At 52.0% G+C, this 115,343-nt stretch carries 72 protein-coding genes and 1 pseudogene (2 of these 73 only partly in view); 25 read left to right on the forward strand and 48 right to left on the reverse strand.

What is annotated here, in order from left to right:
• Positions 1 to 8, forward strand: partial view of a Na+/H+ antiporter gene (locus ACTJJS_RS29000; RefSeq protein ID WP_168873713.1) — the end only. Its footprint begins 1,231 nt before the window's first position; the window shows 8 of its 1,239 coding nt (coding positions 1,232-1,239); the start codon falls outside the window, past its left edge; the stop codon is at positions 6 to 8.
• Between the two features lie 56 nt (positions 9 to 64).
• Positions 65 to 580: a peptide-methionine (R)-S-oxide reductase MsrB gene (gene msrB / locus ACTJJS_RS29005; RefSeq protein ID WP_440667076.1), complete on the forward strand. Its 516-nt coding sequence runs from the start codon at positions 65 to 67 to the stop codon at positions 578 to 580.
• Positions 581 to 586: 6 nt separating this feature from the next.
• Here the strand turns inward: msrB and ACTJJS_RS29010 are convergent, their stop codons facing one another.
• The 3 genes from ACTJJS_RS29010 to ACTJJS_RS29020 all read right to left on the reverse strand — a co-directional run bounded on the left by ACTJJS_RS29010 (position 587) and on the right by ACTJJS_RS29020 (position 4,244).
• A complete protein-coding gene (locus ACTJJS_RS29010) occupies positions 587 to 1,315 on the reverse strand; it encodes a metallophosphoesterase family protein (RefSeq protein WP_440667077.1) in 729 nt (242 codons plus the stop codon).
• A 54-nt stretch (positions 1,316 to 1,369) separates the two neighbouring features.
• Positions 1,370 to 2,350 carry a GlxA family transcriptional regulator gene (locus tag ACTJJS_RS29015; protein ID WP_168873710.1) on the reverse strand — a complete coding sequence of 327 codons (981 nt, stop codon included), beginning with the start codon at positions 2,348 to 2,350 and terminating at the stop codon, positions 1,370 to 1,372.
• 460 nt (positions 2,351 to 2,810) lie between these two features.
• Positions 2,811 to 4,244 (reverse strand): PLP-dependent aminotransferase family protein, encoded by a 1,434-nt coding sequence (locus ACTJJS_RS29020; RefSeq protein WP_440667078.1) that lies wholly within the window; start codon positions 4,242 to 4,244, stop codon positions 2,811 to 2,813.
• Between the two features lie 78 nt (positions 4,245 to 4,322).
• Between ACTJJS_RS29020 and ACTJJS_RS29025 the strand changes: the two genes are divergently transcribed.
• The 5 genes from ACTJJS_RS29025 to ACTJJS_RS29045 all read left to right on the forward strand — a co-directional run bounded on the left by ACTJJS_RS29025 (position 4,323) and on the right by ACTJJS_RS29045 (position 8,543).
• Positions 4,323 to 4,832, forward strand: a complete 510-nt coding sequence (locus ACTJJS_RS29025; protein ID WP_440667080.1) for a GNAT family N-acetyltransferase — start codon at positions 4,323 to 4,325, stop codon at positions 4,830 to 4,832.
• Between the two features lie 17 nt (positions 4,833 to 4,849).
• Positions 4,850 to 6,199 (forward strand): alpha/beta fold hydrolase, encoded by a 1,350-nt coding sequence (locus ACTJJS_RS29030; RefSeq protein ID WP_440667081.1) that lies wholly within the window; start codon positions 4,850 to 4,852, stop codon positions 6,197 to 6,199.
• A 155-nt stretch (positions 6,200 to 6,354) separates the two neighbouring features.
• Positions 6,355 to 6,720 carry a VOC family protein gene (locus ACTJJS_RS29035; protein ID WP_440667083.1) on the forward strand — a complete coding sequence of 122 codons (366 nt, stop codon included), beginning with the start codon at positions 6,355 to 6,357 and terminating at the stop codon, positions 6,718 to 6,720.
• 132 nt (positions 6,721 to 6,852) lie between these two features.
• Entirely contained in the window at positions 6,853 to 7,194 is a 342-nt protein-coding gene (locus ACTJJS_RS29040; protein WP_168873705.1) for a YciI family protein, read from the forward strand.
• Between the two features lie 113 nt (positions 7,195 to 7,307).
• Positions 7,308 to 8,543: an RNA polymerase sigma factor gene (locus ACTJJS_RS29045; protein WP_440667084.1), complete on the forward strand. Its 1,236-nt coding sequence runs from the start codon at positions 7,308 to 7,310 to the stop codon at positions 8,541 to 8,543.
• On the opposite strand, the gene ACTJJS_RS29050 is transcribed toward ACTJJS_RS29045, so the two are convergent.
• The gene (locus tag ACTJJS_RS29050) at positions 8,527 to 9,150 is read right to left on the reverse strand and encodes a hypothetical protein (protein WP_440667086.1); all 624 of its coding nucleotides are present in this window, start codon (positions 9,148 to 9,150) and stop codon (positions 8,527 to 8,529) included. The genes ACTJJS_RS29045 and ACTJJS_RS29050 overlap by 17 nt on opposite strands.
• A 334-nt stretch (positions 9,151 to 9,484) precedes the next feature.
• On the opposite strand from ACTJJS_RS29050, the gene ACTJJS_RS29055 reads away from it, so the two are divergent.
• Entirely contained in the window at positions 9,485 to 10,150 is a 666-nt protein-coding gene (locus ACTJJS_RS29055) for a hypothetical protein (protein ID WP_440667088.1), read from the forward strand.
• A gap of 34 nt (positions 10,151 to 10,184) precedes the next feature.
• Here ACTJJS_RS29055 and ACTJJS_RS29060 read toward each other — a convergent pair whose 3' ends face one another.
• Positions 10,185 to 12,698, reverse strand: coding sequence for a glycoside hydrolase family 9 protein (locus ACTJJS_RS29060; protein WP_440667090.1), 2,514 nt, complete (start codon positions 12,696 to 12,698; stop codon positions 10,185 to 10,187).
• Between the two features lie 27 nt (positions 12,699 to 12,725).
• Positions 12,726 to 13,829: an N-acetylglucosamine-6-phosphate deacetylase gene (gene nagA, locus ACTJJS_RS29065; RefSeq protein ID WP_440667092.1), complete on the reverse strand. Its 1,104-nt coding sequence runs from the start codon at positions 13,827 to 13,829 to the stop codon at positions 12,726 to 12,728.
• A gap of 401 nt (positions 13,830 to 14,230) precedes the next feature.
• On the opposite strand from nagA, the gene ACTJJS_RS29070 reads away from it, so the two are divergent.
• A complete protein-coding gene (locus ACTJJS_RS29070) occupies positions 14,231 to 16,036 on the forward strand; it encodes an AMP-dependent synthetase/ligase (protein WP_440667094.1) in 1,806 nt (601 codons plus the stop codon).
• A gap of 26 nt (positions 16,037 to 16,062) precedes the next feature.
• Here the strand turns inward: ACTJJS_RS29070 and ACTJJS_RS29075 are convergent, their stop codons facing one another.
• Positions 16,063 to 16,347 carry a hypothetical protein gene (locus ACTJJS_RS29075; RefSeq protein ID WP_168873697.1) on the reverse strand — a complete coding sequence of 95 codons (285 nt, stop codon included), beginning with the start codon at positions 16,345 to 16,347 and terminating at the stop codon, positions 16,063 to 16,065.
• A 201-nt stretch (positions 16,348 to 16,548) separates the two neighbouring features.
• Between ACTJJS_RS29075 and ACTJJS_RS29080 the strand changes: the two genes are divergently transcribed.
• Complete coding sequence (locus tag ACTJJS_RS29080; protein ID WP_440667096.1) at positions 16,549 to 17,361, forward strand: helix-turn-helix domain-containing protein; 813 nt, start codon at positions 16,549 to 16,551, stop codon at positions 17,359 to 17,361.
• 2 nt (positions 17,362 to 17,363) lie between these two features.
• Here ACTJJS_RS29080 and ACTJJS_RS29085 read toward each other — a convergent pair whose 3' ends face one another.
• From ACTJJS_RS29085 to ACTJJS_RS29100, 4 genes are all read right to left on the reverse strand, one after another.
• Entirely contained in the window at positions 17,364 to 18,026 is a 663-nt protein-coding gene (locus tag ACTJJS_RS29085; RefSeq protein ID WP_440667098.1) for a CatA-like O-acetyltransferase, read from the reverse strand.
• Between the two features lie 71 nt (positions 18,027 to 18,097).
• Positions 18,098 to 18,295 (reverse strand): hypothetical protein, encoded by a 198-nt coding sequence (locus ACTJJS_RS29090; RefSeq protein ID WP_440667100.1) that lies wholly within the window; start codon positions 18,293 to 18,295, stop codon positions 18,098 to 18,100.
• Position 18,296: 1 nt separating this feature from the next.
• Positions 18,297 to 19,826, reverse strand: a complete 1,530-nt coding sequence (locus ACTJJS_RS29095) for a hypothetical protein (RefSeq protein ID WP_440667102.1) — start codon at positions 19,824 to 19,826, stop codon at positions 18,297 to 18,299.
• A gap of 106 nt (positions 19,827 to 19,932) precedes the next feature.
• Positions 19,933 to 20,823, reverse strand: coding sequence for a LysR substrate-binding domain-containing protein (locus tag ACTJJS_RS29100; RefSeq protein ID WP_440667104.1), 891 nt, complete (start codon positions 20,821 to 20,823; stop codon positions 19,933 to 19,935).
• A gap of 86 nt (positions 20,824 to 20,909) precedes the next feature.
• On the opposite strand from ACTJJS_RS29100, the gene ACTJJS_RS29105 reads away from it, so the two are divergent.
• Positions 20,910 to 21,785, forward strand: a complete 876-nt coding sequence (locus tag ACTJJS_RS29105) for an MBL fold metallo-hydrolase (protein ID WP_440667106.1) — start codon at positions 20,910 to 20,912, stop codon at positions 21,783 to 21,785.
• Here ACTJJS_RS29105 and ACTJJS_RS29110 read toward each other — a convergent pair.
• From ACTJJS_RS29110 to ACTJJS_RS29160, 11 genes are all read right to left on the reverse strand, one after another.
• Entirely contained in the window at positions 21,766 to 22,089 is a 324-nt protein-coding gene (locus ACTJJS_RS29110) for a S24 family peptidase (protein WP_168873690.1), read from the reverse strand. The genes ACTJJS_RS29105 and ACTJJS_RS29110 overlap by 20 nt on opposite strands.
• Before the next feature lie 377 nt (positions 22,090 to 22,466).
• On the reverse strand, positions 22,467 to 23,948 hold the full coding sequence (locus tag ACTJJS_RS29115; RefSeq protein ID WP_440667108.1) for a S41 family peptidase: 1,482 nt from the start codon (positions 23,946 to 23,948) through the stop codon (positions 22,467 to 22,469).
• A gap of 21 nt (positions 23,949 to 23,969) precedes the next feature.
• Positions 23,970 to 25,295 (reverse strand): MutS-related protein, encoded by a 1,326-nt coding sequence (locus ACTJJS_RS29120; protein ID WP_440667110.1) that lies wholly within the window; start codon positions 25,293 to 25,295, stop codon positions 23,970 to 23,972.
• 11 nt (positions 25,296 to 25,306) lie between these two features.
• A complete protein-coding gene (locus ACTJJS_RS29125; RefSeq protein WP_440667112.1) occupies positions 25,307 to 26,605 on the reverse strand; it encodes a MutS-related protein in 1,299 nt (432 codons plus the stop codon).
• An 11-nt stretch (positions 26,606 to 26,616) separates the two neighbouring features.
• Complete coding sequence (locus ACTJJS_RS29130) at positions 26,617 to 28,941, reverse strand: Gldg family protein (protein ID WP_440667114.1); 2,325 nt, start codon at positions 28,939 to 28,941, stop codon at positions 26,617 to 26,619.
• Positions 28,942 to 28,950: 9 nt separating this feature from the next.
• Positions 28,951 to 29,877, reverse strand: coding sequence for an ABC transporter ATP-binding protein (locus ACTJJS_RS29135; protein ID WP_211092749.1), 927 nt, complete (start codon positions 29,875 to 29,877; stop codon positions 28,951 to 28,953).
• A gap of 34 nt (positions 29,878 to 29,911) precedes the next feature.
• Positions 29,912 to 30,664, reverse strand: a complete 753-nt coding sequence (locus tag ACTJJS_RS29140; protein WP_440667116.1) for a hypothetical protein — start codon at positions 30,662 to 30,664, stop codon at positions 29,912 to 29,914.
• 2 nt (positions 30,665 to 30,666) lie between these two features.
• Positions 30,667 to 32,157: a RagB/SusD family nutrient uptake outer membrane protein gene (locus ACTJJS_RS29145; protein ID WP_440667118.1), complete on the reverse strand. Its 1,491-nt coding sequence runs from the start codon at positions 32,155 to 32,157 to the stop codon at positions 30,667 to 30,669.
• Between the two features lie 10 nt (positions 32,158 to 32,167).
• Positions 32,168 to 35,503 carry a SusC/RagA family TonB-linked outer membrane protein gene (locus tag ACTJJS_RS29150; RefSeq protein WP_440667120.1) on the reverse strand — a complete coding sequence of 1,112 codons (3,336 nt, stop codon included), beginning with the start codon at positions 35,501 to 35,503 and terminating at the stop codon, positions 32,168 to 32,170.
• Positions 35,504 to 35,678: 175 nt separating this feature from the next.
• On the reverse strand, positions 35,679 to 36,848 hold the full coding sequence (locus ACTJJS_RS29155) for a FecR domain-containing protein (RefSeq protein ID WP_440667122.1): 1,170 nt from the start codon (positions 36,846 to 36,848) through the stop codon (positions 35,679 to 35,681).
• 62 nt (positions 36,849 to 36,910) lie between these two features.
• Complete coding sequence (locus ACTJJS_RS29160; RefSeq protein WP_168873681.1) at positions 36,911 to 37,489, reverse strand: RNA polymerase sigma factor; 579 nt, start codon at positions 37,487 to 37,489, stop codon at positions 36,911 to 36,913.
• 190 nt (positions 37,490 to 37,679) lie between these two features.
• Between ACTJJS_RS29160 and ACTJJS_RS29165 the strand changes: the two genes are divergently transcribed.
• The 7 genes from ACTJJS_RS29165 (at position 37,680) to ACTJJS_RS29195 (ending at position 46,441) form a co-directional block, all read left to right on the forward strand.
• Complete coding sequence (locus ACTJJS_RS29165; protein ID WP_168873680.1) at positions 37,680 to 38,813, forward strand: alpha/beta fold hydrolase; 1,134 nt, start codon at positions 37,680 to 37,682, stop codon at positions 38,811 to 38,813.
• A 132-nt stretch (positions 38,814 to 38,945) separates the two neighbouring features.
• On the forward strand, positions 38,946 to 39,785 hold the full coding sequence (locus ACTJJS_RS29170; protein ID WP_440667124.1) for an AraC family transcriptional regulator: 840 nt from the start codon (positions 38,946 to 38,948) through the stop codon (positions 39,783 to 39,785).
• Between the two features lie 193 nt (positions 39,786 to 39,978).
• Positions 39,979 to 40,458 carry a cupin domain-containing protein gene (locus tag ACTJJS_RS29175; protein WP_440667126.1) on the forward strand — a complete coding sequence of 160 codons (480 nt, stop codon included), beginning with the start codon at positions 39,979 to 39,981 and terminating at the stop codon, positions 40,456 to 40,458.
• 77 nt (positions 40,459 to 40,535) lie between these two features.
• Positions 40,536 to 41,165 (forward strand): YceI family protein, encoded by a 630-nt coding sequence (locus ACTJJS_RS29180; RefSeq protein ID WP_440667128.1) that lies wholly within the window; start codon positions 40,536 to 40,538, stop codon positions 41,163 to 41,165.
• Between the two features lie 129 nt (positions 41,166 to 41,294).
• Positions 41,295 to 42,584, forward strand: a complete 1,290-nt coding sequence (locus ACTJJS_RS29185) for a hypothetical protein (RefSeq protein ID WP_440667130.1) — start codon at positions 41,295 to 41,297, stop codon at positions 42,582 to 42,584.
• Positions 42,585 to 42,668: 84 nt separating this feature from the next.
• The gene (locus tag ACTJJS_RS29190) at positions 42,669 to 45,749 is read left to right on the forward strand and encodes a sensor histidine kinase (RefSeq protein WP_440667132.1); all 3,081 of its coding nucleotides are present in this window, start codon (positions 42,669 to 42,671) and stop codon (positions 45,747 to 45,749) included.
• Positions 45,750 to 45,793: 44 nt separating this feature from the next.
• The gene (locus ACTJJS_RS29195) at positions 45,794 to 46,441 is read left to right on the forward strand and encodes a response regulator (RefSeq protein WP_440667134.1); all 648 of its coding nucleotides are present in this window, start codon (positions 45,794 to 45,796) and stop codon (positions 46,439 to 46,441) included.
• A gap of 45 nt (positions 46,442 to 46,486) precedes the next feature.
• On the opposite strand, the gene ACTJJS_RS29200 is transcribed toward ACTJJS_RS29195, so the two are convergent.
• The 17 genes and pseudogenes from ACTJJS_RS29200 to ACTJJS_RS29280 form a co-directional block, all read right to left on the reverse strand.
• Positions 46,487 to 47,089: a hypothetical protein gene (locus ACTJJS_RS29200; protein ID WP_440667136.1), complete on the reverse strand. Its 603-nt coding sequence runs from the start codon at positions 47,087 to 47,089 to the stop codon at positions 46,487 to 46,489.
• A gap of 175 nt (positions 47,090 to 47,264) precedes the next feature.
• Positions 47,265 to 48,830: a glycoside hydrolase family 43 protein gene (locus ACTJJS_RS29205; protein ID WP_440667138.1), complete on the reverse strand. Its 1,566-nt coding sequence runs from the start codon at positions 48,828 to 48,830 to the stop codon at positions 47,265 to 47,267.
• Between the two features lie 186 nt (positions 48,831 to 49,016).
• Positions 49,017 to 49,208: a class I lanthipeptide gene (locus ACTJJS_RS29210; RefSeq protein ID WP_168873678.1), complete on the reverse strand. Its 192-nt coding sequence runs from the start codon at positions 49,206 to 49,208 to the stop codon at positions 49,017 to 49,019.
• A gap of 51 nt (positions 49,209 to 49,259) precedes the next feature.
• Positions 49,260 to 49,415 (reverse strand): class I lanthipeptide, encoded by a 156-nt coding sequence (locus ACTJJS_RS29215; RefSeq protein ID WP_440667140.1) that lies wholly within the window; start codon positions 49,413 to 49,415, stop codon positions 49,260 to 49,262.
• A 58-nt stretch (positions 49,416 to 49,473) separates the two neighbouring features.
• Complete coding sequence (locus tag ACTJJS_RS29220) at positions 49,474 to 49,629, reverse strand: class I lanthipeptide (RefSeq protein WP_440667141.1); 156 nt, start codon at positions 49,627 to 49,629, stop codon at positions 49,474 to 49,476.
• Positions 49,630 to 49,710: 81 nt separating this feature from the next.
• A complete protein-coding gene (locus ACTJJS_RS29225; protein ID WP_168873676.1) occupies positions 49,711 to 49,905 on the reverse strand; it encodes a class I lanthipeptide in 195 nt (64 codons plus the stop codon).
• 33 nt (positions 49,906 to 49,938) lie between these two features.
• Entirely contained in the window at positions 49,939 to 50,145 is a 207-nt protein-coding gene (locus ACTJJS_RS29230) for a class I lanthipeptide (protein WP_168873675.1), read from the reverse strand.
• A 26-nt stretch (positions 50,146 to 50,171) separates the two neighbouring features.
• Positions 50,172 to 50,348, reverse strand: a pseudogene (locus ACTJJS_RS29235) (class I lanthipeptide); the annotation flags it as partial.
• A gap of 23 nt (positions 50,349 to 50,371) precedes the next feature.
• Positions 50,372 to 50,575: a class I lanthipeptide gene (locus ACTJJS_RS29240; RefSeq protein WP_168873673.1), complete on the reverse strand. Its 204-nt coding sequence runs from the start codon at positions 50,573 to 50,575 to the stop codon at positions 50,372 to 50,374.
• A 12-nt stretch (positions 50,576 to 50,587) separates the two neighbouring features.
• Entirely contained in the window at positions 50,588 to 50,785 is a 198-nt protein-coding gene (locus tag ACTJJS_RS29245) for a class I lanthipeptide (RefSeq protein ID WP_343745945.1), read from the reverse strand.
• Between the two features lie 32 nt (positions 50,786 to 50,817).
• Positions 50,818 to 51,009, reverse strand: a complete 192-nt coding sequence (locus ACTJJS_RS29250; protein WP_440667144.1) for a class I lanthipeptide — start codon at positions 51,007 to 51,009, stop codon at positions 50,818 to 50,820.
• A 12-nt stretch (positions 51,010 to 51,021) separates the two neighbouring features.
• Positions 51,022 to 51,213, reverse strand: coding sequence for a class I lanthipeptide (locus ACTJJS_RS29255; protein WP_168873670.1), 192 nt, complete (start codon positions 51,211 to 51,213; stop codon positions 51,022 to 51,024).
• Positions 51,214 to 51,225: 12 nt separating this feature from the next.
• Positions 51,226 to 51,432 (reverse strand): class I lanthipeptide, encoded by a 207-nt coding sequence (locus ACTJJS_RS29260; protein ID WP_440667146.1) that lies wholly within the window; start codon positions 51,430 to 51,432, stop codon positions 51,226 to 51,228.
• 12 nt (positions 51,433 to 51,444) lie between these two features.
• Positions 51,445 to 51,636, reverse strand: a complete 192-nt coding sequence (locus ACTJJS_RS29265) for a class I lanthipeptide (protein WP_440667148.1) — start codon at positions 51,634 to 51,636, stop codon at positions 51,445 to 51,447.
• Positions 51,637 to 51,748: 112 nt separating this feature from the next.
• The gene (locus tag ACTJJS_RS29270) at positions 51,749 to 51,946 is read right to left on the reverse strand and encodes a class I lanthipeptide (protein ID WP_168873667.1); all 198 of its coding nucleotides are present in this window, start codon (positions 51,944 to 51,946) and stop codon (positions 51,749 to 51,751) included.
• A gap of 42 nt (positions 51,947 to 51,988) precedes the next feature.
• Complete coding sequence (locus ACTJJS_RS29275; RefSeq protein ID WP_168873666.1) at positions 51,989 to 52,180, reverse strand: class I lanthipeptide; 192 nt, start codon at positions 52,178 to 52,180, stop codon at positions 51,989 to 51,991.
• Positions 52,181 to 52,354: 174 nt separating this feature from the next.
• Positions 52,355 to 52,726, reverse strand: a complete 372-nt coding sequence (locus ACTJJS_RS29280; protein ID WP_168873665.1) for a winged helix-turn-helix transcriptional regulator — start codon at positions 52,724 to 52,726, stop codon at positions 52,355 to 52,357.
• 142 nt (positions 52,727 to 52,868) lie between these two features.
• On the opposite strand from ACTJJS_RS29280, the gene ACTJJS_RS29285 reads away from it, so the two are divergent.
• Entirely contained in the window at positions 52,869 to 53,726 is an 858-nt protein-coding gene (locus ACTJJS_RS29285; RefSeq protein ID WP_440667151.1) for an MBL fold metallo-hydrolase, read from the forward strand.
• 32 nt (positions 53,727 to 53,758) lie between these two features.
• Positions 53,759 to 55,282 carry a hypothetical protein gene (locus ACTJJS_RS29290; RefSeq protein WP_440667153.1) on the forward strand — a complete coding sequence of 508 codons (1,524 nt, stop codon included), beginning with the start codon at positions 53,759 to 53,761 and terminating at the stop codon, positions 55,280 to 55,282.
• Here ACTJJS_RS29290 and ACTJJS_RS29295 read toward each other — a convergent pair.
• On the reverse strand, positions 55,242 to 56,057 hold the full coding sequence (locus ACTJJS_RS29295) for a sterol desaturase family protein (RefSeq protein WP_440667155.1): 816 nt from the start codon (positions 56,055 to 56,057) through the stop codon (positions 55,242 to 55,244). The genes ACTJJS_RS29290 and ACTJJS_RS29295 overlap by 41 nt on opposite strands.
• A gap of 109 nt (positions 56,058 to 56,166) precedes the next feature.
• On the reverse strand, positions 56,167 to 56,763 hold the full coding sequence (locus ACTJJS_RS29300; RefSeq protein ID WP_440667156.1) for a Crp/Fnr family transcriptional regulator: 597 nt from the start codon (positions 56,761 to 56,763) through the stop codon (positions 56,167 to 56,169).
• Between the two features lie 93 nt (positions 56,764 to 56,856).
• Here ACTJJS_RS29300 and ACTJJS_RS29305 point away from each other — a divergent pair, with 93 nt between their 5' ends.
• On the forward strand, positions 56,857 to 58,668 hold the full coding sequence (locus tag ACTJJS_RS29305) for an amidohydrolase (protein WP_440667158.1): 1,812 nt from the start codon (positions 56,857 to 56,859) through the stop codon (positions 58,666 to 58,668).
• Between the two features lie 81 nt (positions 58,669 to 58,749).
• Here ACTJJS_RS29305 and ACTJJS_RS29310 read toward each other — a convergent pair whose 3' ends face one another.
• Together ACTJJS_RS29310 and ACTJJS_RS29315 are read right to left on the reverse strand one after the other, a co-directional pair.
• Positions 58,750 to 59,505, reverse strand: a complete 756-nt coding sequence (locus tag ACTJJS_RS29310; protein ID WP_168873659.1) for an SDR family oxidoreductase — start codon at positions 59,503 to 59,505, stop codon at positions 58,750 to 58,752.
• 96 nt (positions 59,506 to 59,601) lie between these two features.
• Entirely contained in the window at positions 59,602 to 59,952 is a 351-nt protein-coding gene (locus ACTJJS_RS29315; RefSeq protein ID WP_440667160.1) for a helix-turn-helix domain-containing protein, read from the reverse strand.
• A 453-nt stretch (positions 59,953 to 60,405) separates the two neighbouring features.
• Between ACTJJS_RS29315 and ACTJJS_RS29320 the strand changes: the two genes are divergently transcribed.
• Entirely contained in the window at positions 60,406 to 61,500 is a 1,095-nt protein-coding gene (locus tag ACTJJS_RS29320) for a baeRF3 domain-containing protein (protein WP_440667162.1), read from the forward strand.
• 2 nt (positions 61,501 to 61,502) lie between these two features.
• On the opposite strand, the gene ACTJJS_RS29325 is transcribed toward ACTJJS_RS29320, so the two are convergent.
• Positions 61,503 to 62,327, reverse strand: a complete 825-nt coding sequence (locus ACTJJS_RS29325) for a universal stress protein (RefSeq protein ID WP_440667164.1) — start codon at positions 62,325 to 62,327, stop codon at positions 61,503 to 61,505.
• A 132-nt stretch (positions 62,328 to 62,459) separates the two neighbouring features.
• Here ACTJJS_RS29325 and ACTJJS_RS29330 point away from each other — a divergent pair, with 132 nt between their 5' ends.
• The 3 genes from ACTJJS_RS29330 to ACTJJS_RS29340 are packed head-to-tail and all read left to right on the forward strand — an operon-like array spanning position 62,460 to position 65,010.
• A complete protein-coding gene (locus ACTJJS_RS29330; RefSeq protein ID WP_343745936.1) occupies positions 62,460 to 63,257 on the forward strand; it encodes an MlaE family ABC transporter permease in 798 nt (265 codons plus the stop codon).
• A gap of 11 nt (positions 63,258 to 63,268) precedes the next feature.
• Positions 63,269 to 64,048, forward strand: coding sequence for an ABC transporter ATP-binding protein (locus ACTJJS_RS29335; RefSeq protein ID WP_440667166.1), 780 nt, complete (start codon positions 63,269 to 63,271; stop codon positions 64,046 to 64,048).
• Positions 64,045 to 65,010, forward strand: coding sequence for an MlaD family protein (locus ACTJJS_RS29340; RefSeq protein ID WP_440667167.1), 966 nt, complete (start codon positions 64,045 to 64,047; stop codon positions 65,008 to 65,010). The genes ACTJJS_RS29335 and ACTJJS_RS29340 overlap by 4 nt, the downstream gene beginning before the upstream one ends.
• A gap of 49 nt (positions 65,011 to 65,059) precedes the next feature.
• On the opposite strand, the gene ACTJJS_RS29345 is transcribed toward ACTJJS_RS29340, so the two are convergent.
• The 4 genes in view from ACTJJS_RS29345 to ACTJJS_RS29360 are tightly spaced (at most 43 nt apart) and all read right to left on the reverse strand, a layout consistent with a single transcriptional unit that may run on beyond the window.
• Entirely contained in the window at positions 65,060 to 66,598 is a 1,539-nt protein-coding gene (locus ACTJJS_RS29345) for a S8 family peptidase (protein ID WP_440667169.1), read from the reverse strand.
• A gap of 40 nt (positions 66,599 to 66,638) precedes the next feature.
• The gene (locus tag ACTJJS_RS29350) at positions 66,639 to 84,857 is read right to left on the reverse strand and encodes a non-ribosomal peptide synthase/polyketide synthase (protein ID WP_440667171.1); all 18,219 of its coding nucleotides are present in this window, start codon (positions 84,855 to 84,857) and stop codon (positions 66,639 to 66,641) included.
• Positions 84,858 to 84,900: 43 nt separating this feature from the next.
• Positions 84,901 to 100,599 carry a non-ribosomal peptide synthase/polyketide synthase gene (locus ACTJJS_RS29355; protein WP_440667173.1) on the reverse strand — a complete coding sequence of 5,233 codons (15,699 nt, stop codon included), beginning with the start codon at positions 100,597 to 100,599 and terminating at the stop codon, positions 84,901 to 84,903.
• A gap of 42 nt (positions 100,600 to 100,641) precedes the next feature.
• A protein-coding gene (locus ACTJJS_RS29360) for a non-ribosomal peptide synthase/polyketide synthase (RefSeq protein WP_440667174.1) crosses the window boundary here: on the reverse strand, positions 100,642 to 115,343 show its 3' portion. The gene runs 5,389 nt beyond the window's last position; 14,702 of the gene's 20,091 nt are visible here — the last part of the coding sequence; its start codon lies beyond the right edge, outside the window — the gene reads right to left on this strand; the stop codon is at positions 100,642 to 100,644.

The raw sequence follows: 115,343 nt of genomic DNA on the forward strand, positions 1-115,343 counted from the left end.
GTAAATAGGGTATCTCCGGTGATATCACCGGTTATTCGTAACTTACATCCACGAAAGCACTGATATGAAAGCACTGACTTTTTTATTGGCGATATTGATCACCGGTTCTGCCTGCCAGAGCCAGCAGAAAAAACAGCAGCCTATGACGAACGCCCCTGCCAATCCTTACTATTCCCGGACAGACACGGAAAAGTTACATATTACCAATGCCGAATGGAAGAAGGTACTGCCACCGGAGCTGTATGCAGTGGCACGGGAGGCCGCTACTGAAAGGCCTTTCACCGGGAAATACTGGGATGCTGACACCAAAGGCACTTATTATTGCGCCGTTTGCGGCAATGCGCTGTTCCGTTCTGACGCCAAATTTGCCAGCAGCTGCGGATGGCCCAGCTTCTTCGAGCCTGTCCGTGCAGCCAGCGTTATATACCGGGAAGACAACTCCTACGGCATGCACCGGACAGAAGTGTTATGCGGCAGATGTGAATCACATCTCGGCCATATCTTCGATGATGGTCCGCCGCCAACGCATAAACGCTTCTGCATGAATTCTGTATCGCTTGATTTTGAACCGGAGCGGTAACCGCCGCTACCGGTTACGCTCCCTGCGTACGATCTCCGTCGTCACCGTATCACCGGTGATGGTAATGATACTGTACCCGAAATAAGAGAGGTCAACCACTGCCTCCGTGGCTTCTTTGATAAACTGCGCTGAAGTGGCGGGCGTAACTGTCTGCCGGATATTTTGCTCCTGTCGCTGGTCTGTGATGTGAAGGTGACCACAGTAAATATGTACGTCATGGCGGTGATCCAACAGCAACGCTTTTATTTTCTCACGTCCCCGGAAAGGCTGTAGCCCGTCCAGCCACACAGGTATTTCCACTATAGGGTGATGTACGAACAGGATCACTTTACCAGCCGTTTTCAACACCTGCTCCAGCCATTGCAGCTGCGCATCGGACAATACCTCTGAAGAAGAATCAAGGAAAATATACCGGAAACCGTCACGATCTTCACTATAACACATCGTTCCATCTACCCTAACCGGAGGATCATAATGCTGCCGGACATCTTCCAGCTTATCGAAATTACCCAGTATGATTTTGTACTCCGGCGTATACGCTTTCAGCGCATCAAAGAGGAAAGTGTGCGAAGAAGGTTCACCGATGTCGCCTCCTATCACTACTTCACTAATGCCTTTACCGGCAATCTCCTGTAGCAGCAGTAAAAGGTCTTCCCGCGCAGGTACCTGGTTGCCGCGGGTAAAAGCATCATCCAGATGCGGATCGGTGACAAATGCGAATGAACGGGTCATCATGAGAGCATGTTTATCTCCCGAATATATAACTAAAATACGGTACCGGCTATACGTTTATATCTCCGCCATCTTTTTATTATAGCGGTTGCGGTATTCATGCGGCAACAGGCCCGTTACCAGTTTAAAAGAGTTGCGGAAAGTCTTGGTATCCGAATATCCTACTTCGGACATGATATCATTGATTTTGCGATCGCCGGCCTCCAGGTGTTTTTTAGCGGCCTCTATTTTCACCCGCTGGATATATTCATTCATGGTATTGGCCGTCGCTTTTTTGAAGCGGCGCTCCAGGCTCCTGCGGCCGATGGCCAGCATCTCCGCCAGCTCGTCCACCCTTATCTTCTCCCGGAAATTATTCTCGATAAATTCCTGCGCCTGTTTCACTGGTTCATCATCATGCTCCTTCTGCGCCTGGAAGATAATAAAAGGCAACTGGGCAGACCGTTCCAAATCCACCTGAAAAAACTTGGCGCTATAAATAGCCGCTTCACGACCGGCATATTTCTCCACCAGGTACACGAGCAAATTCACCAACGAAAGGCCCCCGCCACTGGAATAGATACCGTTTTCGTCAGTGATCACTTTTTCTTTAACCAGATGTACATCAGGGAACATATCGCGGAACAAATCAGCCGCTTTCCAATGTGTGGTACATTTTTTACCGATCAGCAGGCCTGTCTGCGCCAACAGGAAAGCACCGATACAAAGGCTCGCCACTTCAGCTCCCTTTTCATATTGCACACGTATCCAATCCACCAGCTCCCCGTTTCTCGCTACATTTTCCTCCACATTTTTATGTAACGCCGGAATAATGATCAGGTCTGTTTTATGCAGCTCCTGCACAACAGCATCTGTTTGGATGGTAAACAATCCATTGTTCAGCTGAATAGCGCGCCAGGCACCCACCAGCTGCACCTTAAACAGCGGCTCACGGCCTTCATTAATGAGGAAATCATTCACTTCTGTAAAAACATGGCGGGCAACTTCAATACCGGTCATGGCGGCACCGAGTGGAATCACAATAGATACATGTTTCATAAGGCGACAGCGTTATAACGTTTGCAGGTTTCTCAATCTATCACAAGATAAAATATTTATCGCAATCATTTCCCAGGGCTAAAGCCCTGGGCTACGTTTTGTTTTAGAGCTGTTTTAAAGAGCGGCCGGATATGGAAGCATGAATCCTTTTGTTCTCAGGGCTGAAGCCCTGGGCTACGTTTTGTTTTAGAGCTGTTTTAAAGAGCAGCCGGACATGGAAGCATGAATCCTTTTGTTCTCAGGGCTGAAGCCCTGGGCTACGTTTTGTTTTAGAGCTGTTTTGAGGGGAAGCCGGATATGGAAGCATGAATCCATTTTTCCCAGGGCTGAAGCCCTGGGCTATGATGTTGTTCAAATTCGTTTGGGGACCTGGTTCAATATTGAAGCCCAGTGTCTACATTACCACAACGAACACATGAAAATGCTAATGGCCCCCGAAAACAAAACGTAGCCCAGGGCTTCAGCCCTGGGACCACGTGTTTTTGATGAGGTTGCCCAGTTTACGGATGGCTTGTTCCACTTGTCTGTTCCAGTGTTTATTGCAACTGATGCGGATATAGTTGCGATAGCCGCCCGTACTGGAAAAGAGCGGTCCGGGTGCGATATTGATATGATGTTCCAATGCGAGCTTCTGTAGTTTCAGGGCATCCACTTGTTTGGGTAGTTCCACCCAAAGCACCATGCCGCCATCGGGCTGGCTGATCCTTATGCCGGAAGGGAAGTATTGTTCAATATACTGGGTGGTGAGCAGCACTTGTTTATGCAGCATGGGCCTCAGTTTACGGAGATGCCGCTGATAGGTGCCGCTGGTCAGGAGGTCTGCCAGGGAGAGTTGCAGCACGGAGGCGGTGGCCACATTGGTGGTCGCTTTCAGCTGTGCTACTTTTTCTATGAAGCGTCCTGGTGCGCACCAGCCGATACGGAAGCCTGACGCCACTGTTTTAGAGAAGGAAGCACATAACATCACCCAGCCGTGTTTGTCGTAGGTTTTGATGGTGGTGGGCCTGGAGGGGCCAAAATACAGTTCTCCGTACACATCGTCTTCAATCACGGGCAGCTGGCGTTTCCAGGCCAGTTCAGCAATCCATTTTTTCTTTTCGTCAGATAATACGACCCCGTTGGGGTTATTGAAATTGGATATGAATAGGCAGGCTGCGATATCATAGGTGTCCACGATTTTTTCCAGTTGCCGGATATCGATGCCTTCCTCTGCGTCACAGGGCAGCTCTATTACCTTTAGCTTCAGTTGTTCGAGGCATTGCAGGATGCCGTAGTAACAGGGTGATTCCACTATCACCGCATCGCCGGGACTGGTTACTGCGCGCAGGCTGAGGCTAAGTGCTTCGAGGGTGCCGTTGGTCACCAGTATGTCGTTGGCAGAGAGGCTGCCGTTCCAGTAAAAAGAGAGGCGTGCAATCTGTTCCCGCAGCAGGAGGTTGCCCATGGTAGACTCGTATTGCAGGTGCGCGCCCGTGAGATCGCGGGAAGCCTTCTGCAGGCTGCGTCGCACTGCATTAAACGGCACCATGTGCGTTTCCAGCGATGCATTAAAAAAGGAGATAAAACCGGGGGGATGTGGCCCGGCATCGACAGGCATTTTGCTGATGATGCGGCTTACGCTCACTTCACGGATGGCCGGTGCCGCCGAGGTGGCCACCGGCTGCGCTGTGTGTCCCATGGATTTGCGCAGCGGCACATACCCCGATTTTTCCCTTGATGCCAGCAGGCCTTTGTCTATCAGCAACGAATAGGCTTTCAGGGAAGTGCCCACACTAACGTTAAAATGTTCGCTGACCGCACGCAGCGAGGGCAGTTTCTCGCCCAGCGGATAGGTGTCATTGTTGATCATGGCCTCTATCCGGTTGGCTATCTCGATGTAGTGGAAATCTTTCATCTGTTACAGTAAAATATATAGAATCTGTATCTGTTACAGTACCTGCAAAGTAAATAATTTTGGAGAAACAATTGCGGCATGGAAATAATCAACAGTACGCTTACAGACATAGACGATATCTTTTACCTTTATGACGAAGGCACCAATTACCAGCGGCAACAGGGAATAGGCCGTTACTGGAAAGGATTTGAGCGGTCAGTGGTAACACAGGAGATCAACGAAAAGCGGCAATGGAAACTGGTAGCCGACAACAAGACGGTCTGTGTGTTTGTTACCACCTTCAATGATCCGTTGATATGGGGCGACAAGGACCATGAACCTTCTTTGTACCTTCACCGTATCGCCACCCACCCGGAATACCGGGGCCGGGGATTTGTAAAGCAGATCGTAGCGTGGGCGAAGCAGTACGGACGGGAGCATGGCCGGCAGTACCTGCGACTGGACACCGGCGCCGGCAATGAGAAACTGAACAACTATTATGAGAGCTGTGGCTTCACTTACCTGGGCGTAGTGGACATTCCCAATCCGGAAGGCCTGCCTGCCCATTATAAAGACGGGGGTTTTGCTACATTTGAACTGGCCCTTTAATCACTATCTGCCGATATATGAAAACACATTTTCTATCGCTGTTCACCGCCGTGCTGATCACCAGCACCGCCACCGCTCAAACCGAAAGTTACTCCAACTGCCGCAACGGCGCCTATGCGCTGAGCGATGGCAGCCAGCTGGTGATAAGTCCGTCACAGGACAACGATCTTCGGTACCGCCGGCTGGACGGCACTACCGGCCGCCTCTTTTTGCAGGCCGACAGCAGCTATCTTTCCGGTCCCGGCTGGGCCAATGCAAAGGACCCAAACGTCTTCGCGCATTTTGGAGGCTGTGCCAACGGTTCGCTTGTTTTTAAACAGGACGGGAAAACGTATACCGGAAAGCGTATACCCTTCCCCGTTATCCCCATGCATATTCCGGTGAAAGGGGCTTCTGTCTATGGGGAACTTTACCTTCCTGTCAACCATAAGCCCAGGGCGGTAGTGATACTGCATGACGGTTCCGGTGGTTCATCGGCAGTATACAATAACTATAAACAATACATCCTGCCACTGGGCGACATTGCCGTATTTGTATATGATAAAAGAGGCACCGGCAGATCTACCGGTCAGCTGAGCGCCAATTTTGAACTGCTGGCCGACGACATGGTGGCTGTAGTAAAGGCGGTAAAAGCACAGGCCGCGGTGAAAGGCCTACCTACCGGCCTGATGGGCGAAAGCCAGGGCGGATGGGTGGTACCACTTACTGCTACCCTTACGCCGGTGGATTTTGTTGTCGCCAGTTACAGTCTGCTCATCGCACCAAAAGAAGAGAACCGCCAGGAGGTGCTACACGATTTGAAAAACGGACATTACAGCGACGAAGACATTGCCAAAGCGATGCAGGTGGTAGCCGCCACCGACCAGGTTTTCCGTACCGGGTTTAGTGGCGGGTTCGCCGAGCTGGACGCCCTCAAGGCAAAGTATAAACAAGAACCCTGGTTTGCCTCGTTACAGGGAGACTACACCGGTCCCATCCTCAACCTGAGCCGGGCACAGCTGGACAGCCTGAAACAAACCTTCCCGACAGATATCCAGCTGGATTATGATCCACTGCCACCTTTCCGTCGTGTCAATGTGCCTATGTTATGGGTGATCGCCGGAAAAGATACTGAAGCGCCCAACGCCGGTACCATTGCCGCATTAAAAGCCGCCACCGCCACCCGCAAAAATATCGATGTCGTGATTTTCCCCAATGCGGACCACGGCATCATCGATGTCCAAGACAGTCCCAATGGCCCCGTGCTGCTAAGGCAATCAGCCGGTTACTTTGACCTGCTGCGTGACTGGATATTGACCCGGCAGATTAAAAAGCGTTATGGCGACGGTTTGTCAATTACAAATTACGAATTACGAATTACGAATTGAGGCTCCTCATATGGAAAGGTTATTAAGTATGCTCGTAATTCGTAATTCGTAATTCGTAATTCGTAATTTTTTGTCGGAATACCCCTTGGCGATTGTCGCTGGCCTCCCCTGCCATTTACCTTCGCAGGGCTACCTTTGCAGCAATTTGCCTTTTCATGAAAGCTATTGAGAATATTTCTGTACCCGTTACCGATCAACAGCTGTCCAAAGACTTTTACCTGTTACTGGGCTTCGAGCTGCTGGCGGAAGTACTGATGCCCAACGGCGACATGTGGATACAGCTGGGCTTCAGCAACCAGGTCACCACCATTTCGCTGGTGCGGCAATGGCCTTACAGCCACATGCAGGCCGGCACTTTACAGGGCCTGGTACTGGAAACAGAGAATATTGTCGGTGAAAGGGAACGGCTGCATCAGGAAGGGATCATTGTTTCAGACATCAGGGAATCCGCTTTCGGGAAAGTTTTTTTTCTGCAGGACCCTGACCGCAATGGGCTAAGTATTCATCAATTCAGCTTTTAAAAGTCTGCTTGATCATCTTCCTAAGATATTGATTTAAAATATCTTACAAGAATTTAAAAAAAACTGGCGGGAAGATGTCTTATTCACGGAAGCATGGTTGTTATTAGGATATAAACATCTAAATTTAAGGCCATGAAAAATTTCTTATTTCTCTACAGAGCAGACACTACACAAGCAGCCCAACGTTCACCTGAAGAAATGCAGGCTAACACCAAAAAATGGATGGACTGGATCGGCGGCATTGCGGCACAGAACAAACTGGCAGACCGTGGCAACCGTCTCGAACAGACCGGCAAAGTAATCAGACCTAATAACGTGGTGACTGACGGACCTTTCACCGAAATCAAAGAAACACTGGGCGGCTATACCGTTATACAGGCTAATTCCATCGAAGAAGCAGCTGAACTGGCCAAAGGATGTCCCATACTGGCAGTTGGCGGCAACGTGGAAATCAGGGAAATCAGCGTGTTGTAATTACGAATTACAAATTACGAATTACGAATTACGAATTGAGAGTTTACTTATGGAGAGGTTGCTTATTAACCTTGTTATAAGTAAGCCTTCAATTCGTAATTTGCATTTTAATTATGGAAGAAAAAGAACTGCTCCCCCATTTGTTCAGGACCGAATACAGCAAGATCACGGCGGTATTGTGCAAGCTGCTGGGATTTGAACATCTGGACATAGCTGAAGATATTGCCAGCGAAACCTTTCTGTCCGCCTCCGAACTGTGGGGCCTGAAAGGGCTGCCGGAAAACCCGGCAGCCTGGTTGTACACCGTGGCCAAGAACAAAGCGAAAAACCACCTGAAACATCGCGCCGTGTTCCAGCAAAAAGTATCCGTACAGTTAAGCCAGGCTGTTACCAGCGAAGTGCCGGAAATAGACCTTTCTGTCCAGAACATCAAGGATAGCCAGTTGCAGATGATGTTTGCCGTCTGTCATCCCGCCATTTCCCTGGAATCGCAGATAGGGCTGGCCCTGCGGGTATTGTGCGGCTTTGGCATTGAAGAAATCGCTGACGCCTTTCTCACCGGCAAAGATACTATCAACAAACGGTTGCTGCGGGCCAAAGAAAAACTGCGTGAAGAGAATATAGCCATCGCGTTCCCGGAAGCCTCGCAGATCCCCGGCCGCCTGGAAGCGGTGCTGCGCACGCTATACCTGCTGTTCAACGAAGGTTATTTCTCCGCCAGCCATGACCATTCATTGCGCAAAGACCTGTGCCTCGAAGCCATGCGGCTCACCTTTTTACTGACAGAAAACGAAGCCACCAACACCCCGGCCGTCAACGCCCTCATTGCCCTGATGAGCTTTCAGGCATCGCGGTTCGAAGCCCGTACTGACGACAGCGGGGAAACTATTTTATATGATGACCAGGACACCAGTCTGTGGGACGAAGACCTGATCCGACAGGGACAGTTTTTTCTGAACAAAGCCTCTGAAGGCAATACCGCTTCCAAGTACCATTTTGAAGCAGGCATTGCGTACTGGCATACCATTAAGACCAACACGCCGGAGAAGTGGGAAAATATCCTGCAATTGTATAACCACCTGCTGACAGTAGAGTACTCTCCCATTGCCGCGCTTAACAGGACCTACGCCCTTTCCAGGGCCAACAGCAAGGAAGCGGCCTTACAGGAAGCGAAGAAACTGTCACTTAACGACCATTATCAGTATCATCTGTTACTAGGGGAATTGTATACCGGCATCGACAATAGTTTAGCGCACAGCGCATTGGAAAAGGCCCTGGCGCTGAGTCATTCATCTGCCGATAAAAAAATCATTTCCCAAAAAATACAACAGCTCACGGAAAATAGCTGATGTTGTTTACTACCAGGTTGTATAGTTGTTCGATCAGCGTTGCACGGTGACGGCGGAAAGCGTTTCTATCCCCATCCCGGATGGCAGCGGCCACTTCCGGGCATGCCAGCGTATCCCGGATGGTATTGCTCACCAGTTCCCGGTAAAAATACAGCGCGTAGTCAAAATCTTCGTAGGCTTCATACGAGAGCCATTCATGGATGGTCATAAAAGTCTGCTGGTACACATTCGGCAGCTTCATGGTGTCCAGTGGCAACCAGAAGTTCCGTTGCAATGGTGTGGCTATTTCAATGATGGTCGCCACCTTGTCGATAGCTGCCTCATGATTACGCTTGATTTTTCGTAGCGCCCTCTCTGTTATCGAATACAACACTTCCTCTAAAGCAGCCAATGTCCTTGGTATATCATACTGGTGCCGCTCCAGCAGGGGCAACACAATTTCCGCCGGAGCATTTGTTTTGCTCAGCGCCACCGCCTGTATTTCCTGTATAAACAATTGTTTGGCAGTTATGATATCACCGCCGGTCTTTTCCAGTAAAATCCCCGCGTGGCGCAGGCCGACAGGCACCTGCTCCCTTAACTGTTTTATTTGCGCAATGTGGTCCATGGTGCTACAAAGTAAGTAGATTTTTTCCGTAATTCAACCTGTATTTATTTTCGTATATTGGTTGAAGTTATTACATATTGTTCCCGACAAAAAAAACTTAAAAATTTCTTGGAGGTGGCTTCGCAGATTGAACGCACCAAACAATTAAAATCCTTCAAAATCATTACCAGCAATACATACAGCGCCTCATACATTGACAAAAACACTAGCCGATTGAAACTATTTCCATCTGCTTAAACCGCCTTATCTCATCATTAGACACCGGGTTTCATCCATAAACCCAACACCTCATCACTGTCTCTTTATATTTGTTTCTTTTGCAGAAAAAACAAATATGACAGACCTCCTGCATATAGATGACATCGATGCCGAGACCTGCCAGGCTTCATTCCGGCGTATCGCGGAAATACTGATGAACAATCATTTGTTACGGGTAGGAGAAAACTTTTACCGGATCGTGGATTGTGAGTTTTACTACTGCAGCGATACCCATAATGATCCCTATGCTCATGCACATGAGCATCCCCGCAGCAGTAACGGAGAGTGGTATTTCCATGGTTCGGGGATGGACGTCACGCTGGCGACAGAACGATCGTTTGGTGGAATCCTTATCCGCGGCATCGCCCCTGTGGCCGATACCCGGCATCTACCTTCCCGTGCCGGCGCCATAGCGGGACCATTGAAAGTCTGCACGGAAATCTTCAAGCAGTTTGGCAGCATCATGCGGGAGGAGCCTTTACATTTCGGGCTGGTACACATCGCTACCATGCCATCGTACAACGACATCGGCAATGTGCGTCTGTTTGCCGTGCCTCGTGCGGGGCTTAACCTGGCCAAAGATGCGGAAGAGATTTTCTACGGAAGGCCTTACCGTTTCCTCAGTTTCCTTTACCTGCCGCATAAGGACAGCGAGAAGGTGCGCAAGTATCTGCTTCATTATCCGGAAGATCCGCTTTCGCCGATAGAGTACGATGCCTACAGCAGTGGCAGGAGCTGGTGATACAAAAAGCCCCGGACTTTCGCCCGGGGCCTTATTAATGCAGTAGTTGGCCGAGTGAAACAAACCGGTAACCTTTCTTTTTCAGGTCTGTGATCAGTTCATCCAGGCGATTGTAAAATTTATCGGTGCGGGCCGGATCAGTGCCGATGTGCAGCAAGAGCATAAAGCCGTTTAGTCCGCCCGGTCGGGTGTCGGCATATTGCAGAATGGACTGATAGATTTCCGCCGAAGAGCGGTACCCTTTCATGGCCGGTGTAGTATAATCTGCGTTGGAGCGTGTACCTGGTGTGAAGTTGACCAGTTGCAGCCCTGCCGCGCGTGTCCATTGTGCGATGGTATCGTTGTACCATTCATAGGGCGGCAAAAAATAAGGTGCCGCGTTTTTAGTGATGCCCAGTGCCTGCATTTTCCGGTAATTGGCGGCGAGGTCTTTTTCAAAAGCAGTATGGGTAATCAAAAGGCTGTCGCGTTTCTGCCAGTCACAATACAGCGGATGCTGGTCGGAATGCGGCCCGAGGTAATGGCCGTCTGCTTTGAGTTGTTTAACCAATGGCCGGAAAGCCGGATTAGCATAGAACTTCCCTGTCAGGAAAAAAGCGGCAGGTACTTTTTGTTGTTTTAAAACGCGGCGTATGACCTGGGCCCCATCCGCAAATTCATCGCCGGTGAAGACGAGCGTCAGTGTTTTCCGGGTGGTATCGCCACGGATAATGGCGCCGGCCGCATACGTATATGCCGCATTGTTACCCGATACGGCATTGCTGTGGTTACGGCCTTCCTGGTCCATGGCTGCCAACAGGTATATCAGTGAGGCGGTGCCATCCATCGTAGGTTCGTTGGTGCTGTAGTCTCCAAAATCATCGTGGTACACTGCAAGGTCACTCTGAAACTCCGTATAGGCGTCTGGCTTGGACAGCTGGATACCGATCAGGTTTTTATAGATGTTTGTGTATACCGGACCGTCAACCAGCGCGCCATCCACCGGGTAATGTCCGAGATGGGAGAAAGCGGAATGAGGATCTTCGGGTGTGTCGCCATGGGCAGGCAGACCGTACACCATGCTGGTGCCCCATGGATTGCAGCCGAAGAGCCAGTCGAAGTTGGCCTGCTCCAATGCAGCATATTCATTGCTTCCGGTCAGTTGCCGGTACCAGTAGCACTGGACCGCGAAAGCCGTAGTGAGGTTATTGCTGCACCAGATAAAAGGAATATAACGATAGAAAGCATTGTTCTTAGCCTGTTGCCATACTTTGTCGATACCTGTTTGATAATAACCGGTGATGGTTTCCCGGGAGGGACCTTTTAGTTGCCGGGCCAGTTCATAATGTCCGAGGTTAATGAAGGGATACCATTGATAGTGATGGGCAGTATCTTTTCCGAGCCAGGGCGTTACTTTTTCCTGGGCGGCATAGTCCAGCGCCTGTTGGCGGTAGTCATCTTTTCCGTTTAGCCGGTACAGTGATGCCGCTGCCAGTTCCATATCATCCACCCAGTTGTCTTCCGCGTAGATGTAGGGCGACTTCACAGAGGCGGTCTGGCATACGCCCGGTTGTTTGCGGCCCATATCATAGGCCGTGAGCGCTTTCTGACGGAGTGTGCCGGCATAGGCCACGTCTTTATCTTTCAGCAGGTCGTAGCCCAGTGCGAAAGCGCTGGAGAACTTACCGGCAGTAGAGGCAACGCCGGTAGTCTGGTTCATGAACTTGCCTCTGACCTGTGGCTGGCCGGAGCAGAAATATACCGGTCGTTCGAATCCTCTTCCGTAGAAAGGGTCTTCCTTGGGGAGGCGCATGCCGTTATGGTCACGGTCATCAGCGATCTGGTTGAACATCCAGTTGTCGCGGGGATGCATTTTCAGGAGCCAGTCGAGGCCCCAGCGTGCCTCATCGAGGATGTCCGGCACATGGTTGCCGCCTTCCAGTCCGTTGGCCGCATAGCGGTCGCCGAATACCTGTGGAAAATCGCGATATGCCGCCAGCAGGTGGTAGGTAGCGTTGGCCGATGTGGTGGAGTACTGGAGGTAGTCGCTGGCATCATGCCAGCCGCCGGCCACGTCCAGGTGGGTGCTGTCCGGCATGGGGCCGTACAGCGTATAGCCGTCATGGGTATGACAGGAATCTTTCAGGAAAGGATTAAAGAGCGACCGTTGCTGTCGCATATACCGCAGGGTAAAGTCGGCAGCGCCGGCATATACGTTGTCGGCTATACGAAAGTATGGTGATTTCACCTCCCCTGCTTTCAGGTAAAAGGTGCCTGTTTTTTTCCAGCTGCTGAAGTCCAGTCGCGCTGTTTCATTAAAAGGGCCGTAGCGGCCGAATGGTTTGCCGGTGCTGCCGGAGAAAACGGTTTTATTGCTTGCGGAGTCCACCAGCTGGAAAGTGGCCGGCATACCGGCGTCTTTGCCGGCCCATACCGCTACCTTAACGCCCCGGGGCAGATACCCGAGCTGGTTAATCCGTATCCAGGATGCTGCGGCCCCCATGGCAGTGGACACGCAGAGGCTGGCCAGCCACAAAGTGGCTATTATTGTCAGACAGTTTTTTTTCATCTCCCTGTATTAACATTTTCCCACGGCTCACTGTTGTGCGCCGGCGATATATACATTTTTCACGGTATACTGATGATCAAATATGACTAGGTCTGCGCGGCAGCCAGGTTCAATACGGCCACGATCTTTGATCCCCATCAGCGTGGCAGGATATACGGTAGCCATGCGCAGCGCTTCATCCAGGGGGATACCGGCATACTGCACACAACGTTGCACGGCGCGCATGAGCGTCAGACGGGAACCGGACAGTGTACCGTCGGGCCGCGTGAAGCGGTCTTCCTGCGCCACATGCAGACTGGCGCCTGTATTGTTGGCTTCCACTGCGTCCGTAATCAGGAAGAGGCGGTCGCCCAGCACCTTTTTGCTGATGATCAGGGCGTTGTCGTCTACATGGATATTGTCTGCGATGATGCTCGCATATACGCTGTTGTCGCGGAATGTAGCGCCCGGCAGGCCGGTATCGCGGTGCTGCAGGGGCGACATGGCATTGAACAGGTGTGTGACGGCGCGTATGCCGTTCCGGAACCCTTCCATGGCTTCGTTGAAAGTAGCGTTGCTATGGCCGGCAGAAAGGATGACGCCCTGCGCGTCGAGCCAGCGCAGGATAGCGGGGTCGCACATTTCAGGCGCCACGGTGATCATCTTCACGATACCGCCGGCGGCAGTGAGCAGGCTTTCCAGCTCAGCACGTTCCGGGCGTTTGATCAGTTCCAGGGTATGGGCGCCTTTTTTTACCGGGTTGATATAAGGTCCTTCCAGATGCATGCCCAGTACCGCAGGATGGGGGTTGTTGCGCACAATGCGGATACATTCGTGGAACACTTCCATGGTATCGGTGGCCAGGGTGAGCAGAAAGCCGGTCGTGCCGCTTTTCACCAATGCCTGTGCCATGGCGTTGAGCGCCTCCGGAGAAGGATGGGCCGAGAAAAGGTATCCGCCGCCACCATAGATCTGGAGGTCCAGCAGGCCCGGCGCGATGATATGTCCTTTGCAATCCACTATTGTAGCCTGCGAAGGGACATCCGCCGGGTTCACCAGCGCCTGTATTTTTCCTTGTTCCGTCAGCAGTGTTTTACCAGTGATCACCTGAGCGCCGGTGTAGATGGTCCCGTTTATAAAAGCAGTAAGCATATTCTTATTTTGACGCCGGTGTCATGCGGTTGCCGGCCATTTAAATTCAGTAAAGGGGAAAAAATAGGAAAAGATCAGCATAAAAGCAATGTGTACAGGTGATAAGTTTCATGACGGCCGTGTTGGTCAAGTGTGAAAATTGATTATATTGTAGGAAACAGCACCGGTGGTCCATATGCCAGGATTGCCGTTACTGCTGGTGTTGACGATGATGGTGATGTCTTCTTTTTCGCAGGAAACGATGCCGCTTTCCCAAAAGGCAAGTCTCTCCCGGAACCGTAATATTGAAAAGATGAAACATGGAGATCATCGATTTCCTGGTTATAATTTCATCTTTATAACATATATTTTTTAGTATATTTAATAAGAACTGGTACCTATTACATCACTAAATCTACCTTATGAGTACGCTCCCGAGGCACAGGCTATTCGACGCAGTAAAGTTTCAGCTGGAGAAATTCCCCAAACAGGACATGCTGGCCGCCAAGATCAATGGCAGCTGGAAGACATTCAGTACCGCCAGTGTCAGTGAAACAGTGAACCGCTTTAGTGCCGGCTTATTACAGTTGGGCGTAGGCGGCAACGATTTTACGCCGGAAGGCGCCGACAAGATCGCTATTATCAGTAACAACCGGCCGGAATGGGTGTTTACAGACCTGGCCGTACAACAGACCGGCGCAGTGCTGGTGCCCTTATACCCTACCACTAATCCGGCAGAAATACAATTTATCCTGAACGATGCCGCCGTGAAGTACATCTTCGTCAGCAGCAAAGAGATGCTGGATAAAATTCAGGGTATCCGGGGCGGCGTGCCTTCCCTGAAAGAGATCTTCACCTTTGATGAAATTCCGGGCGCTACGCACTGGAGCACGATTACAGCCCAGGCCACGCCTGCGCTGCTGTCGCAGGTGGAGACGATCAAAGCAGGCATTGATGCCGAACACCTGGCAACTATTATTTACACGTCCGGTACCACCGGCACTCCCAAGGGAGTAATGCTTACCCATGCCAATATATCCTCCAACGTGATGTATTCCAAGGTCAGCTTTCCTTTTGATGATGCCCCGCAGCAGAAGGTGCTTAGTTTTCTGCCTCTCAACCATATTTTTGAGAAGACAGTCACCTATATCTATCTTTTCAGTGGTATCAGCATCTACTATGCGGAAAGCCTGGACACGCTCAGTGAGAACCTGAAAGAAGTAAAACCAGACGGGTTTACTACAGTGCCCCGGCTGCTGGAAAAAGTCTTTGAGAAAATTATGGCTACCGGTAACAGTCTCACCGGCATAAAGCGGCGGCTGTTTTTCTGGGCAGTGTCCCTTGCCGGCAAATATGACAACAATATCAGCGGTGGCGCGTGGTACAATTTCCAGCTGTCTATTGCCAACAAGTTAGTCTTCAGCAAATGGCGTGAGGCGCTGGGCGGCAATATCAGCTATATCGTTACCGGCGGCGCGGCCTGCCAGGAGAAACTGCTGCGTATCTTCAACGCCGCCAAAATACCGGTGTATGAAGGTTATGGCCCCACCGAAAACAGCCCCGTTATCTGCGTTAACCGCAGGAAACCCGGTGGCACCAAATTCGGTACGGTAGGCCCTCCTATTGAAGGCATCGAAGTGCGCCTGGACGAAGACGGTGAAATATGCGTAAAAGGCACTACCGTCATGAAAGGCTACTACAAACGCCCCGATCTTACGGCCGAAACAGTGATCGATGGCTGGTTGCATACCGGTGATATCGGCATATGGGTAGATAAAAAATTCATCAAAATCACCGACCGCAAAAAGGAACTCTTCAAAACCAGCGGTGGTAAATATGTGGCGCCACAACCTATCGAAAACAAGTTCAAGGAAAGCCCTTTCATTGAACAGATCATGGTGGTGGGCGAAGGGCATAAGTTCACCGGCGCGCTGATCGTACCTGCGTTCCCGTACCTGAAGTACTGGATGAACAAACAGAACATCCCCTTCACCACCAACGCCGAAGCCATTGCCCGTCCGGAAGTGCAGCAGGCCTATCAGAAAGTGATAGACGACTATAACCAGCACTTCAACCATGTGGAACAGCTCAAACGCTTCGAGCTGCTGCCCGAAGAGTGGAGCATCGCCGGCGGTGAAATGACGCCCAAGCTAAGCCTGAAAAGAAAAGTAGTGCTGGAAAAATACAAAGGCGCGATAGAAAGGATCTATCAGCACGAGCATGAATAATATTCCATGGCCCTGGCGGTTTACTGTCAGGGCCAGTTTATTGTCCGTACAATTTTTTCGTCCATTTGCCAGGCCCGTATTTCATCGTTCCTGTCGGCCACAGCCTGCTCCTCTCCGTCCGTTCCCACTGACCATACTGCTTTATACTCTTCCGGTTGACGATTGTATACCCTGAAAGCTGCTTCCAATTCCTGTTGTTGTGCTACCAGATCTTTCAAATGCTGGTAGGTGATTGTAAAAACGCTACTATATAAATACGGTAGTTTCTCACCCATTGGGCTAAGTGCCAGGTAAAAAAACTGGATTGTCATAAATCTGAACAAATTAAAAGTGAATAGCTCTGGCAGGTTTCCCTTTACAGTGTAATGTTGTGAATATAAGGAAAATTATGGCGGAGATGAGGCGGTAGTACCATATCAAGACAAAACTATTTCATCATTTTAGCAATAGTTCATCACAGATGTGAAAATGCCATGATTAACATCTCCCCTTATTTCTGCTATCTTTGAGGCATGGACCAGGGTATACATAAAGACTATCAACAATCGCGGCTGCCTGTTCCGGCGGAGTATGAAACGGTGTTTTCCCATTTTTATCATGCTGCCAATAATACCAGTGCAGCGGTGAGGAAAACGCTGTTACCCACCTATCAGACGATCATGGTTTTTGTGTTTGGCGGAAAGGGCATCCTGCATTCTGCGCAGCAAACGCAGATGGAAGTGGAGCAGTGTATTGTATTGGGACCGGTGAAACAGGCATTTGACTATACCCTGCCGGCAGGCACCAGCATACTGGTGGCTAATTTCAAAGACGATGCCTTCTATCGCTTTTTTGGCCGCGCCACCATGGCGGGGCATCCGGACGAACTGGTAGACGACAATTGTTTTACCGCGTTATGGGAATCATTACAACATATACCTGCTCCCGCGGCGCAGGTAGAGCATATCCTGCATTTCTGCAGACCATATCTGCAGGACCAGCACCTGCTCTCTGAACAGCTGGCCAACTTTGAAGATGAGAACCTGAACCCTGTCAAAGCGATTGCTGACGCAACGGGCCAGAGCGAGCGTAATGTTCAGCTGCACCAGAAAAAACAATTCGGCTATACAGTAAAAGAACGCCAGCGGTATCAGCGCTTTTTAAAAGCTGTACAGATGCTACAGCAACAGGTGGCGACTGGTGCTTCCACCGACTGGTTTGAGCTTATTGATGCCTGCGGCTACTATGACCAGAGCCAGCTGATACATGACTTCCAGCATTATGTTCGTCTGAGCCCCAGGCAGTATCTGAAATTCCAGGAAGACATCTGTCTGGCGGCGCATTAGCGCTATTCAGCCAACCAGGCCCCTGCCTTGTTGCTCATTTCCTGCATATCATTGATCAGCTGGCAGGTATGATAACCGTCGGCCACAGCATGATGCACAAAAATGGTCAATGGCAGCATCACTTTTTCATGTTCCGTATAATATTTGCCAAACCGGATAATCGGGAACAACAACGAAGACTCTGTATATGTATCCTGATTAAAACCGGCAAAACTAAGCCATGGCAACGCAGATACCGGGCAGAAGTTCTGTGGCCGGCCGGAACGGGCCTTTAATCCCTTCACTTTTTTATAAGTCTCCATATCATGGATGATTGTCTTATAAAAATCCGCGAAGCCTTCGTGATATTCACTCCATAAATCAGAAAATGTCTTATCGTCTTCATGAAAAATAGTGTAGGAAGGAACGACATAGTTCCAATGGCCTAATATCCCTTTGTCATCAAAGCCATAGCGGAAGGCTTCATGCCGGTTCACCATTTTCATGATGACATACAACATCACAGGGTAAAACTTTAATTCTCTTTCTCTAAGTTCCTTTATCAACGCGGTAATATCGAGGTTATAATTGATATTGTATTTGGTTTTCACACCATAGTAGAAGTAATCAAAGTATGGTTTTCTCTGCCAGGTTTCCAGGTCAACGGGAGAAAAAACAGGTTCCATTTTGTTTGTTTTTAAAATATAAAAGGCCGGCAATGGTTTGCCAGCCTCGGGTGTTGTAAGGAATACATACTTTATGATGTGATGAAAAATTTAGAAGCAGCAATCCAGGAATTTTGACGCTTCATCCTGGACTCGCGACGAAACTCCTCCATACGTCTGTTTATTTCTTTTATATTTTGCCAATACTCCGGACTGTCCACGACATGAGCTTCCCCTTCTTTTTCCAATTTGGCAAAAATTTCTTTAGCTCCATCTATTTTTATTGCCATATCAAAAGCCTTTTAGGTTATTGGTAAAAATATTAAACTCATTCAAAGATAGAGAATTATTAACTAATTTATTATCCTCAACTTTTCTATAGCAAAACCTATTTTCGTAGCAGCACACGATCAATGCATTGTCATAAATCGTATTGGTCTCTGTCGCATCCACAACAATAAGCCCATTTGCTTTATGTTGTTTTATTAGTTCCTTTGAAGAGACTTCCGCCACCCAAATAAACTTTGGCATTTGCATAGATAGAATAGCGTTTCTGACATGGTCGGAAAAGCTATCTTCTATAGCAAGATAATCCTTGTAGGATCTACTGCTGGTGAGATAAATGCGAATAAATAGTTTGGCTCCTGATGGAATCCGAAATAACTGACTTAATAATAACTCCTTAATATACCTTCTAGCTTCAAATCCGTCCAAATAAACTTTGGGATAAAGGGGGACTAACACCTGCATAATTTCACATTTTCTCCAGGCGTCGTCTTCATAATATGCCATTGGCGATTCAAGAGGAGCAATTTGATAAGCCGGGTAATTATCATCTATAAAAACAAAACGACGTTTTATGTCAGCATTGTCCTCAATAATGATATTCTTTCGTTTCATCATTTCAGCCAGCTCTGCACTACCTTCCTCTACAGATGAAAGACTATCGATATCGGCATTCGTTGTTTCCGAACGTCCCACTATCACTGCTGCATGCCTCACGCTTCCTCCGAGATGAACATTTGACACTACTACAATCAATGGAATACCACTTTCGACGTATACCGATAACAAATTTGTAAACGATGTCAATGAATACTCTGATCTGTCATAGGCTATCGTTCCAAAACCGAACTCCCTCAACGCAAAGCTCATTTGCTCAATTGTAAGTCCTTCTGATGGAATTTGCCTTGAACTGGATCGGCTTTTCAACATATCGATAATATCAGAAGGTACTACAGGCTTATATTCAGCATATCGTGAGGCAAAATACTCCATCATGGCCCATAATGACGTTTCAGAACAAGTGAGTGTTTCCCTATCCTGCGAAGCGTGCGGAAAGCCCCTTGCTTCAAATCTGACCGCATTCACGGTTGTTGGAAACCTCCCCATAAGACTAAAAAAACCATGCTGTTGCAATGCATGTGGAGATAGCACGCTCCTACCAATAACATGAGGCATGGTAGGCCTTATCACCATAAATCCCCGGTACCGCTCCCTCAGGCTGGCAATGCCTTTGGCATTCCTGAATTGGTCCGGCAGAACGATACCATCAAATACAGACACCCGGATACAATTCTTTTGATACACTCTTCGCTTGGAAGAAAAGTATGCATAGTAGCTATCCCGATAAACCTTATCCACATAAGGATACTCGATCACAAACTGCACCCCTGCCTTTAATCGGCAGAAATACCCTTCCAGCATGCCTTCGTAGGCTTCCCGGGCAATCTGAAGAGAAACCGCAAACTCATCCTGCATGATTTGGACTAACTCATCTTTTAACTCATGTGGCAAACAAACAATTGTGGTAATACTCATAAAGAAATGATTTTGGCAAAAATTGGCGTTAACATTTACCAAAGCTAGCTATAGTATTACCGGGCATTCTCATGATTTTATTAAAAGCGGATGATTAACAAATTTCTTATGATTTCTTCTTAAGTCCCTGCATATTTTTCAGTTCACTGCTAAGCGTATCCTGCACGATGGCTGTCAACCGGGCAGCGGCAGCAACATTCTTTTTCCGTGGCGCCGTCAGCAGGTAGACGAATATCTGCGGCAATACCGGCAGGCCGCGGGAAACCGGCAATACCTTACAATCCGGCGGCAATCCTATCTGCGTGCGGATAGTGATGCCCAGTCCGGCCCTGGCAGCTGCCCACATACCTGCCACATTGCTGGCGGTGAGCACCGGCTTCCAGGCAACACCGGATTTTTCCAGCGCCGCCAGGCCGGCAGCGCGGAACAGGCAGGGCGGTTCAAACAGCAACAACGGCAACGGCGACTGCTGCGCCACTGTTTTATTCCCGATCCAACGTAAAGGCACTTTACCGATCAACACAGCACCTTCCGGCAATTGCGCCCCAACACATACGATCACGTCCAGCTTTCCTGACAGTAATTTTTGTTGCAGCACCACCTGCTTATCGATCGTTATCTCCATCTGCACGCGCGGATGCTGTTCGGCGAAACGCGCCAGCACCTGCGGCAGACTACCCTCGGAAAAATCTGTCAGCATGCCCAGGCGTACTACCCCCGCCAGCTGCCGGGCGGACAATGCTTCCACCGCCTGGTCGTTCAGCCGCAGTAACTGCCGGGCGTAACCGATCAGCAGCTCACCGCTGGCCGTTAGCTCGCGGCCACGCCCCTGCCTGACAAACAGCTGGTGGCCCGTCAGTTCCTCCAGTCGCTGCATCTGCAGGCTCACGGCTGACTGTGAGCGGGACACCTGCTCCGCCGCACGGGCAAAACTGCCTAAATCCACCGCCAATACAAAAGTGCGTAATAAGTCCAGGTCTAATATATCAGTGATCATACTTTAGTTTTATTAAAGTATTTAATGAGATAATTCAACTTTACAAAAGTATGAAATTCACCGAAGTTTGCAGGCAAATAAACATCATGCAAACACCGTTTTCTTTCCGCGTAGGGCACCTGGAGCTGATGGTCTTCAGCGACGGCCATCAGTCCCTGTCCCCTGCGCATCCCATGATTGGGCCTTATGAACAGCCCAGCCAGGTGCATCATTCGCTACGGGCACTGCTACTCCCTACAGATGTGCTGCAACTGGACCTCAACATCCTCCTGGTACGCCATCAGGACAGACTGATACTGATCGATGCCGGCCTCGGACAGGAAGACACCACCAGCGGACTGTTGCCGGCAAACCTCGCTGCTGCCGGCATTCCGGCGATGTCCATTACCGATATCGTGTTGACACATGCCCATACTGACCATACAGGCGGCCTTTTACACCCGGATGGTCCACTCGTTTTTCCAAATGCTATTGTTCATTTAAGTCAAACGGAATACGACCATTGGATGCAAGACCAGCCCGACTTTTCTGCCAGCCCGCTGAACATTGCGCCTACGATGCAAACAGGGCTCACCACCCGTATACCACAGATACTGCGCGCCATTCAGCCACAGCTGCGACTGGCAGCCCCACGGGCAACACTATACGATTGTATCAGGTTAATACCTGCGCCCGGACACACTTCAGGGCACAGCATGGTAGAGATTTTTTCCGGTGCGGAAACCTTACTGCACAGCGCCGACCTGCTACACGCAGCCGTACTGTTGCAACATCCGGAATGGGGAATGTTTTATGACATGGATTTTGAGCAGGCAGCCCAAACACGGGAAAGTTTTTTACAGGAAGCGGCAAACTCCGGAAGGATGACCATGACTTATCATCTGCCATGGCCGGGGGTGGGGAAAATAACAAAAGGGGACAAAGGATTCAAATGGGAGCCGGTTACCCTTTGCGGTAAATGATCCGGTTTTCATATTCTCCCAATATAACCCTGCCATAGATCACCTTGGTCCATCCGTTTTCAAACCCGTGATTATTGGCGATCAGGTATCCTTTGTTAGCATCTCTTTTGGTGATCTTGTGCGCATCAATATAACGCCCTTTCACTTTACAAAACACGATGTCTCCCACCGCATATTCCTGTTCCCGCTGAAACGTCAGCAGGGTACCGCTTTTAAGGATGGGCAACATAGAAGCGCCAAAGGCTTTCATTTTTCCGGTCCCAACTGTTTCCAGTTCATTTTTGAGTCTTTCATATTTATTCATAACATAAAAATTAAGTGCATTTTCAGGGCATAGGTCAACCGGGCCGCACAACAGGCGACAAAACAGCACACGCACATTGATGCATGCATCAATGACACGGGCCTACCGGTAAAAAATGACTTTAAAAACTTGATGATTACGTATCTGAAAAGGGATTACAAGGAGGAAGAATTTTAACCGGGGATACAGGTGTACAATACTTCGGGGTTGATATGGCAGAAAGCCGTTTCTGCACTATATACTACAATCTCATAACGATCTGAATCAAAAAGTTCCTACTGTCAAGAACCTTATTTCAGATGCAAAGATGTGTATTTATTTTAAAATATCCTAAAGAAGCATAAAAAAAGCTGGTGCGAGGCACACCAGCTTTTTTATCATTTTGCCGCATTGATCAGCTCCATGGTATAAGATATTTCCGGGTCTTTGTCTGCCAGCACATACCCCATGAATTTATCCATCGGGACTTCCTTGTCCGGCATCACGCCATGTCCGGGGTCCTGTGTGGCATTGAAGAAATACAGCTCTGATAACGGCACCGTCAATACGCATTTGGTGCGCGGCAACAGGTAACGCTGGAACCAGGCTGCAGTGGTAGCTGCTTCGCCGCTACCGGTTTCCTTGCCGATGATCATACCTCTTTTGTTTTTCTGTACCAGCGAAGCGAAGTAAGTCGCGGCGGACACCGTGCCGCCGCCGGTCAGTACATATACTTTACCGTGAAAGGCATCTTTATCCGGCGGGAAGTTCTCCAGCAGGCCGTCTTTCAGGCGGGCGTTGCCCACGTAGAAGCCGGAGCTGTCTTTGTCGAAACGCTGATAGAAAAAGTTTTTCTGTCCCTGTATGTCTTCATCGGAAAGCCTTCTGCCATTTTCCGCCACGGCATATTCCGGGTAGGCCACGCCGATATTGCGGGTACGGTAGTTATACACGTTGCGGAAAGGCGCATCTGCCATGAAAGAATACAACAGTGCCGAGATAGCCGGGTTACCACCGCCGTTGCTGCGTACATCGATGATCACCTGTTGATAGTTCCGTTTTTTTACTTCCCGGAAGAACTCACTGAATTCTTTGTAAGCCTCCTGTTCCCCGATGCCAAAAGTATTGACGGTCAACCGGCCGGTTTTCGTACTGTCGTCATAGTCATTGTAGATGTAATAGGCCCTTTGCAGGAGGTTGAACGGGAAAACAGCCTGCCTGGTGGCATGGAAAGCGGCGGTAGGCCCAGACGCCGGCAGCACTGTCTTTTTGGTTTCTTTGCTGCCGGGCGCCGTCCAGGTCACCGGATAGGTGGCCTGGCGGGGCGTCAGCAGACTAAAGGTCACCTGAAAATCGGAATAGAGCCGGTCCATGCCGGTAGGAATAAAACCATCACTATAGGCGGAAGTGGAGAGGTTCTGCAGAATTTCTTTGGCCGGTTGGTTGTTAATGCTGGTGATTTCAGCGCCAAAAGGAATAGCGGCGCCTTTGATATTCACGTATATCCGTCCCCGTTCGATGATCACCGGATAGGGAAAGAAGCGGAGCGTACTATACAACTCACGGGAATTATCATTGGAAAGCCGCAGGCTGGTATGTACGTCCCGCACGAGGTAAACAGGCGAATATTGCAGGCTGGTCAGCACGTCCGGCTCTTTGGCCATGCGGTCCATCAGCGAGTCCACCCGGCGGGCGAAAGTTACGGAGTCAATGAACTTATACGGATTGGGATGTTGTTTTTTCAGAATATCGACTGCCAACCGGAAGTCAGCGATAAAATCCTCTTTCGTAAGGCTGGCCAGTTTTTTCTCCTGGGCCGGCGCCTGCAGGCATGCGCAGGCCAGTATGGCGCTGGCGCCATATGTCAACAGCTTCTTCATATGTTATATGTTAGGTGTTTTTTACAGGTTATTGGCATTAATAAGTTCCAGGATGCCTTCGTTGCGGATGATCATCATCCCCTGACGGTCTTCCGTAATCCCGTCTTCCAGGCGGTAGGTATAACGGGGACGGCTACCCTCCATCACCGTAGGCAGGAAGCGGAACTGTATATTGGGTTTGTCTTTCAGCGCCTCTCCCACTTCAATGATGTGGGTGGACACGATGAACAGGCAGCCGGTGTATTCCGCAAAAGCAGCTGTCACCGCCAGCGTGCCGTCATACGCATCTTTTACGTTGGTGCCTTTAAAAAGCTCGTCAAACATGAGCAGCAGGCGTTTGCCGCTGGCCGTGGCTTCGGCGGCCTGCTTCACCCTTACCACTTCCGCATAGAAATGGCTGTAGCCCAGGTTGATATTGTCGGACACGTTGATCGAAGAATAGAGCCCTTCCCGGACGGAAAAAACAAACCGGGAAGCTGCTACCGGGAAGCCCATATGGGCCAGGTACAGGGCGATACCGATCGATTTCATCAGCGTGGACTTACCCGCCATATTGGCGCCGGTGAGGAACAGTACATTACTGCCCTGCTGCATCTCAATATCATTGCCGATGGCATTGTTGATACAGGGATGGTGCAATCCCGTTGCGGAGAGCATATTTTTTTCCGGTGGCAACGCCTGCGCATATTCAAATCCTTTGGCCCGCGCCACATCGCTTACAGCGATATATACGTCCAGCTCATCGATAAATGCCAGCAGCTCTTCCATGGCCTGTCGGAGTTTGTTCTTCAACAGATGGTCATAGGTGGCCAGCGTTTTCACAGGCAATGCCTGATAGATGTCCATGTCGGCCAGCTGCTCCAGTTCACGGGTACGCAGCAGCTGCCGGACAGCGCTGATACGCTCGTCATACGGACCTGACCGCAATGCCATGGACGCTACAAAGGCGGTACATTTTTTCACTGTGACGATGGTGGCCTGCAAACCCTGCACATTCTTCCGGTAACGTTCATCACGGGCCACGGTAGAGAGACCTTTCTTCAGCAGGGTGTCGGCCATCGACAGCAATACGTTTTTACTGCCGCCGGTGTCGAGGTATTCCCGCATCTGTGACAGCTGCGGCACATCAAAAGGAAATACCAGCTGCGCATCCTGAAAGAAACGGAAAATGCTGCTCCGCTGATTGATGGCTGCCATATCTTCCAGCGGCGACTGGAACATGGTGTCCAGCAAACGCTCTCCTCCCCTTGTCTTCACCTGGTTGAACAGGTGATATACTGAACCCTGCCGGAACTTGCCCAGCAGGTTCAGTTCGTCCATCGTTTGCCTGTCTATACTAAAGCTCATAACTGCAATTTTTATTTAGTCTTGCGACCGTTCCTGAGAATATCCAGTATGCCTTCATTCCGGATGATGATCATACCATGACGGTCATCGGTGATACCCTGCTCTAACGTATACGTATACTCGGGCTGGTGACCGTTCATGCGGGTAGGCAGGTAACGGAAGTCTACACTGCCGGCTTCTTTCAGCCCCTCGCCTGCTTCCACGATGTGGGAAGAGATCACGAAAAGGCTGTTTTTACAGCCGGCGAATGCACGGCTGACGGCCACGGTAGCCTCATGTGCGTCCTTCACATTGGTGCCCCTGAACAACTCATCGAAGATGACCAGCAGCGACTGTCCGCTGCTCAGGGCCGTCGCTACTTTTTTCACGCGCAGCACTTCAGCATAAAAGTGACTGGCCCCGATGCCGAGATTGTCCGGCAGGTTGATAGTGGTGAAGATGCCGTCCATCACAGAGAAGACCATCTTACGGGCCGCCACGGGGAAGCCCATATGCGCCACATACAATGCTGTGCTGAGCGAACGCAGGAAGGTGGATTTACCCGCCATATTGGCGCCGGTAAGAAAGATCACGTTGCTGTCAGGCCCCATGAACACATTGTTGCTGACCGGGTTTTTCAAAGACGGATGATACACGCCTTCCAGCTGTAATACCGCACTGCCTTTATCGAGCGCTGTAGGGAACACGAACTGCTTCTCTGTGGCCACCGCTGCCACTGACAGATATACGTCCAGCGTATATACATGCTCCAGCAGCTTTGTGATACGCTGCCGTTCCCGTGTACGGAACAGCAGATCGAAGGCCGTCACCGCGCCGTATGACAGCTTCCCTTTCATCGGTTCATTCAATGCAGGCTCCAGCGCCGGTTCAGCCAGCAGCAGTGCAATAGCGGTACGCTCGGCGGTATATGCTGCCGCACCGGCTACCGTCGGGCTTTCTATGAAACGGTGCAGCTGCTGTACCAGTCCGATGACGGAGGTGACACCGTTGTAGATGTCTTTCTCTCCGAGCACCACCGCGCGGCCGGCGCTTTTCGTTTGTTCGTCTCCGTTTTTCAGGTATTTCTCCGCCATATCAAACATAGCGGCTTCAAACGGGAAGGCCACGCGTTGCTGCGCAAAATGAGCGATGATACTGCTTCTGCGGTTGATCGCTTCCTTATCCGACAAGGGCTGCCGGAACATCTCCTGCAACAGCGTTTCCCCGCCTCGTGTATGCGTGTGGTTATACAGCTCATAGATACCGCTCACATCCCGTTTGCCGAATATCCGGAGGTCTTCTATGGTTTGTTCATCCGTTTGTAAAAACATAGTTTCCAGGTTTATTGCCTTTTACGGCGCACCAGTAATATTGTTCCTGTCAGCAGCACCAGTCCTGGTAAAATCCACACGAACAGGTACTTCTCTATATTCGCCGTGGTGGCGGTTATCGTCAGTTTGGTGTCGATCGGTTTGGGTTTTGGCGTATAGATGGGGAATGCGTCATTGACCATCCAGGCGTACAGGTTTCTGCCCAGGAATCCGCCACCCATGCGGAGATTACTCATAAAATCCGCGTCAGCGCTGACGGCTATACGTTGCTCTTTTCCGTTGATGGTGCGGGTCAGTGCTACGGCCGTGGCGTACGATGGCTGACGGGTATCTCCGTCCTGCGGATTAAATACAGGGGCAGTGGAGTCTGTCACCACCGGACCGGCTTTGAGCCATGCATTGCCCGGAACAGTCGCCAGCAAAGGCATTGCTTTGAAAGCGCTGCTGTCTCCGAAGGTGATGCCGGTGACGCCAGGCATCAGCAGGCCCATACTTTTTCCATCTGTCTGCATTTCCCGCAACGCGATGAGCGCAGGGTCTTCAGAAAGGTGGGTACCCGCAGCGGTAAGACCGGGTTTCACCATATGCGGCATTTCGTCTTTAGACACTTCTATCAGCGTACCGTCCATGAGCTGCACGCCCAGTTGTTTCAATACAGGATTAAGCATCTGCTGTTTGCCGGGCTCTCCGAATATCAGCATGTTGCCACCGTTGCTGATGTAACGGCTGATTTTTTCCATCGCGGCCGCGCTCAGGGCTGTCTTAGGGTCGGCCAGCACCAACGTGGAGATGCCGGAAGGAATCTCCTGTGTCTCCACACACAGGCTGTCTGAATCGAAACCGATGTTGATCAGCGACTGACGGTTGTCTCTTGCGACAGCATGATTGGAATACTCGCGCTCTCCTTTTTTGTAGATGCTGCGTTCGAGGTTACCGGTCAGGAAGATGTTTTTAGGCACATTGCCCAGCAGCCTTTTAAGTGCTGCCGCTACCTGTTGCTCTTCCGGCCAGAAGTTGGCGTCATCGAAGGTACGCAGGAAGGTGGTATTGCCTTTGTATTTCAACTGCATCACGAGGCGGTAGCCTTCCGGCCGCAGGTTGATCATCTTACGTACTTCTGCCGGCGCTGTAAAATCTTTTACATTGACCTGCAGCCCTTCCGCTGTCTGGCCGGCTATTTCCGGCAGGCTTTTGCCCACCCAGGTTTTATACAGCGTGCTGTCAGCATCATCGGTATCATAGTAATAAACGTAGTTAAATTTGATGTCCGGTTTAAAACGGAGGTATGGTTCCCAGAGGTTCCACAGGTAATCATTGCGGTTCTCCGGCAAACCGCGGTGAACGCCGGCGCCCAGCAGGTTGGTGTACAGCGTAATCTCCACGGGCTCTTTGCCCAGATCTTTTAGTATGGTCTGGGTATTGGGATGCAGGGTGTTGGACTTGCTGCGGGTAGTGTCCCAGTAGCCGATAAAAGCCGGCCGGGAACTCACATAGCCGATCACCAGCACGGAAGCAAATACCATCACATAACGGGAAGCCTGTGCCCACCATGGCCTGGATTCGCGCCCTGCTTTCATTTTGATGAGCGTAAAGGTGACAAACATATACACTATCATCACGAAGTAAACCACGTCTTTGGTCGTGATCAACCCTTTCAGCATTTTGACGGTACGGCCGGAAATAGACAGGAAGTAAGTCAGGTCTCTTACGATATCATATTTCTGCCAGAGGCCACTGATGTGGCTCAACACAAAAATGATGATAAAGCTGCCGATGGCCGATACGATCTGGTAGTTGGTCAGGCTGGACATAAACAGCCCGATGGCCGTATAGGTACATACCAGCAAATAGAAGCCCAGCGCTGCAGAGAGCAGCACGCCATAATCCGCAGCATGAATATTGAGTATCCCAACGATCATAAACACTCCTACAATACCCACCAGCAGCAGGTTATAGATCATGATCGCGAGATATTTCCCCAACACGATCTCACGGGTACGGATAGGCGAAGAAAACAACAGTTTGATCGTGCCACTGTTCACTTCGCGGCTGATAAGCCCCATCGTCAGCAGGGGAACGAACAGGTAAAGATTTTGCAATACGTTGGCAAAAATACCGTCCTGTCCCAGAAAGAGGGCATCGGTCATGGAGATACCGAAGTCGGTAAAATTTGGATTGTTCCGGGAAATCACATCCTGCCAGTTGGCCAGACCATACAATGGAGAAACATAGTATACGCCGCACTGCACCATAAAAGCGATTGTTAAGAACCAGGCCACCGGCGAGTAGAACAGGTTACGGAGCTCTGTTTTAGCAATCTTGAATATCATCTTCATGTATAAAAATTATTGGAGCGATTGAATAGATAATTGCTTGAAAATATCATCGAGCAATCCTTTATCGAGGTTGATCTCACGCAGGCGCCATCCGTGTTGTACGCTGGCGGTGATGATCCTTTCGGTGATGCTTTCATCGCCATCGAAGTAGATACGGATTTGCCTGTCATTGAGAAAATCCACCCTGGACACGCCGCTGATCTGCTGTAGCTCGGCAGCGGTTGGCGGCTGTTCCATTCTTACCAGCACGCTGTGCGGCTGTACGTAGTTGTTGAATGCCTCCATGGTATCGGAGAAAATGACACGGCCTCCTTCGATCATCACAATTTCGCGGCACAGCAGGTGTACTTCGGAGAGGATATGGGAAGACAACAGCACCGTATGGTCCTGCCCTATTTCGCGGATCAGTTTTCTCGCTTCAATAAGCTGGTTGGGATCGAGGCCGTTGGTGGGTTCGTCCATCACCACCAGTTTGGGTTTGTGGATGATAGCCTGCGCGATGCCTACACGCTGGCGGTAGCCTCCGGAGAGGTTGCTGATCAGGCGGGTGCTGAAATGGGAGATGCCCACGCGCTCTTTTGCTTCTTCCACCGCTTTGCGCACTTTGCTTTTTTCGATATGCCGCAGCTGCGCCGCGAAGCGCAGGTACTCGTCCACTGTCAGGTCTGTATATACCGGAGGGTTCTGCGGCAGGAAACCGATCTCTTTTTTCGCCAGTTCAGGTTGCTGGCGGATATCCAGCCCGTTCACATACACCTGGCCTTCCGTCTGGTTCAGCACACCGCAGATGATATTCATGGTGGTAGACTTACCAGCGCCATTGGAGCCTAACAGCCCAATGACACCGGTATGGCCTATTTCCAGATTGATATCGCGGATAGCCCAGGCACTGCTGTACCTGTGAGAGAGCCGGTCAATTTTTAAGATAGTGCTCATAATACGTTTTGAATAATTGAATGTTGATGCCCGCCTAATATTTGATGGACAGCACCTTTTGCTCCTGGCCATTGGTACCGCCCGGCGTACCTATCAGCGCAAAAGTGTAGTTCTGGTACAACCATGGATTAAGCCAGCCGGCAGGCAGGTTGTGCACATATTGGGTGACGATGCTGGCAATGTATTGCCCGGTGGCGGCGTCGCTGAATACGAACTCATAATCTTCCTGGGCTGCGTTGACAGGATAGCTGACAAATCCGGTGATCCCTTTGAATGGCAGGCTGCTGACTTCCGGTGCGCCGGACTTTCCCTTGATCGTCACTTTCACCGGTGCGCTGCCGGCAGAGAGGTTGACGAAACGGAAACCGCACACGCTGTCGCCGATCGGGTGGAAAGGCACGGCATCGTTGGCAAACACCGTGTCGGGTTTGGCAACAGTGCCGGTAAGAAACAATGTACGCATGGCGCCTACCGGCAGGTCGAGCATCAGGTTGAACAGCGGCTGGCTTTTTTCGGTGGTATCAGGATACTGGTACAATGCCAATGGCTGGTTGCCCACGTAGGAACTAAAGCGGTTGTTGGCCAGCGCAAATGTGTTGTACGGTATCTGATTAGCGACATCGTACCGGATAGGGCTGGTACCGTTGAAATTAGTGACCAGTGGCCGGCTGCCGGGCACCGCATTGATGATCGTCAGTGAAGCGGTGCCGGGAGGTGTTTTATCTTTAGAGCAGGCTGCCAGCAATAATACCAGGAGGCAGCCCACGTAATAAATGATGCGTTGCATAATCAGTAGCCGGGATTTTGAATCAGGAAATGGTTTACGGTGATCTCTGTGGGCGGGATAGGATATACCAGCTGGTAATCGCCGGCCCATGGCTGTTTAAGTGAGAGCGCAGTCAGGACGTCATGCGCCTTGCCGGTACGTTTCAGGTCAAACCAGCGATGGCCCCATTCAGCAAAGAGTTCTGTCTGTCTTTCTTTGGCGACGGCCGCAAGTACCTGTTCCTTGCTCAGGGAATTGGACAAGGCAGGAAGACCGGCCCTGGAGCGGACCACATTCAGGTCAGCGATGGCAGAGGCAAGTCCGCCGGGACCGCCGTTGGCCGCTGCTTCTGCGCGTATCAGGTACTGTTCGGCCAGGCGCAGCATCATATAATATTCCCGGGGCGGAGCGCCTATAGCATTGTTGTTCTTGCCGATTTTGTATTTGTTGGGAAAGTAGGCTACGACCTCCGGTTGGCCCAGTCCTGGCGATGTTTTGGTGCTGTCTATCCAGGAGAGGCGTTTATCGCCCGGCTCAAACGCTTTCATTTGCACATCGGTAAGACAATACGGCGCAATACCGACCTTGGGCACGCTTGGGCTGAAATCATAGCCCTCTGGCGTGGCATTTCCCCGCATATTAGCGGCGTTGGCCTGTTGCAGCTGCCAGATAGCTTCCTTGCTGGCTACGGTGAAGGCATTGTCCGGGTCCGGCTCCAGTTGATACAATGATGTGTGGTTGATCACGGTGGTAGCTGCGTCCACGGCGCCGGCGTAGTCTTTCTGGTAGAGATACACCCGTGCCAGCAATGCGCTGGCTGCATAGCGGTTGGGGCGTATCCTTTCGCCCATACTGGTGGGATATGTTTCAGGCATGGCTGCTGCCGCCTCTTTCAGGTCCTGTACCAGTTGCTGGTAAATCTGTACCTGCGGCGTACGCGGCATGATGCGTGTTTTATTAAAATCGATGGTAAGGGCCAGCGGCACATCACCAAAAAAATTAGTGAGATAGAAGTAAGCAAAGGCACGGACAAACTTTGCTTCTCCGCTCAGCGCCTGCTTCACACTGTCTTTCAGGGCGGTGGAAGCACCCACTCCTTCTATGATGCTATTGGCACCGTATATGGAAGTATAGGCAGAAGTCCAGAGATTATTGCTGCGACCGGCGTCGAAAGCGGTCAGCTTATTGGTGTTTGGCAGATACCAGGACTTGTCCGCCGAGCTCATGAAAAAAAACAGTTCATCTGAAGACAGGCCGCCCATAAAGGTGGAGAGTCCGCCGGCAAACGACTGGTCTGCTATCGATATAGTAAGGAAAGGATTGTCACCATTGATCATGCGGGTATATATGCCTGCCATAGCGCCGTTGGCCTGTTTCTCCGTTCCGAACACCTGGGACGTGGAGATCGTATTCACCGGGTCTGGCACAGATACCAGTTTCTTGCAGGATGAATGAAGGATGGCGCATAACAGCAGCCCGCCTGAAATAGTCAGTATTTTATGATAGTTCTGCATCACTGATCATTTAAAAGTTAAGCGTTACACCACCGATGATAGTCCTCGGAGCCGGAAGCGCCAGGAGGTCTTGCTGGTCCGGATCTAAGCCGGGATAACGGGTGATGGTAAAAATGTTCTCCCCCTGCATAAACACACGGCAGCTTTCCATACGGGCTCTTTTCACCAGCTTGTCCGGCAGACTGTAACTGATGGAAAGTGAGCGCAGGCGGACATAAGAAGCATCTATAAAAGCGCCGTCAGATACGCTGAGGTAGCTGGCGCCTGAAGCGGAGTAGCTGGCATATTTGGCATTATCTCCCGGCCTGGACCAGTGATTGTTCAGTGCTTCCAGCGGCAGGTTGGTAAGGCCGCCCGGTACAATACCGGCGAAAGGATCAGTGCCCAGTTGTTTTTTGTAATCAAAGAACAGATCGAGCGTTATTCCTTTCACGGTAAACTGTGAACTGAAACCGCCATAGTATTTAGGCGCTATATCGATGGCCACATAGCGGTCGGCCGTGACGGTAGCATCCGGATTAGGTTGCGCGATATCCAGTTTGCCGTCTTTGTTGTAATCAACAAAACTGTGTTTGCCGGTCAGCGGATCTATGCCGAGATAATGCAGGAAATATTGGGTAGACAGGGACTGCCCTATTTTGTACACGCCATAGTAGGGCGACTGTTCCAGTCCGGGGTACGCCACCAGCTTGTTGCGGTTACGGGAGATATTAAAAGACACTGACCAGGACAAATCTTTTTGCTGCACCAGGTTGGCGCGCAGCATGCCTTCCCATCCGCTGTTCTGCACTACTGCCGCCCAGTTGGCGGTCACACTGCCAAAACCGGTAAAAAGCGGTGTGGGCAGGCTGGTCACCTGATCGTTAGTACGATTGCGGTAGTGGGCCACTTCCAGGCTGATACGGTCATTCAGGAAGCTGGCGGTCAGCGCGCCTTCCATTTTTTTGTTGGCCTCCCAGTGGTAATCCTGGTTCATGGCATGGATGGGCGCATAAGGCTGTATGCCATCATATTTGCTCATTAGCATAGTGCCTGACAGGGCAGCGCCCCATTGTGACAGGTATTGGTAGTCACCGATAGATCCATCGCCACCAGTGATACCATAGCTGCCGCGGAGTTTCAGGAAGCTGACCCATGATGGCAATACTGTTTTCATCCAGGGCTCTTCAGACAGGATCCATCCCAGGCCGACAGAACCGAAGTCGCCGTACTGGCGTCCCGGCGCAAAGCGGGAAGACCCATCCCTTCTGGCATTGAGGTTCATCATGTATTTATTGTCCCAGTTATAGGAGATACGGCCAAATACGGCGGCATATTTATAGCGGGCCACATTTTCAGTAGCCGTTTGGATAGGGGCATTGGAGATACTGCCAAGCAAGGCATCGTCACCATAACCGAAGCCAATTGTCGTCCCGCCGTTAGTGGCAGCTGACTGGTAGCTGGTGCCCACCTGTACGGAGAGGTCGCCCTTGCCTACGAAACGGCTGTAGGCCAGCTGTGGCTCCAGTATCCAGTTGGTATTGCGTGTGTTGCCGAAGAACGCTGATCCAACAGGGTTCAGTATCGGATTTTGGGAGGCGATAGGTATAAAGCTGCTATTGTTTCCGGAGACATAGGAGTATCCGCCGGTGGTGCTGAAGATGAGTCCTTTGAACAGCTCATACCGGATTTCCATATTACCATCGAACTGGTTTGTCTGATTGTTGTTTTTCTGCAGCAGGTAGGCAAACGGGAATTGTACGCCCGGGCTGGCGTTCCATTCCGCATAGTTAAGATCGCCTTTGCTGTCAAATGCTGGCGGCGCATTGGGGGCCAGATACATCACAGCAGGATTGTTGGCGATGGCATCCGCCTTTGTATAACCGATAGTAGTGCCCACCATGATGCTGAACTTCTGATCGACGCTGCTATGCCGGAGGCGGGACATCAGGGACGCTTTTTGTGAGGCGCCGCTCTTGTTCAATATGTCCACCTGGCGGCCATAGTTGGCGCCCACATAAAAAGTATTGCGGCTGTCGCCACCGGAAAGACTGGCAGATACGGTAGTCAGTTTGCCGGTGCCCAGCACTTCTTTCTGCCAGTTGGTATAACGGGTGGTATCCCACAATGTCAGGTCGGGCGCATTGCCAACATTGGGCGTCACACCGTCGTTTTTAAACGCTTCCCGGCGCATTTGCAGGTACTGGCGTGTGTCCAGCAGCTGCCATTTGCGGGGAACGGTGACAATCCCTTCTTTGGCATCGATCGACAAAGTAGTCTTTCCTGTTTTTCCTCTTTTAGTGGTGATGATGATGACACCATTGGCGCCACGGGAGCCGTAGATAGCGGTGGCATCAGCGTCTTTCAGCACTTCGATGCTTTCTATGTCTTTAGCGCTCAGGCCAAACAGCGGACTTTGGCCGCCGGTAACGGAAATGCCGCCCTGCACAAATCCCGGTGAAGTGTTTTTGGTGAAGCTGGTCACATTCAGTACGGTCAACGGTACACCGTCAATGATATATAGCGGATCAGACAGAAAGCCCTTTCCGAGGGAGTTCCGTCCTCTGATTTCCAGTCTTACGGGGGAGTTGGCATAACCACTGGTTTGTGTGATCAGCAGCCCGGGCACCTTGCCCTGTAAGGCCTGCAGCGGGTTCAAGACTGGTTGCGCCGCAATTTCGGCACCGCTCACGCGGGTGATATTACCGGTAGCAAGACGTTTGCTGGTAACACCATATCCCTGTACCACGGCCTGGTCCAGCTCATTGGTGGCCACCTTCATTTTCACGTACATCATCACGCCGGGCTGTCCCGCAGCCATGCTCACCTTCTCATAGCCAATGCTGGAGAAGGTGAGTATTTCTGCGTCTTTCAGATTTTTAAGGGAGAACACTCCCTTGTCGTTTGTCTGGGTGCCTTTGTTGGACGCGCTGGCAAAGACGCTGACACCGGGTATCGGCTGAGATGTTTTCTCATCGTACGCTACCCCTGTGATTTCCACGGCTGCCGGTGGTGTATTCAACTCTGGCGGCGTGTCCGTTTTCCGGAACACCACGATCGTAGTGCCTACAATTGTGAAGTTCAGCGGCGTTTTGGCCAGCAGCGTTTTCATAAACGCGTCCAGCGGCTGATTGTGGGCATTCACCGGAACAGTTTGCGTTACGTCCACCTGCTCCGGATTGAATACCACTACATGGCTGGTTTGTTTTTTTATTTCTGCGAACACCTGTTGCAGCGTTACTTTTTTGCTGCTGTAATTCATAGTCTGGGATAATCCCTTCAGCGGCAGTCCCATGGCTGCTATCAGCAGTAACAGTCCCAGCTGCTTCCACGGTATATACCGCTTTGGACGTCTCAATTCTGGCATAACATATTTTTGGTTGATAAATAATAACCGGTGGCTGAAGTGGCCGGGCATGGCTCCGCCGTTAAGCCCGATGGGCCTTCCGTTCCGGGACATACCAGGCCCTGACCACTAAGGCCGGCATGTTCACCTGCTCACCTGTTGTTGCTTGTTAATCTTAATTTCTATTATGGTTGCTTTATGGCATTACAATCAGTTGTTTCCCTTCTATCCTAAAGCGGACGCCCATGCTCTGCAGCACGGTCAGCGCCTGTGTCAGGTCCAGGTCTCTTTTTATTTCTCCGCTGAAGACTATGTCTGCGCTGCCGGGTTCATATACGACGGTCACGTCGTACCACCGGGCCATTTGCCGCAGCACTTCTTTCAGGTGGGCATGATCAAACTGGAAGGAGCCGTTTTTCCATGCCACCGCCATCTCCATATCGGGATATTCTACCAGTTGCAGGCCGTTGGCCGCTATGGCCACCTGCTGACCGGGTTTCAGTACCACCGATGCCTGGCGGTGATGTACCCGCACACTGCCGTCTACCAGCGTGGTACGGATACTGTTTTCATCTGTATAGGCGTTGACGTTAAACTGTGTGCCCAGTACCTCCACGGAGGCTTTGCCGTCCACGTCCACGCGGAAAGGCTGCCGTGCATTGGCGGCCACTTCAAAGTAGGCTTCGCCGGTGATGATAACGGCACGGACTTTCTCCGTAAAAGCTGTCGGGTATGTGATGCTGGAGGCGGCGTTCAGCCATACGGCCGTACCGTCGGGCAGCGTGATGCGGTATTGTCCGCCCCGTGGCGTGGTCAATGTATGATATTCCATGGCAGCGGTGGCCCCCTGGTAATTCAGCCGGCCGCTGTCGTTCCGTACGGTGAGGCCAGGCTCCTGTACGATGCTGCCATGTGTACTGTCCAGCATAATTTCTTTCCCGTTGGCCAGTTTCAGCACCGCGCGGTTGGTACCGCTGGTGATGGCCACAGGCGGTGGCACCACTGTCTTTTTCCGGCTGGTCAGCATCCGGGCGGCAGGAACGGCGATAGCCGCCACCAGCACCGCCGCTGCTGCGTACCGTACCCAGGTGCGCCGCCACAGCGGCAGTTGCACCACGGCGGTATCTTCCGCGGCCACAGACACCATCAGTCTGTCCAGTATACGCTGCGTGGCGCCCGGCGGTAAAGCCGCCGGTTCTGCAAAAGACGCGTCATAACTGGCCTGCAGCATGCTCTCCATCGCTTCACTATCCGCTGCTGCCGGATTTTCCTTCAGCCAGGCAAACAGTACTTCACTCTCCGGGCCCGTAAGGGTGCCGTCGAGGTACTTTTGCAACAGGTCCGCAGGAAATTTATTTGGTTCCATACTAATAAGACTAATGAGTAAAAGAAATGGGTGGATGGTCCGGAAAAAAAATTTTCCTTTTTTTATTTCATGGCAATCAGCAGCATCAACAAGGAAATGCTGCCATGTTCCAGCAGGTATTCCCGGATGGATTTCACGGCCAGCGACAGGTGCTGCTTAAAGGTGTTACGGGAAATATTCATCAGTGCGGCGGCCTCCTCATAACTTTTCCCCTGCTGGCGGCAGAGGATAAAAGCTTCGCGGCGCTGCGGCGGCAGGTTATCGATGGCGCGCTGCAACAGCTCCTCGTACTGTTTCTGCTCCACCGCATTGAGCACGGAGGGCTCATGGATACCCAGGGACACCCGGTGCATCACCTCGTCCCTTACGGCATCGAACAGCGTAAGCCTGTTTAGCTGGGTAAGCGCCGCATTACGGGCAAGACGGTACAGATAGGCGGCAAAAGACGACTTAATGTCCAGCTGTTCCCGGATCTCCCAGATCTTCAGGAAAACGTCGTGCACCAGATCTTCTGTGAGCAGCGGATTTTTGGTAAATTTCAACAGGTAGGTATAAATACCACCATGGTATTGCAGATAGATCGCTGTAAACGCCGCCTCGTCGCCAACGGCAAGCCGCTTTAGCAGTTCCTGTTCATTCATTCTATGTAAGATATCAGACAATCAAACTCCCCTACACAGGGCACCGGTAAATTTAATATTAAAAGCATCAAAAAAAGAAGCCTTTCCCTCCGGCACCCCTAATTTGTCCATTAACGTAAAAATCAATAAGTTTAATCCCGTTTTACGTTTTTGCTTATTTATTTACTACCTGACACTACAAACCTGTCACATGCAACCAAATCACCTGCGTGCCAACACTTGTCAGCATCTGCCACAGCTGCTGCTTTTCCTGGCTATTATCCTGGCTTCCCCTTTCGCGGCCCATGCACAAAACAACGATGTCACCGACAAATATGCCGGCGGCAAAAAACTGATCACCGGTTTAAGTAAAATTCTGAGCCCAAACGGTGTCCAGGAAAATTTTGAAGCCACGCTCGGCGGTACCAAACAATGGGTATTTGTACGGGGCCAGGACCGCAACAATCCTGTTATCCTCTTCGTACATGGCGGTCCCGCCTCTCCTATGGCGCCGGTAGCCTGGACATGGCAACGGCCGCTGGAAGAGTATTTCACCATGGTGCAATACGACCAGCGCGCTTCCGGCAAGAGCTTCCTGGCCAATGACACCACCAACCTCGGCGCCACGCTTCATATTGACCGCTATGTGGACGACTGCATTGAACTGGCCGAACAAATCCGTCAGAAATACCATAAAAAGAAACTGGTGCTGATGGGGCATAGCTGGGGCACTATCATCGCCATGCGGGCAGCCCTCAAACGTCCTGACCTCTTTTATGTATATGTTGGCACAGGCCAGAACATCAATACGGTCGACAATGAGCGGGTGAGTTTTGAATTTGGCCTGAAAGAAGCGATGCGCCGGAAAGATACCGTCGCCATCAGGGAGCTGCAATCTATCGCTCCCTATCCCGGCAACCAGCCTATCACCCGCGAGCGGATCATTATCGCCCGCAAGTGGCCACAGGAATATGGAGGCCTCGCCGCCTACAGGCCCGTGCCGGCGTATTTCTTCAATGCGCCGCTGATGTCGCCGGAATATGATAAGAAAGACGTAGACGCCATCGACCAGGGCAACATCTTCACCCTCGGCCGCGTAATGGACGAATTCCTGGCAGTGGATTTTAAGCATGTAAAGGAATTCCCCATCCCCGTGCTGATGTTCATGGGCAGACATGACTACACTACTCCTTCCGAACCTACCGACGCCTGGCTGAAAAAAGTAAAAGCCCCCTATAAAAAAGGTGTGTGGTTTGAGAACTCCTCCCATCTGATGATGATGGAAGAACCCGGCAAGTTCCTGCTGACACTGGTCCAGGACGTAAGGCCGCTGGCTTTGAAATAGTTTTTCAACACGATATATTAAAAAGGACGCTTACGATGGTGAGCGTCCTTTTTATATCAAACAACCGCATATTTATGTAGTAACAGCGCTTCCACTATCAGCTAATTTTGCAGTCTTTACTGTCACACTGATATGAAAGCAGACATTTACATGCCCAGTCCCCGGCTTAGTCAATATATTGACAACTACCTGGTAGTGGACATTGACTGGAGGAACGCGCCACAGGAATACGCCGTCTGGCGCCTGATCCCGTTTGGACAAACATCTATGCTTTTTCTTTATGGCGATCAGCACTATTATAACCTGGAAGGTCCGCAGTTCGAGATGCAAGCCACCCAAAAGGCTTTCATGGTGGGACAATTAACGCGGCCTCTCTGGCTGAAATTCACACTGCACACCCGGCTGGTCAAAATTCAGTTCAAGCCCGGCGGTGTACATCCGCTGTTACCCTGCAACATGCGGGAGTTTACCAATGTGCCCAGCCTCGACCTGGAGGCGGTATGGGGTCAACCAGTTCTTCAGTTGCTGGAACAACTGCACGAGGCTGGCGACGACCGACAGCGGATTACCGCGCTGAACAGCTTTCTGGAAGACCGCTTGCAACCCGTTTCCGAACTGGTGGACTATGTGGATTATACCGTCAACCAACTACGCGCACATCATGGCAACATTGGGATCAGTCAATTGGAAGATAAGCTGGGCATCAGCGGCCGTCATTTAGAGAGACTGTTCCATACCCGGGTGGGGTTGTCACCCAAAGAGCTGAGTAAAATCATCCGGCTGAACGTAGCCCTGACGAAAATAAAAACCAACGGTAATATTTCGCTGTATCACTTGTCGCATGATGCAGGTTATTATGATCAGGCGCATTTCTCCAGGGATTTTAAGGCCATTGCAGGCGTGCCGCCTTCGAAGCTGCTGGCAGCGAGCGCCACCGAATTATTTGTTACCAACGGAAAGTGTTTTGTATAACCTGCAACTTATTTTATAGCCCCAAATACCGCAGGCCGCATTCAAGGATGCGGCCTTTTTATAAAACACTTTGCAGACATCTGCCAGTCGATCATCTTCCGAAACAAAAATATTCAACAGGTCCAGGCAGGTCGGTTTCGTACAAGCTTTTCCGTTATAATCTGTCCATCTTTGCATCATAAAAGAATAAATTATGCAAAACACTGTAACCCCTGCATCCATCATTCCCGCCGGTATTTACCGGCAATACAACGGCGGCTATTTCCGCACACTGGTATCCGCAACAGAAACACAGGGCAATTTTTCCCTGATAGACATATCGCTGCCCAAAGGCGTAGAACCTCCTACTCATATGCATACACGGGAGGATGAAACCTTTTATCTGCTGGAAGGGGAAATCACCTTTCATATCGGGGAACAATGTATTCACGGCAAGTCCGGTGACAGCGTATTTGCGCCCAGGATGGTACCGCATCATTTTGCGCTGACTACGCCCACCGCCCGGTTCCTGACGCTGATCACCCCCGGCCACTTCCTCGATTATTTTGTGGAATTCAGCACCCCCTGCACAGATATGCCGCAGGTGTCGCAAAACCCGGGAATGCCGCCGCCAGCCTACCTGGAAAATATGGCCAGGCAACTGACCCAAAAGTATGGCGTATTGTTCCTGTAAAACAATTCACCATTGACTGTTCCCCATCACCTTTTTATTGCCCGGGATACCGGGAAAATCATCCTAAAAAAATAATAATGATTCCCAAACTGACACGTGCGTTCCTTGTGGTTCCGATGATATCCGTTATAGTGATGTCAGCCTGCACAAAAGACAGAAACAATAACGGCCCGGTAAACTATACCTTAAATACCGGCGCAGTCATCAACTGGAAAGGCGTCATGGACAATGGCTTCAACAACGGCTCTTTTGACGTGGGCGCCAGCAGTATTGAAACCCAAAACGGCGTGGTAACCGGTGGCAATATTGTATTTCCCATTGCTTCCATTAAAAACTTCAATATCCCTGACCCAGCGCTTAAAGAGCAGCTGTTGCACCACCTTAAGAGCGCTGATTTTTTCAATATTGCCGTATATTCCGAAGCATCTTTCCGTATCCTGAAAGTACAGCCTTATAACGGCGAAGGCAATACGAATGTGCCCACGCCCAATTTTCAGGTGGAAGGCAGCTTCACCATGCTTGGCAAATCCAACAACATTACTTTTCCGGCGTATATCCGTATCAGTGGTGACCAGATGGACATAGCCGCTGCCTTCAGCATTGACCGTACGTTGTGGGGCATGACTTATGCCTCCGACCCTGCCGGCCAGCAATACATCCATAAAGATGTGGAACTGCAACTCAATGTGAGCGCGCACAAAATGTAATCCTTGTTTTTACCGGGAAAATCGTACCGGTATGTTTGAGCGCTACTACTTATGCGCAGCACCAAGCCGTTTTACTTTTCACAGTAAAGTTGACCCCAATAATAAAAGTTAAACATTATGTATTCCGTCATGAAGAGAATGGCAGTATATACCATACTGCTGCTAAGCCTTTATAGCTGTAAGAAAAACGATAAAGACCAGGCGACGCCTGAACCTACAACAGAACACGGCGAAGTCCGCGAAAAAGGCGTTGCTGCCGGCGATGCCGTACATGCCCAAATAGGCCCTGCCGGCGGCACGCTGGCTTCCGCCGATGGCCGTCTGCAAATGGAAATCCCCGCAGGCGCTGTCACCAAAGAAACCGACTTCACTATCCAGCCTATTACCAATACCCTGCCCGGAAGCCCGGGCAAAGGTTACCGCCTGTTGCCCGAAGGCCAGACCTTTGCCCAGCCGGTAAGACTCACCTTTCAGTATGACGACGCTGATCTGGCGGCCACTTCAGCCCAGATGTTGTATATCGCCTTCCAGGGCAGCGACGGCATCTGGAAAATGATCCCGCAGACAGCCCTCGATGAAACTAACAAGACACTGAAGGCTACCACCACCCACTTCAGCGACTGGGCTATCTTTGCGCAATATTATCTGACAGGCGGGCAGAATGAACTAAAGCCCAAAGGCAGCACCTGGCTCGAAGTCAGCAGTGAAGACCTGCTGGCGCCACTGGTAACAGGCGGCGCTGTTGAGATTGGGAAAAAACGGGCAGAAGACAATCCAAAAAATATCAAAAACTGGCAGTTTTTCAACGACGGTAATCTCGCTGTGGAACCTAACCAGAAACGCGCCACCTATACCGCCCCGGCGCAGATACCCAGCCACAACCCGGTAGAGATCAGTGTAGAAGTATACAATGTGCTGCCACCTGGCGCCAACCGCCCTACAGCCACCGGTAAGGTAATCCTCCTGACCCGTATCTATATCGTGGATGAGACTTACTTCATCGCCGAAGTCAATGGCGTATCACAGGTGATGACCAGCATTTTTTATACAGAAGATGACCAGGGCTTGTTTATCAACGGCAATATCAATGGCACCACCAACAACATCCTGTTGTTCGTTGCAGCACACAATCCCGGGATCTATCCCTACAACCTGGACGAATTACCGGGGACCGGTGTGGCAGTCTATAATGCCGGCCCGGGCGACGGCTATGTGCCCGGCTACACACCCTGTGAAGGAGACGTGGTCACATCCCCCGGGTATATCAGCATTGATAAAAAGGAAAAAAACGGCAGTGTGGAATATTTGACAGGCGGCTTTACCGCGACGGTATACAAGGAAACCGGCATGTGCCCCAATTTAAAAATCATCAAAAAAACATTGTCTGGTAAATTCCGGCTAATCAGGAAAACGGAATAACTCAAAAGTTGATCCCAAAACAAACGGCTGTCCCCATAGTGGAGCAGCCGTTTTGTTTCTTTATCTTGAACTAATTTTAAAGGGATGATACTACCAGCGAAGCATATATGGAAGCTGTTATTTACGCGGGGCCTGGTGTCCGGCGTCCTTTTTTGGGGAACTGTCAGCGCCCAGGCGCCGCCTCAATATGCTTTCACTCACTACAGCGCCGCCACCGGTCTTGCAGCCAATACTGTCAACAGCCTGGTGCAGGACCGTACAGGCTATATCTGGCTGGCCACTTCCAATGGCCTGCAACGATATGATGGCACCCGCTACATCACCTTCAGGCATCGCGCCGCGGATGCCCGCTCCCTGCCGGAAAACAACCTGCTACAGGTGGCTATCGATAAAGCCGGCAGGATATGGCTGCTGTTCAACAGCGGCCGTACCGGCATCTTCCACACCGCTGATTTCAGTTTCACGGAAACAGCTTTTTCCGTGCCAGGCATCAACCTCAGCGAATGGGGCGACAAGGAGCTGAAAGTAGGCACAGACGGACATATACAATACTGCCTCCACGGCTTTGGTATTTTTGAATACAGCGACAAGGCACAACGATTTGTTGCTGTATTGCCTTCCTATAACCTGCCTTCAACCTGGAAGGTGTGGGATATGGCAGAAGATACGCTCACCGGCAAATGCTGGTTCAGCGGCGATTTTGGGCTGGCTGTATTCAACCGGCGAAGCCGGGTGCTGAGCTACCAGGAACATAATACAGAACGGGAACCGCTGATAGAACAATGGGGACGTCTACGGCATACCAGCCATCTCTTTATCGACCAACAGCATCGCCTGTGGCTCCGCAGCTGGCCCTATGGTTCAGCTGCCGGCCTGGTATATGCTTTCGATTTGAAAAACAACCAACCGGTGTTAAACGCTTATAATTTTATCCCTATAGTAGAAAATTATAACGAACCACGACGGTTCACCATGCAAAAAAATGGCCAGATATGGTTGACCGGTGTACGCATACTGGCCCGGTACCAGGAAAAAGAAAACACCTTCAGCCTTATACGTCCCGTTGCTACAGGCGCCCCCGGCATTGATTATGAAGTTATCAATGACCTCCTGGAAGACAGGGAGGGCAATATATGGATAGCCACCAATAACAACGGGTTACACCGGTTCAATCCCGCACGCCAATCGTTCAGCAATATCCGTCCCCGCGACACGCTCCGGCACGGTCCAGGCGACCGGTCGGTGTTGTCGTTCCTGCAGATAAAAGGCAAGGAAATACTGGCAGGCACGTGGGGCAACGGCATACACCGGTATGACAGCAATTTTAACAACATACCCCTTCGCATACAAGGTCTCAATCCCTCCTGTCTCATCTGGGACATGTCATACGCCAAAGACAGCCAGACCATCTGGATAGGCGCCCAGCCCGGCCTTTACGCTTACCAGGAAACCAACGGCAAAGCGGAATACTACAATCCCTTCGGGCAACAATACCAGACCATCCGCCAGGTACGGGAAGACAATACGGGAAATCTGTGGATCGGCACACAGAGCAAAGGATTGTTTAAACTCGCTAAGAAAGAAAAGCAACAACGAAGACTGGACCGGGTATGTAAAATACAGGGCATACCCGAAAGACAGCCTGTTACCAGCCTCCTGTCCGACCCACAGGGACACATGTGGGCCGCAACCGCAGGGCGGGGCATCTTTATCATCGATACGGGCAGCTGTAAGATAATACAGCACCTGGACCGCCAACAACTGCAGGATGAACATATTACGGCCCTGTTACAATATGACGATTCCACCATTCTGGTCCTCTCCCGTTACCTCGACAGCTATAATATACATACCGGGCGCGCCACCCCTGTCCCCCTGCCGGAAACCCTTATCCCCGACATGGCCGCCATACAACGGGACAAAAACGGCAACCTCTGGATAACTGCTTCCAACGGGCTGGTACGGCTGGACCACAACAAAAAAACCAGTAAATTTTTTGACCGTTCAACAGGGATATACAACGACAGTTTTGAGCCGGGCGCATCGGCAGCGCTGACAGACGGACGGCTCCTTTTCGGCAGCAGCAACCAGTTCATCGCATTCAATCCGGCCGGCATTACCTGCAACAAAACCTTTCCGGACGTCGTCATCACCGGTTTCAGCATCATGGACCACTCCCTTCCGGTGGATTCCCTGCTGCAACGCGGGAGCGTGGATTTGTCGGCCCATCAGAACCTGATCACGATTGACTTTTCGTCATTCAATTATGACAATAATTTCCATATCGTTTACAAACTCGAAGGGCTGGACCAGCAGTGGAAAACAACCGCCGGCAATCAGGCCGTCTACTCCTATCTGCCGCCCGGGTCTTATACCCTGCTGCTGAAAAGCGAAAATCCCGAAGGATACGCCAACGGCCGTATTACCCGCCTGCCTATCCGTGTACACCCTCCTTTCTGGCGTACCTGGTGGTTCAATGGATTGCTGGCGATCATCGCAGGTGCTGTGGTCTACGGCTTGCACACGCTCCGTATAAAGCGCTTGCTCGCCATTGAAAAAGTAAGGACCAAACTGGCGAGAGACCTGCATGATGACATTGGTTCCTCGCTCAGCACCATCAACATCTTAAGTCAGGTGGCAGCCAACAAAGCAGATGAATCCAGTGTTTCCCGGGATTACCTGCAAAAAATCACCGAAAGTTCAGGCCGTATGATGGAATCGATGGATGATATTATCTGGAGCATCAATCCGGTTAATGACACACTTGGCAAGATGTTCGTGCGCCTGCGGGAATTCATGGCCGAGGCACTGGAGCCTAAAGGCATTGACTATTCCTTCCATATAGCAGACCGCATCAGGGAACTGAAGCCAGACCCGGAATCCAGGAGAGATCTTTTTCTTATCTGTAAAGAAGCTATCAACAACATCGTTAAATACGCAGGAGCCACCCATGTTGCGTTGGAGGTAAGCCGTACCGGCAACCTGTTGCTCATTACCATCACAGACAATGGTAAAGGGTTTCAGCCATCGGGCACACGCGCCACCGGCACAGGGCATGGACTAAACAATATGCAGGCCAGGGCACAGCTGCTGCGTGGGACATTCGCCATCAGCTCCGCCCCGGGACAAGGCACACTGATCAGGTTAAGCGTTCCTATCGCATAAACATGTTAACAGAACAGGCTGCTATCATTTTATATTTGTAGCACATGCATCAACAGCTTATGATCAATATAGTTATTTATGATGATACCGATCAGTTTAGGGACAGCCTTAGTATTCTGATCAACGAGAGCAGCGATATGAGGGTACTGGCCGCTTTCAACAATTGCGAAACCGTGGAGAAAGATATTGCCCAGCTGCAACCGGACGTTATCCTGATGGACATCGATATGCCGGTCATGTCTGGCATCGAGGCCGTAAAAAAAATCAGGGAAACCAATACGGCCGTGAAAATCCTGATGCTGACTGTTTTTGACGATAACGACACCATTTTTGACGCCTTAAAGTATGGCGCCAATGGTTATCTCCTGAAAAAAACAGTCACTGCGAAATTGCTTTCGCATATACAAGACGTCTATGAAGGCGGTGCGCCGATGACGGCGTCTATTGCCACACAGGTATTGAAAATGTTTGCCCGCTTCCACCAGCCGTCCACACAGGAATATAAGTTGTCTGATAAGGAAAAGGCCGTACTGCAGCTGTTGGTGGAAGGTTACAGCTATAAAATGGTGGCCACTCATATGCAGGTTTCCATAGATACCGTGCGCAGTCATATCCGTAACATCTACGAAAAAATGCACGTCAACTCAAAAAGTGAAGCAGTAGCCAAAGCCTTGCGAGGCAAGCTTCTCTGACGTACTGCCATCACCTAAACACACACAGGTTGCTCATGCACCCACTCAATAGTAGTGGCGGTAATAACGGGTAGTACTGCCATCATTCCATTGAACGTCTACATGGTCCCACCCATTCGTATACCGGTGGGTAGCATAGTTGATTTTAATCACATCCCTGGAAAAATCCTTGTTGTAATCCAGGGTAGGATCGCTGGTGCTGTGGTACCATCCGCGGTGAATCACCGGATGCAGCACAATTTCGCCGCCGTGTTGTTCGGCTGTTCCTTTAATATAGTCGAACGCGTTAGATTTTAATCCCCCCATTCCCGAGCTGGAAAAACGGCAAAACTCGAACTCTCCATCGGCCGTGAAGCGAAAGCCGTTGCCTGGCCTGGGTTGCATGTCCCACGGCGTGGGCGCATTGTTAAACCATATCCCGCTGGCAGGATTATATACTGCGAGGGTAAAGTTCAGGGAAGTGTCCATATTGGCTTCATCCAGGCCAAACCAGGAAGCGCCGGACAAGTCGGCGGTAATGTTGGTGCGGGGCGTTTTGGACATATCGATGTCATCATTTGCATTTCCCTTTTTGCATCCTGTGTTCACCACTGACAAGGCACAGGTAATACCCGCCCATATCAGCGGGCGAAGAAAGTAAAGTTTCATACTATGGGTGTTGTTTGTCTCCGGGGTTATAACTGAATAATCGGATTTTTTATATGGCAAAATTAAGATGCCTTGCCGGCGGGAATAACCGCATGTTTATGCGATTGGAAAATGTCTTCAAAAAAAAATGCAGGAAGCTAATGCCTCCTGCATAAAGAAAATAAACTTTGCAACCCTACCGGCGGAACCAATCGAAATCCGCATAACCAGTACTTTCCGGGCTGTTCAGGTCTGTATTAAAAAGAAACAGTGCAAAGCGGTTGGCCGTCCAATCCAGCCCCAGTCCCATTTTCAGTTGATTACCGATGATGGTAAAATGTTTGCCGTCATAGCTATAGGCAAATGTTGCCGTGAAATCCTTCTCCCGTACCATGGCCTTCAGCCATATTTTTGAATATGTGCAGGGCATAGCCGTCACCGTGCTGTCGGCATTTACCATCACGAGCTCCCGTTTTTTTCCGTTATAACGGACACCAATATACGCATAGGGCGACTGGAACACGCCTAATCCGGCTATATCTCCCTGCTTCAGGCCGGAGAGGTCGAGCAATGCCGTGCCTTCCGAATAAGGCCCTTCCACGCGCTGCGTCAGTGTATTGCGCGCCTCCATGAGATTGCGGGCTTTGCCGGCATACAACCGGAGATACCCCGGTCTTTGGGTAAGCGACCACTTGTTATTGTCAGGGTTGTGGTTCCACTGCCACTGCAATCCCAGCGTTTTGTTGTTGAATTCGTCCGTTGTGGCCGGCACTGATACCGGATAGGTTTTACCCACAGCGGGCTTCGGGAAAGTGTCCACCCCTTTGCCGCCGGTGCCTAACATAGGCCAGCCATCCACCCAGGTTACCGGTTCGAGGTTGGGCACGCGTCCAATGGGACCACGGTCCTGCATGATGATAAACCACCAGTCGCCGTTCTGCAGCTGTACCATCCCGCCCTGATGCAGTCCATTGCCAGGGTAGGTGTGATCGTCCTGTATCACCACTTTCGATTCGTAAGGGCCGTATATGCTGTCGGACCGCAGACATACCTGCCGGCCTCTGGTACCGCCGGTGCTTCCCAGGATATAGTATTTCCCGTTGACTTTATACATATGGGAGCCTTCCAGGTAAGGAAAGGCGCGGTTGTCATAAATCTCACGCCGGGGTGTTTTTACCGACAACGCGTTGCTGTTCAGCTCTGTGATAAATAGTTTTTGCTGACCGTGCACCACATATACTTTTCCATCGTCATCAAAGAAAAGGCCCGGATCATAGAGGTATTCCGGGAAGATGGTGCGTGTCCAGGGGCCTTCGATGTTTTTGGCGGTACACATGGAGAACTGCCCTTTGCGGCCGTCCATGTCCGGTGTACAGAACCCGACATAGAAAAGACCATTGTGATGACGGATGGTGGCCGCCCAGGACCCGCTCAGGTACATATTGCCTCCTTTCAGGTCATAACGCGGGTCTTCTTCATAACGGGACACTGCGTATCCCGCCATTTTCCAGTTCACCAGGTCATTGGATACAGCAATGGGGCAACCTGGGACATAATGCATACTGGTAGATACAAAATAGAATTTGTCACCCACCCGGATGATGTCCGGATCGGGCCAGTCGCCCCACATCAATGGATTTTTGAACGTTCCGTCGCCGTTGTCCGGCGTCCAGGAGGTATTCGTTTGTGCATGCAGGTCGCTGCCAGCCAACAGCCATAGTAAAAGGCAGGCCCATCGCGACAGGAAAGATAGATGTCTCATTGTTCACTTTTAATACCCGGCGGTGCGGACCGCCATCGTCATAACGCATTTATTCTATGTGCGAACATATGGACTTTTTTTGATCAAAAGGGAGAAAATTTACCAGATGACGTGTTCTGTGTATGGTTGTTTTAAAAAAGCCGCACAAACCCAAAGGCAGTGCGGCATTCTGATACTGTTGGTATGTTACTCGCACAGCCAGCACGACTGCGTTGTACCCGGCGAAGTTTCGCAGGTATTATAAAGCGTAGCACAGTTATAAGGACTGGTTTCAAATGCTTTACCTCCAACGATCTGATTACGTTGAGAGGTGTTAAGTACAGCTACGGTGGCTTTGGTGAAGGCCAGTTTTTTATTGACAGCGATTTTCTTTTTCATGGCGGTATTTTTAGATGTCAGAGAAATGGTACAGCCAGGAACAGACCGGCACTAGCAGGAGGTCGTGACCAAAGTTACACAAGTGGGCGTCTTGGTAATCTGAAGTTTAGCTCCACCGGCTACCATGGCACGTTGCGTATCATTAAGCGTAGCGATAGCTTCTTTTTTGAGGTCCAGTTTTTTGCTGAAGGAGATTTTCTTTTTCATGGCTGTATTTTTAGATATTGAAAAAAATGATACAGTGCCGTCAGGATTCATGCTGGCACTAACAGGTAGCGATGATTAGGGTTGCGCAACCAGGGGCTTTGGTTAGCTGAAATTTAGCTCCGCCGGCCACTATGTTGTGTTGCGTATCAATAAGCATGGCGACAGTCGCTTTGTTGAAAGCCAGTTTTTTGCTGATAGAAATTTTCTTTTTCATAATAACATTTTTACAGTACTGAAAAGCCGCGCAACCACAGAGGAATGCGCGGCTGATGGAGATTATATTTTTATCTGTACACTACCCGTTGCATTCTTCGCAGGGCTGGCCCGGAAAAGGTGAGGTAACACAGGTAACAATAAGCGTAGTGCAATTAGGCTGATTGGTAATCGGCGCCCGGCCACCGGCGATCATATTACGTTGTGCATCGCAGAGCACCGCGATGGTCGCTTTGTTGAAAGCCAGCTTTTTGCTGATGGAGATTTTCTTTTTCATGATAATGATTTATAACATTGAAAAAATAAGCCACTACATGCAGCGTACGCATTGATGACCGGTATCAGGAATCGTGGGACAGGTTTTGTCCAATCCGGTATTGCAGATGGCCGGCCTGGTCGGGCAAATGGTGGTTGCTGCCCCGCCGGCGATTAGCTGTTGCTGTTCCATGTTCAGCGCAGCAATGGTCTCTTTGTTGAAAGAGAGTTTTTTTCCAATTACAATGTTCTTCTTTTTCATAAGAAAAAATTTCAGGCAGTGAAAAATCAGGCGCAGTTATCGCATACGCCCGTATTGGCTGTCGTTACACAGGTAACGCCGTTGGAAGTACAGGTAATGAGTTTGGTAACGGTTTTGGAACCGCCCGCCAATACCTGCAACTGTGTAGCGCTCAGGGTTGCGATAGTGTCCTTGTTAAAGGAGAGTTTTTTTCTGATGGCTGTGTTTTTCTTTTTTCATAAGAAAACTATTGAATAGGTGGGCATAATTCGCACGGGCCACCCGGACGCTGAATAGTGGCACAGGTTTCCATGTTGGATTCGCAATTGGCGTTGCAGGTGAAGAAAGTGGCGCCACCGGCGATCAGTTGCTGCTGGCTGCTGTTCAGCGCGGCAATTGTTTCCTTATTAAAGGAAAGTTTCTTTCCGATGTTAATGTTTTTCTTTTTCATGAGCTGTATTTTTTAGATAGCGGTGGTATTACAAAGTACGCAAGGTTGGGTCGGCCGCGGTGAAGTATCGAGCGTTGGGCAAACACAGGTAACTGATTGGGTTATACGTACACCGCCAACCATTTGTTGTTGCTGTGCATCATTCAGAGAGGCGATGAAAGATTTTCCCAGCGTCATTTTTCTGTCGATGGCAATTTTTTTCTTTTTCATACAATGATGGAATGTCAGGTTAAAAAATGGCCTTAGCAGGCGATACATTCAGGTACTGTATAAGGATACGTCATACAGGTTTCCAGGTAGGTAAAACACCTCTTGTCTGTCGTTACCGGAGGGATGCCACCGGCCAGTTTTCCTGCTTCAGCACCGGACAGCACGGCCACGGCAGATTTACCGAAATACAGTTTCTTTTCGGCACTCAGTTTTTTCTTTTTCATGGGTAGTGTTTTTTAAGGACATAATTGACATGGACGGGTAGGACTTGGCGCGGTGGCGCATGATTCCGCACGGGAAGTGCAGTTGATAATTCTTGTCACCGGTATACCGCCAACAATCATTTCCTGTTGATTGCCAGTCAGGGACGCAATGGGAGACTTGCCCAGCATCAACTTCCTGTCGATGGAGATTTTTTTCTTTTTCATGTGCCGTTTTTTTTAGATAGTGGTATCTGTTTGACAAAATTGGCAGGGCCGGGTGGGACTTGGCGCGGTAGCACAGGTTTCCACACGGGAAGGACAATTAACAATCAGGGTAGCAGCCATGCCACCGGCGACCATTTCCTGCTGAAGATTGTTCAGGGATGCAACGGGAGATTTGCCCAGCATCAGTTTTCTGTTGATGGAGATTTTTTTCTTTTTCATATAGATTGGATTTTAACAGATTTCGCAGGGACCGGTTTGAACATGCACGGTGACACAGGTTTCCACGTACGATTCACATTCAATAGGCCGGGTAATATACATCGCGCCACCGGCGATTTTTTTTTGCTGGTCTGCATTCAGCGCAGCAATAGTTGCTTTATTGAGCAACAGTTTGCGCTCAATAGTTGCTTTTTTCTTTTTCATAAATGATAGACAGTTCAGATTTAAAATTGCCTGCAGGACAAAACCTCCCCGCTGGCCAGCTTTACAGCCGCCAGGACAGTTTGCCCCCGGGATTAAAAAAGACTAATTCAGCTTAGCAGTATACACACTGTTCCTGTGTATACGGGAAGGTGTTACAGCTTGCGTAACGGGTTTCCTGGCAGATCTTGGAGTAAGTGGCCGTGGTGGTTGGTATGCCACCCGCGAGCTGCTCCTGCTGTTGTGCGTTCAGTTGAGCGACAGTTGTCTTGTTAAAAGACATTTTTTTTCCGATAACTGTTTTCTTCTTCATAAGGAGGATTTACGGGTTCAAATTTCGGTTGTACATTACAGTTTAGCAGATCACACATGCGTCCTGTGTGTAGGGGATTGTTTCGCAGGATATGTCTCTTGTTTCCCAGCACCTGATTTCTCTGGTGATGATAGCCATACCACCAGCGATTTGGGCTTGTTGATGGGTGTTCAGTTGGGCAATAGTGGTCTTGTTAAAAGACATTTTTTTTCCAATAACTGTTTTCTTCTTCATAAGGAGGATTTACGGGTTCAAATTTGGGTTGAGAATTACTTTATATGGTATGGGTTAATTGGCATGAGTCATCGATTATTTTGAGAATATTTGAAGATAACAAAAAGGAACAGAAAAAAAGAATTTTTTTTGCAGGCCGCGAGGCCTGCAATCATATATTAGTCCTGAACAGTATCAGGCAAGTTTTTTACGGCCCAGTTCCAGCCACGCGAACTGATCGTGATGATGTGTTTTCATATAGTCTACGCCCCATTCATACAACGGCTCAAAAATAGTACACAGCTTTCTTCCAGATTCGGTCAGCATATACTCCACCCTTGGCGGTACTTCCGGATATACCTTGCGGGTGATGATACCGTCTTTCTCCAGCTCACGCAACTGACTGGTGAGCATTTTTTCCGTGAGATTCTCGCAGGTGCTCTTCAGCAGTTCACCATACCGTTTGGGCGTACCGTCAGACAACATGCTGAGTATATATAATTTCCATTTGCCGCTAATGGCCTTCACTGCCAACGTCAGCGGACAGTGTAATCTTGGGTCTCTCATATTTTTTTAAAAAAATTTGTTTACGCCCTCCGGCGATGCTTCACAAAACCTACCAAAAAGTAAGTAAGGAACGGAAAAGTGCCTACTTATCCAGCAGGGTATAAAGGTATACTTTTGACACCATCAAATAAAACAGCACCATATGAAAAAAGTAATCCCACTGATACTCGCCTGTATCAGCGCCCTGACAGTAAGTAGTATCGCACAACCGTTACAAATCCAACTCATCCGGCAAGCTACCGTTAAGATCACGATGCATCAGCAGCATCTGCTCATAGACCCAGTACTGGCCGATGAAGGCACAGAGCCACCCATTTTCTTTTCCAATGAGAGGAAGAACCCCACGATCGGGCTGCCTTTTCATCGCGACAGCGTACTGAAAAACGTGGATGCCATTCTGCTCACCCACTATCATCCCGATCATTTTGATATGGCAGCCGAGAAATATGTGCCCAAAGACATGCTCATCTTCTGTCAGCCTGGAGATGACGCCAAACTGAAAGAAAAAGGCTTTACCCATACACAGGTCATTGACAGCACCATGACCTGGCAGGGCATTTCATTTCACCGCTACCTGTCCAGCCACTACCCTGGCGCCAACGGGGAACCGCCTTTCGGCATCTCTTCTTCCTGGTACCTGCAAAGCGGCGCCAGCGGTGTTTTCATCACCGGCGACGCCATCCTCGACGATCTGCTGAAAAGCTCCCTCCTCGCTACAAAGCCGCCCATCGTGATCGCCAACACCGGCGAATGCCACTTCACCCGTGAAAACCCGGTGCTGGCGCCCGGCATCACCATGACGCTGACCACCGGCGAACTGAAAGCCATCACGCAGCTGTTGCCCGCCGCTACCGTGGTGGCTGTACATATGGACGCCATCAACCATTGCAGCCTTACGAAAGCTGAGCTTCGTCAATATGTAGCGAAAGAAAAATTACAAAAGAGAATAAGGGTGCCCAATGAAGGGGAAGTCCTACGCGGCATTCCGGGGAATAAATGATATCTTCGCGGGGTTTAACCCTAACGATAATAATGGATTTCTGGTCACATATACAGACGCTTCAACATTCCCGTAACACTGCTGCCAGGCTGCATGCACTGGAACAGATACAAGTGCAGGGCTACACCTCGCTGATTTACCACCTTCTGAAGGTATTGCAGCTTTCACATAACGTACCGGTAAGAACGGCTATTTGTGATGCCATCATTTATTTATTCGGGCAAAACACAGCACCACGACCGTTATATCAGACATTAAACGATTGTGAAATAAGCGTGTCGGATATTGATTTCTTCGAGGTGACTTTTGATCGGTCCAGGCTTACTTACCTGCTGATGATCTGTTCTCTCAACTGCAACGGTTATGTCCGGGAAAAAGCGGTCCGGAAATTGGGAGAAATGGTGAATGACGAAGCACTCCCCTTTCTGCTTCACCGCCTGGCCGACTGGGCAAAACCCGTCCGCCAGGCGGCTGAAACGGCCGTCATTGCTTATCTCCACGCAGGCAAGGCAAAGGCTTTTATCATGTGCCTGCCGGCACTGGAGGAGTTACAGCAGGTAGAAAGAGCTGATCTTACAGGCATACGGAGCATCATCCTGGATTATCTTACCGGCCGCGCCCGGAGTGTATCGGTAGATCTGTTTCGCCGTTTACCGGTTAAGCACCGGCTGCTCCTGGCCCGTCATTTGGCCGAAAGTAATGCGCACAGGAATGAACTGTTGATGTTTATGGGCGACCGTTATCCCTTAGTAAGACAGGTGGCGGTAACTCACATGGCACTCCTCCTGCCTGAGGATATCTCCGGATTGCTGAAAGACAAGTCCCCGCACATCCGCCTGGCCGTACTTCGAAAATTACACCAACAAGATCCTGGTTTTTCTTTGATACCCTTTGTGGCCGATCCTGCTGCCGGTGTCAGGGAATTCGCCCGGTATTATCTTGCGGGCGCGGATATTGACTTCGTCGCTATTTATTTGGACCGGCTGCAACAGCAGCAGCAACTGGTCGGTTCACTGAATGGAATGGCGGAGATGAATGCCCGCCATCATGCAGGTATAATAACGCCCTTCCTGCAACATAACATCCTCAGGGTAGCAAAAGCAGCTTTTTCCGCGCTTAAAAAACTGAACGATTCGTTATGTTATGATTATTGTATAGAACACATGGACCATCCGGCACCGGGAATGCGCCGGACCATTTTAGATCATCTCACCAACCAGGCAAACGACAATATACTTCAGCTGGCAAGGGAACATTATCTGAACGGAACTTCGGAACTTAAACTTTCCATGTTACGTTTTTTTTCCCGTATAGGTGGATGGAAAGTAGCAGCTGATCTGATGCTGGGGACTATTGATTCCGATCAGCGTATCAGGGATTACAGTATGTCTGCACTGCAGCAGTGGAGAAATAAAGCGACGGCCCTGTATGCCACCCTTCCGGCAGCAGACCGCGAACGCGCCCTTTCTATTCTCCGCTTCGCCACAGAGATGCATGACCAGCACCCATACTTCCCTAGCAATCCATTACAGGGACTGGCTTTTTACTTTCACTAATAACCGGCCGCTGCCCGAATCGCTGCGCCTGGATACGGTCAAACTCCTTCACATAGTCCGGATGCTCCGTGCCCATTAACCGGTCCCATATGCGGAAATACAGGCCGTAATTACCTTTAAAACGGCTATGGTGCAGGTTGTGGTGGACGGAGCTATTGAGCAGCTGAAACAACCAGCTGTGGCGGAACCAGCGGGGCATTATCTCATAACCCAGGTGGCCGTACACATTGATCATAAATCCGGTAATGGTAAATAACAGTACTGTCAGCGGGTGCATGGGCATGATACAAACCAGCACCACCAGTACGCCTCCCTCTGCAACAGCCTCCAGCAGATGGAAACTGTAGGACGTCCATGGTGAAGGGTTAGTGCTTTTATGATGCACCAGATGGGTGGCCTTAAAAAGTTTCGGATGGTGCAACAGCCGGTGCATCCAATAAAAATAGGTATCATGTACCACCAGGCTCAGCACCAGGCTCACGCCCATGTACCACAGGGGATAATCATCGATATGCCGGTACAACTGTGTAAACTGGCGGGCCGGAGTAAACAGCAGCATCACCGAGATAACGGTGAACACGAGGGTGGTCTGCATGGAATGCCATATCTCACGGAAAAAGTCCTTTCGGGAAGCCTCCTTCCGTTGGATTTTCTGCTTTTTAAAGCTCGCAGGATATATCAAATAGAAAATAGTAAAAGGGATGCCTGCCATCAAAAAATAGCGCAGTGCGGAGAGACTGAAAATACGGGCCAGTGCTTCTGTCAATATTTGCATTTTTCCAGGTCGTTTTTGAATGAAATACGACCCAAAATTAGCCGCCACACCGGTATTCATCGGTTAACAAAGGATAAGAAATGGCATTAACAAAGGTTAATTTCCGGTGCTATTGTTTTCCCCGGCTGTGTATTCTCTTCCGGATACGGCTCAACGAAACCGGCGTAACGCCCAGCATCGAGGCAATATATTTATCGGGCACGCGGTTCACGATATCGCCACGGCTTTCCAGTAATTGCAGGTAACGTTCTTCCGGCGACAGCGTCACAAAAGATTCTATGGAATCCAGCGCTTCCGCCAGCATAAGCTGCAGAAAATGGCTTCGCAACGGTTCCAGGCGGGGATTTTCCCGCAATACCCTGTCCAGCTGTTCGTAGTCTATCTCCACCACTACGGTATCTTCCAGCGCCCGGTAAATAAAGCGGGACGGCCGTTGACGAATGATCGTATCATGTGACGCGATAAACTGCCCCTCCCAGCGGAGAAACAACGTAGCTTCGTCTCCGTTATTCCTCACCGCATACGCGCGGATAATGCCTTTTTCAAGATAAGCCAGTTTCCTGGCAGTATCACCTTCACGGATATACGTTTCTCCCGCATCCAGTTTCACCTGCCGCGTAGCGGCAAACAAAGGCGCCATATCTGTCGCCGGCACCGTATTCAATTGTTGTAACAGATTTTGTAACGTTTCAATAGAAACCGCCATGACCCTGATTTAGGCCCAATATTAAATATTTTTCGGGGAGATGCGAACAAATTTATCCCTGCGCTGTTTAACCTGCAGGCAAAATAACCAACCATGAAAAAAACACCCTTACACCTCTTACTATCATTATTGACCCTATTAATCTTTTCCCGTTGTCAGGACAACACGCAGATCGCCGACGAAATTCTCAAAGGCCATGTGCGCACCATGAACGAAAAAGACTCCGCTAAACTGGAAGAATGCGTTGCCATCCGCGACAGTACTATCATTTTCGTTGGCAGTTTCGACGAAGCGAAGGCCAAACATTTCAAAGAAGGCCATACCAAAGTGATTGAGTACGGCGATTCCGCGCTGATCATGCCAGCCTTCATTGACGCGCACGCGCACGTCGGGCTCTTTGCCATGACGCTCCCACTGGCCGATCTCTCCGCCCGCCCCTATGGGAATGTCAATGATACGTTAACTCTTGAATCTGTCATGAAAACCTATTTCAACAGCAAAAATCTCAGGGAGAACGACCTCACTACCGTGGTGATGGGCAATAACTACGACGATTCGAAGTTAAAAGGCAATCTACAGCCCACCCGTTATCTGCTTGACCGTATTTCCACCACCCATCCCATTTACATCATGCATGTGAGCGGGCATATGGGCGTTGCCAATACCAAACTGCTGTCTATGATGGGCATCACCAACCAGACCCCCTCCGACTCCATAGCTGGCGGCGTGATTGCCAAGGAGAAGGGTGTTGTCACCGGTTTACTCACGGAAAATGCCAACGTCAGGGCCATTGAAATAGGTATGGGATCAGCTACCGCCGGCACCACAACAGATGCCGCCAAAAAGATCATGCTGGACAGTGCCGTATCCCGGTTGCTACAGGCAGAAAAAGAATGGTTCAAATATGGCATCACCACTATCTGCGAAGGCAGGGCGGACGCCAGCACTGTGCAGCTTATCCTGGGCGCCAGCAAAGCAAATAAACTGACAGGAGACTTCATTGTGTTGCCGGACTATGATCAGAACAGCAACCTGGGTGAACTGGCAGCTTACTATCCCAATTACCAAAACCATTTTAAAATAGGGGCTGTCAAATTCACCTTCGATGGTTCACCGCAAGGCAAAGACGCCTATCTGTCCCAGCCTTACAAAAAGCCGCCTGTAGGACAAGACGTTACCTACAAGGGACAGCCTATCTATCGTTATGCAGATGCAATGCGCAAAATAGACAGTGTGACTAAAAACCTGAAAATGCCGGTACATGTGCATTGTAATGGTGACTCCGCCATCGACATGGTGCTCAGTATCTTCCAGACATTAAAAGCCAAAAAGGACCTGGACAGCCTCCAAACGCCTTGTGTGATCATTCACTCACAGATCACCCGTCCGGAACAGATAGACGCCATGAAAGCGCTGGCAGGCCCTGTTATGGAGAGCTTCTTCCCTACACATGTGTATCTGTGGGGCGACTGGTATCTCAGCCAGGTGCTTGGCTCTCCTCGTGCGGACCGTATTGCGCCGTTGGGGGATGCTAAAAAAAGAGGGCTGCACTACACCATCCACACAGATTCACCGATCACACCGCCAGATCTGCTGACAGCCGTACATGCAGCCGTCAACCGCCGCACGCTGGACAGCGTATTGCTCGGTTATGATCAGCACGTATCTGTATATGACGCCTTAAAAGCCATCACCACGGAAGCAGCCTATCAATGGGGAGAAGATTCCACCAAAGGAAAACTGTTGAATGGCTACAGGGCAGACATTGTGGTATTAAGCCATGACCCGGTCAAGGTAAAACCGGAGACACTTCGATACAGTGTAAACGTGTTATCTACCTATAAAAGCGGCAAACAGGTGTACGCAGCCACCGCCCCTACGATGTCCGCGCTGACAAAAAAATAAGCAAACGGTCACGGATAAACGAATCCCGCATCGCCCAGTGGCAAAGCGGGATTTTTTTTTATACTGTGGATGACCATTACACTATCTTGTTGTATACCCACCGTTGGCAAATATCGTTTGCCCGGTGATCCACCAGCCATCAGTGACGAGGAACTCCACCAGCGGCGCGATGTCTTCGATCTTCGTCAGTCCGCCCAACGCTGAAGCGGATTTGTGGTAAGCCACCGCATCATCTGTTTCCTGTCCGTAGAAAAAAGGCGTGTCCATTGGGCCGGGCGCTACGGCCGTCACGGAAATACCACGGCCGCCATATTCTTTGGAGGCGGCGCGGGTATAGTGTTCCACCGGTGCTTTACCACCTGCATAAGTGGAATACAGACCTGTATATGCTGCCAGCAAAGAAGTTACGATAGTACAGATTTTACCGTTATCATTCAGTTGTTTACCTGCTTCCTGTATAAAGAAATAAGCCACTTTGGAGTTGATATCAAACATGCTGTCATACTCCGCTTCCGTAGTATCGGAGAATGGTTTCTTTAATACCTTGCCCACTGTATTGATGGCGATATCAATACCGCCCCATTGTTTGCGGGCTTCCTGAAAGAGGCTACGGATATTTTCCACTTTGGTGAGATCTGCCTGGAACAGGACGGCTTCCCCACCGGCAGCCTGAATATCTTCCAGTGTTTTATCTGCGTCCGCTTTGGTAGAGGCACTGTTGAAATGGATGATTATTTTAGCCCCTTTTTTTGCGATCTCCCTGCTCAGCAGACCACCCAGGTTCTTTGCCCCGCCTGCAATGAGCACAACTTTTCCTTTTAAATCGTTTCTTCCCATGATTACTTTTTTAAAGAATGTTTAACGATGGGATAAAGGTCAACAAATCTTATCCCCCGGCATGGTGAACTTTCAGGAATTTTGGAAAAGCGGCGTCTATCTTACAGATTCGCGGTACTGTCCGGGTGTTTGCCCTGTCATCTTCTTAAAAAACTTCGAGAAATTAGAAGGATCGTAGGTTAACACATTCGCTATCTCCGCTACCGGCTTATCTGTTTCGGCCAGCATTTTCCGGGCAGCATCCACGATCTTCTGATCATAAAAATGACAGGGGTGATGTCCCATGGTTTGCTGAATGGTGGCCGTCAAATGAGCATGGGACACAAACAGCGCGGAAGCAATCTGATTAAGTTCCAGGAACTCCGGCGCCTCACCGCTGATCACTTCAGCGATGTGTTTATCTAAAAAAGCGAAATAAGCTTTCGTAATTTTTTCATTTTGCTTCATGGATGTATTAGCTGCATTCTTTGAACAATCAGGCTGCAATGGTTAACACTTCACCGGGCCGGTCACAGGTGAAGCTTGCAGCGGACATACCGGCCCTTTGTCCGTCAAAGCTAATGATTTCGGGGAATTTTTTCGCTCTTTGTTTCTAAACTGTAATATCTCCCGCCACGAACAGGTATTTAGGATTGCTTCCTTTTTACACCCGCCTCTGCGTGCAATCGTCACTCCCAGTTGCATGCAGTCGAAGTGCGACAAGGCATGTGCATTCGTATTTGCTGTACGACAAATTACAGCAAAGGCGGGTCTTCATCAATGACAGGTATCAAATCCGTCCATGATCTGTATCATCATTACAGGCGGTGCTTCTTGCTACTTTTGATAAAGAGGCCGATATGCCTTAAAGATCTCATCAACGTAAAACTTTGTATCATGTTATCCGAGAAACTATCTGCAATGCAGGCTCACGCAATACCACCCTGCCTGTCACTGATCATCCCGCTTCAAAACGGTTCATCACAGAGCAGAAAAGCGGTGACCACCCAGATAAAAAAAGTTGTGAAGGAAGCGGAAGAGTATATTGAAAATACTTATCCGGCGCAGGCGGCGCAGTTAAAGTCAGCCTTAGAAGAACAGTATACGCTGTTTGAAAAAAATTATCATACCGATGCGGCAGGCCTTGGCATTTATGTGTCTGCCAGTGGCGCCCGGCAGTTCCTGTTTCCTTTTCCGGTAGAAGAAAAAATTCATCTCAGTGATTCTTTTTGTATACGTGAACTGCTGTACCTGGAGCATTATGCTTCAGGGTACGTCCTGTTACATATCAACGGGAAGGCGGCAGAATGTTACATGGGCAGGCTAAACGAGTTGCAGGCCGTATCTGACGGGGTGTTTCCCCTGCACTTTAAAAATGACTACGAATATGCGAAGCCGGCACAGCTCACTTCGCATGGCGGATATGAAGGCACCAAAAGCTTTGAAAAAGACAAGTCCGCATTACAGGCCATTCGCCTCAGGGACTTCTACCGGGAAGCTGACCGGCGTTTAAAAGGGCTGCTTAACGAAAGGCTTTTAATAATAGCCGGCCCGGAAAAAGACTGCGCCTTGTTCCGGGAAGTAACGGAACATAAACAACATCTAATCGGAGAGGTCCCTGGTAATTATGCACATACAGGATTAAAAAAACTGGCCGATAAGTGCTGGGGAGTTGTCAGAAGATGGATCGACCAGAAAGAGGCAGACAGTGTGTCTCAGCTGGTAGAGAAAACCTGGCCCAAACACATGATCGATGGCATCAAGAATGTATGGCGCGCTGCACAGGATGGTAAAGGACTGAAATTACTGGTGGAAAAAGATTACGCCTGCGCCGGTTTTATCGGGGACAAAGCGGGGAAATTCTATCTGAAGGCGCCCAAACTCGCCCACCGCACCATAGCAGATGCGGTGGATGATATTATTAAAACAGTGCTCCTTAAAAACGGAGATGTGCTTTTTGCTGATAAGGACACCTTGCGAGAACACCAGCATATCGCATTGGTCACCCGCTATTGAATTTATTGTTGTAATGCCATCAACGGCACAGGGCAATGTCTTGTCAGGTGCCGGGTATGGCTTTTATGCATTAAACTATGCAACAGGTCATGCTGCTTCGGTAATACAACCAGCAAATCCAGCTCCAGTTCTTTGGCTGCTTCCATAATACCTTCGTCGGTTTTAGGGTGTACGCTGTAGTGGTAATGAGGTGCCATAGACTGCAATATATCATGTAATACATTTGACTGGCGCACTACTGCCGGTGTGGCGTCCCGCTTGTTTTCCACGTTAAGCACATGTAGTTCCGCATGAAAATCCCCTGCAAACTGCTCTATACGTTGCACAGGGACTGTTTCTTCCACGTCATTAAAATCGCATGCCAGGCCAATTTTTTTAATGCCTTCAAAACTACGTTCAGGCGGAACCGTTATTAACGGCCATTGTAAATGGCGCATGGCATAGGCGGTATGCCCTCCCAGGAAAAGCCTTTCTGTGGCGGTAGTGCCCTGGCTGCCCATGATAACGGCATAAGGCCCCATCCGTTCACAGAGTGTCAGCAACTCGGTATAAAAGGTCCCCATTTTCACCACCACTTCAACCGGTACCTTTTCTTCCGTTCTTTCTGTCAGCTGTTGCTTCAGTTTGTTCATCTCTTCCTGGACATCCTGCAGTATCCTGTCCGGATCAAAGGCCAGCGGCACCTCAGCAGGGGATATCGGCAACGTATACACGTGCAGCAACACTACCTGTTTACCCAGTGCTTTGGCCATGTCTGCCGCATAAAAAGCCGCGTTCCGGGCCACCTGTGAAAAGTCAGTTGCCACGATGATTGTTTTCATTTTCATATACCACATTTTAGTGGTGAAAAGGTAGAAAGAACCCGCCGGGCAAATGCTGACAGTTGTCAGCCTCCGGTTTGATTCTGATCATTGGGCAGGGCACGGCAAGCAGTTAGCTTTGTGGTAAAATATGTATATATGCGGTCCCCGGCCCCACACAAGTATACATTATACAATAAGTTACACATCACGGTGTTGACGGATGTATACAACGTCTGCCGGTTTATACTCCGGTTCTTTGCAGAAGTTTTCCGGCCCCCTTACGAGTTCAGGGAAACGGTCAAACAATGTTACAACGTTGGTTATAAATCCTTTGCGCTTGTATCGCTGACGGGGTTTATCACCGGGATGGTATTCACGAACCAGTCGCGGCCGTCCCTGGCGGAATTTGGCGCCACCTCGTGGCTGCCGGGACTTATTTCCATTGCTATCGTCCGGGCATTGGCGCCGCTGATCACCTCCCTGATCGTTGCCGGGAAAGTAGGCTCCAACATTGGCGCGGAACTGGGCTCCATGAAAGTAACGGAACAAATTGAAGCCATGGAGGTTTCTGCCACCAACCCCTTTAAATTCCTGGTGGTCAGCCGCGTGGTGGCCACTACGCTCATGAACCCCCTGCTGGTGTGTTATATGGCGTTTGTCGGGCTGCTGGGCTCCTATCTCAATGTACACCAGCACGAAGACACCAGTTTCGCAGCATTCTTTCAGCATGGTTTTTCCAGCATCTCTTTTCTCGACATCACTGCGTCTCTTATCAAATCAGTGGTATATGGTTTTACGATCAGCATCACCGGTTGTTACCAGGGATATAACGCGGCCAAAGGCACTCAGGGCGTAGGCAAGGCCGCCAACGTGGCGGTGGTCATTTCCATGTTTCTCATCTTTATTGAAGAAATGATCATCGTTCAGATCGTGAATCAATTCAGGCCCTCTTAAAGTTACCAGTCATGAGAAAACCACCGGCCGATATCGATAAACAAAACGCCGTCATCCGTATACGGGGACTGTATAAATCTTTTGACACCATCGATGTGCTGACGGGGATGGACCTCGATCTTTACAAAGGGGAAAACGTAGTGGTACTGGGCCGTTCGGGCAGCGGGAAATCTGTGCTGATCAAACTCATCGCAGGGCTGTTGAAACCTGATAGCGGTACCATACGCGTGGCCGGCGAGGAGATAGACCAGCTGTCGCCAGGGGCCTTACAACAACTGCGGCTGAAAATAGGATTTCTCTACCAGGGCAGCGCACTATACGACAGTATGACCGTACGGGAAAACCTGGAATTCCCGCTGGTCAGAAACAGTGCTCATCTCACCCATGAAGAAAGGGACGCCGCTATCCGGGAGGTATTAAAGAATGTAGGACTGGAACAGTCCATTGACAAGATGCCGGCGGAGCTGTCTGGCGGGCAAAAGAAGAGGGTCGGCATTGCCCGTACCCTGATCCTGCACCCGGATATTATGTTATACGACGAACCAACCGCAGGGCTGGACCCCGTGACCTCCGGTGATATCAATACCCTGATCAACGAGGTGCAGCAGACATACCGCACCAGCGCAGTGATCATCACCCATGACCTCACCTGTGCCAAAAGCACAGGCGACAGAGTGGCCCTGATTTCAGACGGTAAATTCTGTGTGGAAGGTTCGTTTGAAGAGGTGTTTCAAAGTGGCGATGCAGAAGCTAAAAAATTCTACGATTACAATTTCATCGTTGACACATGAAAGCGGGCAAAAACAGGCAGCTGCTTATTGTAAGCATCTTTTCAGTACTGGCAGTCGCCATACTGGCCACCGCCATATTGATGTTAGGAGAGCAACATAAGTCGTTTGAGCGAAAATTCCCGGCAAAGACAGTAATGACCGATGTCAACGGCCTGAAGGTGGGCGACAACGTGTGGTTTGCCGGCGTCAAGATCGGTATCATCAAAAGTATCGATATCACAGATGATGGCCGGGTGTTGGTCACTATGAGCATCGAAACAAAAGCCAGAAAACACATCCGCCGGGATTCCCATACCAAACTGGGCACTGACGGGCTGATTGGCAACAAGATCATCATGATCTCGGGCGGCTCCGCCTCAGCGCCGCTCATCGCCGACAACGGCTACCTGTCAAGCATCGCAGGCGCCGGCGATATGATGGACGTACTGGACTCCGCCAGTAAAAACCTGGTGCAAATCACTCAAAACCTGAAAGCTGTCAGTCAGCGGATACTGACAGGCAAAGGTACGCTCACAGCATTGTTGAACGACTCCTCTATGGCCAGCAACCTGCAATACGCGCTCCGGGACGCCCGAGGGGCCATGGCAAAGGTACACACCGGCAGCGGCAAAGTAATGGGCGACCTCTCCGCTTTCTCTTCCCGGCTTAACCGGTCCGGCACGCTGGTCAACAGTCTCCTGGACGATACGACCAGTTATGAAAACATCAGTGAAAGCATCGCTCAACTCAAAGCGACCATGGACACCCTGGTGCTGTTCTCCCAGAACCTGAAAAAGGCCAGCGAAGCGTTGAACAACCCGCAACACGTAACCGGGGTACTATTGAACGACAAAGCTACCGCCGAACATTTACGCAACACGCTCAATAACCTTGATTCTTCCAGTATCAAACTCAAAGAAGACCTGGAAGCCGTGCGGCACAACTTCCTGTTCCGCGGGTACTTCAAAAAGAAAAGGGACTGATGCCCGCAGGCACCAGTCCCATAGCTGTTTAGCTGACCACTGAACGATATTAGTTTCCTACCGCTTGCTGAGCATCTACCACGCCCCAGCCCAGCTGACCGTGTTTGTTGTTGTAGAAGCTGGACGCACGGCGCATGCGCGCTAAGATGCTGTCACGAGAATAAGTGGGGTATTTGCTCCATACCAGCGCTGCAATAGCCGCACAGCTGGCAGTAGCCACAGAAGAACCACCCACTGTTGACGGCGCATTGCCGGTAGCAGCGGTAGTAAGCGGATTTCTTCCGGTGGTGGATTTTTCCATAATGATATCGAATGCCACTTCACGGCCGGAGTGACAGTCTTCGCAAGGAGAAGTACCATTGTCTTTTACGCCGGTCACCGCCTGTACTTCAGGCATAGTAGCCGGGTATACCACCCCGAGGAAAGGACCGAAAGTGGAGTTGGTAGTACCTGCTGCACAGAACATCAGTTTGCCTTTGTTATAGGCATAACGGATACCATCGGTCACGTGACCGAAAGAAAACAGGGAACCCATGCTCATGCTGATGATTTTAACGGCAGCATCATCACCACCGATCACATAGGCGTCACCGATACCCTGTACAGATTCAGGGGACAGGATCACCACGTTTTCTGCTGCGTGTACAGTCACCAGGCTGGCGTTGTACGCGATACCGGCGCTGCTGCCGCTAACACCGCGGGGTGCTGCGATCACACCGGCCATTTTGGTACCGTGACCACAAACATCGGAAGGTGTACCGCCCGGCCAGGTGGCAATTTTTGTGATGGTACGGCCGGAAGAAGCCCCCTGGTTGAAGTTGGCGCCAAGATTGTCCTGTGTAGGGCTTACACCGGTGTCGATCAGCATGATCTTAACGTTAGCCCCGGTAGACTTGGTCCATGCCTGCGGGATATTATGGTTAACATAGTTCCACGATTGCTTGGCGCCGGGTGTGATGTCCGTATAGTCGACACCGGGTACCAGCGCCGTATTGGCCAGGTTGGAATCGCAGCCAAAAGTGAGCAGGGAGCTTCCGGACGCACTACCACCGGAGGCGGGTTTCACCTGCATATAGCGCGCATAGCCCACCGGTTCTGCATACCTTACCAGTGCAGAAGCGCGGAGCGCTTTCACCGTGGCAAAGCGGCTGGCTTTTACATAAAACACCGGCAGTTTGGGAGACTGGTAAGTAACCAGGCCTTTCTCCTGTTTCGCGTCTCCTTTAAACTGTTCTGTTTCGTTGATCAGGTTTAACACCTGCTGACGTGCATCCTGCCAGTTTCCGGCGTTAACGTTGATTTTGTCGATCTCCCGGCTGATGTCAGCGGTGCCGGCTGGCTGGAAGCCAACAGACAGGATGCTGTCACCCTGTACCAGGGCGCTCCATACAACACTGTCATTTACCATTTTCCAGTCGAAGCGACCGGTTTTGTTGAGTTGTTCAAATACCAGTCCATTGATAACAGATTTTGGTACGACGCCTTCCGTGGCCGAGGGCTGGCCACCCTGAAGGACGGACTCTCCTCTTTTACAGGACATAAACGTGGCAAAGAGCATACAAGCTGCAAATAAATTAACAATTTTCATGTGAGGGTTTGCTTTAATGATGAGAATTTGGGTTTGGGTTTTAGATATGATGTAATTGTGTCTTAATATGTATCGCTACAGTGGCCGCTCCAATTTCTTTGGTCATCGAGATGTGATCGCCAGGAGCTGTCAACGCTGCAGTGCGGGTAGCAAATGGCGCCCATCCCAGGCTGTCATCGTTATCTGCAACACTTCTCTCTTCTGCACGGATGACTGTGAGTGAAGTATCCGTCTGACCAGTAACGGTATATTCCATAAACAGGCTGTGGGTGGCCATATCGAACATGCGCATCACAAAGCCAAGGTGTTCTTTTTCTTCCGGTACATGTTCTTTCAGGTATTCGAGCACGAATGGGATGACGTCCTTCGGCTCCAGTCCTTCTATGGCCGGCTTCAGGGCTTTCACCCATTCAGGGTAAGGCTTCGAGGCTATCTTATATACTTCGAATGCTTCCAGCAACGAGGTATAAAGCGTATCGTTGTCCAGCACGCTGCGTTTAGGCGCTACATGTGTGTCCAGGACAAAAAGCGCTTCTACTTTATCACCCAGTTGTTCCAGCTGTCGCGTCATTTCGTAGGCCACCTGTCCACCGAGGGAGTGCCCGATCAGCCTGTAAGGGCCTGCCGGTTGGACAGACTTCATCCATTCGATGTTTTGGGCTGCGATGGCAGGTACATTGTCCAGTGGTTTTTCACCTTCAAAGATGCCCATCATCTGCAGGCCGTAGAGCGCGCCCACATCTTCCAGCGCAGCGCCCAATACCGTATAGCCTTCACAGATACCATTACCACCGGGCAGGAAAAAGAGCGGTGAAGCCTGCAGACCATTGTTCAATGGCAGTATATGCGGGTTGCCATTGAAACCGCTCACCTGCCCTGCGGCATTGACTTTGGCCATTGCACGCTGGTCCAGCACATTCGCCAGCTCTGCGATAGTCGGATAGTCGAAGACGTCACTGATGGAGATTTCTCCCGACAGCTGTTTACGAATAACAGCGATCAGGTGGATGGCCAGCAGCGAGTTACCGCCCGCCTCGAAATAGTTGTCGTGGATGCTTACCTTTTCCATCTCCAGCTGTTCAGCCCAGAAGGCCGCCAGCGCTTTCTCCGTTACTGTCGCAGGCGCTACGTACGCATTAGCGGATTGAATGATGGTATCCGGATCAGGCAGCGCTTTCTTATCTACCTTTCCGTTGGCGGTCATAGGCAGTTTCTCCAGCGGTATCAGGTAGGAAGGCACCATATAGTCCGGCAGACGTTCTCTCAGCCATGCCACCAGTTTGTCCCTTTCAAAATCGCCTTTAGGCACAATGTACCCCAGCAGGCGTTTGCTGCCGTTCTCTCCTGCTTTCGCGATGACCACCGTTTGAGCTACCTGCGGATATTGCAGCAGTACGCTTTCCACTTCTCCCAGCTCAATGCGGAAACCGCGCACCTTCACCTGGTCATCCTGCCTGCCGAGATATTCCACGGCGCCATCAGCGCGCCAGCGGGCCATATCGCCGGTTTTATAGAGGCGGTCGCCCGGCTTGCCGAATGGATGCGCGATGAAGCGTTCAGCTGTCAGCTCTGGCCGGTTAAGATAACCACGCGCCACCCCATCGCCGCCTACATACAGTTCTCCTGCCACGCCTACCGGCACCAGCTGCAACTCGGCGTCCAGAATATAGGCGGTACGGTTATTCAGCGGCATACCAATAGGCGTATTGACGGTAAGCCCTTTTTCGTCAATAGGATAACTCAGGGAGAATGTGGTATTCTCCGTAGGCCCGTAAATGTTACTGATCTTAATGTCCGGATATGCCGTCCTGAAACGCACTACATGTTTCTCCGACATTTTCTCGCCACCAGTGAGGATAGCGTGCAGATGAGCGAATACGCTGACGTCTGTATCTACCAGCTGGTTAAACCATCCGGTGGTGATAAACAGTACCGTCACCTGTTTTCCATACAGCTCCTGCTTCAGTACCTCTGTGTCCAGCAGGTTGTTTTCCGGGCTGAGCACCAGGCGGCCGCCGTTGAGCAGCGCGCCCCAGTATTCAAAGGTGGTGGCATCGAAGGACAAGGAGCCGGCAGACAGGATCGCGTCAGTAGGTTGCAGCGATACATAGTTGGGCTGCATCACGAGGCTGGTCACGTTACGATGCGTCACCAATACACCTTTCGGCTTGCCGGTAGAACCGGAAGTGTACATCACGTAAGCGAGACCGCCTGCTTCCAGCTTGTTTTGAACGACGCCTACCGGGTAGGATGGCAATATCTTGTATAATTCACCAATGCAGAGATGGCTCATTTCCGGCCTTTCTGCCACCAGCCGTGAAACATACGGGCTAACGGTAAGGGATATATGACTATTGCTCTCTTCCAGCATGAAGGAAATTCTTTCCGCCGGATAATCCGGGTCCAGCGGCACATAAGCGCCACCGGCCTTCAGGATGGCCAGAATGGCCACCATCATTTCAGGTGAGCGTGGAATACATACCGGCACCATCATCTCCTCTTTCACGCCTTGTTCCTGCAGGTAGAGCGCCAGCCTGTCGGACCATTCGTCCAGTTCACGGTAGGTGATTTTTTCTTCCCGGAACAATACTGCCACATCGTTGGGCCGTTGACGTGCCTGAGCAGCAAACAGCTGCACGATGGTCTGATCGGCCGGGTAAGCGATGGCCGTATTGTTAAAGTCTTCCAGCAGCATTTTTTCATCTGCGGCATCCAGCAGCGGCAGCGCCGCCACCGGTGTTTGCGGGGCATCTACAATAGCGCGAAGCAGCCGTTTGAACTGTGACATCATCCGCTCGATAGTGCTGGCTTCGAAAAGGTCCGCACAATACTCCACACTGGCACCGAGCCCTTCAGGACCTTCGCGGAAGAGTACCGTCAGGTCCAGTTTAGCCGTTTCATGCGCTGCTCCTTCTTCTGTCATCACCAGCTCACCGAGCTTCAGCTCCGGCACATCGGGCAGGTTTTGCAGCACCAGCGCCACCTGGAAAATGGGGTTGCGGCTAAGGTCCCTGTCTTTGGCCACCACTTCCACTATTTTTTCAAACGGCACCTCCTGGTGCGCATAGGCCTCGAGGGTGGTTTGTTTCACCTGTTGCAACAGGGCAGCGAATGACGGGTTGGCGCTCATATCGGACCGCAGCGACAAAGTATTGATGAAGAAGCCAATCAGTCCTTCCAGCTCCTGCCGGGTACGGCCTGCGATAGGACTGCCCACGCAGATGTCATCCTGGCCGCTGTAGCGGTACAATAATACCTGGAAGGCTGCCAGCAGCGTCATGAAGATGGTAGCACCTTCCTGTTTGGCCAGGGCATGTAACGCATCTGACAACTCACGGTCCAGCATAAACGTAGTCGTAGCGCCGCGGTTGCTTTGTACCGCACTACGGGGATAATCCAGCGGCAACTGCAATGCTGCCACGCCGGACAACTTCTGTTCCCAGTAACCCAGCTGTGTGGCCAGGTTCTCACCGGAAAGATGTTCCCGCTGCCAGATAGCATAATCGGCGTATTGAAGCTCCAGCGGCGTCAATTCAGGCTCGCGGCCGGCTGCATAGGCCTCATAGAAGGCAGCCAGCTCTTTTACCAGCACTCCGGTAGACCAGCCGTCGGAAGCGATGTGATGCAGGGTGGCCACCAGTATATGTTCATCCCTGCCCAGCACAATCAGTTGCACCCGGAGCATATGATCTGCTGACAGATCAAAGGGTTGGTTGATCAGTTCTTCCACAAAAGCATGCAGCGCTTTGGTTTCTTTTCTAAAGGAAGGTTCTTCGTATATCTCCATCCGCCAGCGGTTTTCCGGCATGATCTGTTGCCAGGACTGGCCGTCGCCGGACATGATCACGGTACGCAGCACTTCATGGCGATTGATGATAGCCTGTGCCGCGCGGGCCAGTGCATCGGTGTCCAGCCGTCCTTTCAACCGCAACACGGTAGGCAGGTGGTAATGCAGGCTGCCTTCTACCTGGTCAATGAACCAAAGCCGTTCCTGGCTGAAAGACAGCGGGATGTTGGCCGGTCTTTCTTTCCGCAGGAGGCCCGGTTCCAATGCCGCCCCTTTACGGGATTCCAGCAACGTGGCCAGGCCGCCGATGGTAGGATGGTCAAATACGTCACCGATGGTCACCTCCAGCTGCAATTGTTTTCTGATAGCGGATATCAGGCGGATAGCCAGCAACGAGTGACCGCCGAGAGCGAAGAAATCGTCGTGCAGCCCTACCCGTTCCACTTCCAGCAGTTTTTCCCAGATGGCTGCCAGGCCTTGTTGCACGGCCGTTACCGGGGCTGCAAATTCCGCCGTGTCTGTCTGTGCTTTCTCCGGATCAGGCAATGCCCGTTTATCGATTTTACCGTTGGCCAGCATGGGGAATACATCCAGCGGCATGATCGTGGCAGGCACCATATAGTCGGGCAGTTGCGCGCGCAGCTGGGTTAGCACTTCTTCCGCATTGAAACCATTGGCAGGGACCACATATCCGAGCAACCGTTTGTTGCCGGTGTTGTCTTCGCGGGCAATCACCACGGCTTGTGTCACGCCGGCGCATTGTTCCAGCACCCGCCCTATTTCGCCCGGCTCTACGCGGTAGCCGCGTATCTTCACCTGATCGTCTATACGTCCAACGAAAAGGATGTTGCCGTCAGGCAGGAGCTTCACGCGGTCGCCGGTGCGGTACAGCCAATCTGCCGGGTTTGTTGTAAACGGATTTGCTACAAAGCGGTCGGTCGTCAGCGCGTCATTATACAGGTAACCTGCTGCCACCCCTTCACCGCCGATGTAGAGCTCTCCCGGAACGCCCACCGGGCAAAGTTGCCTTTCCGGGTTAAGCACATAGGCACGGGTGTTGGAGAACGGTTTCCCTACCGGGACAAAGGCGCCATATTCCGTACGGGCGTTCACGATATGCAACAGTTTGCCGATCGTGGTCTCTGTTGGTCCATAGTGGTTCACCACCATGCATTCCGCACGGGCGTCACGGATAGCTTTCACCACGCTGCTTTCCAGCGCCTCGCCGCCAAAAATCAACAGCTTTTCCGGCAGCAGCAGCTGTTCCGGTTCAGACAACGCCTTCCAGTGTGAGGGCACTATCTTGATACAATCAATCTCATGTCTTTCAAAATAAGCAAGTACTTTCTGCGCATCGTTGATGGTGTCTTTGGAGAAAAGGTGCAACGTAGCGCCGATAGACAGCGCCGCAAAAAGCACCGTATTGCCAAGGTCGGTGGCTATGCTGGACAGCAGGCCGAAGGAATGACATTCATCTATCGGCAGGTGCGCCCTTAAACCTACAATGTAGTCCGCCAGATTGTGATGTGTCACTTTCACTCCTTTTGGCGTGCCGGTGCTGCCGGAAGTGTAGATCACATAAGCAATATCAGCAGGCGCAGGCAGTTCGAGCTGCGCCGTCGTCGTATAGCCGTTGATGATATGCTCCTGTTCGTCGAGGAAGATAACTTCCAGTCCGTCTGTCACCGGTATGATATCACGATGCTGACCAAGGCTGACCATTACAGTAGCCCTTGTGTCTTGCAGCATGTATTTGATCCTCTCAGCCGGAAAATCAGGTTCCACAGGTACATAGGCGCCACCGGCACGCAGGATGCCCATTACCGCCACCAGCATGTCCAGTGAGCGGTCCACGCATACCGGTACCAGCACATTGGGCCCTACCCCTTTGCTGCGCAGGTAATGTGCCAGCGAAGCGGAACGTTGCCCCAGTGCTTTCCAGGTCAACAATTGCCCTTCAAAGGCGAGCGCGGTGCTGTCTGCATGGTGGCGGGCAGCGGCTTCAAACCAGTGCAGGAACGTCTGCTGCCGTGGATAGTTAACAGTCTGGCTCAATGCGGCCAGTTGTTGCTGCTGCTCTTCACCGGTCAACAACGCAAGTTGATCGATCTTCTGCTGCGGTGAGGCCACCACGGCTCCCAACAGGGTTTCAAACTGCGCGAGCATCCGCCGGATGGTATCCTCTTTGAAAAGGTCCATCGCATATTCTACGGCTGCATGCAAACCACCTTCACTGTCTTCCGTCATGGAGAGGATGATGTTAAAGCGTGCAGTCGTATGCGTAACATCTTCCGGCGCCAGTGTCAGGTTGTGCAGATGGAAGTCTGGTGCAGCCGGTGTGTTGTCCATCACGAACATCACCTGGAACAACGGCCTTCTGTTGGGGTCGCGGTCTTTTACCACGGCTTCCACTATTTTCTCGAACGGCACTTCCTGATGGTCGAAGGCATCGAGGGTGGTTTGTTTTACCTGTTGCAACAGTTCGGTGAAGGCCGGGTTGTTGCCCAGATCGCTGCGCAGTGCCAACGTATTGATGAAGAACCCGATGAGGTTTTGTGTTTCCTGTTGTGTTCTGCCGGCGGCGGAAGTACCTACACTGATATCGTCTTGCCCGCTGTACCGGTGCAGCAGCACCTTAAAGGCGGCGAGCAATACCATGTAGAGCGTCGCGTCCTGTTGCAATGCCAGTTGCTGCAACTGCCGGCCGAGCGATTGGGGCAGGCTGACGCCCATCCTTGCACCTTTCATGCTGATGGTAGAAGACGGGGTAAAATCTGTAGGCAGTTCCAGCGGCGCCACATCAGCCATTTTATTTTTCCACCAGGTCAGCTTGCGGTCCAGCACTTCTGCTGAAAGCTGTGCCCGTTGCCAGATGGCAAAGTCCGCATACTGCAGCGGCAGTTCCGGCAGTTGTGTTTTTTTGCCGCCGGCAAAGGCGTTGTACAGCGCCATCACCTCATTGGTGGCGATACCCATAGACCAGCCATCGGCCGCGATATGGTGAATGACCAGTACCAGCAAATGTTTCTGATAGCCTAATCGCAGCAGATGCGCCCGCAGCAGGTGGTCGCGCGACAGGTCAAACGGTGTACGCACCAGCGCGCCGAGATAAGCTTCCCGCATAGCCTCATTCGTATATTGCTCTACGTTGTCTATCACCTGTAGCTTCCAGGTATCAGCAGGTTGTATTTCCTGGTATACCACGCCGTCTTCTTCCTTCATAACAGACCGGAGTACTTCGTGGCGGTTGATAAGCGTCTGCAAACTGCGCTCCAGCGCGGATATGTTCAGATCGCCCTGCAGCTGCAGCAGTTGCGGGATATGATACTGAACACTGCCTTCCAGCTGATGGATGAACCACAAACGCTCCTGGCTGAAGGACAGCGGAATCCGCGGACCTCTGGCCTGCGCTGTCAGGGCCTGTGTTGCAGGCTGTATACCTGTTGCGGTAGCCAGCCAGTTGCCCAACTGGGCCACCGTAGGATGCGCAAACACTGTCCGGATAGGCACTTCCACCTGCAAACGGCTTCTTACCAGCGCGATGAGGCGTACCACCTGCAGGGAGTTGCCCCCGCATTCAAAGAAATTATCGTGTATCCCTGTCCGTTGTCTGCCGAGCACTTCCTGCCAGATACCGGCCAGTATTTCTTCAGTCGCATTGCGGGGCGCCACGTATTCGTTAGCCGCGATACTGTTCATATCCGGTACCGGTAAGGCGTTTTTATCAATCTTACCGTTAGCCGTCAATGGCAGCTTTTCCAGCGTTACCCATAAGGCGGGCACCATATAGTCGGGCAACCTTTTCTTCAGGAACGCAACCGTATCTGCTTTCCGGTAATCAACAGCCGGCACCACATAAGCTACCAGCTGGCGATTGCCTTCATGGTCTTTGCGTGCTGCCACAACAGCCTGCTGTACCTGTCCGCTGGCAGCCAGCGCACTTTCTATTTCGCCCAGTTCAATACGGTAGCCCCGTACTTTCACCTGTTCATCGAGGCGGCCCAGGTATTCGATGGTGCCGTCCGGCAGCCACCGGCCCAGGTCTCCTGTTTTATACATGCGTGAACCGGCATGGAACGGATCGGGCACAAATTTTTCCTGTGTAAGGTCCGGGCGGCCCAGGTACCCCAATGCCAGGCTGTCGCCGGCGAGACATATTTCGCCGGCAATACCAGCCGGGCACAGCTTTTCACGACGGTTAAGGATGTACACCCTGGTATTGCTGACCGGGCGGCCAATCACCGGCGCGCGGTCTTTGTCAGCCGCCGTCAGTTCATACCAGGTGGCCACTACGCTGTTTTCCGTAGGGCCGTAGTTGTTAATGATTTTATAGGACAGACCATTGATATCTGTTGCCGGCAGCTGATCGCCGCCGGTAAGCAGGTATTGCAGCGGCAGGATTTTGTCTGCTGCCGCACGGATAAACTCCTGTACCTGCGCGGTGGAGATAAAGGCATGTGTGAAGCCCTGCTGCCGGTGCAATGCTATCAGCGAAGGCATGAGCACGCGCGTGTCATTGTCGGGCAGGTACACATAGGCGCCTGCCGCCAGGTAAGGCCATACTTCCCATCCGAAGGCATCGAAGCCTACGCCGGAAACAGCCGTGGCCCTGCTGTGCGCGTTTACATGGAAGGCTTGCTGATGCCAGTGTATCAGGTTGCTTAAACCACGATGCGGCACCATCACACCTTTCGGCTGACCGGTAGATCCGGAGGTATAGATCAGGTAAGCTATATGCCCGGCTGTTATTTCCGGCAGCCTGGCGGCAGATTTATAACGGGTGATTTCATCCCGGTCCACGTCCAGCCGGATGACGGCCAGCTGATCGATCTCCGGTAAACTATCATAACATGCGGTATCCGTGATGATAACGGTAGCGCCGCTGTCCTGAAGCATATAACGGATACGGTCCAACGGATACGCCGGGTCTACCGGCACGTAAGCTGCACCCGCCTTCATAATGGCCAGCATCGCCATAACGATGTCCGGCGAGCGTTCCAGGCATACCGGTACACGGTCGCCTGCTTTTACGCCCTGGCCCAGCAGGTAATGCGCCAGCTGCAAGGCCCTTTCATCCAGTGTTTTATACGTCACAGCAGCGCCGGCAGCCGCCAGTGCGGTTGAATTTGGCCGCATAGCCACCTGCGCGGCGAACAAAGACAGGATGGTATCTTCAGCCGGATAAGCTACCGTGGTTTGATTAAACGCATGCAGCAGCTGTTGCGTTTCCGCTGCTGTTACCAATGCCAGTTCATCTATCGTGGTAGCCGGCGCCTGTACGATAGCGCGCAGCAGTTGTTCGAAATGGGCTACCATCCGCGCTATCGTGGATTCGCGGAACAGGTCCAGGCAAAATTCGACACTGCCCATCAGCCCTTCGGCGCCTTCTATCAGCGACCAGCTCAGGTCAAAACGGGAAGTGGTATGCGCGCTTTCCTGTTGTGCCAATGCTATATTGCCCAGCTTCAGCTCCCTTTCTTCAGGCGCGTTCTGTAAAACGAACATCACCTGGAACAGCGGCGTACGGCTGATATCCCGCTCTCTCACTACGGCGTCCACCACCTGTTCAAATGGCACGTCCTGTTGCTCGTAAGCGCCCAGCGTGGTCTGCTTCACCTGTTGCAGTACGGTGGTAAACGCAGGACCATTGCCCAGGTCGCTGCGCAGCGCCAGCGTGTTGATGAAGAAACCGATCAGTCCTTCTGTCTCCTGCCGCGTTCTGCCGGCCACCGGTACACCTACACAGATATCTTCCTGACCGCTGTAGCGGTACAACAATACTTTAAATGCGGCCAGCAGCGTCATAAACAAAGTAGTGCCCTGTTGTTGCGACAATGCATGCAAAGCGTCCGACAACTCACGGTCAAACCTAAACGAATACATGCTGCCACGGGTGCTTTGCACAGCCGGCCTTGGGAAATCTGTCGGAAGCTGCAACGTGGCGGTGCCGGACAGTTTGTTTTTCCAGTAGGCCACTTTGTCCTGCAACACGCTGCCAGAAAGGTATTCCCGCTGCCACAGCGCGAAGTCGGCATATTGAATGCCTAATTCCGGCAATGAAGGCGCACGGCCTGTTGTCAGTGCGTCGTACAGTTCCACCAGCTCATTGACGATAATGCCGGTAGACCATGCATCGGAAGCGATGTGATGTTGGGTCACCACAAGGACATACTCGTCCTGTTGCCGGGCGATCAGGTGCGCGCGCAGCATATAGTCATTAGCGAGATCAAAAGGTGCGTTCACCAAACGGGTGATATAGTCCTGCAAGGCTTCCTCCGCCATAAAGGCGGTACCGGCGATGATCTGCAACTGCCAGTCGTTTGCCTGCAATACCCTTTGCCAGGTTTCTGCGCCGTCATGTTCAATGACGGTGCGGAGCACTTCATGGCGTTCAACGATCGTTTTCAGTGCTGTGGCCAGCGCCGCCGTGTCCAGCGGTCCTTTGAGCCGCAGTACCGCCGGCACATGATAATGCACGCTGCCTTCCATGCGGTCAATAAACCAAAGCCTTTCCTGGCTGAAAGACAGCGGAATACGGGCTGGTCTTTCTTTCCGCGCGATGACCGGCGCGGACGGCTGTGTGGTCCGTTGGGCCAGTTGCTTTGCCAATGCGGCCACCGTAGGATAATCGAATACGTCGCCGATGGTCACTTCGGCCTCCATTTGCTTACGAATAGCGGAGATGAGGCGGATAGCCAGGAGCGAGTGCCCTCCGAGTGCAAAGAAATCATCATGCAGCCCCACTTCGTCCACCTCCAGCAACACCGACCAGATGGCCGCCAGCTTCTTCTCTGTGGCTGTTTCGGGCGCTACATATCCATGCTGCGCTTCGACGGCCTCCTCGGGATCTGGCAGCGCTTTGCGGTCTACCTTGCCGTTGGCCATCAGGGGGAAACTATCTACTATCGACCATAACGCGGGGTGCATATGATCGGGCAATTCATTTTTCACATAAGCCAGTAAGGCTTCCTTGTCGACTCCGCCACCACGCAATATATAGGCCACGAGACGTTTATCACCATTACGGTCTGGCTTTGCCAGAACCACCGCCTGTTCAGTGAGACCGCTCCTGACGAGCGCGTTTTCTATCTCCCCTAATTCCACGCGGTATCCACGGATCTTCACCTGGTCGTCTGCGCGGCCCAGGAAGAGGATATTACCGTCCGGCAGGTATTTCACCAGGTCTCCGGTGCGGTACAGCAGGGAAGCAACGCCTGGCAGGAAACGGTCTGCCACAAACTTCTCGCGGGTCAGCGTTTCCTGGTGCAGGTAACCGGCAGCCACACCGTCGCCACCGATATACAGCTCACCCGGAACACCCACAGGACTTAACTTTCCGGCAGGTGACACTACATATATGCGGGTATTGGAAAACGGTTTACCGATCGGCACCTGTTGTTCGTATATGCTTTCGGGTTGAACGATATGTACCAGTTTCCCAATAGTCGTTTCTGTTGGACCGTAGTGGTTTACCACGGTGCAGTTACTGCCTGATGACCGGATAGCTTCTATAACGCCGGCATCCAGCGCTTCTCCTCCAAAAACGAGTAATTTCCGGGGTAACAAGAGGTTGCCTGGCAACGACAGCGCTTTCCAGTGCGAAGGCACTATTTTGATGCAGTCCACCGGATGCGCGGCAAAGTAAGCAGCGATATGTTCGGCATCGTTCACGGCATCTTTGGTAAAGACATGCAATGCTCCACCGGTCGCCAGGGCGCCAAATACAACAGTATTGCCCAGGTCGGTGGCGATGCTGGACATAAGGCCGAAAGAACGACTATCTTCCAGTGGCAGCGCATGTTTCAGCCCATATACATAGTCCATGAGGTTTTGATGGGTAACGATCACGCCTTTAGGATTGCCCGTACTGCCGGAAGTGTAAATAACATATACCGGTTGTCCGTGTATCCATTCCCGTGCAATTCGTGTTGTTGGCCGGGCATCCAGTACGGCTGCATCGCCATCGAGCGTAATCACCTGCAGGCCGGCCTGTGGTAATTTTCCGGCGCAGGCGTTGTTGGTAACGATCACCCTGGCGTCCGTGTCTGACAGCATAAAGGCCACACGTTCTGCCGGAAAATCCGGATCAATGGGCACATAAGCGCCGCCGGCTTTCAGGATGCCCAGCAGTGCGACCAGTATATCAGCAGAACGTTCCAGGTACAAGGGCACCAGCGAGCCGTTGGTCACACCTTTGGCACGGAGAAGGTGCGCCAGCTGGGTTGCCCGTTTATCCAGCTCGCTGTAGGTCAGCACCCGTTCTTCACAGCGCACGGCAGTTTGTTCCGGCACCCGGTCGGCCTGCGCTTCAAATATATCGATAAGGGTAGTATGCGCCGGATAAGCCACCGTAGCGGTATTCAGCAGTTGTTGTTTTTCTGTGGGCGTCAGCAGTTCAATATCCTGGATGGTCTCTGCCAAACCGGTGGTTACCTGTTGTAATACCTGTTTAAAATGCCCGGTAATGGCTTCGAGATAATGATCATCCAGCAGCGCGGTGTTATAGGCAAACACCAGGCTGGTTTCCGTAGAGATACTGATGATGATCGTCAGCGGATAATTGGTATGCGGATGTGTTTCTACATGCTTCACCTTCAGCTGCCATTCCTTCGCATTGACCACCTCATTCACGGGGTAGTTCTGGAAAGTAATGGAACTATCAAACAGGTCTCCGCTAACGCCGGCCCACTGTTGTACTTCCTGTAGATTATTATATTGATGTTCCCTGCTATGCAGCTGACCTGCCTGTATCTGTTTTAACCAGTCGATGATGTTGCAGCCTTCATCTACCGCGGTATGCAACGGCAGTGTATTGATGTACAGCCCCACTCCTCTTTCTGTGCCTGCCAGCGTGTCCGGACGACCGGAAACAGTGATACCGTAAGCCACGTTACGATGACCGGTATAGGCATGTAACAGGTACGCCCACACACCCTGCATCAGCGTATTTACTGTAATATGATGACGCTGCGCAAAACGCGACAGCTGTTGCGTAAAGGCGGCGTCAAGTACCAGTTTGCGGTTATTGTATGCACCTACGCCTTTGGTACGAGCAGTGGTATTGCCGATAAAAGGCAATAAGGTAGCGTCATTCAGCTCATGTAAATATCCCTTCCAGTAACGTTCTGCTTCCTCTTTGTCGAGGCGGTCCAGGTATTGGATATATTCACCATAACGGTCTTCTTTCAGCGAAGGCAGCGCGCTGCCGGTCAGCAAGGCATCATACCCGGCCAACAGGCCTTCTACCAGGATAGGCAATGACCAGCCGTCCAGCAGAATGTGATGGGAGGTCCATAACATCCGGAAATTATTATCGTGTAGCCGTACCAGTGTTAAACGCATCAACGGTGCTTCTGCAAAATCAAATCCCTTCCGAAGATCGGTTACCAACAACTCCTGGTACAACCGGCTTTGTTCATCCTGATCAAAAGCAGTATAGTCCAATATTTCCACAGGCAGCTTCACTTTTTTATAGACACATTGCACGGGAATACTGAACCGGTCATAATAAAAAGCGGTACGCAGGATAGTGTGTTTTTCCAGCAGCAGGTCCCAGCTCTTCACAAATGCGTCCACCTGCAGGTCGTCGATATCCACGGTCATTTGTTCGGTGTACGTACCACCTTCTGCGGCATAGAGGCTGTGGAACAACATCCCCTCCTGCAATCCGCTCAGGCGGTACAGGCCGTCCACCTGTTCACGGCGTGGCACGCCGTTGTGCACCGCGTCGAGGAAACTGTCCAGCTCACTGTTAGACACCCAGGCGCCCAGGCCGTAGTCGGAAGGTGTGAAAACAGGTGTTTGTATCGTCACACAATGCGTCACCAGCTGTTCCAGTTGCGACAGGTATTCGTTCGCCAGTTGCGCAATGGTGGCCGCTTCAAAATGTTTTATGCTATAGTTCCAGTCCAGCTGCAACTGTCCTTCCCTGACGAGGCCTGTCACGGTCAACAGCTCCTGCAGCGGGAAAGACGCGGCGGTATCTGCGCCGGATGATTCCGATGCTCCGCTAAACAGGCCCGCTTCATCTTTCAGGTTATCAGACTGCCCGAGGTAGTTGAAGACCACGTTCCATGGGTTAGCGCCCTGTAATGCGGGTATTTTGTTGAGATATTTCAAGACGCCGTATCCAAGGCCTTTGTCGGGAATGCTCCGCAGCTGTTCTTTGACAGCCTTCAGGGCTTCACCCGGGTGTCCGCTGTTGCCGGTTTCCAGTAACACGGGGAACAAGTTGGTAAACCATCCCACGGTGCGACTGGTATCTATGTTTTTATTGATATCTTCTCTGCCATGTCCTTCCAGTCCTACAATAACAGCCGGTTTGTTGTTCCATGCCGATAAAGTAAGGGCGAGGGCTGTCAGCAGGACATCATTGATCTCCGTATGATAAGCTTTGGACGTGTCTTTCAACAGCTGGCGGGTCACATCGGCGCTCAGTTGCGCAGTGTGGCTTGCTACATCCGACACCGTTGCCTGGCCAACATTCGTGTGATCTGTTTTTAGTATTAGTGATTGCTGCGTAACTTTTTCCCAATAGGCCACCTGGGACAGTCCCCGTTGGGATGTGCCATAATCGGACAGCGCCTGTTGCCATTGGCGGTAGGAAGAGCTCTTTCGCTCGGGCTGTTGCCCTTGCAGCAATTGTTGCAGGTCCTCCAGCAGGATACGCCAGGACACGGCATCTACGGCCAGGTGATGCACCACAATAAACAGCCGGTTGGCCACTTCCGTCTCCGGTGTCAGCAATAATACCGCTCGTATAATCGTTCCCGTTGTAATGTCCAGGCTGGCCTGATAACGATCTGCTGTGGCAGTAATAGCTACCGGCAGTTGATCCGGCGCTACGCTGCGCAGATCAGCCACTTCCACGCTTCCTTCAGAGGTGCCGTATTCCTGGTGCCATACGCCTTTGTTGTGATGGTACACAAACCGCAATGCGTCGTGATGGCTGACCAGCTGCTGAATAACCGGTGTCAGCATCTCCTCAGACACTTTTTTATCTATGCCCAGTAAGACGCTTTGGTTAAAATGATTCGCTGCGGCCGTGTCGATATCCAGGAACCATTGCTGGATAGGCAACAATCCGCTGGTGCCGGCAAGGATTCCCTGTTCACCCTCCACTACATGACCGGCATGGGCTTGTATATGGGCAGCCAGCGCGGCAATGTGCTGGTGCACAAACATATCCCTCGGCTGGAGTTCATATCCGGCCCGTCTTATCCGGCCCACTGCCTGAATGGTGATGATGGAATCTCCACCCAGCTCAAAGAAGTTATCGTATATCCCTACCTGTTGCACTCCCAGCAGTTCCTGCCAGACAGTGGCCAGCGCCTCTTCTATCGTATTACGGGGCGCTACATAGCTGGCGGTAGCAGCGCTTTCAAGCAATGGCTCCGGCAATGCTCTTTTATCAATCTTACCATTGGCTGTTAACGGTAGCTCTTCCAGGACGGTGATCGCCGCCGGCACCATATATTCAGGCAAACGGCTTTTCACTTCTGCAAGGGCGGCATCTTTATCGAAAGTATCATCTGCCGCAACATAGGCGACGAGGCGTTTATGTCCTGCGGTATCTGCTTTAGCCAATACCAGCACCTGTTTAGCGCCTTTGCAGGAAGCCAGCACATTTTCAATTTCTCCAGGCTCTATACGGTAGCCACGCACTTTCACCTGTTCGTCTATACGTCCCAGGTAGTCGATGGTACTGTCTGCACGCCAGCGGCCTAAGTCACCGGTATGGTAAATCCGTTCGCCTGTGGCATTGACCGTAAATTTTTCCGCTGTCAGTACCGGCAGGTTGAGATATCCTTTGGCCAGGCTTTCCCCGGCGATGCAGATCTCACCGGCTACGCCCACCGGGCAGATAGCGCCTGCCGGGCTTAGTACGTATAGGCGTGTATTGCTGATGGGACGGCCGATAGGCGGCGTCACCAATGCGTTAACGGGCTGTAGCTCATAACTGGTGGTCACCACACTGTTTTCCGTAGGGCCATAGTTGTTGACCAGTTTGTAGGGCAGCTGTGCCACATTGGTGGCAGGCAGCTTGTCACCGCCGGTCAGCAGGTATTGCAAGTCCTGTATTTTTCCGGCACCGGCCTGTATAAAGGCAGGCACCAGAGCGGTAGAGATAAACGCATGGGTAATCTGCTCCTTCACATGCAGCTCCACCAGGGCAGGTATAAAGATGCGGGTATCGTCGTCCACAAGGAAGACGGAAGCGCCCGCGGCGAGGTAAGGCCACAGCTCCCATCCGAAAGCGTCGAAACCGATGCCGGAAACAGCCGTGGCGCGGCTATCGGCGGTCACGCTGAAAGCTTCATTATGCCAATGCACCAGGTTGGCCAGCCCGCGGTGTTCTATCATCACACCTTTGGGCTTACCGGTAGAGCCGGAAGTATAAATTATGTATACAAGCTCCTGTGCTGCAGGTGTTACCGCCAAAGCGGTGGCAGGGCAACGGTGAATTGCCGCCTGTTCTGCTGTCAGCACCACCGGTTTTATCTTATCGCTGATGCCGGCGGCGATCACCTCGTTACAAATGACAATAGCAGCGCCGGTGTCTTCCAGCATGAAGCGGATACGTGCCGACGGGTACGACGGATCTACCGGCACATAAGCTGCACCGGTTTTGATAATGGCCAGCATGGCCACTACGAGGTCATTGGAGCGGTCCAGGCATACAGGCACCAGGCTGCCGGCGGTAACGCCCTGCTGTTGCAGGTAGTGGGCCAGCCGGTTGGAACGTTCGTCCAGTTGGTGATAGGACAGCCCTCCTGCCGCGCTGCGCACCGCTATCGCGTCCGGCCTTGCCGCCACCTGTTCATGGAACAGGTCCAGCACTGTTTTCTCCAGCGGAAAGTCCGCGTGTGTATTATTAAATACTTCAAGCAGTTGTTGTTCTCCCGCTTTATTCAACAGCGACAGGTCATCGATCGTGGCGTCGGGCGCGGCAACGATGGACGCCAGCAGCTCTTTGAAATGTCCAATCAGTGCTTCCACAGTAGCGGCGCTGAACAAATCTGCGCAATATTCCACGCCGCCTTTAAGGCCATCGTTCGTCTCTTCCATGATCAGGGTAAGATCGAACTTGGCATTTTCTGTGATGATTTTTTCTTCAGACAATCGCAGTTTACCGGGTACATCTGCCTTCGACGCCGGTGCGTTCTGCAACGCAAACACCACCTGAAACAGCGGGCTGCGACCGGCATCACGGCCTTTCACCACTGTTTCAATCACTTTTTCCAGCGGCACTTCCTGGTGATCGTAGGCACTCAACGTAGTCTGTTTGATTTGCTGCAACAGTGCGCGGAATGCAGGATGATCGCTCAGGTCACTGCGCAGCGCCAGCGTATTCACAAAAAGCCCGATCAACGTTTCCATCTCGGCCCTCGTTCTACCCGAGACGGGGCTTCCCACTGTGATGTCATCCTGACCGCTATACCGGTATAGTAACACCTTGAAAGCCGCCAACAATGTCATAAAGAGGGTTACATCTTCCTGGCGGGACAGCTGTTTCAGCTTTTCAGCCAGTGTATGATCAATCGTAAAGTCAATGGTGGCGCCGCGGGTGCTTTGTACGGCGGGCCGTGGATAGTCCAGCGGCAGTTCCAGCGGGGCTACGCCGGACAATTGTTTCTTCCAGTATTCCAGTTGCTGCTGCTGCCCGCCGCTGCCCAGTTGTTGCCGTTGCCATAACGCATAATCGGCATATTGAATTTCCAGTGGAGCCAGAGCCGGCGTGTAGCCGTTGGCATAAGCATCGTACAATGCCTGTAGTTCACCCACGAGGATACCGGTGGACCAACCATCAGAAACGATATGGTGCAGGGTCAGCGCCAGTATATGTGTATCTTCACTCAGGATGATCAGTTGCGCGCGCAACAGGTGATCATTTGCCAGATCAAACGGAATGGCGATATATTTTTTCAGGAGGTCCTGCAAAGCGGCATTGTCATGGAGACAGTGGGCGCCCTCTGTGACAGTAAGCTGCCACTGGTTTTTCTCCATCACATATTGAGACGGACGGCCGGTGTCTTCGTTGGTACGGATGACCGTACGCAGTATTTCATGGCGGTTGACGATCTCCCGCAGGGCTTTTTCCAGTGCGGCACGGTCCAAAGTGCCTTCCATGCGAAGGGCAGCCGACAGGTGGTATTGTACGCTTCCTTCCAGCTGATCGATGATCCACAGCCTTTCCTGGCTGAATGACAGTGGAATGGCCGTATCCGCAGAGCGGCCCGAAGCCGCCGCAATAGCCGTTCCCGTTACCGCCGCCGTACGTTGATGGTATTGCCGGAAATACGTGATAAGATGTTGTTTGTTGTCCTTCAGCACTTTTAGTAAGGAACTGTCGATCTTTTGTTCCTTGCTGACTTTTACCACCAGATCGTTTTCGTCATAGGATATTTTTATTCCCGAATCCTGGGCCTTTCCCAGCAGGTCAACGATGTCAATTAAATTAAAATCTGACATAAACGGTTGTTTGAGTAATGAAAAGAATTAATGGGGTCCTATTTTATAGGGTGATGGTTTCAAGATTATCGTCGTCGTCATCCGCCGAAGGCTGATCAAGGTTTAACCGGATGTACCTGGCCAGTTGCTCGATGGTAGCCAGCTGGAAGAAGGTCCTGACATTTACCTCCACACCGAACTGCCTGCGGACCGTAGAGGTGAGCCGTATTACCTGCAGTGAGTGGCCACCCAGGTCGAAGAAGTTGTCCTGTACGCCTGCTTTTTCTATGCCAAGCAGGTCTTCCCAGACAGCAGCCAGCTGGACCTCTGTTTCATTACGGGGAGCGATGTACGTTTGTGACGACCATCCCTGTACTTCATCCGGTGCGGGCAGTGCTTTACGGTCTATTTTACCGTTGGCCGTCAGAGGCAGTTTTTCCAGCGGCACCAGCCAGGACGGCACCATATACTCCGGCAGGCGGCCTTTCAGGAACGCATATACGTTGTCACGGTCATAAGCGTCCGTGGTGACCACATAAGCCGCCAGTTGTTTGTGCCCTCTGCGGTCTGCACGGGCTACCACCACTGCCTGCTGTATCTGTTCATGCAGTTGCAGCGCGTGTTCTATCTCGCCCAGCTCTACCCGGAAGCCACGTATTTTCACCTGATCGTCCATACGGCCCAGGTATTCCACCGTACCGTCAGGGAGCCAACGGCCAAGGTCGCCCGTGCGGTACATCCGTACAGCCATTCCCGTGATAAACGGATCGGTGATGAATTTTTCAGCTGTCAGTTCCGGACGTTTGAGATAACCTCTTCCCACGCCCACGCCTGAAACGCATACCTCACCGGGCACACCTGGAGGGCATAACTGCATGGCTTCATTCACCACGTAGATGTTGAGGTTCTGTACCGGATATCCCAGCGGTATATTGGACTGCACCGGCGTTTCATACATAATGTAGTGGCAGATATCGTCCGACGCCTCCGTAGGGCCGTATGCATTTACGACGGGGATACGGTTGTAATGCGCATGCATGAACCAATGTGCCAGTACCTGCTGGCTCACTGCTTCACCGGTAACCAGCAGGAATTCCAGGTCGTCCAGTTTCACGGGAATGTCTTCCTGCAATACTGTCGCCAGATAAGAAGGCACCAGTTCCAGGATGGTCACCTGCTGGCGGTCTACCGCCCGCATCAGCTGCTCCGGCTGCATAATGGTTTCTTCGGAATAGATAATGGTAGTACCGCCGCAAAGCAGTGCTGCCAGCATTTGCCATACCGAGATATCGAAGGTATAGGAAGCGGTGAAGGCAATCACCGAACGATGGTCGAGCCGCAGGTCATTGACTTTCGCGTACAGATGGTTCAACATGCCCCGGTGTTCTATCAACACGCCTTTGGGTTTGCCTGTGGAGCCGGAGGTATAGATAATATAAGCCAGGTCGGCGGGCGATGGTAACAGCAAGGAACCGGCCACAGGCTGGCGGAACAGTTCCTCCCGGCGGTCATCCAGCGCGATCACGCGGGCGCTGGTGATAGCGGTTATTTTTTCTTTCAGCAGCAGGCTGCTCAGTACCACCGTGGCTTCCACGTCTTCCAGCAGGAAGGCGATTCTTTCCGCGGGGTAGGCAGTATCTACCGGCACATAAGCGCCGCCGGCCTTCAGGATGCCCAGTATACCGATCACCATTTCCGGTGACCGTTCTATGCAGATCGGTACGGCCATGTCTTTTTTCACGCCCAGGCCTTGCAGGTAATGTGCCACCTGGTTGGAGCGTTCTTCCAGCACGCGATAGGTCAGCTCCGTTTCCCCGAAGATGATCGCGGTGGCATCCGGCATCATGTCCGCTCTTTCACGGATGATGGCCACGGCTGTTTTCTCCTGCGGGAACGCCACTTTGCGGCTGTTCAGTGTTTCTGTCAGCAGTATCCGTTCTGCTGCCGTTAATATGTCCAGTTGATGTAATTGTGTATTGTCATGAGCGGTCATCTGCACCAGCACTTCTTCGAAATGCCCGCGGATAGCGGTGATATAGGTATCAGCCATCAGGTCGGCATTGTAGCGCAGCGTGATGCGGATGGTATCGGCCACGGCGGCCAGTATTTCCAGCGGCAGGTTGGTTTGTTCATGTACTGCAATATTTTCCACGCCCAATGCGCCTTGCTGCGCAGCCTCCATCTTGCTTACCGGGTAGTTTTCGTATACCAGCAGCGTATCAAACCAGTCTCCTGTAATGCCCGTCCAACGTTGCATATCATCCAGCGGCGTATACTGGTACTCGCGGCATTGCAGCTGCGATGCCTGTAATTCCTGCAGCCATGCGGTGACCGGCCTGGCCGGATCGATGACGGCACACAAAGGCAGGGTATTGATATACATCCCCACGGCCTGTTCTACGCCTGGCAATCCTTCCGGCCTGCCAGACACCGTGATGCCGAAAGTAATTTCCCGTCGGCCGGTGTAGCGGTATAACAGGTACGACCACACGCCCTGTATGATGGTATTGGGCGTAATACGGTGACGGTGCGCAAATTGGTGGATGTTGCGGGTGACCGTCTCGTCCAGCTCCAGCAGTTCCTGGCGGTAGCTGCCCACGCCGGCGTTGCGCGCTTCAGCAGCCCCGATAAAGGGCAGCAACGTGGCGTCGGTGGCATTTTTGATATAGTTGCGCCAGAACGCTTCCTCCTGTTCTTTATCCTGACGTTCCAGGTAGCGGACATAGTTTTCGTAGCGGTCTTCCGTAAACACCGGCAAAGGCGCCTGTGTCACGACAGCTTCGTATATCCGTAACAGGTTTTCCAGTATCAGCGGCAATGACCAGCCGTCAAACAAAATATGATGGGAAGTCCATATCATGCGGTGACGGTCGTCATCCAGGCGTATCAATGCCAGCCGCATCAGCGGCGGGTGACTGAAATCGAATCCTTTGTTGCGGTCCGCTTCCAGGAAAGCCGCCATGTCTTCCTGCTGCTCTTCGGCGGTAAGGCCGCGATAGTCCTGTAACACCACTGGCACCTGCACGTCCTGGTAAACGCCTTGTACCGGGATGCTGAACTCATCGGCATGGAAGCCGCTGCGTAAGGCGGTATGCCTTTGCAGTAAAAGGTTCCAGCTCTGGATAAAAGCGGGCTCGTTGAGGTGCAGCAGGTCGCAGGTAAACTGCTCCATATAGGCGTTGGAGTGCTCATCGTACAATGCGTGGAACAGCATGGCTTCCTGCAGCCCGGTGAGCCGGTAGAGGCTACTGATCCTGATACGACGGGCAACGGCGCCCACTTTGGCATCGAGGAAAGTGTCCAGTTCCGCGACACTGATTTCCCGGCCCAGGCCGAAGTCCGATGGCGTAAACGCCGGCTCATGGCGGTCTGCACAGTGCGTGATCAGCGCCTCCAGGTGCCTGATGTAGGTAGCGGCCATTTTCTCCAGGGCGGCAGCGGAAAAATGCTGACTGCTGTATTTCCACCGGAGCACCAGCTCACCATCCTGTACCATGCTGTCCACCGCGATTTTTTCTGTCAGCGGGAAGTCTTTGCCGATCGCGGCACCCGGAGATTCCGCGGCCATACGCAGCAAACCGTCTGTGGCAGTGATATTGCCGGTCTGACCGAGGTAATTGAATACCACGTCCCATGGATCGTTGCCTCTCAGCGCCGGTTCCTGTTGGAGGTATTTTAACACGCCATATCCGAGACCTTTATCAGGGACATTGCGCAGTTGTTCTTTTATCGTCTTCAGTCGCTCACCAATGCCACCTGTGCCGGTGGCCAGCTTCACGGGATAAAGGCTGGTAAACCAGCCTATGGTGCGACTGATGTCTGTTGTTGCATCTATGGCTTCACGGCCGTGGCCTTCCAGCCCGATGGTAACACTATCCGTATTGCTCCACTCCTGCAACGTGATGGCGAGCGCACATAACAGCAGGTCGTTTATCTCGGTATGGTATGCTTTGGGGACGTCCTGCAGCAGACGGCGGGTTTGTCCGGCGTTCAATCGCACTACATGATTGGCCGTATCCCTGATGGTCACCATGCCGTCAAAGGTCTTGTCGCCCTGTAACGGCGTGTAGCCTGCCGCTGTTTGTTGCCAGTATGCCAGCTGCGCCTGCACTTTAGGCCGCTGGCCATAAGCGGTCAGTGTTTCCTGCCATTGGCGATAGGAATTGCTCTTCAGCGGAAGCGCTGTAGCCGCTTGTTTCAGCAGCTGGTCCAGGTCTTCCAGCAGGATACGCCAGGAAACCCCGTCAATGGCCAGATGGTGTACCACGATCAGCAGCCGGTTGTGGGAAACTGTATCCGGTGTGGTCATGAAAACGGTACGCGTCACGATGCCCTGTTCAGGATGCAGGCTGCGTTGATAGTACTCTGCCCTTGTGGTGATTTCCGCCGGCAGCGTGTCTGTTGTTTCATCACGCAGGTCAATGACTTCGAGCGTGCCATTGTGCGCGCCGTACGTTTGCTGCCATTGCCCGTCGTTCGTCGTATAGGAGAAACGCAACGCATCGTGATGCTGCAACAGCCTTTCTATCGCTGTCTCCAGCGCACTTACCTCCACCGTTTTGTCTACTTCCAGTAACAAGGCCTGGTTAAAATGTGTTTCCCCTGTAACATCCGCAGTATGAGCGAAGTACCAGTGCTGTATAGGCAACAGTCCGCTGGCGCCTGTCAGCAGGCCCTGTTCGGCATGGCTGTCCGGCGTGTCCTGTTTGGATGCCAGCATGGCGGCGAGGCCGGCAATGGTCTGATACCGGAACAGATCGGCCGGATGCAGGTTCAGGCCTGCTTTCCTGGCCCTGCTTACAGCCTGTATGGTGATAATGGAATCACCGCCCAGTTCAAAAAAATTATCGTATATCCCTACCTGTTGTACGTTCAACAGGTTTTGCCATATGGTGGCCAGTTGGGATTCGGCTTCATTACGGGGCGCTACAAAAGCATTGCCGCTCAGTGCTTCCACGTCCGGTACCGGCAGTGCTTTTTTATCAACTTTACCATTAGGGGTTAATGGTATGGTGGCTATCTGAATAAATTGCACGGGCACCATGTATTCCGGCAGCCTGTCGCGCAGGAAGGCGGACAGTGTTTCCCGCTCTGGCAGTGTTTCGCCGGTGAGGTAAGCCACCAGCCTTTTGTGGCCGGCGCTATCGGCTTTCACGGCCGCCACGGCTTCCCGTATGTCCGGATGTTGTAACAGCGCGCTTTCTATCTCGCCCAGCTCTATACGGTAACCACGAAGTTTCACCTGATCGTCTATACGGCCAAGGTAAGCGATGTTACCGTCCGCCAGCCAGCAGGCCAGGTCTCCGGTACGGTATAGTTTGTCGTTATGGCCGGAGAATGTATCATAAACAAATTTCTCTGCGGTAAGCGTCGGGTTGTTCAGATAGCCTTTTGCAACCTGTATGCCACCGATGAACAGTTCTCCGGGTACGCCTATAGGAACAGGACGATGGTTATTGTCGAGTATATAAGCGCGTACATTGGTCAGCGGCTTGCCGATAGGCAGCATCTCCGTGCCTGTTGCCTGTTGCAACTGGAAATGGTATGCGGTGGCCACTACCGTCGTTTCCGTAGGGCCGTATTCGTTATAGAAGTCCACATGCGGCGCCCAGGCAGCTGCCAGCTGCAGGCTGCAGGCTTCCCCGCCGGAAATCACACGGCGGAGGGAACCATAGTTGCCCGGCGTAATAGACGCGAGGAAACCTGGCGTAGTGTCCAGATGGGTGATCTTTTCCTGTTCCAGCAAAAGCTCAAACTCCTGCCGGTCCAGCCGCAATGCTTCCGGTATCAGCACCAGCACGGCGCCATTCACCAGCGGCAGGAACATTTGCTCTACCGAAGCGTCAAAGCAGTAGTTGGAGAATTGCAATACCCTGTCGGTCATGTCTATACTAAAATCACGGCTGCGGTGAACGATGAAATTGACGATCGCCGCGTGCGGGATCACCACGCCTTTGGGGACGCCGGTGGAACCCGAAGTATAGATCACATAGGCCGTGTCTTCCGGGGCAGCGGCTTTTATTTCATAATCTTCTCCTGCAGGATTGTTCCAGTCATCGGGCAATAATAATTTCGCCTTCGGCGGAAACAGGTGCGTGAGCGCTGGTGTGGTCACGATCAGCGGGTCGCCACCCATATCTTCCAGTATCCGGCCGATACGTTCTTCAGGGTGCTGCGGGTCCAGCGGCACATAAGCCCCACCGGCTTTCAGGATGCCCAGGATAGCCACCATCATGTTCAGTGAGCGGTCAATACACAGCGGTACTAACGTGCCCGCACCAACGCCATGGCGTGCCAGCTGCGCCGCCAGTTGCCCGGCACGTTCGTCCAGCTCCTGGTAGGTAAGCGCGGTATTGCCGAACACCAGCGCCGTGGCGGCAGGTGTGCGTTTCGCCTGTTCTTCAAACAGGATGGCCAGCGTTTTTGTGTCCGTTTCGGGAGCAGACTGGCTGGTGGGATTAAATCCGTACAGCAGCTGTATCTCCTCTTCTTTTCCGAGCATAGGCAGGGATTGGAGACGGGCAGCCGGCGCCGCCACCACGCTGCGCAACAGCTGTTCAAAATGTTGTACCATACGGTCTATGGTACCGGGCACATACAGGTCCGTGCAATATTCCACACTGCCCCGCAGGCCTTCTGCCGTATCTTCCAGCGTAAAGCTAAGGTCGTATTGTGTGGTGGCGTAAGACAATGGTTCCGCCGCCAGTTGCAGTCCCTCCAATTCCAGCGATGCGCTATCCGGCATATTCTGCAGGGTAAACATCACCTGGAACAGCGGGCTTCTGCTGAGATCGCGCTCTTTCACCACCGCCTCCACTACTTTTTCAAAAGGTATTTCCTGGTGCTGGTACGCGTTGAGCGTCGTTTCCTTCACCGCCTGCAACAGGCTGTGGAAGGACTGTTCACCATCCACGTAACTGCGTAATGCCAGGGTATTGATAAAGAAACCGATGAGCGATTCAGTCTCCTGCCGCGTACGGCCGGCAACCGGACTGCCCACACAGATATCTTCCTGACCACTGTAACGGAACAACAACACTTTAAATGCTGCCAGCAATGTCATAAACAAAGTAGTTTCCTGTTGCTGTGCCATTGACCGGAGGTCGGCGGTCAACTGCCTGTCCAGCCGGAACCATGTCACAGCGCCGCGGTTGCGTTGTACCGCAGGACGGGAGTAGTCGGTCGGTAACTGTAACGTTTCTACGCCACCGAGCTTTTCTTTCCAATAGTCCAGCTGCAACGCCAGCACCGTATCTGTCAGGTAACGGCGCTGCCAGATGGCGTAGTCCGCATACTGCAACGGCAGCTCAGGCAGCGGGCTTGCTTCCCGGTGAACAAAAGACCGGTACAGGTCCACCAGCTCTTTTACCATGATAGCAGAAGACCAGCCGTCAGATGCGATGTGGTGGACCACCACTACCAGCACATGTTCGGTTGGCGACAGCACTACGAGGTGCGCACGCAGCATATGGTCTTTAGCAAGATCGAAAGGTGCCTGCACCAGCGCATGCACCAGTGAGGACAATGCCAGCGGATCTTCATGATAAACCGGTTCGTCAGTGACTGTCAGCTGCCACCGGTCGCGGTCCAGCAGCCGTTGCCAGGCAACACCGTCTTCCTGTGCAATGACTGTCCGGAGTATTTCATGGCGATTGATAACGGTTTGCAGCGCAGATGCCAGCGCCTCTTTGTCCAGCGTTCCTTTCAGCCGCAATACCACAGGAATGTGATATTGTACACTGCCTTCTAGCTGGTCAATGAACCACAAACGTTCCTGGCTAAACGACAACGGCACTCTTTCCGGGCGTGAAACCGCCTCTACTACCGGCAATATGGGGGCAGCATGCTCCTGTTCCAGCAGATGTGCTGCCAGCGAGGCGACGGTGGCATGGGTAAACACCGCTTTGACCGGCAATTCCAGCTGCAGCTGTTTACGCACCGCTGCTACCAGCCGCATCGACAACAACGAGTTGCCTCCCAGCGCAAAGAAATTATCGTTAACGCCTACACGCGATATTCCTAAAATATGCTGGAAGATATTGGCCAGCACCTGTTCTGTTTCATTTCCCGGAGCCACATAGGCTGATGACGCCAGGAAGGTTTCATCCGGTGCAGGCAGGGCCTTCCGGTTGATCTTTCCGCTGGCGGTAAGCGGCATAACAGGCAGCGGAATCAGCACAGCAGGCACCATGTACTCAGGGAGGCGGCGCTTCAGGTTGTCCAACACCGCTGTGCGGTCTATCTCCCCTGCCGGCACTACGTAGCCGATCAGGCGTTTGCTGCCATCAGGCGCATCTTTCGCGACAACGACCGCTTCGCTCACCTGTTCGTTTTCCAGCAATACGCTCTCTATCTCTCCCAGCTCAATACGGAACCCTCTGATCTTCACCTGGTCGTCTATTCTGCCGGCGTATTCTATATTACCGTCCGGCAACCAGCGGCACCAGTCGCCTGTTTTATACAGCCTGCCATTGCTGAAGGGATCGTCAATGAATTTCTCTGCCGTCAGGGTTTCCCTGTTCAGGTAACCACGGGCCACCTGTACCCCACCGATATGCAGTTCCCCGAAAACACCTGGTGGCAGCAAGCCGCCGGCTTTATCGAGGATATATAGTTGTGTATTGGCTACCGGCTGGCCGATAGATACAATTTCATGTTCGCCCAGATCATCCGGCACATGCCAGCAGGTAACGTCAATAGCAGCCTCCGTAGGACCGTAGAGGTTATACAGGCCTGCATACGGGATCTTCTCGCGGAACAGGCTTACATGTTGCGGCTTCAGCGCTTCGCCACTGCACAATACTCTTTTCAGCCCCGGCACATCATCCGGCGTCACATCTTCCAGGAAAAGCTGCAGCATAGACGGTACGAAATGGACCGTGGTAATACCATAACGATCGATGGCGTTTTTGAGATACCCGGTATCTTTCTGTCCGTCCGGAATGGCCATCACCAGCCGCGCTCCGCAGATAAGCGGCCATAGCAGCTCCCATACGGACACATCAAAACAAAATGTTGTCTTCTGTAAAATGGCATCATCTCCATTGAGGCCAAAATATTTCTGGGTCCACAACAGGCGGTTCACCACCCCTGCGTGTTCATTCATCACCCCTTTGGGTTTTCCGGTGGAACCGGAAGTATAGATGACATAGGCCAGCTGGCCGGGCTGTACTACCTGCGTGGGCGGGGTGTCCGGATAAATGGCCAGTACCGGCCGTATTTCGTCCAGGCGCACGGCTCCGGCGAAGTTGTCCGGTATGGCGTGGAAACCGGTATGGTCTGTAAGGATGATATCCGCATTGGTATCTTCCAGTATGTGTAAGATCCTTTCCTCCGGATAGGTAGGGTCTACCGGCACATAGGCAGCACCGGCCTTCAGGATAGCCACAATGGCCACGATCATGTCCAGTGACCGTTCCAGGCACACGGGCACTAACGTTTCCGCACCTACGCCTTTGCTGTTGAGGTAATTCGCCAGCTGATTGGTGAGGGCGTCCAGCTCACGATAAGTCAGGCTTGCCTGCTCGTCCACCACAGCGGTCAAGAGCGGCGTACGCTCTACCTGTGCGGCAAAGAGATCGACCAGCGTCTTTTGTTCCGGCCATTTAACCGCGGTGTCATTGAATGTGCTCAACAGCTGTTCTTCTGCTGCAGTGAGCCATGGCAATGCCGGCAACAGGCTGTCCGCACTTGCCGGCAATTGTGACAGCAGCGTTTCAAAATGACCTGCGATGGCTTGCAGGTAATTATCTGTCAGCAGTGTTGTATTGTAGCTAAAACGAATATTGATCGTTTCTCCTGCACCAACCAGGATAGTCAGCGGATAGTTGGTCTTTTCCTGTACCGCTACATTTTCAATCTGCAACTGCCAGGCTTGCGCTTCAATCACTTTGCTGACCGGATAGTTTTCAAACACCAGCAGCGTATCAAACAGATCACCGGCAATACCGCACCAGTGCTGGATAGTATCCAGTCCCGTGTGCTGGAACTCGCGGCTCTGCAACTGGCCTGACTGTAATTCCTGCAGCCATGTTCCCAGCGTTTTCTGTGCAGACACTTCCGCATGCAGTGGAATGGTATTGATGTACATCCCCACGCGTTGCTCCACGCCGGCCAGGTCCTCCGGACGGCCGGACACGGTTACGCCATAGGTGATATGGTCCTGCCCCGTGTAGTGATGTAACAGCAACGCCCACACGCCTTGCATGAGCGTATTAACGGTCACATGCTGTTGTTGTGCAAAAGCATTGATCTTTGCCGTCAGCGTTTCATCCACGCGGAGTATATGATCTTTATAGGTGCCTGCCTCACGCGTCCGGTCTGCGCCGGAGCGTACAAAAGGCAATAGGGTGGCGTCTTCCACGCCCTCCATATACCTACGCCAGTATTGTTCTTCTTTTTCTTCGTCCCGTGTTTCGAGATAACGGATAAAGTCTTCGTAACGGTCTTCCGCTCCTTCCGGCACCGGCCTGCCGTTTACCAGGGCCTCATACGTGTGCAGTAAGGACTCCATTAAAACAGGAACGGACCAGCCATCAAACAGGATATGATGGAATGTCCATAACAAACGGTGACGGCCCTCCGTTAATTTGATCAGCGCGATGCGCATCAGAGGAGCTGTTTTAAAGTCGAACGCTTCTGTGGCGTCCTGCTGCGAGAAGGCATCAACCGCCTGCCGGCGCGCAGCTTCGTCCATATTGCTGTAGTCCAGCAACCGGAACGGCAATACCGCTTCTTTGAAAACGCCCTGCAGCGGGATGGCCGCTTCATCACTGAAGAAAGCGGTGCGCAGGATCGTATGCCGCCGTAGCAGGTGTTCCCACGCGGCTTTAAATGCATCGGGCCGCACGTTGAGCAGGTCGCAGCCGAACTGCTCTATATAGGCGCCTCCAGCCTGATCGTACAGGCTGTGGAACAACATGCCTTCCTGCAGCGCGCTTAAACGATACAGTCCGGAAACCTGCGCACGCCGTGATATACCGGTGTGGGCAGCATCCAGAAAGGTGTCCAGTTCTTTGATGGTCATGACAGCCTGTAGCCCGTAGTCTGAGGGTGATACCAGGGCTGTTTGCTGCGCCAGGCAGTCCGCAATCAACTGTTGCAGTTGCAGGATAAAATCATCAGCCAGCGCCTGTACCTGTTGAGGCTGAAAGTGTTTCCTGCTGTAAGACCAGATCAATATCAGGGAACCATCGCTAACGATACTGTTGACACCCAGTTTTTCCTGCACCACATAATTCTCTCCTACGCCCGGGCCGGAAGATTCTTCTACCAGGCTCAACATACCATCTGTTTTCACCACACGGTCCGATTGACCGAGGTAGTTGAATACGATGTCCCATGGGTCGTTGCCTTGCAGGGAAGGCGTTTGCAGCAGTTGTTTTAATACACCGAAGCCGATGCCTCTGTCAGGCACCGAGCGCAACTGTTCCTTGATGTTGCGCAGTACAGCTCCGAACGACCGATGCCCGTCTACTTCCAGCAACACCGGGTACAAACTGGTAAACCAGCCCACGGTGCGACTGATGTCCATGCCGCCAATGTCATGCCGGCCATGGCTTTCCAGGCCTACGCAGACACGCCCGCTGTTGTTCCATTTGCTAACAGCCAGCGCCAGCGCGCTCAACAGAATATCGTTGATCTCCGTATGATAAGCCTGCGGAGCGTCCTGCAGCAGATGCCGGGTAAGACCGGCATCCAGCCTCGTTTCTATATTATCAACATCAGCGATGGTCACCCTCCCTTCAAAAGGCGCAGCTTCTTTTAAAGCTGCCAGGCGGCCTTCCTGATATATTTTTTCCCAGTAAGGCAACTGCGCGGTCAAACGCCGTTGACCGGAATAGGCCACCAGTGCTTCATACCATTGACGATAGGAATTACCTTTATCAAGGGTCAGAGCAGGAGCATCTTCCTGTAACAATATTTCCAGGTCCTCCAGTAAAATACGCCAGGACACACCGTCCACCGCCAGGTGATGCACGATGATCAACAGCCGGTTATGTTCTTCGTTATCAGGTGTCTGCAATAGCACCGCACGCATCAATATGCCTTTGGTGATATCAAGTGACCGGTGTATGGTACGGCTATACGCAGCAATATGTTCTGACAGTGGCCCATCCTGCATTTCGCGCAGGTCTTCCACTGTGAGGCCCGCTTCGTAGGTGCCGTACGTCTGATGCCATCCGTTTTCATCTGAATGATAAACAAAACGCAGCGCATCATGGTAACGCACCAGCGCTTTAATAGCGGATGACAGCCGGTCGGCAGATATTTTTTTATCGATCCCTACCAACACGCTCTGGTTAAAGTGGCCGGCAGCCGCTGCGTTGTTATCGAAGAACCAGCGCTGTATCGGTATCAGTCCGCTTTCGCCGGTCAGCAGTCCCTGTTCGCCGGTGAGCACCTGCTCTTTGTTTTCAGACAACAGAATCTCCAACCGGTCGATGGTCTGATGATGGAAGAGGTCCCGCGGGTGCAGCCTGATCCCGGCTTTTCTCGCTCTGCTGACCACCTGTATGGTGATGATGGAGTCGCCTCCCAGCTCAAAGAAATTATCGTATATCCCTACCTGTGGCACGCCCAGCAGCTCCTGCCAGATCTGCGCCATTTCACGGCCCGCTTTGGTGCGGGGCGCTATATAACCATGGCCGGATGAGGTGTTCAGTTCCGGTTCGGGCAAAGCTCTTTTGTCGATCTTTCCGTTGGCGGTAACCGGGAACTTATCCATGGTCACGATCTGAGAAGGCACCATGTATTCCGGTAGTTTCGCTTTCAGGTAACTGACCAGTTGATCTTTATCCAGGGTATCAACCGGCACTACATAGGCCACCAGTCTTTTGGTGCCTTTGTCGTCCGTTTTGACCACCACCACCCCCTGCGCAACAGCAGGAAATGTTAGCAGTATGTTTTCTATTTCGCCTGGTTCTATACGGTGACCACGGATTTTCACCTGGTCATCCATACGGCCAAGGTACATGATGTAGCCGTCGGGCTGCCAACGGGCACGGTCACCGGTGCGGTACAGTTTTTCATCCGGATTATTGCTGAAAGGATTGGCAACAAATTTCTCCGCAGTCAGTTCAGGTCTGTCCAGGTAACCCAACGCCAGTCCGTCGCCGCCTACGTATAATTCTCCTGTCACGCCAACAGGCACCAGCTGCATGGCAGCGTCCAGCACATATGCTGTGCGGTTGTTGAGCGGCAGGCCTATAGGTATATTGGCGGCCAGTTCATTGTTATTAATATTGCAGCATACAGAGAAAGTCGTATTCTCCGTAGGCCCGTACCCGTTAATAATGCTGATATCAGGGTATGTCTGCCGGAAGCGTTCCACATGTTTTTCGGATAGCTTCTCACCGCCAACCAACAATGCTTTCATACGGGCAAAGACCGCGATGTCTGTATCTACCAGCTGATTGAACCAGCTGGCCGTCATGAACATGCACGTCACACCTTTGCTGTACATTTCCTGTTTGAAAACCGCACTGTCCAGCAAACTGTTACCGACACTGAGGGCCAGCCGGCCTCCATTTAACAGGGCGCCCCAGTATTCAAAAGTAGTAGCATCAAAAGCCAGTGACCCGGCTGAGAGCATAGTGGTGCCCGCATTCAGCGTAACATAGTTCGGCTGCTGCACCAGGCTGGTGACATTACGGTGTGTTACCAATACGCCTTTGGGCTTGCCGGTTGAACCAGACGTATACATCACATACGCCAGGTCATTGGCGGACGGCGGATTAGCAGGCACAGTATCCGGTTGTCCGGTCAACAATACCGGCAACTGATCTACAAACAACAGCTCTTTGTCCGGCCTTTCCTGTATAAAGCGATCGTGAAAATCAGTCGTGGTCAACAATACGTTACTACGGCTTTCATCCAGCATAATACGCAACCTTTCCGCCGGGTAGGCCGGGTCCAGCGGCATATAGGCCGCTCCGGCCTTCAGGATAGCCAGGATACCTACCATCATATCAATGGAGCGTTCCGTGCAAACCGGAACGATGCCCCCCTGCTGTACGCCTTTACTGCGCAGGTAATGCGCCAGCTGATTCGACAGTGTTTCCAGTTCGCCGTAATGACTCACGGCATCGCCGTACATCAATGCCACCGCGTCAGGCGTCTGTTGCGCATGGGCGGAGAACAAAGTTGAGATAGACTGGTCGTCCGCATATGGCACCCTAGTGTTATTGAAAGTAGTAAGTGCCCGCTCCCGTTCTTCAGCAGATAGCAGCGGTAACAAGTGAACAGGCACATCAGGTGTCTGCAAAGCATTTTTCAATAGCAGCTGAAGATGCCCGATCATGCGATGAATGGTCGATGCATCAAACAGATCGGTACAGTATTCCATTCTTCCTGCAAAGCCGGCCGGTGTTTCTTCAAAAGAACAGGTAAGATCGAACTTAGTGGTGGTATGCGCAGTGTCCATATAGGAGAACGTCACGCCGCCCAGCTCCAGCTCCGGTGCCGCCGGCGCGTTCTGAAGCACAAACATCACCTGAAACAGCGGGTTTCTGGCCATATCCCTTTCCTTCACCACTGCCTCCACTATCTTCTCAAAAGGTAATTCCTGATGATCGTAAGCTGCCAGCGTCGTTTGTTTTACCTGCTGCAGCAGCGTATTAAAGGTAGGTTGTCCTGACAGGTCACTGCGTAATGCCAGTGAGTTGATAAAAAAGCCGATCAGGTTATCTGTCTCTTTCCTTGTTCTTCCCGCAACAGGCGTGCCCACGCAGATATCTTCCTGTCCTGTATAACGGTACAGCAGCACTTTAAAAGCGGCCAGCAGTGTCATAAACACCGTAGTGCCCTGCTGCCGGGAAAAAGACTTCACCTTATCGGTTGTATCACGCTCAAGGTTAAACGTAATAATAGCGCCACGGTCGCTCTGTACAGCAGGACGTGGATAGTCTGCCGGCAGGTCCAGTACCGGGGTACCGGAGAGCTTGTCTCTCCAGTACCCTAACTGCATGGCCAGGGTATCGCCGGACAAATACTGACGTTGCCATACGGCGTAGTCCGCATATTGCACCTCCATCACCGGCAGCTGTGGCGCTATACCGGACACGCCGGCATGATACAGTTCCACCAGTTCCCGCACGATGATGCCGGTTGACCAGCCATCAGCCGCGATATGGTGCATCACCACCACCAGTATGTATTCCCCGGCTCCCGGCGTGATCAGGCTGGCACGCAGCATATGATCGGTTGCCAGGTCAAAGGGCGTATCGATGATCGTTTGTATGGCCTGCGCCAACGCTGTGGGAACATGGTAGTATTCCGGCGCAGTAATAACGTCTATCTGCCAGGCATCTTTTTCCAGCACCAGCTGGGAGGCGATGCCGGTGATGTCCCTGAACACGGTACGTAACACTTCGTGCCGGTTCACAATGGTGCGCAGCGCCTGCTGCAGGGATTCCACGTGCAGGTCGCCTTTGAGCTTCAGTACGATGGGAATATGGTATTTAACACTTCCTTCCAGCTGATGAATGAACCAGAGCCTTTCCTGGCTGAACGACAGCCGCACACCTGTGTGGCCTGACGCAACGCCAGCCTTGATGGGCATCGTTTCCGCAGAGATGGACTGGTGCAGCAAGGCATTGATCTCATCCCGGTGCAGTTTAATTTCCGCCAGCAGTTCCGGTGTAATACCTGTATCTTTTGGCGTCCGGAATTTGATTTTACCATCTTCCAGAAAAAGTATGACTCCCTGTGCCCGGGCCTTTGCCACCACCGCGATTGCTTTATCAAAATTAACCTCAATCATATATTGTGTTTATAATACCAGTAAATGTTCATGGATACCGACTTACAGCTCGTGTACATCGTAGGCGGCATCATTTTCCGCCGAGGCGGTGGCAGTCAGTGCCTGGATATAGGCAGCCAGCTGCGCGATGTTCTTACACTCAAACAGTTTGCTCACGGAGAGCTGGATAGCCAGCTTGCGTTTGAGATGAGCCACCACCCTTACTGCCAGCAGCGAGTCACCACCCAGTTCAAAGAAATCATCGTATATGCCTACCTGTGGTATCTCCAGCAGTTCCTGCCAGATAGCGGCCAGGTCTTCTTCCATGGTATCGCGAGGCGCGACGAAAGTGCCTTTGTGCAGATCGTCCGGGTCAGGCAGGGCGCGGCGGTCTATTTTACCGCTGGCAGTTACCGGCAGTTGCTCCATGGGTATCAACAGGGCAGGCACCATGTATTCGGGTAATTTTTCCTTCAGGTAACTGAGGATACCTTCCTTGTCAAAGTCGCCCTGCGGCACGATATAACCTACCAACCGTTTGTTATCAGCGCCATCGGCCCTTGCCAGCACCACCGCTTCGTTTACCAGCGCGCATTCCTGGAGAACGGTTTCAATTTCACCCAGTTCAATGCGGAAGCCGCGTATTTTCACCTGATGGTCTATACGGCCGATGTATTCGATGTTTCCGTCGGCCAGCCAGCGGGCGGTATCACCCGTGCGGTACAGGCGTGCGCCCGGCGCGGTACTGAATGGATGCGGGATAAACTTCTCCCTGGTCAGCGTTTCCCGGTGGAGGTAACCACGGGCCAGGTTAGCACCGCCGATGCACATCTCCCCTGTCACGCCGATGGGGCACAAAGCACCATAGCGGTCCAGTATGTACACGTTTACGTTGGCGATAGGCTTACCGATGGTCACCACGTTATCTTCCCGTATAGGCTGGTCCGTTAGCGTGGTACATACCGTGTTCTCCGTAGGCCCGTAGGCATTAATCAGGCGGATGCCTTTTCCCTGCAGGAACTTACCGTCTTCACGGTTCAGTGGCTCGCCCGCAGACACGATGGTTTTTACCGGTCCCAGTACGTCTTTGATAATATGCTGGTAAGAAGGCGGCAGCGTTACCAGGTCTACCTGTTGGGTGTTCACCAGTTCTGCGAAACTGTCGGCCGACAGCAGGTCTTCTTTACGCGGCAGCACCAGGATGCCGCCACTCAGCAGTGTATTGAATATCTCATAGCAGGAAGCGTCAAAGCCGAAAGAGGCAAACTGGAGGGAACGCATGCCAGGCTTGAGCCACAAGGCATCACGCTGGCTGAGGGCGAGGTTGACCACGCCGCGGTGTTCCAGCATCACGCCTTTAGGCTTACCGGTAGAACCGGAAGTGTAGATCACATAAGCCAGGTCTTCGGGCGCAGGCAGTTTAGCCGGTTCTGTCACCGGGCAATTGCTGATGGCAGCGGCGTCTTCATCGACCAGCACGATGGTGGCATCAGGGTTGGCCACGCGCAGTTTCTCTGCGCAGCTGTAGCTACTGACCATTACATCGGCGCCTGTATCTGCCAGCATGTAGCTGATACGGTCTGCCGGGTATTCCGGATCGATGGGCACATAGGCCGCACCGGCCTTCAGGATGCCCAGTATGCTGATGATCATTTCCAGTGAACGTTCGAGGCAGACAGGCACCAGTGAGCGGTTGATCACGCCTTTGCTGCGGAGATAGTGCGCCACCTGTGCGGCGCGTTCGTCGAGCTCACGGTAGCTTAAATGTTGGCCGGCAAATATGAGCGCGGTAGCTTCCGGTTGCAGCCCCACCTGCATTTTCAGCTGGTCGATAATGGTATTATTGAGCGGATAATCAACCGCTGAAGCATTGAACGTATGCAGGAGTGTTGTTTCCTCCGCACTGTTCAGCATGGCCATAGAACCAATGCTGGCTTGCGGTGTAGCCACAGCAGTACGCAACAGCTGTTCAAAATGGCGGGCCATCCGCTGGATTGTATCTTCCCGGAAGAGGTCTGCGCAGTATTCCACACAGCCCCGGAGCTCTCCTCCCACTTCTTCCAGCGTAAAGTTGAGGTCCACTTTGGTGGTGGTATAAGGGATATCTTCTATGGTGAATTGTACGTCCTGTAATTTAAACTCAGGTATAGCCGGCGCGTTCTGCAACACGAAGGCTGCCTGGAACAGTGGCGTGCGGCTCACATCACGGTCTTTCACCACCGCATCCACGATTTTCTCAAAAGGCACTTCCTGATGGGTGAAGGCGCCGAGCGTGCTGGCTTTCACCTGTTGCAGGAAAGAGGAGAACACCGGGTTGTCACGCAGGTCCGCGCGCAGCGCGATGGTATTGATAAACAAACCTATCAGTCCTTCTGACTCGTGCTGTGTTCTGCCTGCTACCGGACTGCCCACGCAGATATCATCCTGTCCGCTGTAACGATGCAGCAGCACATTGTAAGCGGCCAGCAGGGCCATAAACAACGTCACGCCTTCTTCGTGGCAGAGGGTCCGTATGTTGCCGGTCAGTTCCTCATCGAGCATGAACCAGAAACGCGCGCCACGGGTGCTTTGTACAGCCGGACGGGTAAAGTCGGTAGGCAGCTGTAACGGCGCCACGTCATTCAGCTGGCGTTTCCAGTATCCCAACTGTTCTTCGAGCACGTCACCGGAGAGGTAATTCCTTTGCCAGAGGGCATAGTCCGCGTACTGCACCGGCAATGCTTTCAGTTGTGGCGCACGGGCTTCTACGCCGGCGGCATACAGTTCCATCAGTTCATCCACAAGGATGGTGTTGGACCATCCGTCGGAGGCAATATGGTGAAGTATTACCACGATCAGGTGCTCCTGTTCTGACAGGGAGATCAGGTGTACGCGCAGCATGTGATCATGTTGCAGATCGAACGGTATTGCCACCAAACGGGCTATTTCTTCATGCAGGGCTTCCTTATCATTCAAATAAGCCGGACGGCTGATCCTGTCCAGGCACCAGTTGCCCGCAGGCTTCACGCGCTGGAAGGCTTGTCCGTCTTCCTGCTCCATCACAGTGCGTAACACCTCATGGCGGTCAACGATCGTCTGGAAAGCATTTTCCAGCACCTGTGGCTGCAGGTTGCCCTTGAGGCGCAGCACCGTTGGCACGTGATAGTGAACGCTGCCTTCCATCTGGTCTATGAACCACAAACGTTCCTGGCTAAACGACAGGGGCACTTGTTTCGGTCTGTCTTGTTTTACGACTGCAGGCACCGTAGTGTCCACACGGTTGCCGTCGAGGCGGGCCGACAGGGCTTTGATGGTAGGATAATCGAACACGTCGCCGATCACCACTTCTGCCGTCAGTTCTTTACGGATGGCAGAGATCAGGCGGATGGCCAGCAGAGAATGTCCTCCCAGCGCAAAGAAATCGTCATGCAGGCCTACCTGTTCCACGTCCAGCAACCTGGCCCAGATAGCAGCCATTTTGATTTCCGTTGGCGTAGACGGCGCCGTATAGTCATCACCGGTAGTTACCGTCACTTCGGGGTCTGGCAGCGCCTTACGGTCAATTTTTCCATTCGGCAGCAGCGGAAAATGGTCCAGTACCACTACGGCGGAAGGATGCATATAGTCCGGCAGTTCCTGACGGATGTAGGCTGCCAGGCCTTCCCGGTCGTATTCGCCATTGGCCACTACATAGGCCACGAGGCGTTTCTCTCCGGAGGCATCGGTTTTCACCAGCACCACTGCCTGACTGATATTGTCAAAGGCAGCCACTACGGATGCTATTTCTCCCGGTTCCACGCGGTATCCCCTGATCTTTACCTGGTCGTCTATGCGGCCCATAAAGAGGATGTTCCCGTCGGGCAGGTATTTCACCAGATCGCCGGTGCGATAAAGCCGCTGGCCGGCGCCTGGCTGAAATGGGTCAGTGATAAATTTATTTTCAGTGAGGGCTGGTTGATGTAAATAGCCTTTGGCCACACCGGCGCCGCCAATCAGCAGCTCTCCCGGCACGCCCGCCGGACAAAGTTTCCCGGCCGCGCTCACGATGTAAACACTGGTATTGGAGAATGGCTTGCCGATCGGCACTGTTTTTCCGTACACCTTATCTGCGCTCACCACATGCAGCAGTTTTCCAATAGTCGTCTCCGTTGGGCCGTAGTGGTTCACTACGACGCAGGTTGCCTTAGCTGCGCGGACACTGTCTATCACGCCGCCCTCTAATGCTTCACCGCCGAATATCAGCAGCTTTTCAGGAAGCAGCAGCGTATCGCCGGAGCAGAGCGCTTTCCAGTGGGAAGGCACAATTTTGATGCAATCCAGCGGATGACGGCGCAGGTAACGGTTGATTTTCTCAGGGTCGTTGATAGCGTCTTTGGAGAACACATGCAGTGCACCGCCTGTCAGCAGGGAACCGAAGATCACGGTATTGCCAAGGTCGGTCGCAATGCTGGACAACAAGCCGAAGGTACGGCAGGTATCCAGTGGTGTGGCAGCTTTCAGGCCGTACGTATAGTCCACCAGGTTACGATGGGTCACCAATACGCCTTTGGGCTGCCCTGTACTGCCGGAAGTATAAATCACATAGGCCACACTGTCCGGGGTAACTGTAGCGCCTATACGGGTGGTATCCAATGCGACGGTTTTCGAAGCAGCGCCGTCAATGGCAATGACTTGCAGGGAAGAGCATTGCGGCAGCAGTTTTGTACAAGCTTCACTGCTCACCACCATGCGGGCGCCGGTATCTTTCAGCACAAAAGCAATACGCTCTGCCGGAAATTCAGGATCGATGGGCACGTATGCAGCACCGGCTTTCAGGATACCTAACATACCAATGATAAGGTGCACCGAACGCTCTATGCACAAGGGCACCAGTTCACCGGGTTGCACGCCCAGGTTACGCAGGTAACGGGCCAGTTGGTTGGCGCGGTCTTCCAGCTGTTGCCAGGTAAGGCTTTCCGCTTCAAACACAACGGCTGTTTCCCGTGCCACATGGCCGGTCTGCGCTTCAAACAGGCTCACAACAGTAGCGTCTTTAGGATAGTCCACTTCGGAAGTATGGACCAGCTCAGCTTTTTCCGCCGCTGTCAGCGGCTCTATGTCTGCCAGTATTCCGGTCTGTTGCGTCACTATCTGCTCCAATACTTCGCGGAAGTGACCTGCTATCATACGAACAGCTGTTTCCGGCAACAGCCCGCTGTTATAGGCAAACAACAGCGAGGTTTGTTCTGCGATGGCGATGATGATGGTCAGCGGATAGTTGGTATGCGGATGTATCTCCACATTCTTTATCCTTAATGCCCATTCGCGCGCTTCCAGTACTTCAGTGACCGGATAGTTCTGGAAAGTGATGGAACTGTCGAACAAATCGGCGCCCACGCCGGTCCATTGCTGCACATCGTTCAGGCTGGCGTACTGGTAGTCGCGGCTTTTCAGCTGGCCTGCCTGTATTGCCTGTAACCATGCTATGATGCCTTGTTTTTCATCTATGCCGGTATGGAGCGGCAGGGTATTGATATATAGCCCTACCCTTTGTTCTACGCCGGGCAGATCGTCAGGTCTTCCGGACACTGTAACACCGTAGGAGATTTCATCGCGGCCGGTGTAGCGATATAACAGGTACGCCCAAACGCCCTCCATCAGCGTACTGGTGGTAATATGATTTTGCTGCGCGAAAGTTGTCAGCCTTTGGGTAAAGGCATGGTCAAGCAGGAGCTGATGCTCAAGATACACGCCGCTGCCTTTGGTCCTGGACGTGGCCGCGTCTATAAAGGGCAACAATGTTCCTTCGGTTGCGCCTTGCAGATATTGTTTCCAGAAGGCAGCCAGTTGTTCCTTGTCCTGTTTTTCCTGATAACGGATATAATCTTCAAAATGGTCTGTTGTTACGGCAGGCAGTTCTTTACCTGTCACCAGCAGCTCGTAGGTATTAAGCAGGCTGTCTACCAGTACTGGTAGTGACCAGCCATCCAGCAAAATATGATGGGACGTCCACAACATCCGGTAGCTGTTGCCTTGCAGCTGCACCAATGTAAGCCGCATCAGTGGCGCTTCCCGGAAGTCAAATCCCTGACGCAGGTCATCTGCCTTAAAGGCGGCAAAAGCTTCTTCCTGCGCTGCTTTGTCAAGATGGGTATAGTCGAGTATGGTGACCGGTATTTCCACCTGTTCGTATACGCATTGTACCGGGATGCTGAATTCATCGTAATAAAATGCGGTACGAAGGATGGTGTATTGTTGCAGCAGCCGGTTCCAGCTCTGGATAAATGCATGCGGGCGCAACTGTTCCAGTTCGCAGATGAATTGTTCGATATAAGTACCGCTTTCGCCATCGTAGAGGCCGTGGAAGAGCATGCCTTCCTGTAATCCGCTGAGGCGGTAGAGGCCAGACACCTGGCTTCGGCGGCCGGCGCCTTTGTACTGCGCGTCCATGAAGCGGTCCAGCTCCTGCCAGCTGATTTCCTGTCCCAGCCCGTAATCTGCCGGTGTGGCTTTTGTTTCCTGTTGCGCCACACAATGCTGTACCAGTGTTTCCAGTTGTGACAAGTAGTCTGCCGCCAGCTGTGCGATAGTGTTCGCATCATAATGAGCCCGGCTGTATTTCCATTGTACTACCAGTTCACCTCCCTGTACGATGCAGTCCACGCCCATCTTTTCATTGATCCTCAGTGCCGGTGACAACCCGGTACCGGAAGATTCTTTAGCGAGACCGAGGTAACTACCGGGCTGCGTCACATTGTCCACCTGACCGAGGTAGTTGAAGATGATGTCCCAGGGGTGGTTGCCTTGCAGCGACGGGACTTTATTGATGTATTTCAGCACACCGTAACCAATACCTTTGTCAGTTAACTTACGCAGGCTTTCTTTCACTGTTTTCAGCAGTGCGTCCGGACCTTCGCCTTCGGCGGCAGGCAGGTACACCGGATACAGTGATGTGAACCAACCCACGGTGCGGCTTGTGTCTACGCCGGAAGTAATGTCTTCGCGGCCGTGGCCTTCGAGGCCGATGACCGTGCCTGCCCCTCCGCTCCAGGCGGAGAGAGTGCGCGTTAATGCGGCCAGCAGCAGATCATTTACTTCCGTGCGGTAGGCTGCGGTGGTGCGTTGTAAGAGTTGTTGCGTCAGGTCAGCGTTCAACCGCACTTCCTGGGTACGGAGGTCCGATGCCGTTATAACCGATTTACCACTGAAATCGGTCGGTAAAGGAAGGTAACGTTCCTGTACCTGTTCCCAGAAAGGCTGCTGGTTTTGCAGGCGGGCAGATTGACCATAGCTGGTAAGTGCCTGCTGCCACTGGCGGTAGGAGGTGCCTTTTGGCATAGTCAACGCCGCAGGTCCTTGTTGCAGCAACAGTTCCAGGTCTTCCAGCAGGATACGCCAGGAAACGCCGTCCACTGCCAGGTGATGCACCACCATCAGCAGGCGGTTGTCTTTTTCCGCTGCAGGTGTATGCACCAATACTGTTCTGACAAGGATGCCACTTTCCAGGCTAAGCGTAGCGTGATATTGTGCCGCCAGTTCCTCCATACGGTCCGGCAGTTGTGCGGTCGGAACAGCCTGCAGGTCTTCGATGGCGAGCATGCCTTCATAACTGCCATAGCCTTGTTCCCACTGATCGCCGTTATGCGTATATCTGAAGCGGAGCGCATCGTGTGTGGCCAGCAGTTGTTTAACAGCCGCTGCCAGCTTGTCCGCATTGACTTCTTTGCTGATCGTCAGCAACACGCTTTGGTTAAAGTACGGCGCATCTGCGCCGGCTGTTTCCAGGTACCATTGCTGAATAGGCAGCAATCCGCTGGTGCCTGTCAACAGGCCCTGTTCTCCAGCCAGCACCGTTTTGCTGCGGGATTGCAGTTCCGTTGCCAGCGCAGCAATGGTTTGGTGCGTAAAGATATCGCGGGGTTGGAATTCCAGTCCGGCCCTTCTGGCGCGGCTCACCACCTGTATGGTGATGATGGAATCACCACCGGATTCAAAGAAATTATCGTAAACGCCTATACGCGGCAGGTTAAGAAGTTGTTGCCATATGCCGGCGAGTACCTGTTCCGTTTCGTTGCGCGGCGCCGTATAGGCCCCGGCAGCCACTGTCGTGAAATCAGGATCTGGCAGGGCTTTGCGGTTAACCTTTCCACTGGCCGTAAGCGGAATAGCTTCCAGCGGAACAAGGATGGCCGGCACCATGTATTCAGGCAGCCGTTCCCTGAGCGCGGACACGATTGCGTCTTTATCGAATGTCGTTGCCGGCGCCACATAACCGATCAGGCGCCTGTTTCCACCGGCATCTTCCCTTACGACCACGGCCGCATCGCTGACCAGCTGTGAATCAAGCAATGCATTTTCTATCTCGCCCGGTTCCACACGGAAACCACGGATCTTTACCTGGTCGTCTATACGGCCCAGGTATTCGATATTACCGTCAGGCAGCCAGCGGCACAGGTCACCGGTGCGGTACATGGTGGCGCCGGCGGTTTGACTGAAAGGATCTGCCACAAATTTTTCCCGGGTCAGGTCTGTGCGGTGCAGGTAGCCTCTGGCAACCTGTGCGCCCCCGATGTGCAATTCGCCTGCAATACCCGGAGGCAGCAGATGACCGGTTTTGTCTACAATATAGAGTTGTGTGTTGGCCACAGGCTTCCCTATCGGCACTATATCTATATGACCCGATGTAGCAGTTGCATGCCAGCAGGTAACATCAATAGCCGCTTCCGTAGGCCCGTACAGGTTATACAGCTCCACATGCGGCAGTTTTTCCCGCACGGCCATTACCTGTTGAGGCTTCAGGGCCTCACCGCTGCACAGCACGCGCTGCAGTGACGGGCAGGCGCCGCCGGTAATGTTTTCCAGGAACACATTCAACAGTGAAGGCACGAAGTGAATAGTCGTGATGCCATAACGCTGAATGGCCGACTGCAGGTAGTCTGCGTCCTTCTGCCCTTCTGGTTTGGCGAACACCAGTTTGGCGCCGCAGATCAAAGGCCAGAGCAGCTCCCATACAGATACGTCGAAACTGAAAGTCGTTTTCTGCAACACAGCATCTTCCGGCACGAGGCCAAAATAATCCTGTGTCCAGAGCAGGCGGTTCACCACCCCTCTGTGTTCGTTCATCGCACCTTTCGGATTACCGGTAGAGCCGGAAGTATAAATCACATAGGCCAGGTTATCCGGTGTGATCTTCACGTCCGGTGCTATAGCAGAACGGCTGCTAATAGTTTCCCAGTCGCTGTCCAGCCTGATCACCGTCACATCCGGAGGCATCAGGGCCGCTGTGCGGCTATCACCCAGTACCACCGCCGCCCTGGTGTCCTTCAACATGTAATGTACACGGTCTTCAGGATAAGACGGGTCTACGGGCACATAAGCGCCACCGGCACGCAACACGCCAAGAATAGCTACGATCATGGCGTTGGAACGTTCCAGTAAAACGGGCACCAGTGTTTCTTTGCCTACTCCTTTGCTATGCAGATAACCAGCCAGTTGCGCAGAACGCTCCTCCAGCTGACGGTAAGTCAATGCTTCCTCTTCAAAGACAGTCGCGATGGCATCCGGCGTACGATTGGCCTGTTCGGTGAAGAGGCTTATCAATGTTTTGTCCTGTGGATAATCTTTTGCAGTATCATTAAACGCTGCCAGTTGTTCGCGTTCTGCGTTGGTCAGCCATTCCAGTTCCCGTACCAACAGGTTACCGGACGACATGACCTGTAACAAAACCTGTTCAAAATGTCCGGCGATGGCGTTTACATAATCACCTGAAAGGATATCGGAATTGTAATTAAAGCGGATGCTCGTTTCCTCTCCTGCCTCGATGATAATGTCCATCGGATAGTTGGTATGCTCATGGACAGATGCATTATCTATCCGCAGGCGCCAGTGACCGGCATTTACCGCTTTGCTCACCGGATAGTTTTCAAACACCAGCAGGGTATCAAACAGATCGCCTGAAATACCGGCGCCGCGCTGGATAGTATCCAAACCGGTGTACTGGAATTCCCTGCTTTCCAGCTGGGCACCCTGTATGTCCTGCAACCAGGACACCATTCGGCTGTCTTCCTGTACTGTGGTATGCAGTGGCAGCGTATTGATATACAGACCGACGCGTTGCTCTATGCCCGCCAGGTCTTCCGGGCGACCGGAAACAGTAACGCCATAGGTCACTTCGTTGCGACCGGTATACCTGGATAACAGGAACGCCCACACGCCCTGCATAATAGTATTGATGGTGACCCTTTGCTGTTGGGCGAAACGGGTCAGTGTAGCGGTAGCATCTTTATTCAGCAGTATGCTGACAGCTTTGTAAATGCCGGCGCCTTTGGTACGTTCAGCGGTAGCGGGAATGAACGGCAACAGTGTTCCTTCGTCCACATCTTTCAGGTACCGCTGCCAGTAAGCAGAAGCCTGCGCTTTGTCCTGCTGCTCCACGTAGTGGATATAATCACTGTACTGATCTTTTTCGTAGGTGCCTAAGGGTTGCCCGGCCGACAGTTTTTCGTAGGTGTTCAGCAGATTTTCCAGTAACACCGCCAGCGACCAGCCATCGAACAGGATGTGATGGAATGTCCACAACATCCGGTAACGCTTGTCCTGTAAGCGTATCAGCGCCACGCGCATCAACGGTACTTCTGTAAAATCAATGCCTCTTTCCTGATCTGCCAGTTCATAATCCCTTATTGCCTGTTGTTGCGCGACGGCGTCCAGATGGCTGTAGTCCAGCACGGTGAAAGGCATTTTCACGTCGTGGTAGGCACATTGCACCGGCACACTGAAATCATCGTAGTAGAAACCGGTGCGTAGCACGCTGTAGCGGCCAAGCAGGTAATTCCAGCTTTGTTCCAGTATTGCAATGTCCGGATCATCCAGGTCACATCCCAGCTGTTCAATGTACGCTGCGTTGTGTTTGTCATACAGTCCGTGGAAGAGCATACCTTCCTGCAAGCCACTAAGGCGATAGATGCCTTCTACCTGCCCCTGTCTTGGCACGCCTTTGAAATCAGCCGCCATAAAGACGTCCAGCTCGGGGATGCTGACAACATTGCCCAGACCGAAATCAGACGGCGTGAAAACAGCATCCTGTTTCGCGGCACAATGTGCAATCAGCTCTTCCAGTTTCGTGAGATACAGTGCAGAGAGTGCGGCAATGTCCGCAGCATCAAAGTGAAGCGTGCTGTAACTCCAGTCGAGCACCAGTTCTCCATTTTGAACAACGCTATTGACCGCTATTTTTTCGTGCACGGGATAATCCAACGCCATGCCCTGTCCCGGCAGCTCTTCCGCATGGCGGACAGGCCCTGCTTCACTTACCACGCGGTCAGCCTGACCGAGGTAGTTGAACACGATGTCCCATGGATCTTTACCCTGCAACGCAGGGACTTTAGTGAGATATTTCAGCACTCCGAAACCGATGCCTCTGTCGGGCACCTGCCGGAGTTGTTCTTTCACGGATTTCAGTACAGCGCCTGTTGCCTGTTGGCCTGCCACATCCAGCAACACCGGGTACAACGTGGTGAACCAGCCCACCGTATGGGTGGTATCAACGCCTTTGGCAATATCTTCGCGACCATGGCCTTCCAGGCCGATGATCACCTGCTGCCGGCCGTTCCATGCAGCCACCGACTGCGCCAAAGCGCACAACAGGATATCATTGATTTCTGTGTGATAGGCCCTGGGCGCCTCCTGTAACAGGGCGAGCGTTTTCTCCGCGTCCAGTCGTACCTGCTGTTGGCGTACATCCTTCAGTGTTACAGATTGTGCAGCGCGCTTCTGTTTTTCCAGCGGCGCATAATGACTGGCAATTTTCTCCCAGTAAGCCGGCTGGCTGCTCAGCAGCGCCTGGCTACCATAGCTGGCCAGCGCTTGCTGCCATTGGCGCATGGACGTACCTTTGGCGCCAAGTACCTCTTCCAGCTGTTTGTTGTCTTTGTTTTTCAGCAGCAGAGCCAGATCTTCCAGTATGATTCTCCATGACACGCCATCTACCGCGAGGTGATGGATTGCCAGCAGCAAATGGTTATGAGCTTCCGCCGAAGGCGTTAACAACAGCGTAGCATGTAACAATACACCGGCCCTAATGTCCAGACTGCGGTGGGCAGCATCAGCATATGACAATACCTGTTCCTGTAAGGCCGCAGGAGAAACCGCATGCAGGTCCACCACTTCAAGGGTTCCTTCTGCATCGCTGTAATATTGTGTCCAACCGGTTGTTTGTTGTTTGTACGTGAAACGCAGCGCATCGTGGTAACGGACCAGGCCCGCCACGGCCGTTGCGATGGCTTCAGGTGTAATGTCTTTATCGATCTTAACCCACAAGCCCTGGTTATAGTGAGACACAGTAGGCGGCTCACTGTTAAAGTACCATTGTTGAATGGGCAACAATGCGCTTTCACCGGTGAGCGTTCCCTGCTCACCTGCATTCACTGCCTGTTGGCCGGTGCCCAGCATGGCTGCCAGGCCTCCGATGGTCTGATGCAGGAACAGGTCGCGCGGGTGCAGGTGATAACCGGCACGACGGGCACGGCTGACCACTTGTATTGTGATGATAGAGTCACCTCCCAGTTCGAAGAAATTGTCGTGCAGCCCTACGCGTTCCACACCGAGCAGGTCTTTCCAGATGAGCGCCAGCGCGCGTTCAGTGTCCGTACGCGGAGCGATGTATTCATTGGTCAGCACAGCACCGGCGTCAGCGTCGGGCAGTGCTTTTTTATCTACTTTGCCATTACGGGTCAGTGGCAGTTTGTCCAGTTCCACCAGGATGGCCGGCACCATATAATCGGGCAACTTATCTTTCAGATAGGCCAGTATAGCCGCTCTGTCATAAGTTCCGTTAGGCACTACGTAGCCCACCAGGCGTTTGTTGCCTTTGTTGTCTGCCTTCGCCAATACTACCGCCTGGTTCACCAGCTCGCATTTGGTCATCACGTTTTCAACCTCGCCCAGCTCAATACGGAAGCCACGGATTTTTACCTGGTCATCTATACGGCCCAGGTATTCCAGCGAACCATCCGGCAGCCAGCGGCCAAGGTCGCCGGTGCGGTACATGCGGGCATTGGGTTCGTTGCTGAACGGGTCTGCCACGAATCGTGTTTCGGTGAGGTCCGGACGATGGAGGTAACCTCTCGCCAGGCCGGCGCCCCCTACGTGCAGCTCTCCAGCCACGCCCGCCGGCGCCAGTCCGCCGTATGGGTCCAGGATATATAAGCTCAGTGTAGGAATAGGCACACCAATAACGCTGCCGCTATTGGCATGATGTAATTCTATCGGCTGATACGTAACGTGTACGGTTGTTTCGGTAATGCCATACATATTGATCAGGCGGCAGTTACGATACAACTGTAGCCATGGCTGCACTTTACCGGGGTTCAGCGCCTCACCGCCGAAGATCACGTAACGTACCGGAACAGCATCTGCAACGCCGGTCAGATAATCCTGTAACACATAGAAAGCAGAAGGCGTCTGGTTCAGGACAGTCACCTTTTCACGCAGCAACAACTCGCCGAAAGCAATAGCATCCTGCGCTACGGGCTTAGGCACGATCACCACACGGCCGCCGTAAAACAGCGCGCCATACATTTCCCAAACAGAGAAGTCGAAGCAGAAAGAGTGGAACATGGTCCACACATCGTCACTGTTAAAGTCATATAAAGGCGCGTCCGTTTCAAACAGGCGTACTACGTTGCGATGCTCTATGAGCACGCCTTTGGGGTTACCGGTAGAACCGGAGGTATAAATCACATAAGCGAGGTTGGAGGGGCGCAACCGGGTAACCGGGGGTTCCGCTTTATGCGCGGCAGGCGTACGCAGTTTTTTATCTACCGCCACCACCGTGGTATTTTTACGATTGGTTTTCACCTTGTCTTTGCAGGCGCTGCTGGTAACGATCACCGTAGCGGCGGTATCATCCAGCATAAAGCGGATGCGCTCTTCCGGATAGTCGGGGTCAATGGGCACATACGCGCCACCTGCTTTCAGAATGCCCAGGATACCGATGATCATCTCCAACGACCTTTCTATGCAGATAGGCACCAGTGTGTCTTCCTGTACGCCTTTTTCGCGCAGGTGATGCGCCAGTTGGTTGGAGCGCGCATGCAGCTCGCGATAGGTCAGCATATCGTTGTCCAGCGACACGGCTACGGCATCAGGCGTACGAAGCGCCTGTTCCATCAGCAGGTCTACAATAGTTTTCTCTTTGGGATACCCGACAGCGGCAGCATTGAAAGCTTCCAGCAGCTGTTCGCGTTCTCCTTTGACCAGCATCGGCAATAAACCGATTTTTTCTTCCGGCTTCAACACCACGCTGCGCAGCAGCTGCTCAAAATGCTGCCACAAACGAACAATTGTCTGATGGTCAAACAGGTCGCTGCAATATTCCACGTTGACATCAATACCGTCGCGGTTTTCGATGGCAGAGAAACTCAGGTCGAACTGCGCGGTAGTATGCTCAAACACTTCTTCTTTCACGGACACGCTGCCAAGGCTGATGGCCGGGATATCCGGCATGTTCTGCAAACCGAAGACCACCTGGAACAACGGCGTTCTGCTCAGGTCCCTGCTGGTCACTACCGCATCTACTATTTTCTCAAAAGGCACTTCCTGGTGATCGTAAGCGCCCAGCGTTGTTTCTTTCACCTGTTGCAGCAATGCTGTAAAGGAAGGATTGTTGCCCAGATCACTGCGCAGTGCCAGCGTGTTCACGAAGAAGCCGATCAGTCCTTCCACTTCCTGCTGTATCCTGCCGGCAACGGGGCTGCCCACGCAAATATCATCCTGTCCGCTATAACGGTGTAATAGTACCTTAAATG

Origin of the sequence: Chitinophaga sp. 22308 (assembly GCF_052045305.1) — a bacterium.
GTDB classification, from domain to species: domain Bacteria; phylum Bacteroidota; class Bacteroidia; order Chitinophagales; family Chitinophagaceae; genus Chitinophaga; species Chitinophaga varians_A.

Excerpts from the sequence above, each read along its gene's own strand:
- msrB (WP_440667076.1), top strand. The coding sequence starts at position 65 with ATGAAAGCACTGACTTTTTTATTGGCGATATTGATCACCGGTTCTGCC.
- ACTJJS_RS29010 (WP_440667077.1), bottom strand. The coding sequence starts at position 1,315 with ATGATGACCCGTTCATTCGCATTTGTCACCGATCCGCATCTGGATGAT.
- ACTJJS_RS29015 (WP_168873710.1), bottom strand. The coding sequence starts at position 2,350 with ATGAAACATGTATCTATTGTGATTCCACTCGGTGCCGCCATGACCGGT.
- ACTJJS_RS29020 (WP_440667078.1), bottom strand. The coding sequence starts at position 4,244 with ATGAAAGATTTCCACTACATCGAGATAGCCAACCGGATAGAGGCCATG.
- ACTJJS_RS29025 (WP_440667080.1), top strand. The coding sequence starts at position 4,323 with ATGGAAATAATCAACAGTACGCTTACAGACATAGACGATATCTTTTAC.
- ACTJJS_RS29030 (WP_440667081.1), top strand. The coding sequence starts at position 4,850 with ATGAAAACACATTTTCTATCGCTGTTCACCGCCGTGCTGATCACCAGC.
- ACTJJS_RS29035 (WP_440667083.1), top strand. The coding sequence starts at position 6,355 with ATGAAAGCTATTGAGAATATTTCTGTACCCGTTACCGATCAACAGCTG.
- ACTJJS_RS29040 (WP_168873705.1), top strand. The coding sequence starts at position 6,853 with ATGAAAAATTTCTTATTTCTCTACAGAGCAGACACTACACAAGCAGCC.
- ACTJJS_RS29045 (WP_440667084.1), top strand. The coding sequence starts at position 7,308 with ATGGAAGAAAAAGAACTGCTCCCCCATTTGTTCAGGACCGAATACAGC.
- ACTJJS_RS29050 (WP_440667086.1), bottom strand. The coding sequence starts at position 9,150 with ATGGACCACATTGCGCAAATAAAACAGTTAAGGGAGCAGGTGCCTGTC.
- ACTJJS_RS29055 (WP_440667088.1), top strand. The coding sequence starts at position 9,485 with ATGACAGACCTCCTGCATATAGATGACATCGATGCCGAGACCTGCCAG.
- ACTJJS_RS29060 (WP_440667090.1), bottom strand. The coding sequence starts at position 12,698 with ATGAAAAAAAACTGTCTGACAATAATAGCCACTTTGTGGCTGGCCAGC.
- nagA (WP_440667092.1), bottom strand. The coding sequence starts at position 13,829 with ATGCTTACTGCTTTTATAAACGGGACCATCTACACCGGCGCTCAGGTG.
- ACTJJS_RS29070 (WP_440667094.1), top strand. The coding sequence starts at position 14,231 with ATGAGTACGCTCCCGAGGCACAGGCTATTCGACGCAGTAAAGTTTCAG.
- ACTJJS_RS29075 (WP_168873697.1), bottom strand. The coding sequence starts at position 16,347 with ATGACAATCCAGTTTTTTTACCTGGCACTTAGCCCAATGGGTGAGAAA.
- ACTJJS_RS29080 (WP_440667096.1), top strand. The coding sequence starts at position 16,549 with ATGGACCAGGGTATACATAAAGACTATCAACAATCGCGGCTGCCTGTT.
- ACTJJS_RS29085 (WP_440667098.1), bottom strand. The coding sequence starts at position 18,026 with ATGGAACCTGTTTTTTCTCCCGTTGACCTGGAAACCTGGCAGAGAAAA.
- ACTJJS_RS29090 (WP_440667100.1), bottom strand. The coding sequence starts at position 18,295 with ATGGCAATAAAAATAGATGGAGCTAAAGAAATTTTTGCCAAATTGGAA.
- ACTJJS_RS29095 (WP_440667102.1), bottom strand. The coding sequence starts at position 19,826 with ATGAGTATTACCACAATTGTTTGTTTGCCACATGAGTTAAAAGATGAG.
- ACTJJS_RS29100 (WP_440667104.1), bottom strand. The coding sequence starts at position 20,823 with ATGATCACTGATATATTAGACCTGGACTTATTACGCACTTTTGTATTG.
- ACTJJS_RS29105 (WP_440667106.1), top strand. The coding sequence starts at position 20,910 with ATGCAAACACCGTTTTCTTTCCGCGTAGGGCACCTGGAGCTGATGGTC.
- ACTJJS_RS29110 (WP_168873690.1), bottom strand. The coding sequence starts at position 22,089 with ATGAATAAATATGAAAGACTCAAAAATGAACTGGAAACAGTTGGGACC.
- ACTJJS_RS29115 (WP_440667108.1), bottom strand. The coding sequence starts at position 23,948 with ATGAAGAAGCTGTTGACATATGGCGCCAGCGCCATACTGGCCTGCGCA.
- ACTJJS_RS29120 (WP_440667110.1), bottom strand. The coding sequence starts at position 25,295 with ATGAGCTTTAGTATAGACAGGCAAACGATGGACGAACTGAACCTGCTG.
- ACTJJS_RS29125 (WP_440667112.1), bottom strand. The coding sequence starts at position 26,605 with ATGTTTTTACAAACGGATGAACAAACCATAGAAGACCTCCGGATATTC.
- ACTJJS_RS29130 (WP_440667114.1), bottom strand. The coding sequence starts at position 28,941 with ATGAAGATGATATTCAAGATTGCTAAAACAGAGCTCCGTAACCTGTTC.
- ACTJJS_RS29135 (WP_211092749.1), bottom strand. The coding sequence starts at position 29,877 with ATGAGCACTATCTTAAAAATTGACCGGCTCTCTCACAGGTACAGCAGT.
- ACTJJS_RS29140 (WP_440667116.1), bottom strand. The coding sequence starts at position 30,664 with ATGCAACGCATCATTTATTACGTGGGCTGCCTCCTGGTATTATTGCTG.
- ACTJJS_RS29145 (WP_440667118.1), bottom strand. The coding sequence starts at position 32,157 with ATGCAGAACTATCATAAAATACTGACTATTTCAGGCGGGCTGCTGTTA.
- ACTJJS_RS29150 (WP_440667120.1), bottom strand. The coding sequence starts at position 35,503 with ATGCCAGAATTGAGACGTCCAAAGCGGTATATACCGTGGAAGCAGCTG.
- ACTJJS_RS29155 (WP_440667122.1), bottom strand. The coding sequence starts at position 36,848 with ATGGAACCAAATAAATTTCCTGCGGACCTGTTGCAAAAGTACCTCGAC.
- ACTJJS_RS29160 (WP_168873681.1), bottom strand. The coding sequence starts at position 37,489 with ATGAATGAACAGGAACTGCTAAAGCGGCTTGCCGTTGGCGACGAGGCG.
- ACTJJS_RS29165 (WP_168873680.1), top strand. The coding sequence starts at position 37,680 with ATGCAACCAAATCACCTGCGTGCCAACACTTGTCAGCATCTGCCACAG.
- ACTJJS_RS29170 (WP_440667124.1), top strand. The coding sequence starts at position 38,946 with ATGAAAGCAGACATTTACATGCCCAGTCCCCGGCTTAGTCAATATATT.
- ACTJJS_RS29175 (WP_440667126.1), top strand. The coding sequence starts at position 39,979 with ATGCAAAACACTGTAACCCCTGCATCCATCATTCCCGCCGGTATTTAC.
- ACTJJS_RS29180 (WP_440667128.1), top strand. The coding sequence starts at position 40,536 with ATGATTCCCAAACTGACACGTGCGTTCCTTGTGGTTCCGATGATATCC.
- ACTJJS_RS29185 (WP_440667130.1), top strand. The coding sequence starts at position 41,295 with ATGAAGAGAATGGCAGTATATACCATACTGCTGCTAAGCCTTTATAGC.
- ACTJJS_RS29190 (WP_440667132.1), top strand. The coding sequence starts at position 42,669 with ATGATACTACCAGCGAAGCATATATGGAAGCTGTTATTTACGCGGGGC.
- ACTJJS_RS29195 (WP_440667134.1), top strand. The coding sequence starts at position 45,794 with ATGCATCAACAGCTTATGATCAATATAGTTATTTATGATGATACCGAT.
- ACTJJS_RS29200 (WP_440667136.1), bottom strand. The coding sequence starts at position 47,089 with ATGAAACTTTACTTTCTTCGCCCGCTGATATGGGCGGGTATTACCTGT.
- ACTJJS_RS29205 (WP_440667138.1), bottom strand. The coding sequence starts at position 48,830 with ATGAGACATCTATCTTTCCTGTCGCGATGGGCCTGCCTTTTACTATGG.
- ACTJJS_RS29210 (WP_168873678.1), bottom strand. The coding sequence starts at position 49,208 with ATGAAAAAGAAAATCGCTGTCAATAAAAAACTGGCCTTCACCAAAGCC.
- ACTJJS_RS29215 (WP_440667140.1), bottom strand. The coding sequence starts at position 49,415 with ATGAAAAAGAAAATCTCCTTCAGCAAAAAACTGGACCTCAAAAAAGAA.
- ACTJJS_RS29220 (WP_440667141.1), bottom strand. The coding sequence starts at position 49,629 with ATGAAAAAGAAAATTTCTATCAGCAAAAAACTGGCTTTCAACAAAGCG.
- ACTJJS_RS29225 (WP_168873676.1), bottom strand. The coding sequence starts at position 49,905 with ATGAAAAAGAAAATCTCCATCAGCAAAAAGCTGGCTTTCAACAAAGCG.
- ACTJJS_RS29230 (WP_168873675.1), bottom strand. The coding sequence starts at position 50,145 with ATGAAAAAGAAGAACATTGTAATTGGAAAAAAACTCTCTTTCAACAAA.
- ACTJJS_RS29240 (WP_168873673.1), bottom strand. The coding sequence starts at position 50,575 with ATGAAAAAGAAAAACATTAACATCGGAAAGAAACTTTCCTTTAATAAG.
- ACTJJS_RS29245 (WP_343745945.1), bottom strand. The coding sequence starts at position 50,785 with ATGAAAAAGAAAAAAATTGCCATCGACAGAAAAATGACGCTGGGAAAA.
- ACTJJS_RS29250 (WP_440667144.1), bottom strand. The coding sequence starts at position 51,009 with ATGAAAAAGAAAAAACTGAGTGCCGAAAAGAAACTGTATTTCGGTAAA.
- ACTJJS_RS29255 (WP_168873670.1), bottom strand. The coding sequence starts at position 51,213 with ATGAAAAAGAAAAAAATCTCCATCGACAGGAAGTTGATGCTGGGCAAG.
- ACTJJS_RS29260 (WP_440667146.1), bottom strand. The coding sequence starts at position 51,432 with ATGAAAAAGAAAAAAATCTCCATCAACAGAAAACTGATGCTGGGCAAA.
- ACTJJS_RS29265 (WP_440667148.1), bottom strand. The coding sequence starts at position 51,636 with ATGAAAAAGAAAAAAGCAACTATTGAGCGCAAACTGTTGCTCAATAAA.
- ACTJJS_RS29270 (WP_168873667.1), bottom strand. The coding sequence starts at position 51,946 with ATGAAGAAGAAAACAGTTATCGGAAAAAAAATGTCTTTTAACAAGACA.
- ACTJJS_RS29275 (WP_168873666.1), bottom strand. The coding sequence starts at position 52,180 with ATGAAGAAGAAAACAGTTATTGGAAAAAAAATGTCTTTTAACAAGACC.
- ACTJJS_RS29280 (WP_168873665.1), bottom strand. The coding sequence starts at position 52,726 with ATGAGAGACCCAAGATTACACTGTCCGCTGACGTTGGCAGTGAAGGCC.
- ACTJJS_RS29285 (WP_440667151.1), top strand. The coding sequence starts at position 52,869 with ATGAAAAAAGTAATCCCACTGATACTCGCCTGTATCAGCGCCCTGACA.
- ACTJJS_RS29290 (WP_440667153.1), top strand. The coding sequence starts at position 53,759 with ATGGATTTCTGGTCACATATACAGACGCTTCAACATTCCCGTAACACT.
- ACTJJS_RS29295 (WP_440667155.1), bottom strand. The coding sequence starts at position 56,057 with ATGCAAATATTGACAGAAGCACTGGCCCGTATTTTCAGTCTCTCCGCA.
- ACTJJS_RS29300 (WP_440667156.1), bottom strand. The coding sequence starts at position 56,763 with ATGGCGGTTTCTATTGAAACGTTACAAAATCTGTTACAACAATTGAAT.
- ACTJJS_RS29305 (WP_440667158.1), top strand. The coding sequence starts at position 56,857 with ATGAAAAAAACACCCTTACACCTCTTACTATCATTATTGACCCTATTA.
- ACTJJS_RS29310 (WP_168873659.1), bottom strand. The coding sequence starts at position 59,505 with ATGGGAAGAAACGATTTAAAAGGAAAAGTTGTGCTCATTGCAGGCGGG.
- ACTJJS_RS29315 (WP_440667160.1), bottom strand. The coding sequence starts at position 59,952 with ATGAAGCAAAATGAAAAAATTACGAAAGCTTATTTCGCTTTTTTAGAT.
- ACTJJS_RS29320 (WP_440667162.1), top strand. The coding sequence starts at position 60,406 with ATGCAGGCTCACGCAATACCACCCTGCCTGTCACTGATCATCCCGCTT.
- ACTJJS_RS29325 (WP_440667164.1), bottom strand. The coding sequence starts at position 62,327 with ATGAAAATGAAAACAATCATCGTGGCAACTGACTTTTCACAGGTGGCC.
- ACTJJS_RS29330 (WP_343745936.1), top strand. The coding sequence starts at position 62,460 with ATGCGGTCCCCGGCCCCACACAAGTATACATTATACAATAAGTTACAC.
- ACTJJS_RS29335 (WP_440667166.1), top strand. The coding sequence starts at position 63,269 with ATGAGAAAACCACCGGCCGATATCGATAAACAAAACGCCGTCATCCGT.
- ACTJJS_RS29340 (WP_440667167.1), top strand. The coding sequence starts at position 64,045 with ATGAAAGCGGGCAAAAACAGGCAGCTGCTTATTGTAAGCATCTTTTCA.
- ACTJJS_RS29345 (WP_440667169.1), bottom strand. The coding sequence starts at position 66,598 with ATGAAAATTGTTAATTTATTTGCAGCTTGTATGCTCTTTGCCACGTTT.
- ACTJJS_RS29350 (WP_440667171.1), bottom strand. The coding sequence starts at position 84,857 with ATGTCAGATTTTAATTTAATTGACATCGTTGACCTGCTGGGAAAGGCC.
- ACTJJS_RS29355 (WP_440667173.1), bottom strand. The coding sequence starts at position 100,599 with ATGATTGAGGTTAATTTTGATAAAGCAATCGCGGTGGTGGCAAAGGCC.